Raw genomic sequence first — 115,343 nt, forward strand, 5'->3', positions numbered from 1 at the left:
CTCGGCGAGGACGCCGAACTGGTCCTGGACTCCCTCGGGTTGGTGTGGCTGCTGCACGTGGTGGAGGAGCGGTACGGCCTGGTCGTGGAGCCCACCGACGAGGACATCGCCGGGCTGACCTCGCTCCGGCGGCTCACTGGGTTTCTGCGCGCCGCCCAGACGGACCGGGCGGAGGGGGGCGGCCGCGATGAGCGGTGAGGTGACGGTGACCGGATTCGGCGTACGTACCGCGTTCGGTACGGGCACCGAGGCCCTCCGTCGCGGGGTCTTCGCGGGAGTCCCCTCGTTCAGGCCCACCACGAGGTTCGACACCGGCCCGTACCGTACGCCGATGGCGGCCGCAGCCCCGGACGGACCCGACGCGGTCGAGGACTGGGCGCTGCGGCACGCGCTCGCCCAGTGCGGCGCGGAAGCCCTCGACATGGCCGGCCTGCGCCCGGGCACGGAGGCGGCGGTCCTGCTCGGCGTCGCAGGGGACCACACCAGCATCACCCGCTACTGGCGAACCGCCGCCGACTCCCCATCCCCAAAGCCCGTCCCGGACGGCCCAGGCGGCCCAGGCGGCCCGGACGGCCCGGACGGCACAACGGGCCGGAACGCCGACGCCGTGCCCGCCCACCTCGCCGAGTTGCTGGCCGGCGGCCTCGGGCTCACCGGGCCGCGGCTCACCTTCACCAATGCCTGTGTCGCCTCCGCCGCCGCGATCATCCACGCGTGCCGGCTGATCTCCTCCGGCCGGATCGATACGGCGGTCTGCGCGGGCGGATACCTGGTGGAGGAGGAGACCTTCGGCAAGTTCGACTCCGGCCGGGCACTGTCCCGCGACGGCATGGTGCGCCCGTTCAGTGCCGACCGCAGCGGGCTGCTGCTGGGCGACGGGGTGGCGGCCGTCGTGCTGGAGTCCGCCGAGCACGCCCGGCGCCGCGGCGCCCGGCCGCTGGCGGCCATCGCAGGCTGGGGCGCGGCCACGGACGCCCACCACATCGCCCAGCCGCACCCGGAGGGAGTCGGCCTGGCCCGCGCGGCACGCCAGGCGCTGCGGCTCGCCGGGGACCCGGACGGGGCGGCCCTCGGCTATGTCAACGCCCACGGCACCGGCACCAAGTACAACGACGGGGCCGAGACCCGTGGACTGCGGGCCGCCTTCCCGGAGCGGGCCGAGTCGATACCGGTCAGCTCCACCAAGAGCACCACCGGCCACCTCCTGGAGGCGGCGGGCGTCGTGGAGTTCGTGATCACGATGCTGGCCCTGATGGACGGCGTACTGCCGCCGACCGCCGGATACGGCCGGCCGGACCCGGAGTGCGACCTGGACTACGTACCGAACCAGCCGCGCCAGGCCGACCCGCGCCGGGCCCTCACCGTCAACGCCGCCTTCGGTGGCGCCAACACCGCACTCGTGCTGGAGCGGCCATGACGACCGAGAAGACGGTACTCCGCTCGCCCCTCGGCATCCTCGCGACCGCCACCGCGACCCACGGCACCGGGCGGTCCGATGACCACGCGGACCACGCCGACACCACAGACATCCCGCTGCCGAGGCTGCCCGGCTTCGTGGAGTCGGCCTTCAGCCCGCTGGCGTACGAGGTCAGCAGGCAGTGCCTCACCGAACGGCCCGGCGACGGCGCACGTACCGCCGTGGCGCTGGCCACTCTGATGGGGGACACCACCACGGCGGACCTGGCCAGCCGGCGCATGGTCTCCGGGCGGGTCCACAACCCGCTGCTGTTCATGCAGGCCACCGCCAATGCCGTACTGGGCTGTACGAGCCAGGAGTTCGGGATCACCGGGCAGATGTTCAGCCTCTCCACCCTCGACGACCCGGTGGCCGAACTGCTGGCCATGGCCGATCTGCTGCTGGAGGACCCGGAGCTGGACCGGGTCCTGGTGCTGGGCGCGGAGCTGGGCGGCGGCGAGCGTCTGGCCGCCGCATACCGGGAACTGGCCGCCGACAGCGGCCGCCCGGTCCCGGACCTGCCCGCGACCGCCGGCCTGGCGGCGGCGGTGCTGCTGGGCCGTCCCGGAGGCGAGGCACCGGTGTCGGTCCGGTCGGCCGAGGCGTACGACGCCGACGACACAGGGGCGGCCGGGCATCCCGGAAGCATCCAGGGCCTGTTCGACCTGGCCGCCGCCCACCGGCGACTGCTGCGGGACGGCGGCAGCCACCTCCTGGTGACCGAGCCCCAGTCGCCCGCATTCATGCTCACCGCCGGCACCGAGGCAGGGAACGAGACGGAGAACCATGCTCATCAGTAGGCAGGAGCGGGCACGGATCTGCTCCGACACCGAACTCGGCGCCGGCAACGTCCTGGAGCGCCTGAGGGCGTACGGCCGCCCGCTCGACGAGCCCGTGCTGCGGACGGACGGCAGCTGGCAGGCGCCGGACGGCGGCCGTCCCGAGGTGCTGACGCTCGGGCAGCTGCACGAGGTGGTCGAGACATACGCGGGCTGGTACGCCGGCCAGGGTGTGAGGCCCCGCGACCCGGTCGCCGTGCACAGCCACTCCAGTGCCGAGTTCGCGGTGAACTTCCTGGCGCTGACGGCCCTCGGCGCCATCCCGTCGTTCGTGAACGGCAACCTGGCCCCGGAGATCGCCCGGGAGTACGTACGCAGACAGGGCGCAGTGGGCGCGTTCACGGACCGGGAGCACCACGAAGTGCTGTCCGGGCCGGGGCTCGGCTTCTGCGTCACAGCTGGCGAAATCCGGCCGGAGCACCGTGAGTTGCTGCCGACGTCCTCCCCGTACCGGCACGACCCGACCGATCCCGTGCTCATCTCGCACTCCTCCGGCACCACCGGTATGCCCAAGGGCGTGCCGCACACTCACCGGACACTGATGTACGCCCAGGTGCACCGGCTCCGCTACTCCACCGGGACCGACATGGAGCGCACCCTGGTGGGGCTGCCGGGCGCGCACAACGCCATGGTGGCGACGCTGCTGTACTGCCTGCTGCTGCGCACGGACATCAAGCTGCTCTCCAGCCAGCGCGGCACCGATGTGCTGGACGCCATCGAGGAGTTCCGCCCGACGACGGTGCTGGCCTTCGCCGGAACCTTCGGTGAGATGGCCGCGGAGGACCTGGCGGACCGTGACCTGTCCAGCGTGCAGGTGTGGTTCAACACCGGGGACGCGGCGCACGAGGCACACATCCGGGCCCTGGTGCCGTACGGCAGCCACGTGAAGATCGGCAAGGACCTGCGCCGCACGCGGGTCGAGGGCTCGGTCTTCGTGGACGGGCTCGGCTCGTCGGAAGCCGGCTACTCGGTCTTCCACAACCGGCACACCAAGGACACGTCGGCCTACTCGCGCTGTGTCGGCAGGCCGATCAGCTTCGCCGAGGCCGCCGTGCTCGCCGAGGACGGTACCCCGCTGCCGCCCGGGGAGATCGGCCGCCTAGGGCTGAAGTCGCCGACGCTCACACCCGGTTACTGGAACGACTCGCTGACCTGGAACCGGATGCGGCTGGGCGGCTACTGGCTCACCGGGGACCTCGCCCACCAGGACGAGCAGGGCAACTTCTACCACCTCGACCGGGCGCCGGACGCCATCCGGACCCGGAAGGGGATCCTGTTCAGCACCCGTACCGAGGAACTGCTGCTACGGGAGCTGCCCGAACTGGCCGACTGCACCGTCGTCGGGGTCGCCCCCGAAGACGTACGGGCCGACTGGGACGGCGACGGAGAAGCCGAGGCGCACGCACTGCTCCAGCTCTCGGAGGAGCACAGCGGTGACGACGGTGGTGATGACGGCGATGACGGCGACGAGGCGTGGACCGGGCGGGTCAACGCCGCCTTGGCGGGAGCCGGATTCCCCCCGGTGACCCGGGCTCTGCGGATGAAGCCCGACGACGTGGCCAAGGGCGCCACCGGCAAGGTTCTCAAACGAGTGATGCGCGACCGGTTCGCCGCCCAACAACTTACGGAGCAGGCATGAGTGCGGAAACGGGTGCCGGCGAAGTCAACCACCGCGCCCGGGCGTCGGAGGCGTACCGGCTGTGGTGGCAGCACGACGCCAACTGGTACCAGGGGGTGGCCGCGCGGTTCGGGCAGCAGGCTGCGAACGAGATCAACGCCGAGGCGATGCGCAAGGTCGCCCTCAAGGTCGCGCAGCAGGTCGCACGCCGGAGCGGCCCGCTGGCCGGCACCGGTGACAGCGGCAAGGACCTGGAGGAGCTGCGCCGCCGCTACGACGACTGCGGGGACCGCATGTTTCCGCCGGAACTGCGCAACGCCTCCACCGAGGTGGAGGGTGACGACCTGATCGTGCTCACCTTGCGGCGGAACTTCGCCATCACCATGGTGCGGATGTCCGGTTCGCTGGAGGGCTACCGGTGCCCGTGCACCGACATCCACGCGGGCTGGTCCGAGGGACTCGGCGTGACCCTGACGGAGAACCGGGCCGAAAGCTGTCTGCGGGACGGGGACAAGGCGTGCCGCCTGCTGATGCGGGTCGCCACTCCTGTCGCTTCTGGTGGGGAGGGCTGAGCCGAGCGGGTGCTGGTCGCCGGGGCCACCGGATTGGTCGGACATCCGCTGGTGGGCGCGCTGCGGGCGCGAGGACACCAGGTGAGCGCGCTGGTACGTCAGGAGTCCCGGGCCGGGGCCCCGGAGGCGGACGCGGTCGTGGTCGCCGATGCCCTCGACCGTCAGGCCCTGCTGGCGGCGGTGTCGTCCGCCCGGCCCGAGGTGGTCGTCCACCAGATGTCGGCGCTGCGGCTGCTGCGCGACGACCCCGCGAGGGCCTTCGCGCAGACCGCGCGGCTGCGTACCGAGGGCACCGCCAACCTGGTCGCGGTGGCCCGGGCGGCCGGTGCGCGGCGGCTGGTCGCGCAGTCCATCGCCTTCGCCGCCGCCCCGGCCGGGGATCCGGTCTTCGACGAGGACGCGCCGCTGTACGTGGACGCCCCCGACCCGGGCTGGGCCGCCACCGTACGGGCCGTCGCCGAGCTGGAGCGGCTGGTCCTGGGCGGCGGCCCGGACCTCGCGGGCGCGGTGTTGCGGTACGGCACGCTGTACGGCGCCGGAACCGCGTACGCCCGTGACGGCGGGACCCGGCAGCGGGTGCTGGCCGGGAAGCCTCCGCTGCCCGAGGGCGGCTCCGGGATCATGTCGTTCCTGCATGCGGAGGACGCCGTGGGGGCCGCGGTGGCGGCCGTGGAGTCGGATGCCACCGGGGTCTTCCACCTGACGGACGACGACCCGGCCCCTGCTGCGCAGTGGCTGCCGCTCTACGCCCGCGCGCTGGGCGGCCCGCCCCCGCGCACGGTTCCGGCGGCGATGGCGCCCCGGCTGCTCGGCTGGTTCATGGCCCACCAGCTCACCGCGGCGCGTGGGGCGGCGAACGACCGGGCCCGTGCGGCGCTGGGGTGGAAGCCGCTGCGGCCGAGCTGGCGCGACGGGCTGGGCGGGGAATGACCGAGCCGGCACAGAGCGGGCCCAAGGCCGCGCCGTCCCGGTCGTGGCCCGTCCTGGTGGTCGTGGTCTGCGCCCAGATGCGGATCTGGCTGGACACCTCGGTCCTCAACGTCGCCGTCACCACCCTCGCCGACCCGGACGAGGGCCTGGGCGCGACCCCCGCCGAACCGGAGTGAGTGGCGAGCGCCTGCACCCTGTCCTGGAGGAGTGCGTTTCTGCCTTCGCGGCGACCCTCCTGCCCGCGGCGGACGATGGCCGCTCACCCCGCGAGCGGATCCTGCACGAAAGCCAGGCGGGTGTCTTCCGTGCTCCGCATCAGGGAGGCGACGAAGATCGCTTTCTTGCCCGCTGACCCTGCCCGTGGCGCCATCCTCCCTGCTTGAGCTTGCGCGCCGAAACCGATCGGTTTACGGTGAGGGGAAACCGATCAGTTTCTCAATGAGTGCGGGAGTCCATGATGACGACAGATCGGCCGGTGGCACTCGTGACGGGTGCGTCATCCGGCATCGGGAAGGAAACCGCGCTCGCGCTGGTCGCAGCGGGTTTCGACGTGGTCGGCACAGGCCGCGACACCTCACGGGTCACCCCGCTCGGCGGTGTGACGTTCCTCGACCTCGACGTGGCCAGTGACGCCTCGGTCACCACCGCGGTCCAGCAGGTGATCAAGCAGTTCGGACGGATTGACGTCCTGGTCAACAACGCCGGTGTCGGCTCGATGGGAGCAGCCGAGGAAACCTCCGTCGAGCAGGCCCAGGGCGTCTTCGACACCAACGTCTTCGGGGTCATGCGCATGGTGAACGAGGTTCTGCCGCACATGCGCGCTCAGCGACGTGGGCGCATCATCAACATCTCGTCCGTACTCGGCTTCCTGCCCCAGCCGTACATGGCCGTCTACGCCGCCTCCAAGCACGCGATCGAGGGCTACTCCGAGTCCCTGGACCACGAGGTCCGTGACCACGGAGTACGGGCGCTCATCGTCGAACCCGCCTACACCAGGACCGGATTCGAGGCCAACAGCGCGAAGCCCGACACGCCCCTCCACGTCTATGCGAAGCAGCGGCTCACCGTCGATCGCGTGATGGCCGACGCAACCAGGGACGGCGATGACCCCGCCATCGTCGCCAAGGCGATCGTCGCGGCAGCGACCGACGCCAAACCGAAGCTGCGCTACACCGCCGGCCCCCTGGCCGGACGCGCGCGCATACTGCGCCGCGTCGCTCCCGCCCGGGTCTTCGACAAGCAGATCCGCAAGATGAACCGGCTGGCCGGCTGACGCTCAGGCTCACGCGGAGACGGCCACCCAACCAGACAGAGGACACCTTGATGCCAGAGCGCAACCCCATCCTGATCACCGGTGCCGCCGGCGAGATCGGTGGTGTGAGCCGAACGATGGTCGACATGCTGCTTGAACAAGGGCACCCGGTGCGCGCGTTCGTGCGCCAGGACGACGAACGCGCCCACTCGCTCCGCCAGGCCGGGGCCGAGGTCTTCGTCGGTGACCTGCTCAACATCGCCGACGTGACCGCCGCGCTGAAGGGCGTCCGGCGCATCTACTTCAGCATGAGTCTGTCGCCGTACTACACCGACGCCGTCAGCCTGATGGCCGCGGCGGCGCGGGCCCAGGGTGACATCGAGGTGTTCGTCAACATCTCCGAGTACGAGCAGTCGTTCATGACGTTCGAGAAGATGACCGCGCCGGAAGAAGAACGGCGCGCGTGGCTCGGCGGACTCGTCACCCAGTGGTCGCCGCAGCAACGGGCCCACTGGGTCGCCGAGCAGGTGCTGGACTGGTCCGGCCTCCCGACCGTCAACGTGCGGGCAGCCATGTTCGTCGAGAACCCTCTGATGACCTGGCTGGCGCTGGAGCCGCTGGGCAACGGTGAACTGCGCCTGCCCTTCGGCCACCACCAGCTCGCGCCCATCGCGGGTTACGACGTGGCGGAGCTGTGCGTGAAGATCCTGGCCGACCCGGCGCCGCACCTTTCGAAGTCCTACGACCTCACCGGTCCGGAACTGAAGGACATGCACGGGTTCGCGGAGGACTACGCGGCCGTGCTGGGACGCCAGGTCACCTACGTTCCCGAAGACGTCGAAACCTGGAACGAGACCTACGTGGACACCGCACTGGCGGCTTTCCCGCACATTGCGGAGCACCTGAAGACCCTGACCCCGGCTGATGGGCGGCGGCGGATACCGCGGCGTCACCGACCAGCTGGAAACCCTGCTCGGGCGCCCGCCGAAGACCGTGCGGTGGGCGCTGGAGAACCATCCGCGCATCCGGAAGCCGGCGGCTGCCTGAGCCGCTGAGCGGTCGTTCCCACCCCGGGCGAGGCCGATCCGATCGCCAAGCACATGGCACGGCAGCATTGGCCAACCGTCTTACCTGCGGTCTTCGCCCCGCGCCGGCGCGCCAAGGGCACCATGCGCGGGTTCAGCCCGGCGTCGACGGGACTCAGCCGATCGCAAGGTCGGGGCGGACGAGCGTTCCCGATCTGCCGTGGACGATCTCGTACGCCGCGTCGAGGGCACCGATCGCGGCCAGGCCGCCGGTGCGTTCGACGAACCGGGCGGCGGCCTCCGTCTTGGGTCCCATCGAGCAGTCGGGGAAGCCGGCGCGGCGCAGGTCGTCCGGGGTGGCGTCCAGGACGGGGTGCTGGTCGGAGGTGCCATAGCCGGTGTAGACGTTCGGCACGTCGGTGAGGATGAGCAGGAAGTCGGCCTTGAGCTCCTCGGCGAGCAGCGCCGCGGTGAGGTCCTTGTCGATGACCGCGTCCACTCCCAGCAGGGCGCCTGTGTCGCTGTCGGCGGTGACGGGAACGCCTCCGCCGCCGGCGCAGATGACCAGCGCGTGGCAGGTGAGCAGGTCGTGGATGATCTCGGTCTCGACGATGCCCTCGGGCATGGGTGAGGCGACGACCTGGCGCCAGCCGCCGGCGTCCTTGGCGATGTGCCAGCCGCGCCTTCGTGCGAGGGAGCGGGCGACGTCCCGGGGGTACACGGGGCCGACGCGCTTCGTGGGCCGCGCGAAGGCCGGATCGTCGGCCCGTACCAGGGTGTGGGTGACGAGTGCGGCGATCTTGTGGCCGGGCAGCGCGTCGTGCAGGGCGCGGACCAGCAGTGAGCCGATCAGGCCTTCGGTCTGCGCGCCCAGGAGGTCCAGCGGATAGGGGGCGGTCAGGACCGGGTCGGCCGCGCTCTCCATGGCGAGGAGACCGATCTGCGGCTCGTTGCCATGGGTGATGACGACCTCGTGTTCGAGGGTGAGGCCGGCGACGGCGGTGGCCACCCGGTCGATGTTCGCCTGATGTACGGCCGCGTCGGGGCGATCCCCCCGGCGCAGCAGGGCGTTGCCGCCGAGAGCGATGACGATGCGCACGGTTCGGTCCTCCAGGGTGGCGAGAGCGTACGGCCCTGAACGGGAGCGTCCGGAGAGCCGGTTCAGGTGTGCGGTACGACGGCGACGGGGCAGCTGACGTGGTGCAGCGCCGCGTGCGTCACGGACCCGATGTGCGTGCCGAGGTGGCTGTCCCGTGTGCGGCGCCCCACCACGACGAGGGAGGCTCCGGACGACGCGCGCACCAGCGCTGTGGCCGCCCTGCCTTCGGAGACGGTTTCGGTCACGGAGACCCCGGGGAACTTCTCGCACCACGGTCGCAGCGTCGCGATGACGGCGCGTTCCTGTGCCGCGAGGAACTCCGGCCCGGACCCTGTGACCGCGTGCAGGTCGGCGCCGTCGGCCGACGGAACGCTGAAGGCGTGGATCACCTGCAGTGTGGTGTTGTAGCGGCGGGCGGCCTCGAAGGCGAACTCGATCAGCTCGTCGCAGGGGCGCCGGGTGTCCAGCCCCAGAACGACATCGCGGTACGGGATCTCGGGGATCTCCTCCGGCGAGACACCGTCAGGTGCCGGAAGGTGTTCGTCGGCGGAGGTCTCGCCCGCGCGGACGAGCACGACGGGGCGCGGCGACCTGGCGACGACCCGCTGGGACACCGAGCCGACCAGGAAACCCGCGACACCGCTGAGCCCGCGGGAGCCGAGCACCAGCAGCTCCGCCTCCTCGGCCGCCGCGAGCAGGGCGGCGACGGCGGAGTCGGCCACCGGCTGGCCGACGATCTGCAGCCCGGGGTGCGCGGCACGGACGCTGCCGACCGCCCGGTCCAGGGTCTCCTGGGCCCACTCGTGCTCGCTCGTGCCTGCCGGTACGGAGGCGGCCGGGCGGGGATGCCACGTCCACGCGTGCACCAGCCTCAACGAGGCTCCGCGACGCAGGGCTTCCCGGGCCGCCCAGTGCGCGGCCGCAAGACTCTCGGTGGAACCGTCAACTCCCGCGGTGACGTGCCGAAGCATGCTGTCTACCTCCTCCGTCCGAGCCTGTATTGCTCTTCTGGTACGAGCGTTGTGCAGGAACAGCCTTGTGCGCAGGGGCCGTACAGGCCCTTCCTCGACCCATTCGGCCCCAACACCAGCCCCACAACGCTCCGTACCTCCGTACCTCCGTACCTTCATGGCTCAGTGACGGACCAGATCCCGCTCCGGTCGACCCGGCCCCCCAGTCGTCCGTGTGGCCGTCGGACGGCGAACAGCCTCCAGAACTCCGGCGTCAGTGACGTACCCACGATGCACACCCCCTTCCAGCCGCTCCTCCTCGGGAGCGGTGAGATCAGTCGTGCGCGACGACGGCGACGGGGGCGGTGGCGTGGTGCAGCACGGCGTGCGTGACGGGGCCGATGTGCGCGCCGAGCGGGCCGCGGCGGATCCGGCGACCGACGACGACGAGGGAGGCCCTGCGGGAGGCGTCGACCAGCTGGGCGGCGGGACTGCCGGCGCGGGATTCCTCGACAATCTGCACGGCCGGGTACTTCTCCTTCCAGCGGTGCAGCACCTCGGCCAGCGTGGCAGCGTCCTGCTTGGCCAGCACGGCGTTGAGCTCGGGGTCGGCGGGCAGGCCGTAGGCGAAGTACGGCGGCAGGTTCCAGGCGTGGACGACCCGCAGGGGTGTGACACGGCGGGCAGCCGCCTCGAAGGCGAAGGCGAGGAGCGTGTCGTCGGGGTGGTCGGTGTCGAGCCCGAGGACGACGGGCCCGGACAGGTCCGCAGCGAGGGGCACCGCGGACGGATCCATCGCATGCCCGTCCGCGGCCTGTTCCCGGGCCCGTACGAGGACCACCGGCTGCTCGGCGTGCGCCACGACGGCCTGGCCGACGGAGCCGACGAGGAAGCCGCCGATGCCGCTCAGCCCCCGGGAGCCGAGGACCAGCAGCTCGGCGTCCTTCGCCGCCTGAGTCAGCACCTCGGCGGGCCGGCCGGGAACCTGGTCCACGGTCACGTCCAGCCCGGGGTGACGCAGACGGAGCTCTTCGGCCGCCTCGCGCGGGATCTTTCCCCAGCCTTCGGACTGCGTCTCGGCACCGAGGAGCGGCGCCAGGGCCATGGGCGCGGGGACCGCCTCCCAGACGTGGACCAGCTTGAGCGGAAGGAAGCGCCGCTTCGCCTCCCGGGCCGCCCACTCGGCGGCGGCACGGCTCTCGGCCGAGCCGTCGAGACCTACGACAACAGTGCGGACCATGGCTTCTGCCTCCTCAACGGGGATGTGATTCCAGCGTGGTGATGCGCGGGCCGGTGGTGCAGGGGCCGCAGGTCCCCGACCGGGGCCGGTGGGCCCTTGTTGGCCGGTCGGCACAGGCGGGGCAACGGCCCCCTTCCCAGGGCCCGTTCGACAGGCGGCAGCCACAGGACGTCCCGGACGGGGCGTCGCGCCGCGGGCTTCCCCGGTGGTGCCGTTCGGTCCCCGGCCTGGTCGCCGGGAGTCGGCCACGACCACCCGTGTGGCCGCCGCAGCGGCCGACATCGTCATCTGCATGGGCGTCGGAGCCGGGACGGACGGCGGCGTCAGCCGTCCGGTGCGGGAAGGTGTCCGGTCACCGCCCCGTGCCGGTCTCGCGCCGGGGGACGAGGGTGTTGTCACTGGTACGGCCGGCGAAGTGGTCTGCGACGTTGCCCACGGTGGTGGCGGCGATCTGGCCGACGGCGTCCCGGGTGAAGTACGCCTGGTGCGAGGTGACCAGGACGTTGTTGAAGGTCATCAGACGGGCGAGGCGTTCGTCGGTCATCACCTCAAGCGACTTGTCGAGGAAGAACACCCCGGCCTCCTCCTCGTACACGTCCAGACCGACACCGCTCAGCCGTCCCGCGCGCAGCGTCTCCAGCAGCGCGTCGGTGTCCAGCAGGCCGCCGCGGCTGGAGTTGACCAGGATCGCGTCGTCCTTCATCAGGGCCAGGGCTCGGGCGTCGACGAGGTGGTGGGTGTCCGGCAGCAGCGGCACGTGCAGGCTGACCAGGTCCGCCTCGGCGAACAGCCGCTCCCGCTCGACGTACTGCATGCCCAGAGCCAGGCAGTCGGGGTTCTCGGCGACGTCCCAGCCCAGCAGCCGCATCCCGAAGCCGTGCGCGATCCGCGCGAACGCGGTCCCGATCTTCCCGGTGCCCACCACCCCCGCGGTCCGCCCGTGCAGGTCACGGCCGATCAGCCCGTCGAGCCGGAAGTCGAACTCGCGGGTGCGGTGCGCGGCCCGCACGACCCGCCGGTCGACGGCGAGCGCCAGCGCCCAGGCGAACTCGGCCACCGAGTAGGGCGAGTAGAACGACACCCGCGCCACCGTCAGCCCCGACTCCTCGGCGGCCGCCAGGTCGATGTTGTTGTAGCCGGTGGCCCGCTGGGCGATCATCCTCGTGCCGCCCTTGGCCAGCGCGCGCAGTACGTCCGCGTCCAGGGTGTCGTTGACACTGCTGAGCACCACCTCGTGCCCCGCCGCGATGGGGGCGGTGTCCCGGTTCAAGAACAGCCCCAGACAGCGCAGTTCATGCCGGCCGCCGAACTCCCGGTCGAACGCATCCTGGAGCAGGGGCTGTTCGTCCGCGAGGACGCCGTACGCGACGATCTCCACGTGGTTCTCCTCCCACAGGGACGGCTGATCACCTCTCCACCGTAGGGCCGCGGCGATACGGCCAAAGGGCCCGACGGACCTCGAGGGCAAAGCCCGGGCGGGGCCGCAGTGGAAGCTGGTCGGGCCCCCGGTGCCGTCCCCGTCCGTCTGGGCGCCGCGGATCAGGTCCGGTCGGACCGTAAACGCGGTGACCATCGGCCCAGTGACGGCGGTCGTGGCGTCGGGAACCGTGGGTGCCGTGATTCCCGGTCGACGGGCGAGGATTGCTCCGACGCGGGCGAAGAGAGGCCGCGACCTCAGCGCGTCATCTTCCGGTCGAACCAGATCGTGGCGAACGTCGGCACCATCCCGGCCCAGAAGATCACCTGCGGTACGGAACGGTCCGTCCGCGGCCTTGACCAGCTTGCCCAAGTCGACGTTCTCGACGGGACGTTCACGCAGGTGACAGCGGAGGATCGCCTCGCGGGCGGGGGCGTCGGGCGGCAGCAGGAGCAGGGTGCGGTCCAGGCGGCCGGGGCGGCGCAGGGCGATGTCCACGTCCCAGGGCATGTTGGTGGCCGCCAGCACGAACACGCCGTCATTGGCGGCCGCGTCGATGCCGTCCAGCTCGGTGAGCAGCTGGTTGACGGTGTTGCGCATGCCGCTGCTCTGTGTGCGGCTGCGCTTGCCGCCCAGTGCGTCCAGCTCGTAGAGGAAGACCACGCAGGGGGCTTGGCGGCGGGCACTGGCGAAGATCTCGTGCATGTTGCGCTCGGAGTTGCCGGTCCACATGTCGAGCACGTCATTGACCGACACCGACCGGAAACTCGCCCCGAGTTCCCCGGCGATCGCCCGGGCGATGAAGGTCTTGCCGCAGCCGGGCGGGCCGTACAGCAGCAGTCCGCCGCGCAGGGACTTGCCGTACAGCTTGCGCAGTTCGGGGTTGCGCATCGGTGCGAGGAAGGCCTCGACGAAGCGGGGCGGGACGAGGTCGCCGACCTCTTCCTCGGCGGCCGGGACCGGCCCCGGCCGGTATTGGTGTACTGGCCGCGCCTCGACCGGGAGATGGCGGTCACGTGGCGCACGTACCGCCGCCCCCAAGACCAGCCGCCACTGTCAGACCCCCGTGGAAGGATGGCCCTCATCGCGTCAGACGGCGCGGCAACGGTCTGGGAACAGCGCGAGTACGGGGCAAAAAAGAGGGGCGGCATGGCACACGGCGAGGGGGCGAACGGCGGCCCCGTGTTCGCGCCCGTGGGGCGGAAGGCGCGCCACGTGCTGGCGCGAGGGGAGCGGCTGCATCAGGACGCCCGGGCCGTGCTCGACGACCACCGGCGGGCAGTCGACGAGATCCGTGCCGCGCTTGCGCCGATCCAAGCCGAGCTTGTCGTCGAGGAGTTGGCGGGCATTCCCGTTTCGCGGCTGAAGGACGCCACCGAGGGGCGGTTGCGGCTCGCTGCCCTGGAGGCGGCCGGGGTCGGGTCCGTGCGGGAGGTGTATGAGGCGAGCCGGTATGAGTTGCGGCAGATTCCGGGGGTCGGGGCGCAGACCGCCGATCAGGCGCTCGCCGCGGCTCGGCAGATCGCCCGGGCGGTCGAGGAGACCGTGTCCGTACGGATCGATGTCGATCATCCGGAGCCCCGGACCACCGCTCTCGTGATCGCGCTGCGGCGGCTCGTCGAGGCGGGGCCCGAGCTGCGCCGCGCCGTGGACGCCGCCGAGCGCCTTGACCGGCGGCTGAAGGTGCTGCTTCCGGCGGCCCGGCCCGCCGGTGGGCGGCTGCGGATGGCGCTGTCCACGAAGGCCCGGCGGGAGAGCGCACTGGTCGCGGTCGCGGAACTGCATGAGCTGACGGCCGATTCCGGGGACGTAAGACTGCTGCTGGCGCAGGCCTCCACCGATCTGCTGCGCGAGTCCGCCTCCGAGGCCGAGGCGTGGGTCGACTTCGAGCTGCGTTCCACGGAGTACTACAGCCAGCTCGCCGAAGTCGCCGGCAGCGCTCCCGACGTCGCGGCCGCCGAGGGCTTTCTGCCGGCGGAGGTCGCCGAGCGGGTGCATGCGCAGGGGCTCGACGACACCCATCGCCGGGTCTCGCTGCGCGGCTACCAGTCCTTCGGTGCGCGGTTCGCGCTCGCACAGCGGCGGGTGGTGCTCGGTGACGAGATGGGGCTCGGCAAGACGGTCCAGGCCATCGCCGTGCTCGCGCACCTGGCGGCGCAGGGACACAGTCACTTCCTGGTGATCTGCCCGGCGAGCGTACTGATCAACTGGACCCGCGAGATCCGCGCGCGCAGCACCCTGCGGGCGATGCCCGTGCACGGTCCCGAGCGGCAGCACGCGTACGGGGAGTGGCGTGAGCGCGGCGGAGTCGCCGTCACCACCTTCGACGTGCTGCACAGCCTGCCCGCGCCGGACAGAACGACCGCGCCCCCGGCCGCACTCGTCGTCGACGAGGCGCACTACGTGAAGAATCCCGACGCGCGCCGATCCCGCGCCGTCGCCACCTGGACCGACCGGTGCGAGCGGGTCCTGTTCCTGACGGGTACGCCGATGGAGAACCGCGTCCAGGAGTTCCGTACGCTCGTCCGCTACCTCCAGCCCCAGCTGGTGCCCCAGATCCAGGGAGGGGACGCGGTCGCCGGCCCGCACACCTTCCGCAAGTCCGTCGCCCCCGCCTATCTGCGCCGCAACCAGCAGGACGTACTCACCGAACTGCCCGCGCTGCTCCAGGTCGACGAGTGGGAGGAGTTCAGCGCCGCCGACCAGGAGGCGTACCGCGAGGCGGTCGCCGCCGGGAACTTCATGGCGATGCGCAGAGCCGCGTATGCGAACGCCGAGCAGTCGGCGAAGCTGCAACGCCTGCGCGAGCTGGTGTCCGAGGCGGCTGAGAACGGGCTCAAGGTGGTCGTCTTCTCGTACTTCCGGGACGTGCTCGGTGTGGTCCAGCAAGCCCTGGACGATGGCGCGTTGGGGCCCTTGGCCGGTGGTGTGCCGGCCGCTCGCCGGCAACAGCTGGTCGACGAGTTCACGGCGGCCGACGGCCACGCCGTACTGCTCTGCCAGATAGAGGCGGGCGGCGTCGGCCTCAACCTCCAGGCGGCGTCCGTCGTGATCCTCTGCGAGCCGCAGGTCAAACCCACCCTGGAGCACCAGGCCGTGGCCCGCGCCCATCGCATGGGCCAGGTCCGCCCGGTCCAGGTGCACCGTCTCCTCGCCACGGACAGCGTGGACGACCGCCTGCTGCGCATCCTGGAGAACAAGGCCCGCCTCTTCGACGCGTACGCCCGCCGCAGCGATGTCGCCGAGGCGACCCCGGACGCCGTCGACGTCTCGGACGGCACCCTGGCCCGCCGCATAGTCGAGGACGAGCAGCAGCGGCTGGCCGCCGTCACATGAGCCCCCACTGAGCCCCCGGCGCGTGGTTTATGACGTTGTGTCATGACTGGTATATGGCGCCTGTGTTACGTCCGTGCAGGGCTCTTGTGCAATTCCTGTGGAAGCCTCAATCTTTCGGCTGACGCACAGGGTTGTCACCGAACTTGGCATGACCCTGTCTTCTTTTGCGTGCCCGCACCAGCCCGCACCACCTGCGTGTGCTCCACCGGCACCACCCCCCACAAGCGCGCCACCGATTGAGGAGGATCCCTCAGATGGCAGTGATGCGTCATGCCCGCCGAAGACTTGCCGGAATCGGCACCGGAATCAGCGCGACGGCCCTTGTCGCCGGCCTTGTCACCGCTCTCCCCGCCCAGGCCGCCGCGGCCCCCGTGGGCCCCGTCCAGTACGCGGGCGCACCCGGGACGATCGCGAACAGCTACATCGTGACCCTCGACGCGGACGCCGCGAAGGCCGGCTCCGCGGAGGGCAGGGCACTCGCCAAGGAGTACGGCGCCACGATCGAGCGTACGTACAAGAAGGCGCTGAACGGCTACGCCGTCGAGGCCACCGAGGCCGAGGCGAAGAGGTTCGCCGCCGACCCGGCCGTCGCCTCCGTCGTCCAGAACCGCACCTTCACGATCACCGCGACCCAGCCCAGTCCGCCCTCCTGGGGCCTGGACCGCATCGACCAGGCGGCCCTCCCGCTCAACCAGAGCTACACCTACGACGACACCGCGGGTGAGGGCGTCACCGCGTACATCATCGACACCGGTGTCCGCATCACCCACACCGACTTCGGCGGCCGGGCGGCCTACGGCTACGACGCCGTCGACAACGACAACACAGCCCAGGACGGCCACGGCCACGGCACGCATGTCGCGGGCACGGTCGCGGGCACCGCGTACGGCGTGGCCAAGAAGGCGAAGATCGTCGGCGTGCGCGTGCTCAACAACTCGGGCCAGGGCACCACCGCGCAGGTCGTCGCGGGCATCGACTGGGTGACGAGCAACGCAGTCAAGCCGGCCGTCGCCAATATGAGCCTCGGCGGCGGCGCGGACACCGCGATCGACACCGCCGTACGCAACTCCATCGCCTCCGGCGTCACCTACGCCGTGGCGGCCGGCAACGAGTCGACGAACGCCTCGACCCGTTCGCCCGCCCGCGTCACCGAGGCGATCACCGTCGGCGCCACCACCAGCACCGACGCCAAGGCCAGTTACTCCAACTTCGGGACCGTCCTGGACGTCTTCGCCCCCGGCTCCTCCATCACCTCCACCTGGGCCACGAGCGACAGCGCCACCAACACCATCTCCGGTACGTCCATGGCGAGCCCGCACGTAGCCGGAGCCGTCGCCCTCTACCTGGCGGACAACCCCACCGCCACCCCGGCCGCCGTCCAGACCGCACTGGTCAACTCCGCCACCACCGGAGTCGTCACCAGCCCCGGCACCGGCTCGCCCAACCGCCTCCTGCGCGTAGGCAGCGGCGGCGGCACCACCCCGCCGCCCACCGGCTCGCGCTTCGAGAACAGCGGCGACTACACGATCAGCGACAACGCCACCGTCGAGTCACCGCTCACGGTCACCGGCGTCACGGGCAACGCGCCCTCGGCCCTGAGCGTCCCGGTCAGCATCATCCACACCTACATCGGCGACCTCCAGGTCCAGCTGATCGCCCCCGACGGCACCGCCTACACGCTGAAGGCGTACGGCACGGGCGGTTCCGCCGACAACATCGACACCACGTACACCGTGAACGCCTCGTCAGAGGTCGCGAACGGCACGTGGAAGCTCAGGGTCAGCGACAACGCGGCGCAGGACACGGGCCGGATCGACTCCTGGGCGCTCCAGTTCTGAGCCTCGTCAGGAGCCGATCCTCAGTAGCCCATCGTCAGTGACGCAACATCAGTAACCCTCGTCCTCGCGGTACGGCTTCGGGTCCGTGACCCAGCCGGCCGCGAGGACGAGGCGCGAGCGGCGGTGGACGGCGAGGAAGGCGAAGGGGCGGTCGAAGCGGGCGTCGATCGTGGTGGTCACGTAGCGGGGTTCGCGCGGTGCGCTGCCGGGGGCGGCCGCGATGGCCGTCACCGCCGCCGCACGGAAGCCCAGCGCGCCGAACCTCGCCATGGTGGACTGCCGGGCCGACCCGACGGCCAGCGGAAAGCCGCTGATTGAGGGAAAGTGTCCGCGCGAGGTGTCGCGCGCCGTCGTGAGGCCGAACATCCGGTGCAGCTCCAGCAGATCGTGGTGCGCCGTCATGTCGTACGCCACGGTCGTCACGTCCAGCGTCGGCGGCCGGGGCCGCATACGACGTACCTTCTCGACGCGCAGCCCGGGTCCCACGTCCCCGTACGGCAGTTGAGGACCGGAAACGACCGGACGCGTGCCCTCGAGGATGCCGATGCCGGACCCCACCACCTGACCCGGCGTCATCGCCTCTTCCCCGAGCAGCAGATGGACGTCGATGCCGGTGCTGCCCAGCACCTTCAGCTCGGTGACGCACCCCTCCGGAGTCTCGGCCACGCCGACGCGGTCCAACAGGACGCTGCTGCGGCGCAGCCCCAGGAGCGTATGCCCACGCCATGGTCCGTGAGCCGCCCGCACGGGCCGCTCCTTGAAGGGGCGCAGCCATTGCGTACGCATGGCCAGCGCACTCGCCAGGACCAGCTCGGTGTCCGGTGTCAGCACGGCCGGCATGCGCTCGACCAGCCCACCGGTGCGCTGCGCCGCCCATCCGTCCAATGCCGCGCGATCGGTGGCCTCGTCTCCCGTGAGCACTCCGTGCGTCTGAGCGGGCAGCCCTTTGGCCCACTCCTCCCGCAGCTCCAGCGTCCGCCTGGTCCACAGCCCGAGGGCCGAGTCCAGCCCTCGCATCCCGCCCAGGGCACCCATCAACTCCCGCCCCGCACAAGCCGCTTCCTCGGCCGGCAGCCCCACCGCCTCGGCCAGCTCCGCGCGCGCCGCGCCACCCGCGCCGTCCGCCAGAAAGGCGAGCAGCGGCCACACCCCGGCGGCAGAGAAGACCGTGCCGTCCGTCGCCGCCTCGGCCCACCGCGCCGTCAGCCCGTTGACCGCGCCGACCGTCGTCCCGGCCAGCGCAATTGACGCGTTCGTCATCCGCGTTCCGCCCCCATCCGCCCCACGCTTACCATGCGCCTGTCGTACGTCAGTTCTCGCAGCGCTCGGACGAGGAGCACGGTACTAGTGGACATACCTCCGCCCCCTGGGCCCCAGCAGCCCCCAGGCGGCCAGTACCCGCCTCCCGGCCCGTACGGCGCGCAACCCGGCTACGGCCAGGCACCGGGCCCGTACGGCTATCAGCCCTGGGGCCAAGGCCACCCCCCGTACACCCCTCCCCTTCCCCCTCCCGCTCCTCCAGTCAATGGATTCGCCATCGCCGCGCTGGTGCTCGGCATCCTCTGCTTCCTGCCACTGATCGGGCTGATCCTCGGCTTCATCGCGCTGGCGCAGATCAGGAAGAAGGGCGAGCGCGGCAAGGGCATGGCGATCGCGGGCGTGATCCTTTCGGGGCTCGGCACGGCCTTCCTCGTGTTCGCGTTCGCGAGCGGGGGAGCGGCCGAGTTCTGGGAGCGCTTCAAGGAGGGCGCACGGGAGGGCGCGACCTTCTCCGTCGACAAGGGCGAGTGCTTCGATACGCCGGAGGGCTCGCTGGAGGGCGTGGCGTACGACGTCGACAAGGTGCCGTGCGCGGACAAGCACGACGGCGAGGTCTTCGCGAACTTCCAGACGGACGGCGGCAGTTACCCGGGTGACGCGGCCATCACCGAGGCAGCTGACGAAAAGTGCTACACACTTCAGGCCGCGTACGCGATGGACTCCTGGGCCGTGCCCGACAACGTCGACATCTACTACTTCACCCCGACCAGCCAGAGCTGGGACCTGGGTGACCGCGAGATCAGCTGCTTCTTCGGCAACAAGGACCCGTCCGCCGGTCTGACCGGCTCACTGCGCAACGACGAGACCACACTCGACGCCGACCAGATCGCGTACCTGAAGGCGGATCAGATCCACAACGAGGCCATGGAGGCGGCACCCGCGGAGGAGTACGTCGAGGACGACCTGCCCGGTCACAAGCAGTGGGCGACACGAGTCTCCGGCGCTCTGACCGAGCAGATCGGCATGCTCCGCTCCCGCGACTGGGGCGCCGAAGCGCAAGGCCCGGTCACCGCGCTGGTCAAGGACCTCGACACGGCCCAGAAGGAGTGGCATCAGGCCGGCAAGGCCACCGACGCGGACGCCTTCTACGAGCACTACGAGAAGGGTGCGAACCTCACCGACCCCAAGCGGACGATCACCGCACGCAAGGCCTTGGGCCTGGCCACGAACCTGCCGACGTACTACGAGGACGAGAACGGCGAAGGCGGCAGAACCGGGGGTGGCGCCGGCGGCGGCGCCGAGGTGTGACCGTCGGCCAGGGCCGATCTCAGCGGCCATAGCCGAGAGAAAGCACCTGGTAAAGACCTGCCCCACCCCATGTCATCACATCGAGTGAATCTCTGGCCCTTACTTGCTCGGGACAACCCTGGGTTGCCACGCTGTTGCTGTCTGTGCAACTTGATGGGAGCGGCCAGTGGCATTCGGTGAGCAGCCGGCGTACCTCCGCGTCGCGGGTGATCTCCGCAAGAAGATCGTCGACGGTTCGCTGCCACCTCACACCCGGCTCCCGTCCCAGGCGAGAATCCGCCAGGAGTACGGGGTTTCGGACACGGTCGCCCTGGAGGCCCGCAAGGTACTGATGGCCGAGGGCCTGGTCGAGGGCCGCTCCGGATCCGGTACGTATGTGCGCGCGCGCCCCGTGCCACGCCGCATCGCCCGCTCCGGGTACCGGCCGGAGACCGGTGCCACCCCGTTCCGCCAGGAGCAGGCCGACGCCGAGGCGCGCGGCACGTGGGAGTCGCACAGCCGGCAGGCCGAAGCGAGCGCCTCGGTCGCCTCGCGGTTGGCCATCGAGCCTGGTGACCGCGTGATGTGCACGCAGTACGTCTACCGGGACGCGGGCGAGGCGATCATGCTCTCCACGTCCTGGGAACCGCTCGCCGTCACGGGCCGTACGCCCGTGATGCTCCCCGAGGAGGGCCCTCTCGGCGGCATGGGCGTGGCCGAACGCATGGCGGCGATCGACGTCGTCGTGGACAACGTCACGGAGGAAGTCGGTGCGCGGCCGGGGCTGGCCGAGGAGCTGGCCGCTCTGGGTGGGGTGCCTGGTCACGTGGTGCTGGTCATCCAGCGCACGTTCTTCGCGTCGGGCCGGCCGGTGGAGACGGCGGATGTGGTGGTGCCGGCCGATCGGTACCGGGTGTCGTACCACTTGCCGGTGAGGTAGCCTCCGGCGGCTGGGCGGGTGGGTTCGTTGCCGGCTGCAGGTCCGTTGTGGCCGGTCGCGCCCCGCGGCGGAGCCGCTGATGTCACAGCCCCGCGCGGGGCCGGTGCGTCAGCCCGTCGCAGGCCGGGCATACGGCCCGGTGTCGGTGCACCGTGCGGGTGACCTGAGACAGAACCTGAGCGACGGCTGTTGCGTTGGCGCCACCGCGTGGGCGCGAGCAACCCCAGCGAACCCTCGCCCGAACGCGAACCCGAACTGTAAAAACCCATGCGCGCTGCGTGAAGGTTAGGCGTAGGCTCGGGCATATGCGGATTGCGGTTGCGGTGTCTTTATGGAGCGGGTCGGAGCGCGGAGCGGAACGCAGAGGGGGAGTGCGATGAGCGACGGCACCATCACGCTGCCCTGGCTCGTCGTACGACGCGACGACAACGGCAACCGCTACACGGTCAGCAGGTGCGCGACCAGGATCGAAGCCGAGAAGATCGCGGACCGCCTCGAACGCCACGGCCCCAACCAGCTGTACTTGATCGAGCGCATCCAGCAGAACGGCCAGAACGGAAGCCCGTAGTCTCCACCGCATGACGGAACGGATCGTGGTGGTAGGAGCCGCCGTACTGAGCGAGGGCGAGCGCCGCCTGCTCGCCGCCCGCCGCAGCGCACCCCCGGACCTGGCCGGCCGCTGGGAACTCCCGGGCGGCAAGGTCGAACCCGGCGAGACCCCCGAGGGCGCCCTCGTGCGCGAGCTGCGCGAAGAACTCGGCGTCGAGGCGGAGCCACTCGCACGGATCCCGGGGGAGTGGTCCCTGAAGCCCCCGTACACCCTCCACGTCTGGACCGCCCGCCTGCTCCCCGACTCGGCCGACCCGAAACCCCTTGAGGATCACGACGAGTTGCGCTGGCTGACACCGGACGAGATCTGGGATGTCGACTGGCTGGATCAGGACGTACCGGCCGTCATGGAAGTGGCCCGCCACGCCTGGCAGAACCCCGCACCGGAGGCGTGACCCCCGCGGCAAGGGGTACGCGGATGCCGCCGGAGGCGAACAGCGGACGCCGCCAGTGCTGTGACATATGCAACGCTGCACGCCCATGTGCGCAAGCCCGGACGGCGTGGCATAAGGGCCTCACCCCGAACGCGCGGGGCTCCGTCCGGTACGCCGGAGGTGCCCGTACGCCGTTCGTGCCACAGTGAGCCCCGGCGCACGGTACTCCGCCCCGCATACCGGGTATGTCCCCATTAACCCCTCGAAACCGGACTACATCCGCTTCAGGCTCGGGAGTGATCCGCGTGATCCACACCGATGGAAAGGTCGCCGAGTGGACCTTCCCCGCGGATCCCGGTTCCGTACGAGCCGCGCGTACCTTCGTCCGGAGCCAGCTGCGCGCCTGGGGCCTCGAGTCCCTCGGTGACGTGACCGCGCTGCTGGTCAGCGAGCTGGTCACCAACTGCCTGCAGCACGCCATGGGACCCATCGACGTACGCCTCGTACGCCCCACGGAGCCTCTGGACGGTCTGCTCGTGGAAGTCTCCGACCCCCTGCCGGACCTGCCGCACGAGCGCGCCGCACGCCTCGAGGACGAGGGCGGTCGCGGGCTCCACCTCGTGGCATGCTCGGCGCGCCGCTGGGGCACCCGCCCCGGCGCGGCGGGCAAGACGGTGTGGTTCGAACTGGCCCCGCCGGACTGAGCGGTGGCGATTCGTGAGTCGTCCGGGGCTGTCCGGTCCTGAGGGCTTACAGGAGTCTGTGATTCGACGGGGTGCGCCCTGGTTAGAAGACTGGGAGTGTGTGTCGCGGCCGGTCCGAAATACATCGGGACCGTGCTGTGATCGTGAACACCGTGTTGTGCGGCGCCGTACTGCTGGATACTGCGGGCAGCCGCCCCCGGTGACCGATGCCGGACGCGGTGAGCTGGAGGGGACGGTTCGCGTGAGCGAGATACCAGCGAAGGCCACGGAGACTGCGGAGTCCATGGAGTCCGGGGACCCGGGGGGCGACGCGAGGGCCGGTGTGCCGGTCGGTGGCGTCGACGGCGAGGTCGACGGCGTGGTGTGGCAGAGCAGTCCACCCGGCTCAATCTACGACTACATCAAGGTCGCCTCGTTCTCGATCGGACCCGACGGCCTCGTCGACCAGTGGAGTCTGCGCGCGGAGAAGCTCTTCGGCATCAGGTCCGAGCGGGCCGTGGGCGTGGATCCCATCGAGGCATTCGTCGATCCCGATCTGCGTGAGCTCGGCCAGCGGAAGATGGCCGAGATTCTCGACGGCCGGGAGTGGACGGGCGTCGTCCCCTTCCGGGTGCCGGACGACGCGGAGTCCGGTGCGGGCAAGGAGGGACTCGCCGAGGTCTACGTCATGCCGACGCGCACGGAGGAGGGCGAGCGAGCCGCCCTGTGCATCGTCGTCGACGTCCGCACCCTGCGCGGAATCGAGACGGATCTGGCTGCCGCACAGGCGGTTTTCGGCCAATCTCCCTTCGGCTTCCTGCTGATCGACACGGAGTTGAAGATCCGCCGGGCCAACGAGCGGTTCGCCCTGGTCTTCGGCGGCACCGCCGACGACCACCGCGGACGCACCGTCAGGGACTATCTGGTGTCCCACGAGGCCGAGCGGGTCGCCGCGACGCTGCGCCGCGTCCTGGAGACCGGCGAATCCGTCACCGACATGCAGGTCACAGGCACCGTGCCGGGCTCCCCCGAGCGCCGGAACTGGTCCGTCAACCTCTATCGCGTGGAGAGCGGCGCGGGCCGGCCGATCGGTATCGCCTGGCTGGCCATCGACGTCACGGCGCGCCGCGCCGCCGCCCGCGAGGCTGCCGCAGCCCGGCGCAATCTCGCCCTGCTGAACGAGGCCGGGGCGCGCATCGGCAACTCCCTCGACCTGGAGACCACGGCCCGCGAACTCCTCGACGTGGCCGTCCCCGGCTTCTGCGACCTTGCCTCCGTCGACCTCTACCAGGGGCTGCTCGCCGGCGACGAGACCCCGCCCGGGCTCGCCGACGGCAGCGCGGAGCTGCGCCGGGTCGCTTTCGCCAGCGCCGTCTCCGACGCGCCCTTCATCGGCGGCCCCGAGCCGGTGAACGTCGGCGCCGTGCACCACTTCGCGTTCAACTCGGAGTGCGCGGACGCCCTGCGCACCGCCCGCCCGAAGACCGTCCCCGGCGAGGAGGGCGGCCTGATCCAGTCCACGCTGGCCGTGCCGATGGTCGCGCACGACACGGTCGTCGGCCTCGTGCAGTTCTCGCGTACGAAGGGCAGCGAGCCGTTCGGGGAGCGGGACCGCGGCCTCGCGGTCGAGCTGGCCGCACGCGCCGCCGTCTGCATCGACAACGCCCGCCTGTACCGCCGCGAGCACCAACGGGCGCTGATACTCCAGCGATCCCTTCTGCCCCCGGGCGACCCGGAGGCCTCCGGCCTGGACATCGCCTGCCGCTACCTTCCCGGGAACGCGGCGACCGAGGTGGGCGGCGACTGGTTCGACGTCATCGAACTCCCCGGCCACCGCACGGCGTTGGTCGTCGGCGATGTGATGGGCCGCGGTCTGCGCGCCGCCGTCGCCATGGGTGAACTCCGTACGGCCGTACGCACCTTGGCACTGCTCGACCTCGAACCGGCCGAGGTCCTCTCGGCGTTGGACGAGATCGCCCGCGGCCTCGGCACGCCCGGCGGCATCCAGCAGGCCACCCGCACCGCGGGCCGTCAGTCGCAGCGCGACGCCGACCTCTGCGAGGTGTATCTCGCCACCTGTGTGTACGCGGTCTACGACTCCGTCACGCGCCGCTGCACCTTCGCCAACGCGGGCCATCTGCCGCCCGTACTGGTGGAGCCCGGTGAGAACGCGCTGATGCTGGACGTGCCGCCGGGCATGCCGCTCGGTGTGGGCGGCGAGCCCTTCGAGGAGGTGGAGGTCGAACTTCCCGAAGGTTCGCTTTTGGCGCTCTACACGGATGGACTGGTCGAATCGCGCGACCATCCGCTGGACGAGGGCCTGCAGGCGTTCGTGGGCGCCCTGACGGACCCGTCCCAGTCGGCACCCGGCCACCACCCCGGGGCGACGGCGTGGCGCGCCGACACCTCCCGATCGCTGGAGGATGTCTGCGACCACGTCCTCAACACCCTCGACACCCATCACGGCGAGGACGACATCGCCCTTCTGATGGCCCGTGTCCAGGGGCTGCCCGCCGAATCCGTAGGCGACTGGACCCTGCCGCGCGAGCCGCGCAGCGTGGGCCGGGCTCGTGAGTTCGCCCGTGGCCAGCTCCTGAGCTGGGACCTCGAACCGCTCGTCGACACCGCGGAGTTGCTGGTCAGCGAGCTGGTGACCAATGCCCTGCGCTACGGCGAGGGCGACATCAGGCTCCGGCTGCTGCTCGACCGCACGTTGGTCTGCGAGGTCTGGGACGCCGGCCTGGTCCAGCCCCGTCGCCGCCGCGCCCGCGACACGGACGAGGGCGGCCGGGGCCTCCAGCTCGTCGGGCTGCTCAGCGCGGCGTGGGGCTCGCGCCGCACGCCGCGCGGCAAGACGGTCTGGTTCGAACTCCCCCTGCCGAACGGCGACACAGGCCTCACGGACCCGGCGGAAGCCTTGCTGAGCCTGTTCTAGGAGGAGCTAGAGGGCCCCAGGAGGCCAGAAGATCAGGAGATCAAGAGGACCTAGGAGGTACGCCTCCTGATCTTCGACCCCAGCCACACCAGCGGGTCGTACTTGCGGTCGACAGCCCGTTCCTTCAAGGGAATCAGGGCGTTGTCCGTGATCTTGATGCCCTCGGGGCAGACCTCGGTGCAGCACTTGGTGATGTTGCAGTAGCCGAGCCCGTGTTCGTCCTGGGCCGTGCTCTTGCGGTCCAGGCCGGTCTCGGACGCCGCGTCCAGCGGGTGCATGTCGAGCTCCGCCACCCGCATGAGGAACCGGGGCCCCGCGAACGCCTGCTTGTTCTCCTCGTGATCCCGGACCACATGGCAGGTGTCCTGGCACAGGAAGCACTCGATGCACTTGCGGAACTCCTGCGAGCGGTCCACGTCCTCCTGCATCATCCGGTACTCGCCGGGACCGACACCGGCGGGGGGCACGAAGGACGGCACCTCGCGCGCCTTCGTGTAGTTGAAGCCGACGTCGGTGACGAGATCACGTACAACGGGAAACGCCCGCAGGGGAGTCACCGTGATCGTCTCCTCGCGCGAGAACACCGACATACGCGTCATGCACATCAGCCGCGGCCGGCCGTTGATCTCCGCCGAACACGAACCGCACTTGCCCGCCTTGCAGTTCCAGCGCACGGCCAGATCCGGGGTCTGGGTCGCCTGGAGGCGGTGGATGATGTCCAGCACCACCTCGCCGTCGTTGACTTCGACCTTGAAGTCCTCCAGGCCACCGCCCTCGGCGTCCCCGCGCCACACCTTGAAGCGGGCCTCATAGCTGCTCACTCGTACAGCTCCTCTTCAGCGAGGTACTTGACCAGCTCTTCCTTGTCGAAGAGGGCGAGCAGGTCCTGCCGGATGGGCTCGGTGGTCTCCCGGACGAGCTTGATCTGGCCGCGTACCGGATCCGTGGCCGCCAAGCCCGCCGTGGGGTCGATCAGCCGGCAGAGCAGGTTGATCCGCCGCCACTCCCGCTCCATCGTCGGATGGTCTTCACGGGTGTGGCCGCCGCGCGACTCCGTACGCTCCAGGGCGGCGCGCGCCACGCACTCGCTGACCAGCAGCATGTTGCGCAGGTCGAGCGCGAGGTGCCAGCCGGGGTTGAACTGCCGGTGCCCCTCGACCCCGGCCCGCCGCGCCCGTACGCGCAGATCCGCCAGCTTCTTCAGCGCCGACTCCATCTCTGCCTCCCGGCGGATGATGCCGACGAGGTCGTTCATCGTCTGCTGGAGTTCCTGATGGAGGGTGTACGGGTTCTCCGGCGGCCGTCCCGCCTCCTCCGCACCCGCTTCGGGGCCCTCCGCGGAGAACGGCCGCAGCGCCTCCGCCGCCGCCGTGTCGATCTGGACGTCGTCCACAGCGGGCCGTTCGCCCGCATCGGTCGCGTACCGCGCCGCGTGCAGCCCGGCCCGGCGGCCGAAGACCAGCAGGTCGGAGAGCGAGTTGCCGCCGAGCCGGTTGGAGCCGTGCATACCGCCCGCGACCTCCCCGGCCGCGAACAGCCCCGGCACCCCGCGCGCCGCCGCCGTGTCCGACTCGACCGCGATCCCGCCCATCACGTAGTGGCAGGTCGGCCCGACCTCCATCGCCTCGGCGGTGATGTCGACGTCGGCGAGCTCCTTGAACTGGTGGTACATCGACGGCAGCCGCCGCTTGATCACCTCGGCGGGCATACGCGTCGACACGTCGAGGAAGACGCCGCCGTGCGGCGAACCACGGCCCGCCTTGACCTCCGCGTTGATGGCCCGCGCCACCTCGTCACGCGGCAGCAGCTCGGGCGGACGCCGGTTGTTGTCCGGGTCCTCGTACCAGCGGTCGCCCTCTTCCTCGGACTGCGCGTACTTCTCCTTGAAGACGTCCGGGATGTAGTCGAACATGAACCGCTTGCCCTCGGAGTTCCGCAGCACCCCGCCGTCCCCGCGCACCGACTCCGTGACGAGGATGCCCTTCACCGACGGCGGCCAGACCATGCCCGTCGGGTGGAACTGCACGAACTCCATGTTGAGGAGGGGTGCCCCGGCCAGCAGCGCCAGCGAGTGCCCGTCGCCGGTGTACTCCCAGGAGTTCGACGTGACCTTGAAGGACTTGCCGATGCCACCCGTGGCGATCACGACCGAAGGGGCTTCGAGGACGAAGAAACGGCCGGACTCGCGCTCGTAGCAGAAGGCACCGGAGACCCGCTCCCCATCCTTCAGGATCCGGGTGACCGTGCACTCCTGGTAGACCTTCAGCCGCGACTCGTAGTCGCCGGTCTCCTTGTGGTCCTCCTGCTGCAAGGACACGATCTTCTGCTGGAGCGTGCGGATCAGCTCCAGGCCCGTGCGGTCGCCGACGTGCGCGAGCCGCGGGTACTCGTGCCCGCCGAAGTTGCGCTGGGAGATCCGCCCGTCCTTCGTACGGTCGAAGAGGGCGCCCCAGGTCTCCAGCTCCCAGACGCGGTCCGGGGCCTCCTGCGCGTGCAGTTCGGCCATCCGCCACTGGTTGAGGAACTTGCCGCCGCGCATGGTGTCGCGGAAGTGGACCTGCCAGTTGTCCCCGGCGTTGACGTTGCCCATCGCCGCCGCGATGCCGCCCTCGGCCATCACCGTGTGCGCCTTGCCGAACAGCGACTTGCAGATCACGGCCGTACGCGCGCCCCGCTCACGCGCCTCGATCGCGGCCCGCAGCCCGGCGCCGCCCGCGCCGACCACGACGACGTCCCACTCCTGCCGGTCAACTACGGGCATCAGAACAACCTCGGATCGTCAAAGGCACCGGACGCGACCAGATACACGTAGAAGTCGGCGAGCGCCACGCTCACCAGCGAGGCCCACGCGAGCAGCATGTGCCGGGCGTTGAGCTTGCCGACCCACTGCCACATCCGGTAGCGCACGGGGTGCTTGGAGAAGTGCTTGAGCTGCCCGCCGACGATGTGCCGGCACGAGTGGCAGGAGAGGGTGTACGCCCAGATCAGCACGATGTTGACCAGGAAGACCAGGGTGCCGAGACCCATGTGGCCCCACTCGTAGTGCTCGTCGCGGAAGGCGAGCACGGTGTCGTACGTGAGGATGCCGGCGACCAGGATCGCGGCGTAGAAGAAGTAGCGGTGGATGTTCTGCAGGATCAGCGGGAAGCGGGTCTCGCCGGTGTACTTCTTGTGCGGCTCGGCGACCGCGCAGGCCGGGGGTGAGGCCCAGAAGCCCCGGTAGTAGGCCTTGCGGTAGTAGTAGCAGGTCAGCCGAAAGCCCAGCGGGAAGATCAGGATGAGCAGGGCGGGGGACAGGCCCCACCAGCCACCGAAGATCTCCCAGTTCGGGCCCGCCCGCATCGGCTCGCAGTTCTCCGCCAGGCAGGGCGAATAGAACGGCGAGACATACGGCGCCGCGTAGTAGTCGGTGTTCGCGAACGCCCGCCACGTCGAGTAGACGACGAAGGCCAGCAGACCGGCCGCGGTGGTGGCGGGCGCCAGCCACCAGCGGTCCGTCCGCAGATGCGGGGCGGCGATCGCGGCGCGCGTGGGGGTTCTTACGCCGCCGCTGTTCAGTTCGGGTTCCGTACCAGTGGCCAAGGGGGTGGACTCCAGTCGGATCAGGGTGCGTGCCGGTCGCGGGCGCCGAGACCCTCGTCGTCCGAGTCCGTCCACAGAGTGCTGTCGTACGGGGTGTCGGGGATGGACACGAGGTCGGGACGCCGCGGTGCCTTGAGGCCGGGGGCGGCCTCAAGCAGCAGCGCCACGCTCTCGCGCAGGTGGTCGGCGTCGGTGCGCACACGGCGCATCTCCAGACCGCCACCGATCTGCTGTTCCAGGCGCCCCACCGACCGGTACAGGTCGTCGAGAGCGCGCTGGACTGTTGTCAGGTCGTCTTGCACGGACATGACTTGCCCTCACTTCCGCGGACCCTGCGGCCCAAGGCGGCAACGTTCATGCGCCTGCGAGTGTCGCGCGTCACATCGGTCCCTGTGAAGGGATCTGCATGGATTTACCGATCGTGTCGCGCATTCACGCCACGCGCGCGCCCCCGCCATCGGCAGTGCGCCCTTTGCTAGGCCGCATGGGTGAGCTTTCGCTCACCCATCGCCGTGGCGCCGCTCCGACTCGGGGGCTTGCCCCTTCAGTGGGGCGATAGATCTGATCAACTCCATAATACGGCCAAACGTGATCTAACTCACCAAAACGCGACATTCTGCGTGCTCAGCCCAAGCGATCAGCCGAAGTGATCAGCCCGTGTGTTCAGCCCACGTGATCAGAACCGCCCCGGAGGTATCAGTCATGTCCCACCACGGCGTCGGACCGCGCGCAGCCACGCGCTCGGTCGCGTTCCTCACGGCGGGCGTGCTCGCGGTGACCTCCCTCGCCGCGTGCAGCGAGGAGGACCCGGCCGCCCGGCCCCTCGCCGGGCAGGACATCGCTCCCGCGGAGCGCGACCGGATCGCCGACGGCGGCACCGTGCGCTGGGCCGTGGACACCGTCCCGGCGACACTCAACACCTTCCAGGCCGACGCCGACGCGACCACTTCCCGGGTCGCCGGCGCTGTCCTGCCCTCGATGTACCGGCTCGACGAGAAGGGCAGGCCCGAGCGCAACCCCGACTACCTGGAGTCCGCGGAGATCGTCGAGCGCGAGCCCAAGCAGGTCGTGCTCTACAAGCTCAACCAGCAGGCCGTCTGGAGCGACGGCCGCGAGATCGGCGCCGCCGACTTCGCCGCCCAGTGGCGCGCCCTGTCCGGCAAGGACACCGCGTACTGGACGGCCCGCAACGCCGGCTACGAACGCATCGAGAAGATCGAGCGCGGCGACGACGACCTCGAGGTACGGGTCACCTTCAGCAAGCCGTACGCGGACTGGCGGTCGCTGTTCTCGCCGCTGTACCCGAAGGACGTGATGGGCACCCCGGACACCTTCAACGACGGCGCACGCCGCAAGCTGAAGGTCACCGCCGGCCCCTTCAAGATCGACAAGATCGACCGCAAGGCCGGCGACGTCAAGCTGAAGCGCAACCCGCGCTGGTGGGGCCACCAGCCCAAGCTCTCCGAGCTGGTCCTGCGTGCCGTACCACGCAACAAACGCGCCGCCGCACTCGCCGCCGGCCGGCTCGACCTCGCCGAGATCGACCCCTCCGCGGCGCGGCGCATCACAGCCGCCGCCGGCGCCAGGGGGTCCGCCGGGGCACCCTTCGCCCACGGCCCCGGCGCCGAACTCACGCCCGCCAAGGCACTGCGCTCCTGGGCGATCGCGAACGGCTCCGACGAGGAGGCGGCCGACGAGGAGACCACCGCCCGCGAGCAGCGGAAGAAGAAGTTCGCGAAGTACCGCGAGGAGCAGTCGGCCCTGCGCCGATTCGCCGTCCGCAAGTCCCTCGAACCCGTCTACACACAGCTCGCCCTCAACGGCGCCGAGGGCCCGCTCGCAGATGAGCGCGTCCGCCGCGCCGTGGCCCGCGCCCTCGACCGCGACGAACTCGCCAGGGTCGTACTCCAGCCACTCGGCCTGCCTGCCGAACCCGTAGGCAGCCATCTCGCCCTCGCCGGACAGGCCGCGTACGCCGACAGCAGCGGCGCCCTCGGCGAGCAGGACACCGAGGAGGCGCAGGCGCTGCTCGCGGACGCGGGCTGGGAACGGGGCGGGCCCATCAAGGAGAAGAAGGGCGAGAAGGAGAAGGCGGCGAAGGGGGCCGGCAGCGAGGCCTCCGAGGAGTCTGAGGGGTCCGGGAAGTCGGACGACGACACGTACATCGTGGGCGAGGACAACAAGCCCGGTGCGGCGTACGACCCGGCCTCCGGCGAGGCGTCGTACGGCGAAGGTTCCGGTGACGACAGCAAGCCCGCCGACCACGGCACCTCCGCCGTGCTCGCGCCCGCGCCCATCGCCCAGCTGCGCACGGCGCTCCTCGACCAGGCCGCCACGCAGGCCGAGCGCCGCGAGGCGGAGAAGTCCGACGAGGAGCAGGAGGAGAAGCAGGAGGAGAAGCGGGAGGAGAAGCGGGAGGAGAAGCGGGAGGAGAAGCGGGAGGAGAAGCGGGAGGAGAAGCGGGAGGAGAAGCGGGAGGAGAAGCAGGAGCTGGCGCAGGAAGGGCAGCTCAAGCACGGCGGGGCGCCAGGGGCGTACGCGCCGAAGGGCACCGCCGCCCCCGCGGGTGCCGCGGCCGGTCCGCTCGCCAAGGACGGCAAGGCCCTGTCGCTGCGCTTCGTGCTCCCGTCGGGGCCCGGCACGGAGTCGCTGCGGGCGGTCGGTGAGCGTATCGCGCGGATGCTGGACGACATCGGCATCCGTACGGAGATCTCCAAGGTCTCCGACGCGAGCTACTTCAAGGACCACATCGCCTCGGGCCAGTACGACTTGGCGCTCTACTCCTGGCCCGCCTCCGCCTTCCCCGCCACGGACGCCCGCCCCATCTACGCCAAGCCGGTGCCCGCCGCGGACGGCTCCCTCAACGTCGAGCAGAACTACACCCGCGTCGGCACCGACCAGGTCGACCACCTCTTCGACCAGGCAGTCGCAGAACTGGACGAGAAGGAGTCCCGCTCCCTGGTCCGCAAGGCGGATGCCCGCATCTGGGCCGCCGCCGGCTCGATCCCTCTCTACCAGCGCCCGCAGCTCGTCGCGGCCCGCCCCAACCTGGTCAACGCGGGCGCGTTCGGCTTCGAGACACCGGTGTACGAGGACATGGGCTACTTGAAGAAGGGCATGAAGCGAACGTCGTGACCTTGGCGCGCCCCTAAAGGAGGCCGCAGGCCTTCCTTTAGGGGCGCGGGGAACTGCGCGATCAGCCCCCGCGGACCGCGCTGTGCCCACCGGCAGAACCCGCCCAGCTCAGCGGCAGCGCGCCCGCACGTGAGAACGACCTCACCCAGCCCTGCGGAGCCCCAGCGGCCAGCGGCCCCGTACCATGGGGTAAGGCCGTGGCATGTTCCGCCCGGCAGGGCCCGCGTAACACAGATGTACGCGTCGGCCGTTCACTCACCCCGGGAGAAGCGCCTCACTATGGCCACGCGCCACGACATTCGTAACGTCGCCATCGTCGCCCACGTCGACCACGGCAAGACCACTCTGGTCGACGCCATGCTCAAGCAGGCCGGTTCATTCGCCGCGCATGCCGCCGAGTCGCTCGACGACCGCATGATGGACTCGAACGACCTGGAGCGTGAGAAGGGCATCACGATCCTCGCCAAGAACACGGCGGTGAAGTACCACCCGAAGGCCGGCGGCGACGTCATCACCATCAACATCATCGACACCCCCGGCCACGCCGACTTCGGCGGCGAGGTCGAGCGCGGTCTGTCGATGGTCGACGCGGTGGTCCTGCTCGTCGACGCCTCCGAGGGCCCGCTGCCGCAGACCCGCTTCGTGCTGCGCAAGGCCCTGCAGGCCCGGCTGCCCGTCATCCTGTGCATCAACAAGACGGACCGCCCGGACTCCCGTATCGACGAGGTGGTGAACGAGGCGTACGACCTCTTCCTGGACCTCGACGCCGACGAGGACCAGATCGAGTTCCCCATCGTCTACGCGTGTGCACGTGACGGCGTCGCCTCGCTGACCAAGCCGGAGGACGGCACCGTCCCGGCCGACAGCGACAGCCTGGAGCCGTTCTTCTCCACGATCCTGGAGCACGTCCCGGCCCCGACGTACGACGAGGAGGCCCCCCTCCAGGCGCACGTCACCAACCTGGACGCCGACAACTTCCTCGGCCGTATCGCGCTGCTCCGCGTCGAGCAGGGCGAGCTGCGCAAGGGCCAGACGGTCGCCTGGATCAAACGTGACGGCAGCGTCAGCAGCGTACGGATCAGCGAGCTGATGATGACCGAGGCGCTGACCCGCAAGCCCGCCGAGAAGGCCGGCCCCGGTGACATCTGCGCCGTCGCCGGTATCCCCGACATCATGATCGGCGAGACCCTCGCGGACCCCGAGAACCCCGTCGCGCTGCCGCTCATCACCGTCGACGAGCCGGCGATCTCGATGACGATCGGTACGAACACCTCGCCGCTGGTCGGCCGTGGCGGCACCGGCAAGGGCGCGGACGCCAAGGCGGCCGTCAAGGACCGCAAGGTCACGGCCCGTCAGGTGAAGGACCGTCTGGACCGAGAGCTGGTCGGCAACGTCTCCCTGCGGGTGCTGGACACCGAGCGCCCGGACGCCTGGGAGGTCCAGGGCCGCGGTGAGCTGGCGCTCGCGATCCTCGTCGAGACCATGCGCCGGGAGGGCTACGAGCTGACGGTCGGCAAGCCGCAGGTCGTCACCAAGGACATCGACGGCAAGCTGCACGAGCCGGTCGAGCGCATGACGATCGACGTGCCCGAGGAGCACATGGGCGCGGTCACTCAGCTCATGGGTGTCCGCAAGGGCCGGATGGACAACATGTCCAATCACGGCTCCGGTTGGGTCCGCATGGAGTTCGTGGTGCCGTCCCGCGGCCTCATCGGCTTCCGTACGGAGTTCCTGACGAGCACGCGCGGCACGGGCATCGCGCACTCCATCCACGAGGGCCACGAGCCGTGGTTCGGCGCCCTCCAGACCCGTAACAACGGCTCACTGGTCGCGGACCGCGCCGGCGCCGTCACCGCGTTCGCGATGACGAACCTTCAGGAGCGTGGTGTGCTCTTCGTGGAGCCGGGCACCGAGGTGTACGAGGGCATGATCGTCGGCGAGAACTCGCGCGCGGACGACATGGACGTGAACATCACCAAGGAGAAGAAGCTCACCAACATGCGGTCGGCCTCGGCCGATTCGTTCGAGGCGATCGTCCCGCCGCGCAAGCTCTCCCTGGAGCAGTCCCTGGAGTTCTGCCGCGACGACGAGTGCGTCGAGGTGACCCCGGAGGCCGCCCGCATCCGCAAGGTGAAGCTGGACGGCCGGGAGCGCGCGCGGGCTGCCAGCCGGGCGAAGCACGGCTGACGCCTCCTCAGCGAGGACCCGTGAAAGCCGGTTGACCCGGTTCTCCGCCGAGAGGAGAGCCGGGTTTTCGGTGTGCCTTCAGGCCCTGTGCGGGGGAACACCGGGGGGACGGGTTGGCGGGATCTCATGGATTCGCTGTCCGTGCGCTGTCAGCGACGTTCGTATACCGGAGAGGCAGCGATCGAGTTTCGGACATGTAAACAGAAAACGCTCCCTGTATGTCCGTTACGCGAAAGTTCCGTCTCACCTGTCAAGCGCGATCAGGTGTCAGTCTTTGCAATTTTTGCTCAAAATATGGACGGTAGGGAGATCCCTATGCCTTCCGCCCTTGACGCGCGTTGAGTCCCTTGGCGAAAGTTCCCCTCAAACCACGGAACGCGCCAATATCTGAGCTGTGCTCACATCTGAGTTCGGCTCAGCTCTCCATCCCCCGGGGGAAGAACACACATGACCAGTCCAACCAAGGCCGAGGGCTCCGGCCCGTCGGTCGCCTTGGACCCTGAGCTGGCGGCGACCACCGAGGTCGTCGTGCCCAAGAAGCTTGAGGGCCGTTCCCCCGGCCAGTTGATGTGGCAGCGATTCAAGCGTGACCGTACAGGCATGGTCACCGCCGGTGTAGTGATTTTCTACTTCGCCGTCTCCGCGCTGGCCCCGGTGATCTCCAAGCTGTACGGCAAGGACCCGTACACGCTCTACGCGCAGGAGCCGGAGTACCCAGGCCTGCTGAACGACTTCGCCATGCCGACGGGTGCGTTCGGCGGCGTCTCCGGCGACTTCTGGTTCGGGGTCGAGCCCAACGTGGGCCGCGATGTGTTCACCATGCTGATCTACGGGATGCGGACCTCGCTCTTCATGGCGCTCGCGGTCACCCTGACCACGGTCGTCACCGGCGTCATCATCGGCATGGTCGGTGGCTACTTCGGCGGCAGGGTCGACTACTGGCTGGGCCGGGTCACCGACTTCTTCCTCTCCTTCCCGAACCAGCTGTTCTTCATCGCCTTCATGCCGGTCGTGACCGCGCTCTTCGTGTCCCCGAAGGACGAGACGCCCGCCTACCTCCGGGCCGTGGTGATCATCCTGGTCCTGTGGTTCCTGGGCTGGATGGGCATGGCCCGACTGGTCCGCTCCTCCGTGCTGGGCCTGCGGGAGCGCGAGTTCGTCGAGGCGGCCAAGGTCTCGGGGGCCTCGCCCTGGCGGATCGTCCGCAAGGAGGTCCTGCCGAACATCGTCACCCCGATCCTGGTGCAGAGCACCTACATGCTCCCCAGCAACATCCTGACCATCGCGTTCCTCTCCTTCGTCGGCGTCGGTTTCGTGGAGCCGACCCCCGACTGGGGCCGGATGTTCGCCACCGCCACCGAGATCTACGACCAGGACCCGGCGTTCATGTTCTTCCCGGGTGTGGCCCTGTTCGTCTTCGTCCTCGCCTTCAACCTTCTCGGCGACTCGGTGCGGGACGCATTCGACCCCAAGACCGGACGGTGACCATCCATCGGTGGGGGATGGCTGCCGCCCCCGCGCCGGGCAACCGGATGCGTCAGGCAGCACATGTGGATAACAACTGACAGGTAGGTGCACACAGCATCATGAAGCCATTCCGATCACGATCCGCGCGCGTCATCGTTGCCGCGTCAGCGATCGGCGCCCTGGCGCTGACCGGTTGCTCCGGCAACAGCGACAACAAGTCCGAGGGCAAGACCGAGGAGCAGAAGGACGCGGCCAAGCAGCAGGAGCCTGTCAAGTACGCCGACGCCTCCGGCTCGACCGGACCGGCCAAGCCGGTGGCCGGCGCCAAGGAAGGCGGCACCATCACCGCCTACATGCAGTCGGACTTCACCCACTTGGACCCGGGCCAGATCTACGTCAGCGACGGGAAACAGCTCGGCTCGCTGATCTTCCGCGGCCTCACCGACTTCCGGCAGGACGCGGAAGGCAACCTGACCGTTGTTGGCGACATCGCCACCGACTCCGGCAAGTCCTCCGACAGCGGCAAGACCTGGACGTACACTCTCAAGGACGGCATCAAGGACGAGGACGGGAACGTCATCACGTCCAAGGACGTCCGCCACACTATCGAGCGGATGTACGCGAAGTTCATCTTCGACGGCCCGAACTACATCCAGACCTGGCTCTCCGGCAACGACTACCGCAAGGCGCTGCCGGACGGTCCGTTCAAGAACAAGCACCTGCCCGACTCGGTCCTGGAGACTCCGGACGACAAGACCGTCGTCTTCCACTTCAACCAGCCCCGGCCGGACCTCCCGCAGGCCCTGGCCATGCCCGGCTACTCGATCGTTCCGGAGAAGCAGGACACCAAGGAGAAGTACGACAAGGCGCCCGCGTCGCTCGGCCCCTACAAGATCTCCGAGTTCAAGGCCGGCAAGTCGATGAAGCTGGTCAAGAACACCGAGTGGGATCCGAAGACCGACTCGGTGCGCCACCAGCACGTCGACGGCTATGACATGCCGCTGACCATCAGCGTTGCGAGCCAGACCAAGCGGCTCATGGCCGACCAGGGCGAGGCCAAGAACGCCATCTCGTTCATCGACCCGGTGGACACCGCCCAGATGCAGGATGTGGTCAGCGACAAGACCACCTACAAGCGGACCGTCCAGGGCTACCAGCCCTACGTCTGGCAAATGTCCTTCAACCTTGACAGCGACAAGATGAAGGACAAGAAGGTCCGGGACGCGATCACCTACGCGATCCCCCCCGCTGCCATGGTGCAGGCGGACGGCGGCAAGTACGGCGGTGAGATCGCTGGCGGTCTGTTCGCCCCGACCCTGCCCGGCTTCGACCCGACGTACGACCCGTTCGGCAAGCTCAAGAAGCCCAACGGCGACCTGAACAAGGCCAAGGAGCTCCTCAAGGAGGCCGGGGTCAAGGAGGGCACCAAGCTCACCTACGCCTACTCCAACACCCCGCGCGGCCAGAAGCAGATGCTCACCATCCGCGACATGCTGAAGAAGCTGGGCTACGACGTCCAGACGAAGGAACTCGACCGCGCCACGTTCTACGAGCAGATCGGCAAGCTGGACAACCCGTACGACCTCTACATGACCGGCTGGGGTCAGGACTGGCCGTCCCCGTCCACCGTCATCACGCCGGTCTACGACGGTGGCCTGGTCGCCGACGGCAGCCCGAACTACTCGCACGTCGACGACAAGCAGATCAACGACCTGATCAAGCAGGCACTGAACGAGGAGCCCGAGGCGGCCGCGAAGACCTGGGAGAAGGCCCACCACCGTCTGGTGGAGGACATCAACCCCGGTGCCCCGGTCTACTACTCCAAGACGATCCAGATCTTCGGGTCGAACATCGGTGGCACCTCCTATGACACGGAGGGCAGCTACATCAACGTCAACGACCTCTACCTGAAGAAGCCGTAGCGGCCCAGTTCGGCCAGTCCGCGGGGGTGCGCGCCAGGCGGAGCGCACCCCCGCGGGTCACGCACCCCTCACGCCGTCCCCCCCGCCTTCTTGAGAGAGCAGCCGCCCGCCATGCTTCCCTTTCTGATCCGCAGGTTGACCGGCGCCGTCGTCATCATGTTCCTGATCGGCGCCTTTACGTTCTTCCTCTTCTATTCGATCCCGCAAGACTTCGCCCAGCTCGCCTGCGGAAAGAACTGCACCCCGCAGAACATTGAGGTGATCCGCGAGAATCTCGGTCTCGACAAGCCCATCACCGCCCAGTTCTGGGAGTTCATGTCGGGCATCGTGGCCGGACGCGACTTCCCGGCGGGCCACTGCCCGGCCCCGTGCCTGGGCCAGTCCTTCGCCAGTGGCGACTTCGTCTGGGACTCGATCATGGACCGCTTCCCGCTGACGCTGTCGCTGACGCTCGGCGGCTTGGTGGTCTTCCTGGTGGTCGGCCTCGGCACCGGCATGCTCGCCGCCTGGAAGCGGGGCACCTTCGTCGACAAGGTGCTCAGCGGCGCCTCGATCGTCCTCAGTTCGTTCCAGATCTACCTGCTCGGTCCGATCGTGCTCGGCATCCTGGTCTACAGCTCGGGCTGGATGGAGAACCCCAAGTACGTCTCGCCGTTCGACAGTCCGGGCGCCTGGTTCATCGGCCTGCTGATCCCCTGGGTGGTCATGGCGACAATCTTCACCGCCCAGTACACCCGTATGTCGCGCTCGACGATGATCGAACAGCTCCAGGAGGACCATGTCCGCACCGCGCGCGCCAAGGGCATGGCCCGGCGGTATGTGTTCTTCCGCTACGCCTGGCGTGGTTCGCTGATCCCCATCGTCACCATCGTCGGCATCGACCTCAGCGCCCTGCTCTCCGGCGCCGTGGTCACCGAGTTCACCTTCGATCTGGCCGGTCTCGGCCGTCTCGCGGTGGAGTCCTCGCTGAACAAGGACATCCCGCTGACGATGGGGGTGATGATGTTCGGGGCCTTCTTCATCCTGCTGCTGAACATCATCGTGGACCTCGCCTACGCCTACATCGACCCGCGCGTGCGCCTGTCCTAGGAGAACGACCGTGACCACACTCACCAAGACCGCGGGCACACCGCCCCAGACCGGGTCGAACCCCTTTCTCTCGGTGCGCGATCTGCACGTCCGGTTCTCCACCGAGGACGGCGTCGTCAAGGCGGTCGACGGCCTCTCGTTCGACGTCGAGCGCGGTAAGACGCTGGGCATCGTCGGCGAATCGGGCTCCGGCAAGTCCGTCACCAACCTGACGATCCTCGGGCTGCACAGCCCCAAGACCACCACCGTCGAGGGCGAGATCGTCCTGGACGGCAAGGAGCTGATCACCGCCTCCGAGAAGGAGATGGAGAAGCTCCGCGGCAACAAGGCCGCGATGATCTTCCAGGACCCGCTGACCGCGCTCTCGCCGTACTACACGGTGGGCCGCCAGCTGTCCGAGCCGTTCATGAAGCACACCGGAGCCTCCAAGAAGGAGGCGAAGGTCCGGGCGATCGAGATGCTCGACAAGGTCGGCATCCCGCAGCCCAAGACGCGCTTCGACGACTACCCGCACCAGTTCTCCGGCGGTATGCGCCAGCGCGCGATGATCGCCATGTCGCTGATGTGCGACCCCGACCTGCTGATCGCCGACGAGCCGACCACCGCGCTCGACGTGACCGTGCAGGCGCAGATCCTGGACCTGCTCAGGGATCTACAGCAGGAGTTCGGCTCCGCGATCATCTTCATCACCCATGACCTCGGCGTCATCTCGCACATGGCCGACGACCTGCTGGTGATGTACGCGGGCCGGGCCGTGGAGCGCGGCAGCACCCGCGAGGTGCTCCGGCAGCCCCAGCATCCGTACACCTGGGGCCTGTTGAGCTCGATGCCGAGGCTCGGCGGCGACCTCAACGAGGCGCTCAGCCCGATCCCCGGGTCGCCGCCCAGCCTCCTCAACCCGCCCTCGGGCTGCCCCTTCCACCCCCGCTGCGCCTTCACGGACAAGGTCGCGGGCAATCGCTGCACCGACGAGCGGCCCTCGCTGGCCGACGGCCGCGCCGCCGCCTGCCACCTCACGGCCGAGCAGAAGCAGACCATCTTCATCGACCAGATCCAGCCCCGGCTGCGCTAGGGAGAACCGAGACATGAGCGACAACCTCACCCTCCCCGCACCGAAGGACTCGACCGGTACCGCGGCCGAGACGCTCCTCAGCGTCGAGGGCCTGACCAAGCACTTCCCGATCTACGGCGGCTTCCCGATCAAACGAAAAGTCGGCGCCGTACAGGCCGTCGACGGAGTCGACCTGTCCGTCGGGGTCGGCGAGAGCGTCGGCCTGGTCGGCGAGTCGGGCTGTGGCAAGTCGACCACGGGCCGGCTCATCACCCGGCTCCTGGAGCCGACCGACGGCAAGATCACGTACGCGGACCAGGACATCACGCACGCCTCGCGCAAGCAGCTCGCCCCCGTACGCTCCGAGATCCAGATGATCTTCCAGGACCCGTACTCCTCGCTGAACCCGCGGCAAACCGTCGGCACCATCATCAGGTCGCCGATGGAGGTCAACGACATCAACCCGGAGGGCGGCCGCGAGAAGCGCGTACGCGAACTCCTGGAGCTCGTCGGACTCAACCCCGAGCACTACAACCGCTTCCCGCACGAGTTCTCCGGCGGTCAGCGCCAGCGCATCGGCGTGGCCCGGGCCCTGGCTCTCCAGCCGAAGCTGATCGTCGCGGACGAACCGGTGTCGGCCCTGGACGTGTCGATCCAGGCGCAGGTCGTCAACCTGCTGCAGAAGGTCCAGCAGGAGATGGGCATCGCCTTCCTCTTCATCGCCCACGACCTCGCCATCGTGCGCCACTTCTCGCAGCGCGTCGCGGTCATGTACCTCGGCAAGATCGTGGAGGTCGGCGACCGGGACTCGATCTACAACCGGCCCCGGCACCCCTACACCCACGCCCTGCTCTCGGCGGTCCCCGAGGTCGCCACCGAGGACTCCGAGGACCGCGAGCGCATCCGGCTCGCCGGTGACGTGCCCTCGCCGATCCACCCGCCGTCCGGCTGCCGTTTCCGTACACGCTGCTGGAAGGCGCAGGACAAGTGCGCCAGCGAGGAGCCCCCGCTGATCCAGCTCTCCGGCAACCGCGGCGGCCACCTGACGGCATGCCACTTCCCGGAGGAACCGACCACGGAGGCGCGGGACGAGGACGTGGTGATGGACCCGGCGCTGAAGGCGCTGGAGCAGGGCGCGACTGAGGTGGACGCGAAGGTCACGAAGGCCTGACCCAGGCATCCGCGAAGATGTGACAGTTCCGGGGAAACTGTCACATCTGCACGCCCTGCCGTCCGGTGTGCGAGCCGTTCGCACACCGCTCGACGGGCGAATCGTCAGTCAGGCCGGTTCTCCGTCTTGCCGTAGCGGCGAAAGGCGGCGGTCTCCACCGTCCAGGGGCCGAAGGGTACGGCGTCTCCGAAGATGTACGGGTCCTTGTCCTGGTAGCGGTTCTTGCAAGGGCCCGTGTGCACCTCGATGGTGCCGGTGCGAGGGTCGACGATCATGTAGTGGGCGATGCCCATGGCGGGGTATTCAGTGAGCTTCTCGCCGTAGTCGTTGTTCGGGTTGGACGGCGAGACGATCTCGACGACCGCCAGCACCTGCGTTGCGTCGACGGCCAGGCCCTCCTCGTCGAGTACGTCCTCGGGGATGACCACGGCGTCCGGGCACCGCATGCGGCCGATTGCCGGGTGCTCGATCTCGGGGCCGTTCTCGCAGACGTAGCCGGGGTGGGTGTCCGGGAGCTGATCGTTGAGCTGGTTGCGGATGCGGCGCACCGTGCCCTCATGGCGCTTCGAGGGGCTCATCATCGTGAGGAAGGGGCCAGAGGGGCCGATTTCCACGTTCCAGGATCCCTCAAGGTGCTCGGCGTACGCCGTGAGCTCCTCCGCGATAGCGCGCATCTTCGCGTAGTCCATGTCCTGAGAGTAGCGAGCAGGTGCTCGCGGCGTCTCATCGGCGGGTTCGAGGGCCGAGGGCTGGGCCGGGGCATCGTCGAGCTGGGCGGCAGGTCAGGCAAGGGATGGTGGACGGAGTACCGGGACCGCGTACGTCCCTCGCTGTTGGATCTGGCCGAACTGGAGGACGGCGCCGCGGACATCGTCTGCTACGAGCCGTTCTTCGTCCCGGGGTTGTTCCAGACTGAGACGTACGCGTCGGTGATTCATCGCCAGTGCTATGCGAGGGCGGAGGATGTCGAGCATGACAGGGCCGTCGAGTTCCGGGTTGCGCGGCAGCGGATCTTGCGAGGTGAGAACCCTCCCCGCGTTCGCGCCATCGTTCACGAGGCCGCGTTGCTCCCGTCGTACGGAGACCGGCATGTCATGCGTGACCAGTTGGTGCGCCTGATCGAACTCTCGCGCTTGCCTCACGTCACGATTCAGGTGCTGCCCTTCGACGGTCCCGTTCCCTTCGTCTCCACCAGGTCGCCGACGTCATCAAAACCTATGCCGGCAGCATCCGCGCCTTCACGGACCCCGAGTTCGACGAGGCGCTACAGGAGGGGCTCGACCTCATTGCCGAGATCAAGAAAGGCAATCAGGAATGAGCCGAGCCACCGCCGCTCCGTCCGCCCTCGCGGCGCTGCTTGTCGGGATCAAGCCTGGCGTGATTCCCCGGAGTTGATCCCTGCGACCAACCGCTCGAACTGTCGCCCACCAGTCCGCCGTAGCGTCAGAGCAGCGTGGGTTTGCCGTCCGGAGGTCCCGCAAGGAGTCGACCGGCGTAGCTGCCCCGGGTGCCGAAGCCGCCGTCGATGGCAGCCAGGTAGGCATCCATGGCGGCGTCGTCCTCGGGGGCTACGGCGGGCGAGACGTCGTCGGGCGTGCTCTCCTCGGCAGCGCGGCTGACCGCGTCCACCTCCGAGAACCGGTCCCGGACGCGCCAGTACCGCGTCACCTCGGCGAGTGGCGCGGTGCGCAGGAATGCGGAGAGATCCAGACCGTAGTCGGTCGCGGCTTTGCGGATCGCGGCGTCCTCGCCAGGATCGAGGGTGAGGGTGATGCGGTTCTTCGCCATGCTTCTCCGTAGGACGCTCCCGGTCACGTATGACGCCGTCGGGCAGGACCGTTCCGCGCAGGTGAAGGGGCACGGTCCATTTAATCGTTCGACACGGGAGCAGCGACCGGGGAATGTTCCCCGCGACCACAACCACCCCTGTGAAGGAGTAAGTTGAACATAGACAAGATCACCTTCGACTGCACCGGAGACCCCTACGACCTGGGCCTCTTCTGGAGCCGCCTCCTGGAACGTCCTCTGGCCGATGACGACAAGCCCGGCGACCCGGAGGCCCTCATCGCGGACCCCGCCGGCGGTCCCGCGCTGCTCTTCGTGCGGGTCGAGGAGGGCAAGACGGCCAAGAACCGGCTTCACCTGGATATGAAGCCGAAGGAGCGTACCCGTGCCCAGGAAGTCGAGCGGGCGCTCGCGCTCGGAGCGCGGCTGCTCAACGACCACACCCGGCCCGACGGCGGGGGGTGGGTCACTCTGGCCGATCCAGAGGGCAACGAATTCTGTGTGGAGCGCGGAGTGTCCACGGCGGAGTCGGCATAGTGGCACAAATGCACATCAACTGCGTTAACACGTAGGCAACTTCGCCGACCCGATACCGATATACGGACGCGTCAAGCTCGACAGCGTACGGCCGTGCGGGTGCCGTAGACCGGCCGGGGCGCGCCATGTCTCCCCGGCCGGTCGCCGTTTTTTGCGCCTAAACCGGCGCCGCTCTCGCGGACCTGGCTGGTGCTTCGTCGTGGTTTCTCAATTGATGGTTGCGGTGCTCTGCGGATTTCTTGCAGCTCAGCCCAGATTCAGAGCGCGTCGTAGGAAGTCCACCTGGAGCAGCAGCAAGTTCTCGGCCACCTGTTCCTGCGGAGTCATGTGCGTGACTCCGGAGAGGGGCAGGACCTCGTGGGGGCGGCCTGCGGCCAGTAGGGCTGACGACAGGCGCAGGCTGTGGGCGACCACTACGTTGTCGTCGGCCAGGCCGTGGATGATCATCATCGGGCGGGCCGGCTCGGCGGCGCCGACAAGGCCGTTGTCGTCGATCAGGGAGTTCGCGGCGTAGACCTCGGGCTGCCGGTTCGGGTCGCCCAGGTAGCGCTCCGTGTAGTGGGTGTCGTACAGGCGCTGGTCGGTGACCGGGGCGCCCACGACGGCCGTGTGGAAGACGTCGGGGCGGCGCAGCACCGCCAGGCCCGCCAGATAGCCGCCGAACGACCAGCCGCGGATGGCGACACGGTTCAGGTCCAGTGGGAAGCGCTCGGCGAGCGCCTGGAGCGCGTGGATCTGGTCGTCCACGACGATCGCGGCCATGTCGTCCTTGATCGCCTTCTCCCAAGCGGGCGAGCGGCCCGGCATGCCGCGCCCGTCCGCGACGATCACCGCGAAGCCCTGGTCGGCGAACCACTGTGAGGTGAGGTACGGGTTGTGCGCGGCCAGCACCCGCTGTCCGTGCGGGCCGCCGTACGGGTCCATCAGGACCGGCAGCGGACCGTCGCCGTCGGTGTGGCCCGTGGGGAGCACGACGGCGCACGGCACGCGGCGCTCGCCCGCCTCCGTGAGTCTCACGCGCGGGCTCAGTCCGGGGTCTTCGGCGTACGAGGCCACAGTCGCCGTCGCCTTGCCCTCGCGCAGCACCCGCACCTGGGCGCCCGGCCGGTCGGGGACGGCCGAGACGAGCACCGTCACGGGGCCGGAGCGCACCGCAGAGTGCACCCCGGGCTCCTGCGAAAGCCGTTCCACGCCAAGGTCGTTGACTCGGTAGACGTGGACCTCACCGGTCTCGGGAGTGGCCGCCGCCTCGCCCGCCGACGCGGCCACCAGCACGTCGTCGTCCGAGACGTCGAGCATCGCGCGTACGTGCAACTGCGGTCCCGTCAGCGGGCGTTCCCCGACCGCGAGCACCCGCGCCCCGCCCTCGTCGGCAATTCGCACGAGCTGTCCGCCGGGGCTCCAGCACGGCACGCCGGGGAACAGATCCAGCCATTGTGGATCTTCGTCCGCGTGCACCATCCGGGTCGCCCCGGTGTCGGGATCCACGGCCAGATAGAGCTGGCTCCTCTGGTCCCGCGCCTGTACGAGCAGGAGCGGTGCCCCGGCCGCCGACCAGTGCACGCGTGCCAGATAGGGGTAGCGCGCCCGGTCCCACACGACCTCCGTACGCGCCCCGTCGAGCCCGAACACGAAGAGGCGTACGTCCGCGTTGTCGGTTCCGGCCGCCGGATACGCGACCTGCTGCGGAGCCCGATCGGGCCGCGCGGGGTCGGCGATCCACCAGCGGCGTACGGGCGCGTCGTCGGCCCGCGCGACCAGCAGCCGGTCGGAGTTGGGCGACCACCAGAAGCCGCGCGAACGGCCCATCTCTTCCGCCGCGATGAACTCGGCCAGGCCGTACGTCACCGTCTCCGATTCGGGTTCCGCGAGCGCCCGGTCACCTTCGCCCTCTGCGCCGGTCACCCGCAGGGCGCCCCCGGTGACGTACGCCACAAGCCGTCCGTCGGGGGATGGACGCGGGTCCAGCACGGGGCCTGGAACGGGCAGTTCACGTGCCGTACCGGCCCGCAGCTCGGCTGTGAAAAGCCGCCCGGACAGCGCGAAGGTCGCCAGCTCCACCGCCCTGTCGGTGGCATAGCCGACGATGCCCGCGCCGCCCTCCCGGCTGCGCTCCCGGCGCGCTCTCTCCTCGGCCGACAGCCGCTCGACGGCGCCGCCGAGCAGCGCCTGCGGGTCGGCGGCCACCCTCTCCCGGCCTCCGGACTCACCGCCCTCCGTGCCGTCCGGGACATCGAGGACCCACAGCAGATTCGCCCGGTCCGTGCCCGAGCGGGACCGCAGGAACACGACCCGGGAACCGTCGGGCGCCACGGTGAAGGCGCGGGGCGCGCCGAGCGTGAAGCGCAGGGTGCGTGCCTGCCGGCGCGGAAAGGAGAGAGGCTCGGTGGTCATGCCCCCGACCATATTGGCCATGCGCCCCCTTGTGCGGCTGTGCGCCGATCGATGCGCACGGATGGATAGTTATGATCAATGGCGCTGCCTGGGTATGAACCTGCTGGCTGCCGTACTGACCAAACGCGTCCCCGGGAATCTTGGAGGTGAACCGCCGTGGCACTCTCGATTTCGGCGGTGGTGCTGCTGGCGATCATCGTCTTCCTGCTGGTCAAGAAATCAGGGCTGAAGGCCGGGCACGCGGTCGTCTGCGTCCTGTTCGGCTTCTATCTGGCCAGTTCGACGATCGCGCCCACGATCAGCGAGGTGACGTCGAACATCGCGGGCATGATCGGGGACATCAAGTTCTGAGGCGTGCCTCATGAGCCGCGCTTCATAGGCATGCGCCGCGGTCCGGGGGGGCAGGGCCGGGGGAGGCCCGTACGGACTGACGCCCGGGGAGCCTCGTACGGACGGGGCTCAGGGAGCCGCGTACCGCCGGGGCTCATAGGGTGGGCCCATGACGGAACTGCCCGGCCGCCGACTACTCCTGGTGCACGCGCACCCGGACGACGAGTCGATCAACAACGGCGCGACCATGGCCCGGTACGCGGCCGAGGGTGCCCACGTCACCCTGGTGACCTGCACGCTGGGCGAGCGGGGCGAGGTCATCCCGCCCGAGCTCGCCCATCTGACGGGCGAGGCCCTCGGCAGCCACCGCCGCACGGAACTCGCGGCGGCGATGGCCGTACTCGGCGTGCACGACTTCCGCTCCCTCGGCGGCCCCGGCCGCCACCAGGACTCCGGGATGATGGGCCTGGCCGACAACGACGACCCGCGCTGCTTCTGGCAGGCGGACCTCGACGAGGCCGCCGCGGAACTCGTCGGCGTGATCCGCGAGGTACGCCCCCAGGTGCTGGTCACCTACGACCCTGACGGCGGTTACGGCCACCCCGACCACATCCAGGCCCACCGGGTCGCGATGCGCGCCGCGGACCTGGCCGCCGAGCGGGACTTCCGCCCGGACCTCGGCACACCGTGGACGATCACGAAGATCTACTGGAACCGCGTACCGCGCTCCGTGGCCGAAGAGGCCTTCGCGCGCCTGAAGGACGTACTGGACGAACTGCCCTTCCCGGCCTCCGCCGCCGTCGACGACGTGCCGGGCGTGGTGGACGACAACCTGATCACGACGGAGATCGACGGCACGGCACACGCCGCCGCCAAGGCCGCGGCGATGCGGGCGCACGCCACGCAGATCGAGGTCGTCGAGCCGTGGTTCGCGCTGTCGAACCAGCTCGCGCAGCCGATTTTCCTCGTGGAGTACTACGAGTTGGTGCGAGGTGAACGGGGTGGGGCGCGTACCGGGGAGCCGGAGACGGACCTGTTTGCGGGAATTCCGGGAATTCCGGGGACTTCGGGTATTTCAGGGACTTCTGAGGTGAATGCGTGATGAGTACGGCGAACAGATCAAGTGCGCGCAGCGCCGGTACGGGGAGCATGCTCGCCCAGCCGTTGGCGCCGCCCTCGGGTGCACGGATCGCCGCGTATCTGGGGCTGTTTGTGCTGGGTGCCGTGGTCGGGGCGGCCGGGGGACTGGTTCAATCCGGCTGGTTCCCGGGCGGGTTGCTGCTCGCGCTCGCCGGTGCGGCCGGGCTCTTCCTGGGCGGGGCGCGGGCGCTCGGCAGCCGGGCTGGGGCGGTGGCGCCCGCGGCCGGGTGGATGGTCGCCGTCGTCCTGCTCACCGCCAGCCGTCCGGAAGGCGACTTCCTCTTCGCCGCGGGAGCCGGGTCCTACCTCTTCCTGCTCGGTGGGATGGCTGTGGCTGTGATGTGCGCCACCCTTGGTGCGGGGCGGCAACCACCTGGCTCCGCCGCCCGACTTGGCAAGTGACGTACTACTTCGCCGCAGAACGCGCGTGGGGGTCCGGTGTGGGTTTCCTCAGCGGTCGCCGGATAAGCACCAGAGGCGGCCAGTATGGTGGTGCGCGCCGCCGAGCCGCCCGAAACGAGGTTGAGGTCGAGTACACGGGCGGCGGAGCCAACCGGGAGAACCTGCCTTGAGTCGTGAAACTGACAGTTCGTCCTCCGGGCCCAACGGGCGCGGCGGAACCGCCTACCCGTCGGGTACGCCGCCGTACGGGACCCCCATGGGTTCCGAAGACGGTGCTGACGCGGGGCGTTCCGCTGGTGAACGGCCGGAGGAAATCAAGACCGAGACCACGCTGACGACGCGGATCCGGATCAACATCCCTGGATCGAGGCCCATTCCGCCGGTCGTCGTGCGGACGCCCGTCGGGGACTCGGAGAGTTCCGGCAGCGGTTCGAAGAGTGCGACGGGTGCCAACGGGTCGGCCGGCTCGCCCAGATCGGCGTCTGCCGCGGCCGAGCCGGGGCCGAGCGCTTCCGCGGGTGCGCCCAAGCCCCCGGATCCCGCGCCCTCTCCAGGCTCCGGCGCCGCCGCCGAGGAGAAGACGAGCGACTGGTTCGCTCCTCGTAAGTCCGGTGCGCCCAAGGGCGGTCAGGGCGGTGGCTCGACCAACGGGGCCGGTGCCTCCGGCGGTTCGGCTGGTACGGGCTCGGGTGTCTCCGGTGGGTCGGGCGCTGCCGGCGCTCGTCCCGGGAGTACGGGTGTGCGTCCTGGTGGAGCGCCTCGGCCCGGTTCCGGTGGTGCGAGCTCGAACGGTACGAACGGTGCGGGGCTGCCCGGTGCGGGCGGCACCAGTGCTGTGGCGCCCGGGCATGGCGGCGGTACCGGGTCCTTCGACGTTTCCGGTGTGCTGGCGGCGGGGCCGCTGGGGGCCGGTAGCGGGGGTGGTCCCGGGAACGCGAACGGAGCCAACGGCGGCGGTGCCGGTGACGATGCGTCGCGGCGCGATGATCTGCCGTTCTTCTCCGAAGGGGGCCGGGGTGCCCACGGCGGTCCTGGTGGTCCGGGCGGCCCCTCGAGGCCGACCGGTGGACCGGTCACGGGCGACGGGCCGATGGCGGCGCCTGGCGGCGCCGGGCGGCCGGGAGGCCAGGGCGGCCCCGACAGTTTCGGGGGCCCTGGTGGGGTCGGTGGGCCGGGAGGTCTGGGCGTCCATGGTGCTTCCGGCGGACCGGGTGCTCCTGGCGGGCCTGGCGGATCCGGCGCTCCGGTCGGTGGCCCCGGAGGCCCGGGTGGCCCCGGTTCCCTGAGTGGTCCGAACGGTGCGGGTGGCCCGAATGCTCCGGGCCGTCCCGGCGGATCCGGCGCCCCGGCAGCTGATCCCGGTCGTCCCGGGGGTCCGAATGGTCCTGGAGGCGCCGGTGGGTCCGGCGCCCCGGCCGGTGGCCCTGGTCGTCCCGGAGGCCCGGGTGGCCCGGGTTCCCTGAGTGGTCCGAACGGGCCCGGCGGATCCGGCGCTCCGGCCGGTGGCCCCGGCGGCCCAGGTCGTCCCGGCGGTGGGATGAGTGACGACACCGCGATCCTCACCCCGCAGAAGCCGGCGCCCGAACCGCCCGGTTACGGCGGCGGGCCCGGGGAGAACGTCTCCGGGCACACCCTGACCAGCGGCATTCCCGTCGTACCGTCGCACCAGAACCCGTTCGGGCCCGGTGCGCGCTCCGACGGCCCGATGCCGCACCAGCCCCCGAAGCTGCCCGAGCCGGTCTCGCCGACCGTGCCCGCGGCCTCGAAGCCGAAGAAGAAGGGGCGCAACAAGCTGGTGCTCCTTGGGGCCGGCGTGGTGGGCGTTGCCGGTATCGCGTACGGCGCCGGGCTGCTCATGAACCACTCCGACGTGCCCAAGAACACCACCGTGTTCGGCGTCGACATCGGCGGCGGCACCCGCGACGAGGCCGTCAACAAGCTCGACGACGCCTTCGGGAAACGTATGGACGCACCGTTGAAGCTGTCCGTCGACGGCGAGACGGTGTCGCTCCAGCCGGGCCAGGCGGGCCTTCAGTTCGACACCCAGTCCACGGTGCGTGCCGCTGCGGGCAGCGACTACAACCCCGTGTCGGTGATCGGCTCGCTGTTCGGCGGCGAGCGCGTCGTCGAACCGGAGATGCCCGTCGACGAGGAGAAGCTGCGGGCCGCCCTGGAGCGCGCCGCGGGCGGCGCCGGAACGGCGACCGAGGGCACGATCAAGTTCGAGTCGGGCAAGGCCGTCCCCGTGTACGGCAAGCCGGGCAAGTCCATCGCCATCGGCCAGTCGACGAAGGCCGTCGAGGAGGCGTACCGCAGGCAGGTGGCGACCGGCGATCCGGGCGCCGTTCAGGTTCCGACCACGACGAAGGAGCCGACGGTCACGAAGGCCGAAGTCGACCGGAAGATGAAGGAGTTCGCGGAGCCGGCGATGTCCGAGCTCGCCACCGTTCAGACCGACGCGGCACACAGCATCCAGTTCGGACCCGTTTCACTGCCGAAGATCCTCGGGTTCAAGGCCGTCAAGGGCAAGCTCGTGGAGACGTACGACCTCGAGGCGCTCAAGGAGGCGTACGGCACCACCTTCGACGACGTGCAGATCGAGGGCGCGAGTGGGAAGCGTGACGTCCTGCCGCAGGACGTCGTCTCCGCACTGGGCAAGGCTCTGCGCGGCAAGACGCCCGAGGAGCGCATCGGGGTCATCGAGACCAACCCGAGCTGACCGCTTCAGTTGAGCATCGCGCGGGCCGCGCGCGCCTGTTGGCGTACGCGGTCCGCTGCGGGTTCGTCGACAGGGGCCACGATGTCGGCGTACGCGTCGAGTTCTGTGGCGCCTGCCAGGAAGTCGCCGTGCTGGACGAGGAGTTGGGCGCGGTCGTAGCGGAGGCGGGCGGGGTGGGACGGGAGCAGTAGGGAGAGGTCCACGGCCCACAGGGCGACGTCGCCGCGTTCGGGGCGGGCGGCGGCCCAGGCGCGGATGTTGTTGAGGATGCGCAGGACGACGTCGAGCGGGTCGGCGGGCGTGAGCATCGACGGGTCGAGGGGCGCACCGGTGGCGCCCGCCACGAGCAGCTCCGCGTCGGGGCCGGTCATTACGCGGCCGCCATCGAAGGGGTCGGCCAGGATCTGCTCCTCGAATTCAGCACTGAGCGAAGCTCCTTGAGGGGCAGTGGGCGGGCCGAAGCCCACCACGAAGTGGCCTGGGAGGGCGACCCCGTACACGTGCGCCCCCGCCCTGCGCGCGACCTCCATCCACACGACCGAGAGCAGGATCGGCAGCCCGCGTCGCCGCCGCAGCACCTCGTGCAGGAGCGAGGACTCCAGCCGCTGGTAGTCACCTGCGCTGCCGCGGAACCCGCAGCGCCCGCCGAGATGTTCGGCCAGCGCCGTGGCCCAGGCCTGGGGCCCGCCCGGCCGGAACGGCACCTCCCCGGCCAGCCGGTCCAGTTCGATCTGCGCGGCGTCCATCCCCGCCTCGTCGAGCGCTCCGTCCGCCTCGGCCCCGATGAGCAGGCACAGCGTCGCAAGATCGGGTCGCTCGGCCCGCGCCTCATCAGCGAACCACCGCCGCCATGCGGCGCTCCGCTCCGGCCCGGGAGGATGAGGTGGACCCATAACTGCCTCGTGCCCTTTCACACCGATTGCTACCGCCGCGCGGCTCCAACCACCAGTCTCACCGCACCACCGACCTCCGTCGCGCTACGGCTCCCGGTAGTGGTGGTACACGTGGTGCGCCGCGAACCCCATCCCCCCGTACAGCGCCCGCGCCCCTTCGTTGTCGGTCTCCACCTGCAACCAAGCTGCCGAGGCGCCCTCCGACAGGGCCTGGCGGGCCAGTGCGCCCATCACCATCGTGGCCAGACCCTGACGGCGAAGGGACGGATCCACCTCGAGTGCGGCGAAACCGGCCCAGCGGCCGTCCACCACACAGCGGCCGATCGCCGCCGGGGAACCCGGATCGGCGCCGGGCACTGTCGCGAACCACACCGAAGGCCCGCGGTCCAGTACCTTGAGCGCCACCTCGCTCAAGCCCTTGCGCTGGTAGCGGCCGAGCCACGCCTCGTCCGCCGTACGGGAGAGGAGCACCGGACGCGCGGGCTCCGGAAGATCGCCGAGCGGCGCGAGCGCGCCCGTCCACAGCTCGGCGCTCACCTCACGCGTCCACTCCCGCCCCTCCAGCTCCGCACACAGCAACTCCTGCGTGCCCTCGGCGCCGGTCGCGGTCTGGACGTACGCGGGCAGACCACGGGCCGCGTACCAGTCCCGTACGAACGCCAGCGCCTCGTCGAGCGGCAGTCCGGGATCGCCCAGCGGCAGCACCGAGTTCGCCCGCCGGGTAAAGCCCGCCCGTCGCCCGACCACCGCCCCCCATCGACGCGCTTCGCGCGGCACCTTCTGGACTGCGGCCCGCAGCTCCCAGCCGCCGAGAAGCTCCCGCTCCACCGGCTGCCAGCCCCGCGCGGCGACCCGCGCCAGCTCCTCGTACGACGCCGAAGGGCCCCGGCGGCGGGCCGGCGCCGACGGTACGACCTTCCCCGCGACAAGCGACGCTTCCGGGATGCGGACACGCTCCCCGGACCGTCGTGTGATCAGCAGCACACCGTCGTCCCATGATGTGAGAACACCAACCGTGTCGGTGAACCTCTCACCCTTCGGAGCGTCTTCGTCCAGCTGCCGTACCGAGACACGTTTGCCCACGTCAGCAGGGGTGACACGGACTTCGAGCCGTATATGCGAGGAGAAATCCACAGCTCAGTACAACCCTCCTGTTCGGATCACGCCCGGGAACGGAGATACTAGGTGCGGGCATCGACGACGCCGCGCTCCCGCGCGCCAGGCGGCGGAGCCTGAGGAGGCCCGCCAGCGCCCTACCGAGGAGGAACGACAGCGTGACTTACGTCATCGCGCAGCCTTGTGTCGACGTCAAGGACAAGGCGTGCATCGAGGAGTGCCCGGTCGACTGCATCTACGAGGGCTCAAGGTCCTTGTACATCCACCCGGACGAATGCGTCGACTGCGGAGCCTGTGAGCCGGTATGTCCGGTCGAGGCGATCTTCTATGAGGACGACACTCCGGAAGAGTGGAAGGACTACTACAAGGCGAACGTCGAGTTCTTCGACGAGCTCGGGTCGCCCGGCGGCGCCAGCAAGCTCGGCCTGATCGAGCGCGATCACCCCTTCATCGCAGCGCTGCCGCCGCAGAACCAGTAAGCGGCGCCCGCTTCCGCGTCGCCTCGGTCCCGTACGCCCTGATCGCCTTGATCGCCGTACGGGACCGAGGCGTTTGCCCGAGCGGCCCGGCGCCCCGCCGCCCAAGCAGAAAGTGAACCCCGTGTCCGCAGTCTCCGACCGGCTTCCCGCCTTTCCCTGGGACAAGCTGGAGCCATTCAAGGCGACGGCCCGCGCTCATCCGGAGGGCATCGTCGACCTGTCCGTCGGTACCCCGGTCGACCCGGTTCCCGAGCTGATCCAGAAAGCTCTGGTGGCCGCGGCCGACTCGCCCGGCTATCCCACGGTGTGGGGTACGCCGGAACTGCGGGACGCGCTCACGGGCTGGTGCGAGCGGAGACTGGGCGCGCGCGGCCTCACCCACCGCAATGTCCTGCCGGTCGTCGGCTCGAAGGAGCTGGTGGCCTGGCTGCCGACCCAGCTGGGCCTCGGCCCCGGCACTGCGACATCGAAAGACGTGGTCGCCTACCCGCGCCTCGCCTACCCGACGTACGAGGTCGGGGCCAGGCTGGCTCGCGCTGACCACGTCTCGTACGAGGACCCGACAGAGCTGGACCCGACCGATCTGAAGCTCCTGTGGCTCAACTCCCCGTCGAACCCCACCGGCCGCGTCCTGTCCAAGGACGAGCTGACCCGGATCGTCGTCTGGGCGCGCGAGCACGGCATCCTCGTCTTCTCCGACGAGTGCTACATCGAGCTCGGCTGGGAGGCCGACCCGGTCTCGGTGCTGCACCCGGACGTGTGCGGCGGCTCGTACGAGGGCCTCGTGTCGGTCCACTCGCTCTCGAAGCGGTCGAACCTCGCGGGCTACCGCGCCGCGTTCCTGGTGGGCGACGAGGCCGTCCTCGGTGACCTCCTCCAGATCCGCAAGCACGGCGGCATGATGACGCCCGCGCCGACCCAGGCCGCGATGATCGCCGCCCTCGGAGACGACACCCACGTACGCGAACAGCGCGAGCGTTACGCGGCCCGCCGTACGGCCCTGCGCGAGGCTCTGCTGCGGCACGGTTTCCGCATCGAGCACAGCGAGGCGAGCCTGTACCTCTGGGCGACCCGGGACGAGTCCTGCTGGGACACGGTGGCCCATCTGGCGGAGCTGGGTGTCCTGGCCGCACCGGGCGACTTCTACGGGCCGGCGGGCGAACGGTTCGTCCGCGTGGCACTGACGGCGACGGATGAGCGGGTACAGGCAGCCGTGGGGCGCCTGTAGGTCTCATACGTACGGCGAAGGGGTCCGGGTGGTGTGCACCTGGACCCCTTCGCCGTATGAGCGTGGTGTCAGCCGAGCGGCAGGGTCTTCGCCGGCAGCGTGTCCGTGCCGGGGAGGCCCCCCTTGGTGAGGCCGTCCGTCGACAGGGGCGCCTCGCCCGACTTGGCGGCGTCACCGGCCACGTCACTCGCGGAACCGGCGACATCCCCGGCGGAGCGCTGCGCGGCGGGCGCCGTCTGCTTGACGGCCTTGCCTGTGGTCTTGACGGTCTTGCCGCCCGTCTTGCCCGCGGCCGGTGCGGCCTGCTTGACGGCCTTGTTGCCGGCGTCGCTCGCGAGGTCGGTGGTGGTCTGCGTGGCACCGTCGACGCTGGTGCCCGCGTTGTCCAGCGCGGACATCCCGCCGAGGTCGGGTGTAGCGGGCAGCTGGGGCGCCGCGCTGGCGGAGCCGGCCGCACCGACCCCGGCAGCCGCTCCCGCTGCGACGAGCAGCGCGGTACGGGCGATCCGGCGGGTCAGGGGGAGGGACATGATGCTCCTTAGACGGGGAGAAAACGGTGAAGTGTGCGACCGGGACCGGGACCGGGAGTTGGCGGTGGCCGACTGGATGCCGGCCAACTGACTGCAGCTGATCGTTCCGGGCTCGGACGCAGTGACTACCGCTCGAAGTCCGCGAAGGTTGCGGTGGCCCGACGTAAAGAGTTGGCAATGCGTCGCATTATCTGCTGCGGAGGAAACCGGGCAAAGAACGCCCGGTGCGAAAGTCTGCTGAATCCTTACGGCCCTTGATTCCCAAGGGATTCAGTCGATTCGCGAGTGGCCGGACGAAATCCTGTGCGCGCCGTGGACATGGCGCGCACAGGGTCCCTCCAACGGGTGGGGAGCCGTACTACCGCCCCGTGACGATTCGGACTTCGCCTGTGGAGTTCCGGGACCCCGAGGCTTCCGCGCGCCACTCGCTGCGGGTGTTCCCGGCCGTCCAGGCCCAACCCGCGTACGAGACCCGCTTGATGCGCAGCGCGGAGGCGTTGGCCACCGCCCAGTGCGCAAGCCCCCAGCCCCGCTGCCGCTCGCCGCTCCTGGCGGCCGGGCCGTCGGGGACGGGGATGACCACGGTGCGGGGGCTTGCGGGACCACCCGCACCGGTGGACGCGTCCGACGGCGTGGCGCCCGCGCCCGGCTTCAACTTCCGCTCCGCACCCGCCCCTTGGAACATGTCCTGCCCGAAGTCCCGTACCAGCGCGGCGCGCACCGCGTCCGGTCCGCCGGGCCGCATGTCACCGGTCCGCATCTCCGGACGCCCCTCACAGGTGAGCGTGCCCGCCGCGCGCCCCGTCAGTGCCGCGGCCAGCAGGGTGGCGTCCGTTTCATGCTTCGCGTACGCGTCCGGGAAGCCGCTGCGCTGCACGCGCTGGGCGGCGACGGTGAGCGGCAGCTCCGAGTAGTCCGGCACCTTGGCGAGGTGCTTGTAGAACTCGCCCGCCGCGTATGCCGGGTCCATGACCTGCGTCTGTGTGCCCCACCCCTGCGAGGGCCGCTGCTGGAAGAGGCCCAGCGAGTCGCGGTCGCCATGGTCGATGTTGCGCAGACCGGACTCCTGGAGCGCCGTCGCGAGGGCGATCGTGACGGCCCGCTCGGGCATGCCGCGGTTGGTGCCGACCACCGAGATCGTCGCCGCGTTCACCGCCTGTTCCGCCGTGAACTCGTACTCGTGTGGCGCGCTGTCGCCCCTGTCCGAGACGACCGTGCACCGCGGAGCACCCGTGCCCCCGGAGACGTACTGGAAGGTGAGATACGCCGCGAGGGCGAGCAGCATCGCGAGGGCCGTTCCGAAACGGGGGAGGCGGCGGCGACGGCGGTTACTGATGGGTTCACGCACGCCCATCAAGGTAGCGAAGGGCAAGGGGTCGGATGACGGGACTATGGACATTTGGTCAACAAGCCGTGGGGGATGTCTCAAAGCAGTCGCGTGAGGGTGGTGCGTGCCGTCGCGCTAGGGTCGACCGTATGGCTGACACCCCGCTTGACCTCACCGTTGACGCCGCCCGGCTCACCGCGGAGCTCGTCGACTTTCCCTCGGAGAGCGGCAGCGAGAAGCCTCTCGCGGACGCCATCGAGACCGCGTTGCGTGCCCTGCCGCATCTGAGGGTCGACCGGTACGGCAACAACGTCGTCGCCCGTACGCAGCTGGGGCGGGCGGAGCGCGTGATCCTCGCCGGGCACATCGACACGGTGCCGATCGCCGGCAACGTGCCCTCGCGCCTGGACGAGGACGGCGTGCTGTGGGGCTGCGGTACCTGCGACATGAAGGCGGGTGTCGCCGTGCAGTTGCGCATCGCGGCCACCGTGCCCGAGCCCAATCGAGACCTCACATTCGTCTTCTACGACAACGAAGAGGTGGCCGCTCACCTCAACGGTCTGAAGCATGTGGCCGAGGCCCGTCCCGACTGGCTGGAGGGCGACTTCGCGGTTCTGCTGGAACCCTCGGACGGGCAGGTGGAGGGCGGCTGCCAGGGGACGCTCCGGGTGCTGCTGAAGACGCGCGGTGAGCGCGCCCACTCGGCGCGGAGCTGGATGGGCTCGAACGCGATCCATGCCGCTGCCCCGATCCTCGCCCGCCTGGCCTCGTACGAGCCGCGCTATCCGGTCATCGACGGGCTGGAGTACCGCGAGGGCCTCAATGCCGTCCGGATCGAGGGCGGAGTGGCGGGCAACGTCATCCCCGACGAGTGCGTGGTGGCCGTCAACTTCCGTTATGCGCCCGACCGTAGCGAGGCGGAGGCGCTGGCCCATGTGCACGAGGTGTTCGCGGACTGCGGGGTCGAGGAGTTCGTGGTCGACGACCACAGCGGGGCCGCGCTGCCCGGTCTGTCCCACCCGGCGGCCGTCGCGTTCATCGAGGCCGTCGGTGGCACTCCGCAGCCCAAGTACGGCTGGACGGACGTCTCCCGCTTCAGTGCGCTAGGCATCCCCGCCGTCAACTACGGACCCGGGAACCCCCACTTGGCGCACAAGCGGGATGAACGGGTCGAAACGGGGAAGATCCTGGCGGGGGAGGAACGCCTGCGGGCCTGGCTGACGTCCTGACCCGTACGTGAGGTCCTGCCCCGTACCTGAGGGCGGTTCATGGCGGACATGCCGGCGTCCTCCCTCCGTAACCCGCGTAGACCTACGCTGGGGTGGAACGACCTGCAAGCGGAGGGAGCAGACATGGCTACTGGCGACCCGGAGGGCAAGAAGCGGCCACCGGACGAGCAGCAGCTCGGCCCCGTGCTGCGCAGGCGCGGCCAGGTGCAGGCGAGCACGACGGACCAGCGGCTGCTGGACGCGGGAGGGCCCTCGGACTGGGTGCACACCGACCCCTGGCGGGTGCTGCGCATCCAGTCGGAGTTCATCGAGGGCTTCGGCACGCTGGCCGAACTCCCGCCCGCGATCAGCGTGTTCGGCTCGGCCCGTACGCCGGCCGGGTCGCTGGAGTACGAGGCCGGGGTCGCGCTCGGCCGGGGGCTTGTGGAGGCCGGGTTCGCGGTCATCACGGGTGGTGGGCCGGGTGCCATGGAGGCTGCCAACAAGGGCGCGTGCGAGGCGAAGGGCATCTCGGTCGGACTCGGCATCGAGCTGCCCTTCGAGCAGGGGCTGAACCCCTACGTCGACATCGGGCTGAACTTCCGCTACTTCTTCGTGCGCAAGATGATGTTCGTCAAGTACGCGCAGGGGTTCGTGGTCCTGCCCGGTGGCCTCGGCACGCTGGACGAGCTGTTCGAGGCGCTGACTCTGGTTCAGACCCAGAAGGTCACGCGCTTCCCCATCGTTCTCTTCGGTACGGAGTACTGGGGCGGCCTGGTCGACTGGCTCAAGAACACCCTCATCGCCCAGGGCAAGGCGTCGGAACAGGACCTGCTGTTGTTCCACCTGACGGATGACGTGGATGAGGCGGTGGCGTTGGTGTCCAAGGAGGCGGGGAGGTAGGGCGAGGGTTGTTTCGCCCCCTCCGCCCCTACCCGTCCCATCCCGGGGCCCCCGCCAGGGGCTCCGCCCCTGGACCTGCTGGGCTGCGCCCCAGACCCCCGTTCGGGGCTCCGCCCCAGACCCCGATCGGCCTGCGGCCTTGTCCTCAATCGCCGGACGGGCTGGTTGGTGCGGACCTGCGCTGACAAAGTTCGGAGGCAAAAAATCAGCCCCTGGGGGGTCCCCAGCGGTAGCTGGGGGAGTTTGAGGAGCGGGGGGCCGGGGGCTTGGCCCCCGAAACGGGGTCCGAGCGGGCGCCAGGGGTCCCGAAACGGGGTCTGGGGCGGAGCCCCGAGCGGGGGTCGGGGGCGCAGCCCCCAGCGGGTTCCGGGGCCGGCCCCGGGATGGGACGGGTAAGGGCGGGGGGGGCGAAGAGCCCTCCCGGCGGCACCCCGGCAGGACTACGCCAGCCCTCGACGGGCAACCGCCGGCGGCCTATGGCCGGCGATCGACGCCACCATGTCCAGGATCTGGCGGGTCTCCGCGACTTCGTGGACGCGGTACACCCGCGCCCCCAGCCACGCCGAGACGGCCGTCGTGGCAAGGGTCCCGAGGACCCGTTCCTTGACCGGCTTGTCCAAGGTCTCGCCGACGAAGTCCTTGTTGGAGAGGGAGACCAGCACGGGCCACCCCGTCGAAACCATCTCGCCCAGCCGACGCGTGGCCTCCAGACTGTGCCGCGTGTTCTTGCCGAAGTCGTGCCCGGGATCGATGAGCACGGACTCCCGCGGCACCCCGAGAGAGACCGCGCGCTCGGCCAGCCCGAGGGTGACCCGCAAGATGTCGGCCATGACATCGTCGTAGGCGACCCGATGCGGCCGCGTACGAGGCCGCGCACCGCCCGCGTGCGTACACACCAGCCCCACCCCGAACCGCCCGGCGACCTCCGCGAGCCGCGGATCGACGCCGCCCCACGCGTCGTTGAGCAGATCCGCGCCCGCCTCGCAGACCGCCTCACCGACCTCGTGCCGCCAGGTGTCGACGCTGATGATCACGTCGGGGAACCGACGCCGCACCTCGGCGACGAAATCCACCGTGCGTCGCGCCTCCTCCTCGGCCGTCACCTCCTCGCCGGGACCGGCCTTGACCCCACCGATGTCGATGATGGCAGCACCCTCTGACACCGCCTCCGCCACGCGTGCGAGCGCCGGCTCGTCGCGGAAGGTGGCCCCCTGGTCGTAGAAGGAGTCGGGGGTCCGGTTCACGATCGCCATGATCACCGGCTCATGCGCGTCGAACTCGCGCCTGCCCAGCCTGAGCATCCCCTGTGACCTCTCCCAGTTGTTCGCAGTGGTCGCCGTTCCGCCGCCTGGACCGGCCGCCTGCGACCCTAACTGTCAGCGTCGCATGGCACGATCGGAGCCTGACACTTTCCGCGTCGGCGCGTACCGCGTCGGCAACAGCCGGCGGCAGCCGGCGGCAGAGCGTGGGGGACCGCAGCGATGTTCATGTTCTTGTTCCTGGTCGTCGCCCTCGTCGTGGTCGTCGGCGCGGTGACCCTCTCCGTGCTGGGCGGCGGCGACAGCACCGCCCTCCCCGAGGCCCCGCCCGAGCGCTTCGTGGACCCCCTGCCACTGGACCGCCCGGTGCACCGCGGCGACCTGGAGCTGCTGCGCTTCCCGGTGACCGTCCGCGGCTACCGCATGGCTGACGTCGACGATGCCCTGGGCCGCCTCGCCGCCGAACTGGCCGAGCGCGACGCACGGATCGCCGACCTGGAGGTCGCGCTGGCCGGAGCGAGGGCGGACCGGGACGTCTCCCTGGACGAGCACACGGAGGACGACCACCAGTGAGCGAGGCACTGAAGGGACCCGACGGAGCGCTGCGCTGCCCCTGGGCCCTGTCGACCGAGGACTACGTGACGTACCACGACCAGGAGTGGGGCCGCCCGGTCCACGGCGACGACGCGCTGTACGAGCGGTTGTGCCTGGAGGCCTTCCAGTCGGGCCTGTCCTGGATCACGATCCTGCGCCGCCGCGAGGGCTTCCGCGCGGCCTTCGCCGACTTCAAGATCGCCGAGGTCGCCACCTTCACGGACGCCGACAAGCAGCGGCTCCTCGGCGACCCCGGGATCATCCGCAACAGGGCCAAGATCGAGGCGACGGTAGCCAATGCGCGTGCGCTGGCGAACTGGGCACCGGGCGAGCTGGACGAGCTGATCTGGTCGTACGCGCCGGACCCGACAACCCGCCCCGCCCCGAAGACCCTCGCCGACGTCCTGGCGGTGACCGACGAGTCCACGGCCCTCTCCAAGGCTCTGAAGAAGCGCGGCATCCGCTTCGTGGGCCCGACGACGGCGTACGCGCTGATGCAGGCGTGCGGCCTGGTGGACGACCACTTGGTGGATTGCGTGGCCAGAAGCGCCCCATAGGGGCCCGGTGCTGTTTCGATATGCGGCTTGGGAGAGTGATCAGCGACAGCCGGTCCGCGGTCTCCATCAGAGCCTCATCGACCCAGATACTTCGGCTTCTCCTTGTTGATGAACGCCTGCACCGCGATCACGTGATCCTCCGACGCCCCCGCCCGCGTCTGCAGCTCGTCCTCCTTCTCCAGGGCCTCGTCCAGGGAGTGGGACAGGGCGTAGGAGAGGGACTCCTTGAGCGCGGCGTACGCGAGCGTCGGCCCCTCGGCCAGAGTGCGGGCCACCTTCACGGCCTCGGCGGCCAGCTCGGCTGAGGGGACGAGGCGGTTGGCGATGCCGAGTTCGTACGCCTCCTGGGCCGTGATGCTGCGCGGGAAGAGCAGCAGATCCGCGGCCCGGCCTGGGCCGACGATGCGTGGCAGCGTCCAGGAGAGGCCAGAGTCGGCAGTCAGTGCGACCCCGGCGAACGAGGTGTTGAAGGAGGCCGTGTCGGCGACGATGCGATAGTCCGCGGCGAGCGCGAAGCCGAAACCCGCCCCGGCAGCGACACCGTTGACGGCTGCCACCACGGGCTTCGCCGCCCCCGTCAGGGCCCGCAGGGTCGGGTTGTAGTGCTCCCGCACCGTGCTCATGACGCTCCCGCCGTCCTGCTGGGCGCCCGACTCGCGCAGCGCGAGCAGCCCGCCGACGTGCTCTTTCAGGTCCTGGCCCACGCAGAAGGCCCGGTCACCGGCGGCGGTGAGCAGCACGGCCCGTACGGAGTCGTCCGCCGCTGCCGCCTGCGCCGCGTCCCGGAAGGCGACCTTGGTCTCGGTGTTCATCGCGTTCATCGCCTCGGGGCGGTTCAGCGTGATCGTCGCGAGTCCGTCGCTCACCTCGTAGAGCACGGTGTCGGCCATGGTGGGTCCCCTCCGGTGTCACGGCTTCGTCGTCGTCTTCGTCGTCGTTTTCGTGGTCGTTTTCGTGGTCGTCCGAGGACAGCATGGCGTAGATCACGAGGAGTGGCTGTGTTCAGACATGTGACCTGCGTCAAAGAATTCCGGCCCCCGAAAGTCGATGCGGCGGCGCAGTATCGCAGTCACATCGCCGAATTGAGTGGTTTTGCTCAAGCGCGTTGCGCAAGCGATGCCGACTGATGTTGGTCATCGGGTCCTGAGATGCGGGATAATGGCTTGGAAGCAATGTGTTCGATGCCGGTGACGCGTGTCCTCCAAGAGGACGTGTGCCCTCGAAGGGGCCGTCGGCGACGATGAGCTGGTTTCAGGAAGGGGAACGAGCATGGCGGCCATGAAGCCGCGGACGGGTGATGGCCCGCTCGAGGTGACCAAGGAGGGGCGGGGCATCGTCATGCGCGTTCCGCTCGAAGGCGGCGGTCGACTCGTCGTCGAGCTGACCCCTGACGAGGCCGACGCGCTCGGCGACGCCCTCAAGAAGGTCGTCGGCTGACGCGGGAGCGACGAAAAGGTTTTTGAGTCGCCCCGGCACCGCGGTTGGTGCCGGGGCGCTGTCGTTCCAGGGTTACGTGACTGACGTACGCCTGGGGTGTTCGTGCCGGTCAGCTTGGTGAAGGCGGGAAAGCGGCGCGACGGCTCAGCGTTTGACCGCACACAGCAGGCCGTCGCCGACGGGCAGCAGCGAAGGCACCAGGTCCTGGTTCTCGCGGACCGTGCGGAGCAGCTCGCGCTGGCGCAGTACCTCAGTCGGCTGCGGGCCCGAGTCCACTGTCCGGCCGTTGGAGAAGACGCCTTCGAAACAGACAAGGCCGCCGGGGCGGAGCAGGCGCAACGATTCAGCGAGATAGTCCAGATATTCCAGGCGGTCGCCGTCGCAGAAGACGAGGTCGTATCCGGAGTCTGCCAGCCGTGGCAGAACATCCAGGGCGCGGCCCGGAATGATGCGCGCGCGATTACTGGCGAAGCCGGCGGCTCGGAAGGCCTGCCGGGCGAACTGCTGGCGCTCCGGCTCCGTGTCTACGGTGGTCAGTACACCGTCCGGCCGCATGCCGTGCAGCAAGTGAATTCCGGAGACTCCGGTTCCGGTTCCGATCTCCGCCACCGCCTTCGCACCCACGGTGGCGGCGAGCAACCGCAGCGCGGCGCCGGTGCCGGGGGACACCGAGCGCAGCCCTGCCTCCCGGGCCCGGTCCCGGGCCCAGCGCAGCGCGTCCTCCTCGGCGACAAAGGCGTCGGCGAACGCCCAGCTCGTCTGCCGGTTGCCGCTAATGGCCCTCTCCCGTCCCCGTGGTTGCCTGGGCGTGACTGTATCCGTTGCCGTCGGGAACCCGCAGATGGGACCGGGCGTTTAGAGGGGTGTGGAACGACGCGGGGGGTAGCTGGTGGACAAGGACACCGAGCAAGTGCTGACGCAATCGCGGAAGCGCGTGTCAATTTCTCGTAAAACCGCTTATCCGGAGCTAACGGGCGAGGTGGCTATGGTAGGGGCTCCACTGGACACCACCAGAGCCGACAGGGGAGGTGCGGCTGCGCCTGGGGATCGAGGAGGGGTGCTGAAGCGCCTGCTCAGATCGGCGGGTGAGCCGAAATCCGTGACCGACACCGCTGACAAGTACCGCGCAGCCGATTCCGCTCAGACCGCGACCTTCACGTCCGACGCGGACTCGCAGGCGTGGACTCCGCCCACCTGGGAGGAGATCGTCAGCATGCACAGTGGCCGGGTCTACCGGCTCGCATACCGCCTGACGGGCAACCAGCACGATGCCGAGGACCTGACGCAGGAAGTCTTCGTCCGGGTGTTCCGCTCCCTGTCGACCTACACGCCCGGCACCTTCGAGGGCTGGCTGCACCGCATCACCACCAACCTCTTCCTGGACATGGTGCGCCGCAAGCAGCGCATCCGGTTCGACGCGCTCGGCGACGACGCGGCCGAGCGGCTGCCCAGCCGTGAGCCATCACCACAGCAGGTCTTCAACGACACGCATTTCGACGCGGACGTCCAGCAGGCGCTCGACACCCTCGCGCCCGAATTCCGTGCCGCGGTCGTCCTGTGTGACATCGAGGGGCTTTCGTACGAGGAGATCGCCGCGACCCTGGGCGTCAAGCTCGGCACGGTCCGCAGCCGGATCCACCGCGGCCGCTCGCAGCTGCGCAAGGCCCTTGCCCACCGGTCGCCCGAGGCCCGCGCCGAGCGCCGTGGCCTGGTCGTCACCGGGGTGCCCGCTCTGGGAGGAGGGGGCGCGACCGCGTGAGTGGATCACGTCCTACGCCGGCAGAGCAGCACCTGGGAGACCGACTCTCCGCCCTGGTGGACGGAGAGCTCGGTCATGAGGCGCGTGAGCGCGTCCTGGCCCACCTCGCGACCTGTGCGAAGTGCAAGGCCGAAGCCGATGAGCAACGACGACTGAAGAACGTGTTCGCGGAAGCGGCTCCACCCCCGCCCTCCGAGAGCTTCCTGGCCCGCCTCCAGGGGCTGCCCGGGGGAAGTGACGGGGACGGGGGCGGCTCCCGGCTGAGCGGAGGAGGCTTCGGCTCGTCCGGTGCCTTCGGCGTGAAGCAGGACCCGGGCTTCGGTGTGCCGCACGATCCGTTCGAGTATGTGCCGAGCGGCCCGCATGCCGCCGTGCTGCCCTCGGAACAGCGTGGGTTCCGTATCCATGACATCAGCAGACGTGAAGCCGAACGCTCGGCCTCACGCGGGCTGCGCTTCGCGTTCGTGGCGGCCGGGGCCGTATCGCTGGCCGCGGTCGCGCTCGGCGGGGTGTCGACCGGTGTGCCCGACAGCGTGGACGCACGGGGCGGGTCCGGCTCGGGCAGCAATGTGACCCCGGCGCGTACGCAGGGCACGGGAGCGTCGACGACGCCTGAGCAGCGCCGCCGTGGCTTTGCGCCGCTGCTCGCACAAGGACAGCGTTCCTTCACCGCGGAGCAGGTCGCGCCGACCGAGGTGTCCGCGCCGCTGCTGCCCGGAATGGCCGCGCCGGCTGGGCAGCACGACTCGCGTCCGCCTCATGCGCTGACCGCGCCTGTGATGGCCGGCGCCGCCGCGATGTCCCCGCTCATACGTCCCCTCGACACGCCCCCGCCTGTCACGCTGACCTCATGGTCGACGGCGTCTCAGTTCGCGACGCCCGGCCTGTCGGCCGTCGTGCCGCTGCCCGAGTCGTCCGCCTCGCCCTCGCCTCCCTCCGCCCGCTGAACCCGCCCTCTGCGCGGCGGCTGGTGAACCTGGTTGAATCCAGGGATGGGCCGCGCCCGCCGGAGGGACTCGGGGCGCGGAGTCGACAATCTGCGGCGCCCGCCGACGTGCCGGGCCGCGGACCAGGTGTGGGGAGAGCATGGACGAGGGGAAGCACTCCGCTTCCGCGGGAGACGGGACGAATCCATCCACGCCTGATGGCGCCCCGACCCCGATCGGGCACACGGAGAACGCCGCGAGCGGGCTCCGCCGTGAGAACAACGAGGGCGACTTCGAACTGGAGCGGCCTGCGAGCGCCGCGCCGGTCCCGTCGTCGGACGAGTTCCGCGGCGGCGTAAGCACGCCTGCCGGCCGTGTGCCCGTTGAGCGCACGCCTGCTGACCATGTGCCCGCGAACCGTGCGCCCGGTGAGCGGGCCAAGCCTCTGCACGATCCGGATCCGTACAGCACGCCTCCTTACGGAGGGCCCGGGCCCTACGCGCCCGCACCGCCGGTGCAGCATCCGGGGACGACTCCCGCGCAGGGTACGGCCGTTCCGGCGGCGACACCGGGGCACGGTAGCGACACGCACCGGGCGACCGCCGGCCATGGTGTGCCCGGACAGGCGGCGACTCCGCCGCCTCCGAACGGTTCCGCCGGAGCCGCGGTTCCGACGCACGACGCTGCCGCAGCCGGAGCGGGCTCGACTGCCCACGGCACCGGCTTGCCTGCAGCGGACCCTGCCCACGGCAGCGGCTTGCCTGCAGCGGACCCTGCCCACGGCAGCGGCTTGCCTGGAGCCGACCCTGCCCACGGCACCGCCGCGCCCGGAGTCGGCCTCGCCCACGGCACCCACATACCCGCCCCCGCAGCGCCCGTCCTGCCCGGCCCTCACTCGGGCCAGGTCCACGGTCACCACCCGAGCCCGGCCCCGGATCCCCAAGCCCAAGTCCAGCACCCTCAAGCCCAGGCCCAAGTCCCGCAGTTCCCTCAAGACTCCCAAGCCCCTCAAGCCCTGCAACCTCCCGTTCCCTGGCAGCACTACGACCCCTGGGCCGCCGCCCCCCTCCAGCAGAACGGGGCCGTCGTCGACAGCAAGAGCAGCCGGCGTAAACGGCTCAGGCGTTCGCTGGTTCTCGGAGCCGTGCTCATCGCTCTGGTGTCCGGAGGCCTCGGCGGCGCCGTGGGGGCGTATCTCGAGCGGAACGGCGGGATCGAGGACATAGAGCTGCCGCAGGCCGGGACGGAGGCCAAGGGGCGGGCGCCGGACAGCGTGGCGGGGATCGCGGCCAGTGCGCTGCCCAGCGTGGTGACCCTGCATGTGAGCGGGTCCGAGGCGCAGGGCACGGGCACCGGCTTCGTGCTCGACGAGCGCGGACACATCCTCACCAACCACCACGTCGTGGAGCCCGCCGGAGCGGGCGGCGACATCTCCGTGACCTTCAGCGGAGGCGAGAGCGCCAAGGCCAAGCTGGTCGGGGGCGACACCGGTTACGACCTCGCCGTGGTGAAGGTCAGCGGGGTCAGCGGCCTCAAGCCCCTGCCGCTCGGCAACTCCGACAACGTCCAGGTCGGCGACCCGGTGGTGGCCATAGGCGCACCGTTCGACCTCGAGAACACCGTGACCTCCGGGATCATCAGCGCCAAGGAGCGGCCGATCACCGCGGGCGGCGAGGCGGGCGACGGCAGCGACGTCTCGTATGTCGACGCCCTGCAGACCGACGCCCCGATCAACCCCGGCAACTCGGGCGGTCCCCTCGTGGATTCCAAGGCCCGCGTCATCGGCATCAACAGCGCCATCCGCTCCGCCGAAAGCGGCTCAGACCTGGAGGGTGGCCAGGCCGGGTCGATCGGACTTGGGTTCGCCATCCCCATCAATCAGGGCAAGCGCGTGGCCGAGGAGCTGATCAACACCGGCAAGGCCACGCACCCGGTGATCGGTGTCAGGCTCGACATGGAGTACACGGGCGACGGCGCCCGCGTCGGCACCAAGGGCGGCGACGCCCCCGTCACCAAGGGCGGCCCCGGCGACCGGGCCGGCATCAAGGCGGGCGACGTCATCACCGAGGTCGACGGCCGGCCCGTCCGCTCCGGTGAGGAGCTCATCGTCAAGACCCGCGCCCACCGCCCCGGCGACCGTCTGGAGCTGACCGTGGAGCGCGACGGCGAGGAGCGGAAGGTCACCCTCGTCCTCGGCTCCGCCGACGGCGACTGACAGGCACCGAGGGGACAACAAGCGACGGGAACAACAGGAACCCATCACGAACTGACAGGAATGGCACGAGTAAGACGCCGGGACAGTACCGGACAGACAGGAACGCCGGGTACCGTGGATCCGGCCCGGACCACGGAAGAATCCCGCCGAGGCCGAGGACATCCCGAGGAGCTGCAAGGTGTTCAATGACATAGGACCGCTCGAGCTGGTGGCGCTCGTTGTCCTTGCCGTGCTCGTCTTCGGCCCGGAGAAGCTCCCGAAGATGATCCAGGACGTCACGCGCACCATTCGCAAGATCCGCGAGTTCTCGGAGAGCGCCAAGGCGGACATCCGTGACGAACTGGGCCCCGAGTTCAAGGACTTCGAGTTCGAGGACCTCAACCCCAAGACGTTCATCCGCAAGCAGCTGGACAACGACGATCTGGGGCTCAAGGAGATCCGTAGCGGCTTCGACCTGAAGAAGGAGATGGCCGAGGTCACGGACGCGGTGCACGGCCGTGAGGCGGAGTCCGCCTCCTCCTCCACGACCTCCTCGGCCTCCGGCGGCACCGTCGACATGACGAAGAAGCGCGAGCAGCTCGAGCCGGCCGAGCGCCCCCCGTTCGACGCGGACGCGACCTGAGGCATACGTCGACCTGAGGCATACGCCGACCGGAAGCGTACGCCCCCCGAGCCGTTTGCCTCCGAGCTGCAAGGGCCCCGCGCCACCGAGTTCTGCCTGCTCACAGCGGTGCAAGCTGACGCGTACCCGACCCACCCGCCGACCGGTTTCACAGCTGGCTCTCGACGTGTGGCTATCCTGCCTAGTTGTTGTGCGGACCGGAGGGACGCCCGATGGGGGGCGGGCCGTTTCGGTCCGACGAGAGCGAGGAGGCGTCCGGGCAATGGAGACGACACGTCGGGTAGGCGCGCAGGCGCCGGACGCGGAGGGCGGACAACCTGTCCCCTCCGCCCGGGGCACGGTCGACGGCTACCTGCTGGCGCCCTTCCCGTGGTACGGCCTCGACGAGGCCTTCACGGGACCGCGCTGGCTGATGCAGGTCGGCACCGCGGCCGATGGTGCCGTCGAGCACGGCTCGATCGGGCACGGCGACGAGCCGTCCGTACGCAGTGAGTCGACGACGGACGACAAGGAGCGCTTCGCGGTCGTGGTGACCGTCGCGGCCAACCCCGTGCGGCGCAGCGCCGACGGCACCGGGCTCCTGGAGGCCACCTCGGTGTCCTCCGCGGCCTGGCTCGCGGGGGTGGGACTGCTGAACTGCACCTGGCCCGGCCAGATGGACCACACCCTGCGCGACGACTGGCTGGACCAGCAGACCGAGACGGCGTGGGTACTCGCAGATGACCTGACGGGTCCGGACTGGTCCCGGCTCTCGCTCCCCGTGGACGGGACTCCGGCGTCCTTCCACTACCGCGAGTCCGAGTTCGGCTGGGTCCTCGCGGGCTCCACGCAGCAGGGCGTGCACCTGGGCGCGTACGGGCGGGGGATGAGCGCGTACGGCTTGGGTTTCTCAGTGGTCAAGGACATCACCGCGTACGTCTAGCGGATACGCGGTTCGATCAGCCGGTACGAGGGTGGGGGCGCCGTTTCGCGAAACGGCGCCCCCACCCTCGTACCGGCCTCAGAACTTGTTCCTCGGTGTGATCCCCAGCGACATGCCCGACAGTCCCCGCTGTCGGCCGCCCAGCTTGCCCGCGATCGAGCGCAGGGCCGAGCCCGCAGGGGAGTCGGGATCGGTCAGGACGACGGGCTTGCCCTCGTCGCCGCCCTCGCGGAGGCGGACGTCGATCGGGATGCTCCCCAGGACCGGGACCGTCGCGCCGGTCGTCCGCGTCAGGCCGTCGGCGACCGTCTGGCCGCCGCCCGTGCCGAAGACGTCGACCATCTCGCCGCAGTGCGGGCAGGGCAGACCGGACATGTTCTCCACCACGCCCACGATCTTCTGATGGGTCTGGACGGCGATGGAACCGGCCCGCTCGGCGACCTCCGCGGCGGCCTGCTGTGGCGTCGTCACAATCAGGATCTCGGCGTTCGGCACCAGCTGCGCGACCGAGATCGCGATGTCGCCCGTGCCCGGAGGGAGGTCCATCAGGAGGATGTCCAGGTCACCCCAGTACACGTCTGCCAGGAACTGCTGAAGCGCGCGGTGGAGCATCGGGCCGCGCCAGACGACCGGTGCGTTGCCCGGGGTGAACATGCCGATCGAGATGACCTTCACGCCGTTCGCGGAGGGCGGCATGATCATGTTCTCGACCTGGGTCGGATGGCCGTCGGCGCCCAGCATGCGGGGCACGGAGTGGCCGTAGATGTCGGCGTCCACGACACCGACCTTCAGTCCGTCCGCCGCCATCGCCGCCGCCAGGTTCACGGTGACGGACGACTTGCCGACGCCGCCCTTGCCGGAGGCGACCGCGTACACGCGCGTGAGCGAGCCGGGCTTGGCGAAGGGGACCTCGCGTTCGGCCTGCCCGCCGCGCAGCGCGGACGCCAGCTCGCGGCGCTGCTCGTCGCTCATCACGTCCAGCGTGACGTCGACGCGCGTGACACCGTCGACCGCCTCGACCGCCTCCGTCACGTTCTCTGTGATCGTCTGGCGCATGGGGCAGCCGGAAACCGTCAGGTACACGGTGACCGCGACCGCGCCATCCGCCCCGATCTCCACCGATTTCACCATGCCCAGCTCGGTGATGGGTCGCTGGATCTCGGGGTCGTTCACCGTCGCCAGTGCTTCGCGCACCGCGTCTTCCGTAGCCATAAGGACGATGGTACGGCGCTTCCACCCACCCTCGGTAAGCCCGTCAGCGGTCGCCTACGTCACGTCCGCGCGGGTGTTCCGCCGGGAATACGACACGTCCGTCCGGTGGCCGCCCATCCAGTTCCCTGACCAGGCCCTCGAGCTCGGAGCGGATCCAGTCGCGGGTGGCCACTTCGCCGAGGCCGGTTCGGAGGGCGGCGATCTCGCGGGTCAGGTACTCGGTGTCCGCGATCGACCGTTCGTTCTGCTTGCGGTCCTGTTCGAGGTTGACCCGGTCGCGGTCGGCCTGACGGTTCTGTGCGAGCAGGATCAGGGGAGCGGCGTACGAGGCCTGGAGCGAGAGCATCAGGGTCAGGAAGATGAACGGGAACTCGTCGAAGCGCAGGCCGCTTGGCGCGGCGACGTTCCACAGCACCCACAGGATGATGACGGCCGTCATCCAGACGATGAACCGCCCGGTTCCCAGGAGCCGCGCGATCCGCTCCGACAGCCGTCCGAAGGCCTCCGGGTCCCACTCGGGCACCAGCCTGCGGCGCGGCGGCAGCGGCTGGTCGAGCCGGATGCGCGGGCGCCCGGTGACGCCCACGGGGACCCGCTCGCGGGTGTCGCGCTCAGGAACCATGAGCGGTCCCCTCGGTCTCCGCGTCCAGATGGAACTCCGTCTCGCGCCAGTCCTCGGGCAGCATGTGGTCGAGTACGTCGTCCACGGTCACCGCGCCGAGCAGCGACCCGCTCTCGTCGACCACGGGCGCCGCGACCATGTCGTACGCGGCGAAGAAGCCGGCCACCACCGGCAGCGGGGCCCCCGGTTCGAGCGGCTGGAGAACGTCGTCGAGGAGCGCGCTGACCAGCGTGTACGGGGGGTCGCGCAGAAGCCGCTGGAAGTGCACAGTGCCGAGGTACTTGCCGGTCGGCGTCTCGTCGGGCGGACGGCACACGTACACCTGGGCGGCCAGCGCGGGGGAGAGGTCGGGGTTGCGGACCCGGGCCAGCGCGTCGGCGACCGTCGCGTCCGGCTGCAGCACGATCGGTTCGGTGGTCATCAGTCCACCGGCGGTCCGCTCCTCGTACGCCATCAGCCGTCGTACGTCCGCCGCGTCGTCCGGGCGCATCAGCGTGAGCAGACGCTCCTTGTCCTCCTCCGGCAGCTCGGCCAGCAGGTCGGCCGCGTCGTCGGGGTCCATCGCCTCCAGGACGTCGGCGGCGCGCTCCTCCTTGAGCTTGCCGAGGATCTCGATCTGGTCGTCCTCGGGCAGCTCTTCGAGGACGTCGGCGAGCCGGTCGTCGTCCAGGGCCGCGGCCACCTCCGCGCGCCGCTTGGGCGAGAGGTGATGCAGTACGTTCGCGAGGTCGGCCGGGCGCAACTGCTCGAAGGTCGCGAGAAGACTCTCGGCGCCCTGCCCCTGCTCCTCGAGCGAGAACCCGGTGACGGCGGACCACTCGACGGTCAGCGTCTCCCCCTTGGACCGCCGGAAGGTGCCGCCCTTCCTCTTGCGTACGAAGACCCGGTCGATCTCCCAGTCGCGGCGGGCGGGCAACTGCTGGACCGACACATCCAGTACCGTCACCTCCTCGCCGGTCTCGACGAGTTGTACGCGCCGGTCGAGCAGTTCGCCGATGACGAGCCGTTCGGTGGGCCGCTGCTCGAAGCGCCGTACGTTCAGGACGCCGGTGGTGATGACCTGGCCCGACTCGATGCCGGTCACCCGCGTCATGGGCAGGAAGATGCGGCGGCGCGTGGACAGCTCGACGACGAGGCCGAGCAGCCGGGGCGGGCGCCTTCCCACCCGCAGCATGGCGACGAGATCGCGCACCCGGCCCACCTGGTCGCCGTTCGGGTCGAAGACGGCGACGCCGGTCAGGTGCGAGACGAAGATCCGGGGAGCGCCTGCGGCCATGCCGCACACCTCCTCCCTCCTTACGGATCTCTTGGCGATATATCCGCTTTTGCGGGCTTCAGGCTAGCCCGTCCCGACAGGACACGCCCCGGCGGTGAGTCCGGACGGACTGCCTCCGGAGTGCGGAGACGGCACAGGTACGCTGCCGTACGCCGTTGAGGACTCCCGAACGAGAGGCACCCACACCCGTGACCGCAATTCCCCAGGGCCGTACCCACCGGGCCGCACTCATCAGCGCGATGTGCGCACTGGTCGTGACGGGGACAGGACTGACGGGGTGCGGCGGCGAGGACCCGAACGCGGGCACCAACGGAGTCGGCAAACTCTCCGCCGAAGAGATCCAGGCCAGGACGAACCGTGCGGCCCAGGGTGCGGACGCGGTCCGTCTCTCCGGCTCGGTCGTCAGCAACGGGCGTACGTACAAGCTCGACATGCGCCTCAAGGCCGACGGCGGTACCGGTTCCGTCACCACACAGGACACGACCTTCCGGCTGCTGCGAGTCGGCGAGCACCTGTTCCTGAAGGCCGACACGGACTTCTGGGCCGACGACAAGGACGGCAAGGGCGACGCGGACATCCAGGCCGCCGAAAAGCTCGACGGCCTGTACGTGAAGGTCCCGCAGGGCGATCCCGCCTACCAGCGCTTCAGCGGCTTCACCGACAAGGACGTACTCCTGGACGGCCTCCTCACCCTCCACGGCACCCTGGCCAGGGACGGCCACCACGAACGCTCCGGCATCCGCACGATCCGCATCACCGGAGACAAGGGCTCCGGCGGCACCCTGGACGTCTCTCTGGAGGGCAAGCCCTACCCCCTGCTCCTGGCCCGAGCAGGCGGCGCGGGAACGATCCGCTTCACCGACTGGGGCGAGGACTTCCCCCTGGAAGAACCGGCAAAGAACGAGATGGTGGACTACGGGCAGCAGCTGCCGGAGTCGTAAGGGCTGAGCGGGGACTCGGGGCACCTCTTGAAGTCCGCTGCGGGATCTCGCCCTTCAGGGGGCGCGGGGCTGCGTCAATTTGCGGCTCCGCCGCGCGGGCGCGACCAGCGCCCCTGTAGGAGCGCGGGGAACTGCGTGACCAGCCACGACGAACCCGCAGCTTAGAACCGCCCTGCCAGCGCAGCTACCGCCGCTTCCGGCCACGGAACAGCAGCCGATGCACCCCCGCCGGGACCGGCTGACGCGTAGTCGCGGGAGTCGCCCGCGGCACAGCCGCAAGCGACCCGTCCGGCAGCGGCGCCGTACCCCCCGTCGGCTCCAGCCGAAGCACTCGACACTCCCGAGCCCACCGCTCCGGCATGGCCTCGCCATCCGGAGCGTTCAACCGCTTGCCCTTCAGCTCGGCGACCGCGGCGTCCCACTCGGGGGACCGGGGAGCCAGCTCCACGACCTTCGCCGCCCAGGACACGAGCCGCCCGCCCTTGTCCTTGCTGCGTACGGTGACCACCGCCTCGCCCCCGTCCACCAGCCCCGGCAACGGCTGCTCACCGGGCCCGTCGCCGACCAGGCACACGGCACCCTCGAACCACACATGCCACATCGCGCGGTCCGGCACCGGTGCGCCACCACCCCGTACCCACACGAGCGCGGACTTCTTGGTGGCCTCCTCGACGAGGGCCTGGTCGAGCAGCTCATCCGTCATGGCAGCAAGGGTATCCAGCCCACTCACAGCGACCCGTGCCCGCTCACCGTAGTCCGGGCCGGCTCACAGCCACCCGTTGCGCTTCAGCGTGCGGTGGATCGCGAAGCAGATCCCCACCGTGACGCTCAGCACCAGCGGGTACCCGAACTTCCAGCCCAGCTCCGGCATGTAGTCGAAATTCATGCCGTAGACGCCACACACCATCGTCGGCACGGCGATGATCGCTGCCCAGGACGTGATCTTGCGCATGTCCTCGTTCTGTGCGACGGAGGCCTGCGCGAGGTTGGCCTGGAGGATCGAGTTGAGCAGCTCGTCGAACCCGAGGACCTGCTCCTGGACCCGGGCAAGGTGGTCGGCGACATCGCGGAAGTACTTCTGGATGTCGGGGTCCACGAGCCGCATCGGCCGCTCGCTCAGCAGCTGCATGGGTCGCATCAGCGGGGACACCGCCCGCTTGAACTCCAGGACCTCACGCTTGAGCTGGTAGATCCGCGCCGAGTCGACACCGCGCGAGGTACCTCCCTTGCGCCCCGGCGAGAACACCGCCGTCTCGACCTCGTCGATGTCGTCCTGCACGGCGTCCGCGACCGCGATGTACCCGTCGACGACATGGTCGGCGATCGCGTGCAGCACGGCCGACGGCCCCTTGGCAAGCAACTCGGGGTCGTCCTGCAGCCGGTGCCGCAGCGCCCGCAGCGAGCCCTGCCCGCCGTGCCGAACGGTGATGAAGAAGTCCCGTCCGGTGAAGCACATCACCTCGCCGGTCTCCACGATCTCGCTGGTGGCGGTGAGTTCGTCGTGCTCGACGTAGTGGATGGTCTTGAAGACGGTGAACAGCGTCTCGTCGTAGCGCTCCAGCTTGGGCCGCTGGTGGGCGTGCACCGCGTCCTCGACGGCGAGCGGGTGCAGCCCGAACTCGCTGGCGATGACGGCGAATTCGTCCTCCGTCGGCTCATGCAGCCCGATCCAGGCGAAGCCGCCGTCACGGCGCACCTGGAGCATCGCCTCATGGGGCGTGAGGGTGGCGGGGAAGGCGACGCGGGCGCCGTCGCGGTAGATGGCGCAGTCCACGACAGCCGAGTTCGTTCCGGCCTCGCGGGTGCTGTCGTACGGGCCGCCGTCCTTGCGCAGCGAGGGGCGGACCGCTGCGCGCAGGTCTCGGATCATCGACATGGCAGGCTCCTTCGCGTACGAGCCGCCCGGCAACGGTTGGAACTGCCCGGAATGGGGACGTCCTGACTGAGGATGTTTGGCACGTCCGCAAAGCGGGGAGCACCGCACCGTCGCGGTGGCAGCTTCGCTACTGATACAGATCAGACAGATCAGGCAAAAACGAAGTGCTCTTCCGTCGTGCACCGACACGCATGACGCGAGTACGGGAGGCGGCAGCCAGTAGAGCTCGGATTGTGAGGAACTCAGCAGCCGGAAGAGCGGGTAGTACTACACGGTCGACTTCGATCCATGGAGCCCCACCTCCTCCGGCCGGTCCCCCGTAGGGGAGGTCCATCCCCCGTAGGGGAGTGTCGCGCGTCGGGACTCGAGAGCGACGCTTCTGCGTGCTGCCCCGACCAGCGGCCAAGACTATCAGCCGACTGGCCTGTCAAGCCGCCGCTTTGGCCTTGCCGCTCCCGGGAACCGGGCAGAACCCCCCGAAAAGACGCAGCATATGCTCGCCGTATGGCTGATGTTCTTCCTTTGGTGGAGGCCCGGTTGCGTAGCGCGCTGGGCGAACCGGACGCGCGCGCCGCGGTCACCTTCCTCGGCACGGACCGCATCGAGGTGCTCCGCTTCAGCGGCGGAGCCGCCGGGGAAGAGATCGTCCGCTACGCCACGCTCGGCATGTCCGCGCAGCCGATGGCCGACCCCACGGCGGCCCTCGCCGACCCGGTCAAGGGCCCGCGCGCCGAACTGGTCCTCTCCGTACGGGCGGGCGTCGCCGACACCGACAAGGTGCTTCGCCCGCTCGCCGTACTGGCCGCGTCTCCGCAGGTCGAGGGCCTGGTCGTGGCCCCCGGAGCATCGCTCGACGTCGGCGAACCCCTGTGGCCGGGCGCCCCGTTCACCTCCGTACTGGTCGCCGAGCCGGGCGGTCTCGTCGAGGACCTGGACCTGGACGAGCCCCTCGATCCCGTACGTTTCCTGCCGCTGCTCCCGATGACGCCGAACGAGGCGGCGTGGAAGCGGGTGCACGGCGCGCAGGCTCTCCAGGAACGCTGGCTCACCGGCGGAACGGACCTGCGCGATCCTGCGCGCAAGTCCGTATCTCTCGACTGAACCCAACCGTTCGCTGGATTCGGCCAGTTGGGAATGTCACACTCGTGTCGTCGGCGGCGACGTGGCTCGCCGGACGGGTGATCGTCCTTGACGCGGCGACAGCCGGGGAGGACCGTTGGGGCCTATGAGGGGCGAACCCAGTTGCCCGAAGTGTGGTGGCCGGGTCAGGGCTCCCGGACTCTTTGCCGACTCCTGGCAGTGTGATGTGCACGGCCCTGTGCATCCGCTGCAGCCCGTGATCCCGCCCAGCGTCGAGGCCCTCAGCGTCGTGGTGCACCGTGCGCGCGTGCCGGTGTGGATGCCCTGGCCGCTGCCCGTCGGCTGGCTCTTCACGGGTGCGGCCTTCGCGGGCGACGACCGCAGCGGCGGCCGTGCCACCGTCGTGGCCTGCTCGGGCCCGGGCCCGCTCGGCGGTGTAGGAGAGCTGGTGCTCGTTGCCGAGGAGCTCGGCGTGGGCCTCGGTGCGCGGTACGCGGGAATCGACGGCCCGGACCCGGGCCCGTACATGAACGTCGAGAAGCCGGCCCAGGCGAAGGTCCTCGCGGCGGGCCGCCCGACTCCCCTCTGGCTGGTCTCCGGCACCCCCGACGACCGTGCCGTCTTCGCCGGAGAGGCGCGCGGCCTGTGGCTGTGGGCGGTCGTCTGGCCCGAGCAGTCGGGCCTGCTGATGTACGACGAGCTGGTACTGACCGACCTGCGGGACGCGGGCGCGGAGGTGGACCTGCTGCCGTGCGGGGCGCTGTCACCGCGGATCCTGGAGCCCTAGGGGGCTCAGGGGCGGGGCCGTGTGCGGCTCCCGTTACCCTGGAGTGTCCCCTTCCGCCCGGTCAGAGCCTGGAGTCCTCGTACGTGCGCATCGATCTGCACACCCACTCCACCGCTTCCGACGGTACGGACACACCCGCCGAGCTGGTGCGCAACGCTGTCGCGGCCGGTCTGGACGTCGTCGCGCTGACCGACCACGACACCACCCGGGGATACGCCGAGGCCATCGCCGCGGTTCCGGAAGGCCTCACTCTCGTCACCGGAGCCGAGCTCTCCTGCCGTCTCGACGGCGTGGGCCTGCACATGCTGGCGTACCTCTTCGATCCCGAGGAGCCCGACCTGCTGCGCGAGCGCGAGCTCGTACGCGACGACCGGGTGCCGCGGGCCCACGGCATGATCCGTAAGCTCCAGGAGCTGGGCGTGCCGGTGACCTGGGAACAGGTGGCGCGGATCGCGGGAGACGGGTCCGTGGGGCGGCCGCACATCGCGACCGCGCTGGTCGAGCTGGGCGTCGTGCCCAGCGTCTCCGACGCCTTCACGCCCGACTGGCTCGCCGACGGCGGACGGGCCTATGTCGAGAAGCACGAGTCGGACCCCTTCGAGGCGATCCGGCTGGTCAAGGCCGCGGGCGGCGTGACCGTCTTCGCGCATCCCGCCGCGGCCAAGCGGGGCCAGGTCGTGCCGGAGTCCGCGATCGCCGAGCTCGCGGCGGCCGGACTCGACGGGATCGAGGTCGACCACATGGACCACGACCCGGCGACCCAGGCCCGACTCCGCGGCCTGGCAGCCGAGTTGGGGCTGCTGGCGACCGGGTCCAGCGACTATCACGGCAGCCGCAAGACGTGCGTGCTCGGGGAGTTCACCACGGACCCCGAGATCTACGGGGAGATCACGCGGCGGGCCGCGGGGGCGTTCCCGGTGCCGGGTGCGGGCGGGGCCGCAGGAGTCTGACCCTCTCCTGTCCCGGGGGCTCTGCCCCTCCCTGTCGCACCCCGTCCCACACCAAGGCTCACCGTGTTCGACCTCGCCGTCTTCGGCTCACTCTTCCTCACCCTCTTCGTCATCATGGATCCCCCGGGGATCACCCCGATCTTTCTCGCTCTGACGTCCGGACGGCCGGCGCGGGTGCAGAAGCGGATGGCGTTCCAGGCCGTCTGCGTGGCCGGCGCTGTGATCACCGTGTTCGGGCTGCTCGGGCACCAGATCCTGAACTACCTGCATGTGTCCGTGCCCGCGCTGATGATCGCCGGCGGCCTGCTGCTCCTGCTGATCGCCCTCGATCTGCTCACCGGGAAGACAGATGAGCCCAAGCAGACCAAGGACGTCAACGTCGCCCTCGTACCCCTGGGCATGCCGCTGCTCGCGGGACCGGGCGCCATCGTGTCCGTCATCCTCGCGGTGCAGAAGGCCGACGGCGTCGCGCCACAGGTGGCGGTGTGGACCGCGATCCTCGCCATCCACGTCGTGCTGTGGCTGGTGATGCGGTACTCGCTGCTGATCATCCGTGTCATCAAGGACGGCGGGGTCGTCCTGGTGACCCGGCTCGCCGGCATGATGCTCTCCGCGATCGCCGTGCAGCAGATCATCAACGGGGTCACGCAGGTGATCCAGTCGAGCTGAACAGCTGAACAGCTGAACAGAGCTGAACAGATTCTGAGCAGAGCCGAACACGCAGAACCCCGTACGGCATCGATGCCGTACGGGGTTCTGAAGTGTGCTGTCGGGCGTCCGCGCGTTATGAGGCCGGGGATTCGGCCGGGCGGATCAGGATGCGCTGGCCGATGGCGGCGGCCTGCTGCACGATCCGGTTGACGGAGGCGGCGTCCACGACGGTCGTGTCCACGGCGGTGCCGTCGACGTCGTCGAGGCGCATGATTTCGAAGCGCATATGGCTTCTCCCTTCGTCTGGTCATCCTCCTGAAGGAGAACTACTGGTACGTGGAACATGGGGCGTCTGTGCCCTGGGTTCCCCAACGAGTCAACGGGATGCCGGTTACAAACATTCCCTACGCTAAATAAATTTTTCGAACACCTAACTACCTGCTGGTAATGGACCGCTTGTGTTCACACAGTGACGTCCTGCGACAATGAGGCGCATATGAATGACGACTTCGCGGGAAGCGACGCACTGGCCGCCCTCGGTGCGCGTATGGACCGCACGAACGAGCTGCTCCAGCGCATGCTCGCCGAGGTGGCGAAGACGCCGTCGACCCATGCGATCTTCGTCGACGCAGGCTACCTGTACGCGGCCGCGGGGCGGCTCGTCGCCGGTACGGAGGACCGCCGGGCCTTCGATCTGGATGCCGAGGGCCTCATCGAGGCGCTCATCGACAGGGCGCGCACGATCTTCGCGGACAGCAGGCTGCTGCGCGTCTACTGGTACGACGGGGCGCGCCGCCGCATCCACACGGCGGAGCAGCAGTCCATCGCCGAGCTGCCCGACGTCAAGGTCCGGCTGGGCAACCTCAACGCCAACAACCAGCAGAAGGGCGTCGACTCCCTGATCCGAAGCGACCTGGAGTCACTCGCCAGGCACCGCGCCATCAGCGACGCCGCACTCATCGGCGGCGACGAGGACCTGGTCTCCGCGGTCGAGGCGGCGCAAGGGTACGGGGCCCGGGTCCACCTCTGGGGCATCGAGGCGCCGGAGGGGCGCAACCAGGCGGAGCCGCTGCTCTGGGAGGTCGACAGTCAGCGGACCTTCGACCTGGAGTTCTTCAAGCCGTACGTCTCCCGTCGGACCGCCGCCTCGTACGAAGCCGCTGCGGGGGCGCGGCCCACGCGGGAGGACGTGCGGTTCGTGGGAGCGCAGATCGCCGCACAGTGGCTGGGGGCGCGAGGGCGGGAGGCGCTGGCGGAGCTGCTGCCCGGGCATCCGTATCTGCCCGGGCCTGTCGACCAGGATCTGCTGGTGGAGGCGGAGGGCTTGCTGCAGTACTCGCTACGGGGACAGGCGGATCTGCGGCGGGCGTTGCGGGACGGGTTCTGGGGGCACTTGCAGGCTCAGTACTGAGCCCTACTCGGTCTGGGCCCTCATCGGTCTGGGCCTTTACTCGCTCTGGTCGGTCTGGTTCCAGAAGGCGGCCAGGGCTTCGGCCGTTTCCAGGGGGCGGTCCGTGTTGGGGGAGTGCTCGGCTCCGCGTACGACCGTGCGGTGGGCCTTGAGGCGTACGGCCATGTCGTCGAGGAGCGGTACCGGCCAGGTGCCGTCCTCTTCGCCTGACAGGACGTGCAAGGGGATCCGTACGGCGGCCAGTTCGGCGACTCGGTCGGGTTCCGTACACAACTGGCGGCCCGCGGCGATGAGTTGAGCGGGGCTGTTGCCGAGCCAGCGTTGCCTGAGCACTTCGAGGTCGTCGAGTCCGGCGTCCAGGTCCTGCTGGTCGGCCGCGTCCTCGGGAGGCTCCAGTGCCTGGATCGCGTCCCACACCTGCGCCATGTTCATCACGGCCAGCGCGTCCCGCAGAAGCTTGACGCGCAACTGTTGTGAGGCGGAGATCTCGGCCGGCCCTGAGGCGATGAGGCTGAGCGAACGGAAGCGGGAGGAGTCCAGCAGCACGGCGGCCCGGGCGACCTGTCCGCCGAACGAGTGGCCGACGAGGTGGACCCGTTCCTGCTGTGTGCCGGTGAGCGTGTCGACCTGGGCAAGTACGTCCCGCGCCAACTCGCCCTGCGCATACGGGGCTTCGTCGTCTCTCGGGCCAGGAGTCTCGTACTGGCCCCGTCCGTCCACGGCGACGGTCCGGTATCCGGCCGCGGCCAGGGGTTCGTGCAGGGAGATGAAGTCCTCCTTGCTGCCGGTGAACCCTGGCAGCAGGAGCGCGGTTCCCTTCGCTTCGACGCCGGTTGCCACGGGGGCGTCGATCACGGCGAACTCACCGCGCGCGGTGCCGAGCCGGTACGCACGGGCGCCGGGCGGCGGGACAAAGGTGGCGGGCCTGCTCATGAGGAGGAGGCTATCTGGGGAACCTGTCGGGTGGGTTGCGGGGCGGGTGGCCTTTCCGCGCTGCGGCAACGGCCCGGCCCCAAGTGTTGGGGCCGGGCCGTCGGAGAGAGGCTCAGCTCTCGGTTGCCTCGGTGGCTGCCGCCTTCTTGCGCGTGCGACGGCGGGGTGTCGCCTCCGGCGCTTCCGTGTCGGCGGGCGTGGCCGCCGCCTTGCGGGTACGCCGGGGCTTGGCCGGGGCCTCGTCCGTGACAGGCTCCGCCGCCTGAGCCGGGATGGTGGCTTCCGCCGCCTTACGGGTGCGGCGGCGCGGCTTGGCCTCGGTGGCCTCGGCGGTGTCCACGGCGACCTCAGCAGCGGCCGCAGTCTTGCGGGTCCGGCGCGGCTTGGTCTCCGCCACCTCGACCGCCGTGCCTTCGGCCGTGTCGAGCGCGGCCTGTGCTGCCTTACGCGTACGGCGGCGCGGCGTGGTCGCGGGCTCCTCCGTCGCGGTCGCCTGGGCCGGGATGTCGGCCCCGGCGGCTTCGGCAACCTTGCGCGTACGGCGACGGGGCTTGGCCTCGGTCGCCTCGGCTGTGTCCACCACTGCCTCGGCCGTTGCCTTGCGGGTCCGGCGCGGCTTGGTCTCCACCACCTCGGCCACGGTGCCGTCCGTCGTCTCCGCAGCCGTTTCGGCGGCCTTGCGAGTACGACGGCGGGGCTTGGTCGCGGTCGGCTCGGCCACCTCGGTCGCCGCCTTCGTGCCGTCCGCCGTGTCCACGGCCGTTTCGGCAGCCTTGCGAGTACGGCGGCGCGGCCTCGGCTCGGCGGGGGCAGCCACCTCGGCCATCTCCGTCGCTTCCTCGACGACGGTGGCCGCCGACTCGGCGACCTCCGCGGTCTTGCGCGTACGACGCCGGCGTGGCGTCGGCTCGGCCGACTCCACAAGCTCAGCCGACTCCACAAGCTCAGCCGTCGGCCCGGTGGTCTCCGGCGTGGTGCCCTCGGCCGTGGCGACGGCCGTCTCGGCCGACTCCCCGGCACGCGTCCGGCGACGGCGACGTGGGGTGCGCGACTCGGCTGCCGGGGTCTCAGCGGTGGCCGCCGGGTCCGTGGCATCGAGCGGCGCACCGTTGCGCATACGGCGGCGTCGACGCGGCGTACGCGCCGGGCGCTCGGGCTCGCGGTCACGCTCCGGGGCCGAGGAACGGCCACCGCGACCGCGCACACCACGCCCGCCGGTCTCACCGAGGTCCTCGACCTCCTCGGCCGCGAGCCCGGCGCGGGTGCGCTCGGCGCGCGGCAGGACGCCCTTCGTGCCCGCCGGAATGCCCAGCTCCTCGAAGAGATGCGGGGACGTGGAGTACGTCTCCGGCGGATCGTTGAAGCCAAGCGCCAGCGCCTTGTTGATGAGCTGCCAGCGCGGGATGTCGTCCCAGTCGACGAGCGTGATCGCGATGCCCTTGGCGCCCGCGCGGCCCGTACGGCCGATGCGGTGCAGGTACGTTTTCTCGTCCTCGGGGGACTGGTAGTTGATGACGTGCGTCACGCCTTCGACGTCGATGCCGCGCGCGGCCACGTCGGTGCAGACAAGCACGTCCACCTTGCCGTTGCGGAACGCCCGCAGCGCCTGCTCACGCGCGCCCTGGCCGAGGTCGCCGTGGACCGCGCCGGAGGCGAAGCCGCGCTGCTGCAGCTGGTCGGCGAGGTCCGCAGCCGTCCGCTTCGTACGGCAGAAGACCATCGCGAGCCCGCGGCCGTCGGCCTGGAGTATGCGCGAGACCATCTCGGGCTTGTCCATGTTGTGCGCGCGGTAGACGAACTGCGCGGTGTTCCTGACCGTCTGGCCCTCGTCGTCCGGCGCCGTGGCGCGGATGTGCGTGGGCTGCGACATGTAGCGGCGCGCGAGACCGATGACGGCGCCCGGCATGGTCGCCGAGAACAGCATCGTCTGGCGGCGGGCCGGCAGCATGTTGATGATCTTCTCGACATCGGGCAGGAAGCCCAGGTCGAGCATCTCGTCGGCCTCGTCGAGGACGAGCGCGCGCACATGCTTGAGGTTGAGCTTCTTCTGGCCCGCGAGGTCAAGGAGACGGCCCGGGGTGCCGACGACCACGTCGACGCCCTTCTTGAGGGCCTCGACCTGCGGCTCGTACGCCCGGCCGCCGTAGATGGCGAGAACGCGTACGTTACGGACCTTGCCCGCGGTGAGCAGGTCATTCGTCACCTGCGTGCACAGTTCGCGCGTGGGGACCACGACGAGTGCCTGCGGGGCGTCGGTGAGCTGCTCGGGCTGGGCGCGGCCCGCCTCGACGTCCGCGGGGACGGTGACGCGCTCGAGGAGCGGGAGGCCGAAGCCCAGCGTCTTGCCGGTGCCGGTCTTGGCCTGGCCGATGACGTCGCTGCCCGAAAGGGCGACGGGGAGCGTCATCTCCTGGATGGGAAAGGGATTGATGATGCCGACGGCTTCGAGGGCCTCGGCTGTCTCGGTAAGAATCCCGAGATCTCGGAAGGTTGTAGTCAGGGTGCTGCCTCTTCTGTGTATGCGACACGAGGCGAGCGCGGGGGTCGTTGAACCGTGCCGGGGACGTCGGCCGCCGAGAAGGCGGGCCTTAGTGGCACGGGACCACTGCCGACGCTCGAGCGCTCTTGCCGCTGAGGGTCTCTCCGGACTCCGTACGCACTGTGCCTTACGGACGAGGAGAGCTGTCGGGTCGGAGCCGATCGGGCCACCGACCGGGCATCCTCATTCATATGGCCCGTTGAGATACGTAGATCAGCTCAGCGGGCTCATTACCACCATACCCCGGAATCGCGCATATGCGATGGTCGATTTGGTCACGTAGTGGTCGTCACACTGGCTGACCAGGGGCTTACGCCTTGCTGTGAGCGGGCTATTGTGCGCTTCATGACGACGCCCGACAACAACGCCGACACTGCCGCCGACACCTCAGCCGAAGACACCGGAGTCGCCGCCCAGGACTGGACGAAGGCCTCCGTCGATCCCCACTACCGCGCCGCGGTCGTCGACCTGCTCGGAGCGCTCGCGTACGGGGAGTTGGCGGCGTTCGAGCGGCTCGCGGAGGACGCCAAGCTGGCGCCGACTCTCGCCGACAAGGCGGAGCTCGCGAAGATGGCCTCGGCGGAGTTCCACCACTTCGAGCAGTTGCGGGACCGGCTCGCGGCGATCGGGGCGGAGCCGACGGAGGCGATGGAGCCGTTCGTCGCGGCGCTCGACGGCTTCCACCGGCAGACGGCGCCGTCGGACTGGCTGGAGGGCCTCGTCAAGGCGTACGTCGGCGACTCGATCGCCAGCGACTTCTACCGCGAGGTCGCGGCGCGGCTCGACTCCGATACGCGGGCTCTGGTGCTCTCCGTACTCGACGACACGGGGCACGCGAGCTTCGCCGTCGAGAAGGTGCGCGCCGCGATCGACGCGGACCCGCGCGTGGGCGGACGGCTCGCGCTGTGGGCGCGACGGCTGATGGGCGAGGCGCTTTCCCAGTCCCAGCGCGTGGTCGCCGACCGGGACGCGCTGTCGACGATGCTCGTCGGCGGGGTCGCGGACGGATTCGACCTCGCGGAGGTCGGCCGGATGTTCTCCCGCATCACGGAGGCGCACACGAAGCGGATGGCTGCGCTTGGCCTCGCGGCCTGAGCCAATGTGACCGACGGTGGGTTCGCTGTCTGTGGGTCCGTTATGGCTGGTCGCGCAGTTCCTCGCGCCTCTTACAGGGCGCCCCGGTGCGGGGCGCTCTTCCCGGTGCGGGGCGCTTCAGGGCTCCTCGTCGGGATCCTTGCTCACACCGTCGCCGAGTGGCGGCGGAGTCTTCCCGCCGGGCGGAGGAGCAAGGACACGGACGCCGTGGCGACGGCCACCGCGCCGATGAGGATCAGCAGCAGGTTTCCGCCCAGTGCGCTGTGCGTGAGGAACGCGCCGAACAGGCCTCCGGCTGCGCCCGTCGACAGGACCAGGCGGTGGGCGGGGAGACGGTGCGACAGGCGGTGCGTCGCCAGCCAGGCCACTGCCAGACCGAGGATCGCGGAGCCGAGCGCTTCCAAGAACATGGGTGGGGTCCCTCCCGCACGGCCGTGTGCATTTCGGTCGTAGCCCGTCTTACCCGTGGCCTGCGGAACGCAATCATCCCCTGTGGGCGGTCTGTGCTCCGTCTGTGGGGATCGCGCGGGCAAGAAAGCGAGGGGATCCGCAGTGGTCGGCATGACAGAACGACATGACGAGGGCCCGTGGCTACAAGCCACGGGCCCTCGTCGCGACGTAACTACAGCGCGCCGAAGCCCACCTTGCGCGGGGCCGGCTCGCCGATCTCCACGTACGCCAGACGGTCGGCCGGGACCAGGACCTTGCGGCCGTGGTCGTCCACGAGGCTCAGCAGCTGCGACTTGCCGGCCAGCGCTTCGGACACCGCCCGCTCGACCTCCTCGGCGGTCTGACCGCTCTCCAGAACGATCTCGCGAGGCGCGTGCTGCACGCCGATCTTGACCTCCACGGCTATGTCCCTCCGACGGTCACTGATGTGCGCGTTCGTCCGCGCCGTACGCAGCACACATTAGCCCGGTGAGGGGACGTACACGGTGCGTCCAAGAACGCCAGGAGCGAACAGTGGACGGGAACAAGGACACGGTCAGTGGTGCTCGCTGCCGTGCAGCGGGAAGCCGGCGATACCGCGCCAGGCCAGTGAGGCCAGCAACTGCACCGCCTGGTCGCGCGGCACGCTGCGGTCGCTGTGCAGCCAGGAACGCGCCACCACTTGCGCGAGCCCGCCCAGACCCGAGGCGAGCAGCATCGACTCGGCCTTGGACAGGCCGGTGTCCTCCGCGATGACCTCGGAGATCGCCTCCGCGCACTCGAATGTGACCTTGTCCACGCGCTCACGCACCGCGGGCTCGTTCGTCAGATCCGACTCGAAGACGAGCCGGAATGCGCCGCCGTCGTCCTCGACGTAGACGAAGTACGCGTCCATCGTGGCCCGTACGCGCTGCTTGTTGTCGGTCGTCGAGGCCAGCGCGCCCCGGACTGCCTGGAGCAGGGACTCGCAGTGCTGGTCCAGCAGGGCCAGGTAGAGATCGAGCTTGCCCGGAAAGTGCTGGTAGAGCACCGGCTTGCTGACTCCCGCGCGCTCGGCGATGTCGTCCATCGCGGCCGCGTGATATCCCTGCGCGACGAACACTTCCTGGGCTGCGCCGAGGAGCTGGTTGCGTCGGGCACGGCGCGGCAGGCGTGTGCCCCGCGGGCGTGCCGCCTCTGTCTGCTCGATGGCTGTCACGCCGCCTCCCAAAATCGTCCACGTGCGGTGTGCGCCGCGCCGCCATCGTACTTTTCGGTAACCGTGCTGTGCGCGGTGCGAGCGCAGAATTTCACGGACCGGACGCCGGTGAAAACCGCACAGAACGAATCAAACAGGAGCATGCCGGGCAGGCCGTCCCTCGGATGCGCGGCTCGAAGCGATCACCGGTAGTCGTCCTCGTCGAGCTCGACGATCCTTGCCTGCTCCGCGCGGTCCGCCTCGTTCGCGTTGTCCAGATTGGCCCGCTCGGAGCCGCTCACAGGCTCGTCCTGGTGGGGTGCGAGCTCCGCGTGCTGCTCGGCGGCGTCGGCCTCGGGGGCCTCCACGTCGAATTCGGTGGAGGTTGAATCAGCTTCGACGAGAGTCTCGGGGTCGGTGGGGTCGACGGTCATGGAGTCCTCTTCCCGAGTAGTGCGAGTGCCTGCTTGCACAAGTACGAGTGCCCTCGTTCACGAAGCGTATGAGAGTGCGGACCGAGTCGCTATGCGATCCCGTGGCGATCCGACGCCGATTTCGGCGGGGCTGCGGCGGAGGCCTGTGACGGTGGTCCGGACGGGCTCGTCGCCGTCCCTTGTCACGGAATTCGATGGGGACTTGTGATGGCGAACACACGATCCACCACGTGATCGTCTCGTAACATTGCTGCATGTCTTCGACCGATCTGCCGTCTGTCCTGGCCACCTCTGTCGCGCCGAAAGTCGGTGCCGTCAGGGTGGCGGCGGGGGAGCGGCTGCGCACGGTCGGGCTGCCCGGGATCACGCTGACGATCCGGTCGAGACCGCCGGCCCGCGAGGGGCTGCCGCCCGCGTTGTATGTGCATGGGCTGGGCGGTTCCTCGCAGAACTGGTCGGCGCTCATGCCCCTGCTGGACGGCCTCGTGGATAGCGAGGCCGTTGATCTGCCGGGCTTCGGCGACTCACCGCCGCCGGACGACGGCGACTATTCGGTGACCGGGCACGCGCGCGCGGTCATCCGCTATCTCGACTCGGCCGACCGCGGTCCGGTGCACCTCATCGGGAACTCGATGGGCGGCGCGGTCACGACGCGCGTCGCGGCCGTACGTCCCGATCTCGTGCGGACGCTCACGCTGGTGTCGCCCGCGCTGCCGGAGGTCCTGGTACAGCGCTCGGCGGTGCCGACGGCGCTGCTGGCGCTGCCCGGGGTCGCGAGCGCCTTCACCCGCTTCACCAAAGACTGGTCCGCCGAGCAGCGCGTACGAGGCGTCATGGCGCTCTGCTACGGGGATCCGACCATCGTCACCCCCGAAGCGTTCCGCAACGCGGTCGAGGAGATGGAGCGGCGGCTCGCCCTCCCGTACTTCTGGGACGCCATGGCGCGCTCGGCCCGCGGCATCGTGAACGCGTACACGCTCGGCGGCCAGCACCGGCTGTGGCGTCAGGCCGAGCGGGTGCTCGCCCCGACGTTGCTCATCTACGGTGGCCGTGACCAGCTCGTCTCGTACCGCATGGCCCAGCGAGCGGCCCGGGCCTTCCGTGATTCCCGGCTGCTCACGCTTCCGGACGCGGGGCATGTGGCGATGATGGAGTACCCCGAGACGGTGGCCACCTCTGTCCGTGAACTTCTCGCGGACGCGGGCGAGTTGGCCGACGCCGGCACAACGAACAGGGCGGGGAGCTGAGGCGGCGCGTGGGACGTCACAGCCGACGTGGGCCGGCCCGTAAGGGCGACACCGCCGACAACCCCGTGGTTCCCGGAGGCCGTCCGGAGCCGAGCACCGGACGACGCCGGGTTCCCTCCGGACCGCAACCCCAGCCGCAGCCGCCACCGATGGGCGGTGGCCCCGGCACACCGGCGGGTGGGGTACCGCGGCTGCCCGAGGGGTGGGTACCGCGTCCGGATGCGCAGGGGGTTCCGAGGTTCCCCGACGGGACGCCCGCGGGCGGGGTTCCGCGGTACGCCGACGGCACTCCGGCTCATGGGGTTCCGCGACTGCCGGACGGCACGCCCGCGCATGGGGTCCCGCGGGTTTCTGACGGTACGCCTGCACACGGCGTCCCGCGGCTCCCTGACGGCACGCCCGCTCATGGCGTCCCGCGTTTCCCCGACGGCACGCCTGCACACGGCGTCCCCCAGGCCCGTGGTGCGCATCCCGAGCAGCGGGAGCCCGGCGGTGGCTGGGGGGTGTTCAGCGGGGCGCCCGGACATGGCGCGCCTCAGGGGCCGTACGCGGGGAGTCCCGGTGTATCGCAGGCTGCCGGGCCTGGGTCCGCCATACCGCAGCAGCGGCAATCTCCACCGCGTCCGAGGGGTCCCCGTCAGGCCTATGTCGACGCCTTCGACGAGGGCGACGACGTCTTCGCGCGGCGCTCCGCCGACCAGGCACTTCACTCGGGCCCGTACGACTCCGCCACCGAAGCCACCGACCGGTACCTCGACCCCGCGGAAACCGAGCACAAAGCGCCCCCGGGGCACGACCAGCTGGAGAAGGGCAAGGGCGGCAAGAGCTGGACCTTCACCGGGATCGCGGCCGCCGCCGTCACCACCGTGCTCGCCGTCGTCGTGGCCGGGCAGGTCATCGACGGGCGCGAGGACACCTCCGCGCGCCCGCCGGCCTCGGGCGGCGCGGACCGGGAAGCCAAGGACTCCGCGGCGCGCGGCAACACCAGGCCGACGCCTCCGTCCGAAGTCGAGGGCGCGACTGCGCCGACGTACGGGCAGTTGATGGCGAAGAAGTACCCGCTGGACGCGAAGCTCAAGGGCGGCGGGGAATTCGAGGCGGTCCGCGGATTCGACCAGGCACCCGGCACGGGACAGAAGTTCACCTATCGCGTCGACGTCGAGAAGGGGCTCGGGCTCGACGGCGGACTCTTCGCGCAGGCCGTGCAGAAGACCCTGAACGACGAACGGAGTTGGGCCCACGACGGTGCCCGTACCTTCGAGCGGGTCTCCACCGGGCAGCCCGACTTCGTCATCACGCTGGCCAGCCCCGGCACGACCGCGTTCTGGTGCGCCAAGTCGGGCCTGGACACCACCGTGGACAACGTCTCCTGTGACTCCGCGGCCACCGACCGCGTGATGATCAACGCGTATCGCTGGTCACAGGGCGCCCAGACGTACGGCGACAAGATGTACGCGTACCGGCAGATGCTGATCAACCACGAGATCGGCCACCGGCTCGGCTACGGCCATGTGACCTGCGACAAGGACGGCGAACTCGCGCCCGTCATGCAACAGCAGAGCAAGTTCCTCGAACACGACGGAATCCGGTGCCGGGCCAACCCCTGGCCGTTTCCCGCCGCTTGAGAAGCTTGCGATATGTAGTCGATTGATCTCTTAGCGCGACGAAACGCGGTCCGCACGGGAAAGTTACGACCGTTCACCCCTTTTGGTGGCGCGATGGACAACCGTCCATCGCGCCACCGTCATGTCCGCGTACGTTCGTTCCGCTGTGAGTCGCCGGGAACGGCGGCTCCCCATACGGAAGATCAGGGGTGCACTCGTGCGCATCGGACTGCTTACGGAGGGTGGCTATCCATATGTGAGCGGTGACGCCAGGCTCTGGTGCGACCGGCTCGTACGCGGGCTCGGGCAGCACGACTTCGACGTCTACGCGCTCAGTAGGAGCGAACGACAGCAGGGCGAGGGCTTCATCGAGCTCCCGCCCCAGGTCGGCCGCGTACGCACGGCGCCGTTATGGGCCGCGGGCGAGGACGGCGTCGCGTTCGGGCGCCGGGCGCGGCGGCGGTTCGCGGAGTGCTACGGGGAGTTGGCGGCGGCTGTTTGTGCGGGGGATGCCGTTGCGGGGGACGCCGCCGGGGCGGTCTCCGGGGATGGCGAATCGGGTGTGGCGGACCGTTTTGGCGGCGCGTTGTACGGGCTTGCTGAACTCGTCCGGGAGGAGGGCAGCGGCCTGGCCGGAGCCCTGCGTTCCGAAAGCGCCGTGCGCGCCCTGGAGAGCGCCTGCCGCGCGCCCGGCGCACTGCCCGCTGCGCGCGGGGCGCGTGTCCCGGATCTGCTCACCGTCGCCGACCGGATCGAGCGCACCCTGCGGCCGCTGTCGCTCGACTGGTACGACGAGGAGGACGGACTCGGCTCCGTCGACCTGTGCCACGCCACCTCTGGGGGCGCCGCGGCCCTGCCCGGGCTGCTCGCACGGCACTTCTGGGGCGTGCCGCTGCTGGTCACGGAGTACGGCGTGCGGTTGCGGGCGCACTACTTGGGCTCGCACGAGGAGTCCGGCCCGGCGCGGGCGCTGCTCGCGGCGTTCCAGGGCCGGCTCGCGGCCGAGATGTACGGGCAGGCCGCGCTCATCACGCCCGGCAACACGCACGCCCGCCGCTGGCAGGAGCGCTGCGGCGCCGACCGCGCCAAGCTCCGTACGGTCTATCCGGGCATGGAGGCGTCGCGCTTCTGGGAGGTGGGCGAGCGAGCGGAGTGCGCCGATCCGGACACGCTGGTCTGGGTCGGGCGGATCGAGCCGGGCAAGGACCTCGTCTCGCTGCTGCACGCCTTCGCCCAGGTCCGCAAGGCGCGGCCGAAGACCCGGTTGCGGATCGTGGGCACGCCTGCCGAGGGGCCGGTTGGGGCCGCGTATCTGTCCGACTGCAAGGCGCTGGCCGCGCGGCTCTTCCCCGATGGGGCGGAAGGCGTACGTAGGATCGGTGGCCGCCCGGTGTCGTTCGAGAAGATCGGCGCGCCGGACCTGTCGAGCCTCGCGGAGGCGTACGCGGCCGGGGCTGTGGTCGTTCTGTCCAGCGTCGTCGAGGGCTTCCCGATCAACCTCGTCGAGGCGATGTTCTGCGGGCGCGCCACGGTGTCCACGGACGTCGGCGCGGTGGTGGAGGTCATCGGCGGTACGGGTCTGGTGGTGCCGCCGCACAATCCGCGGGCGCTCGCCGAGGCGTGCGTCGCTCTGCTGCGCGACCCCGAGCGCCGTGCACTCCTCGGTGCGGCGGCACGCGCGCGTGCCCTCGAACTGTTCACCGTCGAGCAGAACATCGCGGCATTTCACGGCATTTACCTGGAGATCGTCTCGCACTGCCCGGTCCGCCGAGCCGACGCCACCGGCGAACCGCTGCCCTTCGCCGTACCGGCCGAGGCCCATGTGCGGGGTACCTGGGCCGAGTCCGCAACCCGGTCCGCGTCGGCGAGCGGCCCGCGGTGGGCTGCGGGGGCTCCGGCGGGGTCCGGGGCGGCAGGTGCCGGGGCGGCGGGCGCCCTTTCCGACTCGGCTCAGGAGCGGGTGCCGGCCGGGGAGGGGGCGCGATGAGCGGGTGGCAGCGCGACGTGGACCTGCCGAAGGCGCCGGGCGGTGTCGCGGCGTGGGATGCGGCCGCCTCCGACGAGGAGTGGCTGGTGACTGCTGGAGCGCCGGGTGCCATGGACGCTCCAGGGGTGCCCGGTTCGTCGGACGAGTCCAGCAGCCGGGGCGCCGTGGACCCCGTAAAAGCCCTGATGCACCGTCACCGTGAGCTGTGCGAGCGGGCCGTGGATCCGTTGGAGATCGCGGCGGGGCTGGAGGCGCACGGGGTGACCGACCGGACCGTGGCCCGCTTCCGGCACCGTGACGTGTTCTCGCTGGCCGAGGAGATCTACGCGCGCGTGCCCCGCGACGACGAGACGGGCCCAGGGGCGGCTGCGGTCAGTCTTCCAAAGGTGCGCGCCGATTGGGCCCTGCTCGCCCTGCTGCCGGGCGCCGTGTGTGCGGCGACGGTGACCGGGCTGCGCCTCACCGAGACCCGGCCGCGCCTCGCTGTCACGGTCGCCGTCCTGGGCGTACTCGCCATCGCCCTGTGCCTGCGCCTGGCTCTTGGCCGCGGTCCCCTGCACACCCCGCGCGCGTGGCGCACGACAAAGGGCACGCGCGCGTGGACCTGCTGGCTCCTCGCATACGCCCTCCTCGGCAACGGCCTGCTCGGCGCCGCCCTCGCGGGTGGCCCGGACAGCTGGCCGAACGGAGACCTCCACAGTCCTTGGCCAGTGCCTCTCGCGTCGGTGACGGCCCTGGTCATGGCCCTTGTCCCGGCGGCCGGGTGCGCCCACCTCTTCGCGGCACGTGCTCGGCGCAGGCTGGCCGCCAGCCGAGCTCTGGAGGAATTCGCCACCTCCGTACGGCCGCTGCTCCTGGGCGCGTTCGGGCTGTTCCTCTGCGTCCAGGGCGGACTGTTCGCGCTGTGCGGGACGCTGCTGGACGAGCCCGCCGGCCCCGCCGCGTACGCCGGGACCGGCGCCCTCGGCGCACTCCTCCTGCTCGCCCGGCTGCTCACCGTGCACGGCTTCACGCACGCCCCGGCCGTCGTACTGGCAGCCGCGGGCGCGACCGAGGCGACGGCTGTGGCGAGCGTCTTCGCGGGCCGCCTGCCCGCCTGCTCCTTCCTCGCCGTTCCCGTCGAAACCGTGGTCGACGCATGGGGCCCCGGTGCCGTGCCGGCCCTCGTGTGCGGGGCCGCGGCGCTCGTACTCCTGGTCCACGCGACCAGGACCCTCACCCGGGCCTCGGCCCACGCGGACCACGCTGACCACGGCGGGACGCCGTGAACCGCATCCCGAGCCCGGCACCCGGCCCCCGGCCCCCGTGCCGAGCGCAACCCTCCCGCGGGGCCGACACCGCGGGCCTCCCCGACCAACCATGGCAACACCCTCTAAGGAGACAAGAAATGATCACCCTCCGTATCGGAGAATCCACCCCGGGAGCCGCCCGATGAGGGTGCTGCTGATCGGAGCCAACGGATTTCTGGGCCGGTACGTCGCCGACCGACTCCTCGCCGACCCGGCCGTGCAGCTCACCGCGCTCGGCCGGGGCGACGACGCGGATGTACGGTTCGACCTCTCCAGCGGCAGCCCGGGCGCACTGACCCGCTTCCTGGACGCGGTGCACCCCGGCGTCGTCATCAACTGCGCGGGCGCCACCCGCGGCGGCGCCCGCGAACTGACCCGGCACAACACCGTCGCCGTCGCCACCGTCTGCGAGGCCCTGCGCCGCAGCGGCTGCGGGGCACGCCTCGTGCAGATCGGCTGCGGCGCGGAGTACGGCCCCAGCCAGCCCGGTTCCTGCACGGCCGAGGACGCCACGCCGCGCCCCGGCGGCCCGTACGGCGTCAGCAAGCTTGCCGGCACAGAACTCGTCCTGGGCTCCGGCCTGGACGCCGTCGTCCTGCGGGTCTTCTCGCCCGCCGGACCCGGCACCCCCGCCGGCTCGCCCCTCGGCCGCCTCGCCGAGGCCATGCGCCGGGCCATGCAGTCCGGCGACGGCGAACTGAAGGTGGGCGGACTCGGCATCCAGCGCGACTTCATCGACGTACGCGATGTCGCGCGCGCCGTCCATGCCGCCTCCCTCTCCGCCGCACAGGGCGTCATCAACATCGGCTCCGGACGTGCCGTACGCCTCCGGGACGCCGCCGCCGTCCTCGCGCGCGTGGCCGGCTACGGCGGCGCACTGCACGAACTCGACGCCCCGCCCGGAATCGTGAGGCCATCCATCGGTCACCCCCGCTCCGAAGCCGAGCACACGGCTCCGGCCGCGCACCCCTATCCCGACGGCTGCGGCAGCTGGCAGCAGGCCGATGTGCGCACCGCACGCGACCGGCTCGGCTGGCGGCCCCGCATCCACCTCGAAGAGTCCCTCGCCGATATCTGGATGGAGGCGGCATGCCGCATCTGACCAGCACCGCGGTGGGCACCGCGAGCACCGACATACGCTTCGGCTTCGGCGTCCCCGGCTATGCACACCCCCTCGTCGCGCCTCTCGAATGGGGCGAACTCACCCGCCCCGGCACCCCCTTGCACTGGGTCGTCCTCAACGTCGCCGACGGTCCCGGCATCCGGCCCGACCCGCACTGCCTCGCCGCGGCGGGGCGGCTGCGCAACGCGGGCGTCTGGGTCCTGGGGCACCTGGATGTGAGATACGGCGCACGCACTTTCGGTGAGCTGACCTCGGATGCGCACCGGTATCTCGACTGGTACCGGGTCGACGGCTTCTATCTGGACCGCTGTCCCACGGATCGGACAGGGCTCCCCGAGGTGAGCCGTACGGCCACGACCCTGCGCGCGTTCCTCGGCGAGGGCCATATCGTCCTCGGACACGGCTCCCACCCGCACCCCGGATATGCCGCAACCGCCGACCAGTTGGTGACTTTCTGTGGCCCCTGGAGTGAATACCGCTGGTCGCAGGTGGCGGAGTGGACCGCCGACCACCCGCCCGAACGCTTCTGCCACTTCGTGCACAGCGTGCCCCGCGGTCATCTCGAGGAGGCGCTTCGCATAGCCCGCTGGCAGGGCGCCTCGACGATCTACTTCACCGACCGCACGGACCGAGGCGGTCGCGTCGTCCCCTGGGAGACCATGCCCGGCTACTGGGACGAAATCGTCTCGCGGGTCGGAACGGGTGTCTCGGAATGAAGATGGGCGTGGCAGTGTTACGGCAAGAACAACTGTAGTGATTGACCGACCAACGGAGTCCCCGTGTCGCTGCCACCCCTGGTCGAGCCGGCTTCCGAGCTCACCGTAGACGAGGTCCGCAGGTACTCCCGCCACCTGATCATCCCCGACGTGGGGATGGACGGGCAGAAGCGGCTGAAGAACGCCAAGGTGCTCTGTGTGGGCGCCGGCGGCCTGGGCTCGCCGGCCCTCATGTACCTGGCCGCGGCGGGCGTCGGCACGCTCGGCATCGTGGAGTTCGACGAGGTCGACGAGTCGAACCTGCAGCGCCAGATCATCCACAGCCAGGCGGACATCGGCCGCTCCAAGGCCGAGTCGGCCCGCGACAGCGTGCTCGGCATCAACCCGTACGTGAACGTGATCCTTCACGAAGAGCGGCTCGAGGCCGAGAACGTGATGGACATCTTCAGCCAGTACGACCTGATCGTCGACGGCACCGACAACTTCGCGACCCGCTACCTGGTCAACGACGCGGCCGTGCTCCTCAACAAGCCGTACGTCTGGGGCTCGATCTACCGCTTCGACGGACAGGCCTCCGTCTTCTGGTCCGAGCACGGCCCCTGCTACCGCTGCCTCTACCCGGAGCCCCCGCCGCCGGGCATGGTCCCCTCCTGCGCCGAGGGTGGCGTCCTCGGCGTGCTGTGCGCGTCCATCGGCTCCATTCAGGTCACTGAGGCGATCAAGGTCCTCACGGGCACCGGCGAACCGCTGGTCGGCCGCCTGATGATCTACGACGCTCTGGAGATGCAGTATCGCCAGGTCAAGGTCCGCAAGGACCCGAACTGCGCGGTCTGCGGCGAGAACCCCACCGTCACCGAGCTCATCGACTACGAGGCCTTCTGCGGCGTCGTCTCCGAGGAGGCCCAGGAAGCGGCCGCCGGCTCGACGATCACTCCCAAGCAGCTCAAGGAGTGGATCGACAATGACGAGAAGATCGAGATCATCGACGTACGCGAGATCAACGAGTACGAGATCGTCTCGATCCCCGGCGCCAAGCTGATCCCCAAGAACGAGTTCCTCATGGGCACCGCCCTGGAGACCCTCCCGCAGGACAAGAAGATCGTCCTGCACTGCAAGACGGGTGTCCGCAGTGCGGAAGTCCTCGCCGTGCTCAAGTCCGCTGGTTTCGCGGACGCGGTGCACGTCGGTGGCGGCGTGATCGGCTGGGTCAACCAGATCGAGCCCGAGAAGCCGGTGTACTAGACGCAGGCTCAGGCTTTGCGGAGTGGGGTCCGGCACCGGGTGTGCCGGGCCCCTTCCTGTTGTGCGAGCTCCTGTTGCCCAGCGGGCTACGACTCGCAGACCTTCCCGTCCTCCGGCACCTTCCCGTCCAGCAGATACGCGTTCACCGTGTCGTCCACGCAGGAACTGCTCCCGTAAGCCCCATGTCCCTCGCCCTTCCAGGTGAGCTCGACACCGACGTCCTTGCCCAGCTCGTCCGCCATCTTGCGAGCACCCTCGTACGGTGTCGCCGGATCGCCGGTGTTGCCCACGACCAGGACGGGATCCGCTCCGGGCGCGCTGACCTCCGGGGTCTCGTGCTGACCGGCCACCGGCCAGTTGTGGCACCAGCCGGCCGTGTCCCAGCCCATGAACTCGCCGAAGACGGGCGAGATCTTCCGGAACTGAGGGAGCAGCTTCTTCGTCTCCTCGATCGTCGGCCGCTCCTTGTCGTCCAAGCACGATATGACCCGTTGTGAATGCGTCGTCGTGCCGTAACGACCCGTTGCGTCACGCTCGTTGTAATTGTCGGCGAGGGCCAGCAGCTCCGAACCGTCGCCCTGCTCCGCCGCATCCAGCGCGCTGGTCAGGCCGGCCCAGGTCTGCTCGCTGTAGAGCGGCAGGACGATGCCGGTGAGCGCCAGCGTCTGTGTGAGCTTGCGGCCGCTCGATGTCGGCAGCGGCTCGGCGTCGATCTTCTTCAGCAGGTCCGCGATCTTCTGAGAGCCCTCTTTCGGGTTCTCCCCGGTGGACTTGAGGTAGTTGTCCAGGGCGCGCTGGAAGCCGCGCGTCTGGTTCTTGGCATGGCCGACGGTGCCGGCGCTCGGGTCGACGACCGCGTCCAGCACCAGCCGGCCCACGTTCTGGGGGAACAAGTGGGCGTAGACGCCGCCCAGTTCGGTGCCGTACGAGATACCGAAGTAGTGCAGCTTCTGGTCGCCGAGCACATGGCGCATCAGGTCCATGTCGCGGGCTGTGTCGGTCGTCGAGACGTGTGCCATGAGCGAGCCCGCTGACTCCTGGCAGCCCTTGCCGAAGTCGGCGGAGTCCTTGAGGTAGGAGGTCTCCTCGGCCGCTGTGTCCGGCGTGGAGTCGACCGACTCGGCGGCCTGGATATCCTTGTCGCTGCGACAGCGCACGCCCTCGCTGGCCGCGACTCCGCGCGGGTCGAAGCTCACCAGGTCATACCGCTCCTGCAGTTGGGACGTCAGCGCTGCGTACGACGGCATCATCGAGATGCCCGAGCCGCCCGGGCCGCCGAAGTTGAACAGCAGCGAGCCGATGCGTGAGTCCTCGTCGGTGGCCTTGCCTCGGATCAGGGCTATGCCGATCGTCTTGCCTGTCGGCTTCTCCCAGTCCAGCGGGACTTTGAGCGTCGCGCACTGCCAGTCGTCGCCCGGCGCGGGTCCGTCCGAGGTGGCCCCGCAGCGGCCCCAGTCGAGCTTCTGTGAGGTGAGCGAGGCCGGAAGCTTCGCCGTCGGACCGGAGGGCGCCGCGGTCGGCTGGGCGCTGGCCTTTCCGTCGTCGTTGCCCTCGTCGGACGAGCCGCCACCGCAACCCGCCGCAAGCCCGGTGACCAGCACCGCGGCCGCGGCCAGCGCCGTGGATCGTACGAAACGCACCATGTGCCCCTTACCCCCTCGCAAGTCATCCGCACGAGCCGCGAATGACGGTCAGGCCATGGTAAGCAGAGCGCGAGTGAAGCCGTGCCAGCCTGTGGATAACCCTGTGACCTGCGCTTTTATGAGCAAACTTGGCCCGTCGACGGCACCCTGCCGTCCAGCAGATAGCCGTCCACCGCGTCACGCACGCACTTGTTTCCGCTGTCGTACGCGCCATGTCCCTCGCCCTTCCAGGTGAGCTCGACACCGACGTCCTTGCCCAGCTCGTCCGCCATCTTGCGGGCGCCCTCGTACGGCGTGGCCGGGTCACCGGTGTTGCCGATCACCAGGATCGGTGCCGCCCCGGGGGCGCTCACGTCTGGGTCGTCGGCGGCTCCCGGCACGGGCCAGTCCGTGCAGCCGAGCAGACCCCACGCCACATAGTCGCCGAACAGGGGAGAGGCCGTGCGGAATTTCGGAAGCTTTGCCTCCACATCGGCGGTGGTGTAACGCGCCTTGTTGTCCGCGCAGTTGATTGAGACGTTGGCGGCGACGCTGTTGCTGTATTCGCCGTTCTCGCTCCGTCCGTTCATCGCGTCGGACAGCAGCATCAGAACCGTGCCGTCGCCGGCGTACGCCTGCTGGAGTCCCGCGGTGAGGTACTCCCAGTAATCCTGGGAGTAGAGCGCCTGCAGGATGCCGCCGGCGGCGATGCTCTGGGTCAGCTCGCGCGGGAAGACGCCCGGGACCGGCCGACTGTCGAGGTCCTTGAGCAGTCGGGCGATCCGGTCCTTGATGTTCTGCGCGGTGTCGCCGAGCGGGCATGCGTCCTGCTTCGAGGCGCAGTCCTCGGCGAAGTTGTCGAGCGCGAGCTGGAAGCCCTTGGCCTGCCCGAGCGAACCCTGCTCCGGATTCCGCGTCGGGTCCACAACGGCGTCGAAGACGGCCCGCCCCACCTTCTTGGGGAACAAATGGGTGTACACACCGCCTAGTTCGGTGCCGTACGAGATGCCGAAGTAATGCAGCCTGTCGTCGTCGAGGACCTGCCGCATCAGGTCCAGGTCGCGGGCCGCGTCGGTGGTGCGCACGTGCGGGAGGAACTTCCCGGAGTTCTTCTCGCAGGCCGAGTTGAACGCTTTCGTGTCCTCCAGGAGCGTTCTCCGCTCTGCGGCGTTGTCGGGGGTGGCGTCCTGCTGGAAGTACTCGTCGAGCTGTTCATCACTCTGGCACTCCACGCCCGCGCTGCGGCCGACCCCGCGCGGGTCGAAGCTGACCAGGTCGTAGCGGGTGCGCAGGTGCGCGAACTCCTCGGCGAACGCGGGCAGTGTGGCCACTCCCGAGGACCCCGGGCCGCCGAAGTTGAAGATCAGTGAGCCGATCCGCCTCTCCTCGGCGCCGCTCGCTTCCGCCCGGATCACCGCGAGCCCGATCATGTCTCCCTTGGGTTCGTCCCAGTCGAGGGGCACCCTCAGTGTCGCGCACTGCCACTTGTCGCCATTCGGCAGAGCCGACGGGGCCTCTCCGCCTCCCTGGGCCTCGGACGGTGGCGGGCAGTCCTCCCAGCTCAGCTCTTGCGCCGCCAGGTCCTCGTCCTTGACGCCGGCGTCACTGTCGCACCCGGCGACGGTCACGGACAGCACGAGGGCGGCGGCCAGGGCAGCGGCGCGCAGCCGGGAAGGATTCGGCATGGTCCCATCCTGAGGTCGCGGGGGACGGGACGCTCGGGGCGCGGGCTGTGCGGGTGAGGGACAGATGTGTTGCCGGGGACGTCGGTGACCGGCGTACGCCTAGAGCGCTCCCTTACGTGTCAGATGGTTGAAGAACAGCCAGCCGGGCAGCACCGGCAGCCACAGCGTGAGCAGCCGGTAGAGCAGCACCGCGGGCGCCGCCACCTCCTTGGGCAGACCCACGGCGATCAGACCGACCGTGAGGGTCGCCTCGACCGCGCCCACGCCACCGGGGGTAGGCGCGGCCGAGCCCAGCGCGTTGCCGGCGAGGAAGACGACGGCGACGCTGGCGAGGCTGAGTGTGGGCATGTCGTCGCCGCCGAACGCCCTGATCGACGCGTCCAGGCACATCACGAAGCAGGCCGTCAGCAACACCATGCCGCCGATACCGGTGATGAGCTTCTGCGGTCGCTGGAGCACGTCGAGCATGCGGGGCACGACGCCCGCGAAAAGTGACCGCACGCGCGTGACGACGAATTTCCGCAGGAACGGAATCGAGGTCATCACCAGCACCAGCACCGCGACCGTCAGCAGACCCGCGATCACCGTGCGGGACGGCGACAGCGACGGCGTCTTCTCCGTTCCGGTCAGGTAACCGAAGGCGAGCAGCAGCAGGATGTGGCTGCCCAGACCGAACAGCTGCGAGGCACCGACGCTCGCGACCGCCAGTCCCGGCCGCACTCCAGCGCGCTGGAGGAAGCGCGTGTTGAGGGCGACACCGCCCACCGCCGCGGGGGCCACGATCTTCACGAAGGACCCGGCGACCTGAGCCGCCACGGCCCGCAGGAACGGCACTCGCTCGGGCACGAAGCCCAGCAGGCTCATGGCTGCCGCGAAGTAGCTGAGCGCCGAGAAGAGTACGGCCGCGGCGACCCAGCCCCACTCGGCGTTGTCGAAGAGCGTGCCGAACTCGATGTGCGTGAGCTGCGACAGCAGGAAGTACGCGCCGATGGCACCGGCGATGAAGCTGATCAGCGTGCGCGGCCGGATGCGCTCGAGTCGGGCCGGCTCGACCGGCGCCTGCGGCCTGATGAGCAGCACCTGGTGGCGGATCTGGGTGAGCAGATCCTCCTCGCGTGCCTCCTCCAGGGCCTCGTCGATCGCCCGCTTCTCAGAGCGCTTCTCGGCCCGTACGGCCTTCTTGTCGGGCTTTTGGAGTACGACGCGCCCGGTGGCAGCCACGGCCTCCTCGTCGGCGCGCGCCGGCCTGGCATGCCGAGAGGCCTCCAGCACGGCCTCACGCTCCCGCTGCGCACGCTCCCGGGCCAGTTTTCGCAGCGTCGCGCGCGTGGCGCGCGTCAGCGCGATGGGCTGCAGCATCGGCAGGCAGTCGGCGACCGTGTCGGGGCCGAGCACCTCGACCGCCGAGGCCACCGCACGCTCCGCGCCGACCCGCAGGGCCAGCGTGGTCACCAACTGGGCGATGTCCATACGCAGCAGCAGCTCACCGGCCGCGATCTCACCGCCGCGCAGATCGGTGAGGATCACCGTGCCGGAACGATCCACCAGAATCGCGTCGCCGGCCAGCCTGCGGTGCGCGATGCGCCGCGACTGCAACGCCTGCACCTGATGCCAGGTGTCGCGCAGCAGTTCGTCGGTGATCTCCTCGTCCGGCAGGGAGTCCAGGGTGTGCCCGCCGGTGTGCTCGTAGACGAGCATCACTGCGTCCGGGCCCAGTTCGGAGGTGGCGATCAGCTTGGGCGCGTTGGCTCCGGCCGCGATGGCCGCGTACGCGAGAAGCGCCTCCTGCTCCAGCGCCTGGCGCAGCGACTGGAGGCTGCGGCGCGTGGTGATGCCCCGCAGCGTCAGGCGCCGCCACACGCGGTAGAAGAAGCCCTGTGCCTGCTGCTCACGGTCGACCACCGTGACGTCCAGCGGCCGGCCGTCCTCCAGCGTCACGAAATACCGGCGCCCGCGGTCGCCGCCCTCAGTGGATTCCGGTGTCTCCTCACGGGAGGCGCTCACCGGATGGAAACCGACATGCCGCAGGCCCGCCATCAGCGTCCGCCCCGTGGGCCGCACGTTCGGTGAGCCGACCGCGTACAGCGTCCCGTACGCCACGCTCCAGCCGATCAGCACCGTCAGGATGATCGAGAAGGGTGTCGTGTAGCCGGTGACCAGCATGGAGAAGGCGTCGAGCAGCAGCACCACCCACAGCACAGCACGCCATCGTGGCCGACGTGCCATGCCGACGGCCGTCATGTACGCGATGACCGGCGCGAGATAGCCGTGCACTGGGTCGGTGAGGGCGTGGATGTCTTGCGGCAAGGGCTGCGTGAGCGCCTTCTGGATCGAGTCCGGGGCGGCCTTGGCGACCCACAGATCGGTGGCGAGCGTCACTCCGTGCGCGAGGACGGCGGCCAGGACGCCGTCGGCGATACGCAGTCCGTCCCGCTTGATCAGCCGCTCGATGGCGAAGGCGACCGGCACCAGCAGGATCGCGATGCTCGACGCGAGCCCCGCGATCTCGCTCAGCAGGTCGGGCGCCTCGTCAGTGCCCTTGTTGATGTCCTGTGCTAGTCCCGACGTCGTGCCGTGCGCGAACGCGGCGATCCCCAGCAGCACCGCGACCGCGAGGATGCCCACCAGGAGGCGCATCAGATCGGAGGGACGGTGCACGCGCGCGGGGAGCAGCGGTTCGTCGCCCTCGACCGCTTCGGAGTGGACGTCGTCGGTTTCGGAGTCCTGGGCGTCGGCGGCCGGGACGCCCTTCTTCTTGTTCGCGTTGTTCGCGTCCGAGGTGGGTTCGCCCTTCTTGTGCGCGTCCGTGGTGCGCTCGTCCAAGTCGTCGCCGGTGTCCGGGCGCGACGAAACCTCAGAGGTGCCCTCCGCCTCTTCGGGGTGCACACCCTGCTGTTTCATCGTCTCTTCTTGATCTCGTATCACCAGTCACCGCCCGCATGATGGTGGCATGCCCCGCCGACACACAGAGGCATCAGGGGGCAATGCGGGAGCGCACAGTCTGCCCGAAGTGCCGCTCCCGGGAGAGGTATACGCCTGGTCACCGCCCCGTCACGTTGTCGGTGGGGTGGGGCAGGATGGGGCGGATGAGCGAGGAGAGCCTTCCGGCGGACGCCCTGCCGGAGTATGCGGAGCGAGTCCTTGAGGTCGCCGAGCTGATCCCGCCCGGCCGCGTCATGACGTACGGGGACGTCGCCGAGTGGCTTGGGGAAGGAGGGCCGCGTCAGGTCGGCCGTGTGATGGCTCTTTACGGCGGAGCCGTTCCGTGGTGGCGCGTCATACGCGCGGACGGCGTACTGCTCCCGGGCCAGGAACTGGAAGCCCTCGGCCACTACCAGGCGGAGGGCACGCCCCTGAAGGAGGCGAGCAGGGCCTCCGAGGGCCACCTGCCGCGCGTCGACATGAAGCGAGCGCGGTGGGACGGCGAGCAGCGCGCGGAACGTCACACTTGACAGCTTCCGCCATCGGAGGCCCGAAAGGGGGATCAAGGGCCCGTACGGGGGAATGTGGGCACGTCCGTGGTATGGCGTACGTTCGTGATGCGGGGGACACAAGCGTCCTGAGGGATGGGAGGGAAGAAGCGGAAGGCTCCCTTCCGTTGTCCTCGCGGGCGTAGCGTCAACGGCGCGCGTCCCCCTCACCCCGCGACCACCGCCGCCCACGCGCGGCAGTAAGCCAACCAGCACACCCACCAGGACCGGCGAACCACGTGAGCTCCTCTTCCTCCACCAGGCGCCTGTCGCACCACCAGGGGCGGCAGGGGAACCGTGGCGCTTACCGACTGGTGCGTACCCCACCGGTCCGGGTGGATCCCCCTTTCCTGGACGCAGCGCAGCGGGCGGTGGTTGACCACACGGAGGGCCCGCTGCTCGTTCTCGCAGGTCCGGGCACCGGCAAGACGACGACACTCGTGGAGTCGGTGGCGGCCCGGATCGGGCGCGGCACGGACCCCGAGCGGGTCCTGGTGCTGACGTTCAGCCGCAAGGCCGCCGTGGAGCTGCGCGACCGCATGGCGCTGCGCATAGGGGCGGCCCGCGCGCCCCAGGCGACCACGTTCCACTCCTTCTGCTACGCCCTGGTCCGCGCCCACCAGGACAGCAACCTGTTCGTGGAGCCGCTGCGGCTGCTCTCCGGCCCCGAACAGGACGTAGCCGTGCGTGAACTCCTCGCGGGCCAGCCCGACCTGGAGCGGCTCGGCCTCGCCCATGTGCGCTGGCCGGATGAGCTGCGCGCCTGCCTGACGACGCGCGGCTTCGCCGACGAGGTCCGCGCGGTGCTCGCCCGCAGCCGCGAACTGGGGCTCGGCCCAGACGCGTTGGACTCGTTCGCCTCCCGCATCGGCCGCCCCGACTGGCGCGCCGCGGCCACCTTCCTCGCCGAGTATCTCGACGTTCTCGATATGCAAGGAGTGCTCGATTACGCGGAACTGGTGCACCGCGCGGTGCTGCTCACCCACCGTCCCGAAGTCGCCGCACGGCTCGCCGCGCAGTACGACGCGGTCTTCGTCGACGAGTACCAGGACACCGATCCGGCGCAGGTACGGCTCCTGCACGGGATCGCGGGCGGCGGAAACAACCTTGTAGCCTTCGGCGACCCCGACCAGTCGATCTACGCGTTCCGGGGCGCCGACGTGAACGGAATCCTGGAGTTCCCTGAAGCCTTCCCGCGCCCGGACGGCACTCCGGCGCCGGCCGAGGTCCTGAGGACATCACGCCGTTCGGGCGCCGGGCTGCTGGCCGCAACCCGCCTCCTGACCCGGCGCATGCCGCTGACCCGTCTCCCGTCGGAGAAGGTCCGCGCCCACAGGGAGCTGACTCCTGTACGGGACGGTGGCCGCGTCGAGGTCTACACGTACCCGACCCCCGGCACGGAGCTGGACAACATCGCGGACATCCTTCGCCGCGCCCACCTGGAGGACGGCGTGCCCTGGGGCGAGATGGCCGTCCTGGTACGCGCCGGGCACCGCACCGTCCCGACCGTCCGCCGTACCCTCACCGCAGCAGGCGTCCCCCTCGACATAGACGGTGACGACCTTCCCCTGCGCCATGAACCAGCGGTGGCGCCCCTGTTGACGGCTCTCAACGCGGTCGCCGGGGCGGCACTCCGGGACGGAGCAGTGGCAGTCCGGCGGGCCGGAGCCACAGCCGAGGCGAGTGCCGACGGAGAGGGGGCGGCTGAGGGAAATGACACCCCCACGCGCGCGGACACCGTCACTGCCGCTCCCACCGACGATGCTTTCGAGCCCGAGCCCGAGCCCGACCCCCAGTCCCAGTCCCAGCCCCAGCTTGAGTCCGAGGCAGCCGTCGCTTCGGAAGCGCCCTGGCTCGACACCGAGACCGCGCTCGCCCTCCTCGCCTCCCCGCTGGCCGGCATGGACGCCGCCGATCTGCGCCGCCTGGGCCGTGCTCTGCGCGAGGAGGAGCGCGCCGGGGGCAATCTCGTCCCGCCGCCCTCGGACGAGTTGCTGGCACGGGCGCTGGCCGAGCCGGAGCGGCTGGTCGCACACGACCCCTCGTACGCGCGCGGAGCCCAGCGTCTGGGCGCGCTGCTGCGCAAGGCCCGTGAACGCCTCGCCGGGGGCGGCACGGCCGAGGACGCCCTCTGGGAGCTGTGGGACGGCACACCGTGGCCCCAGCGCCTGGAGCGGGCCGCCCGGCGTGGCGGCGCGGCCGGGCGCAACGCGGACCGCGACCTCGACGCGGTGTGCGCGCTGTTCGCGACGGCGGCCCGCGCCGAGGAACGCACAGGTGGCCGCGGCGCCCTCAACTTCCTGGAGGAGATCGAGGCCGAGGACATCGCCGCCGACACGCTCACTCGCAGGGCCGTACGCCCCGAGGCCGTACGCCTGATGACGGCACACCGCTCCAAGGGCCTCGAGTGGCGCCTGGTCGTCGTCGCGGGCGTGCAGGAGGGACTGTGGCCGGACCTGCGTCGCAGAGGCTCCCTCCTGGAGGCCGACCGCATCGGACGCGACGGCCTCGCCGAACCGCTCACCCCCGGTGCGCTGCTCTCCGAAGAACGCCGTCTGTTCTACGTGGCCGCCACGCGCGCGCGTGAACGTCTCGTCGTCACCGCCGTGAAGGCCCCCGCCGACGACGGAGACCAGCCGTCCCGCTTCCTCACCGAACTCGGCGTCGAACCCAAGGACGTCACCGGCCGCCCCCGCCGCCCCCTGTCCGTCGCCGCCCTCGTCGCCGAACTGCGCGCCACGATCGTCGACCCCCGTGTCTCGGACACCCTCAGGGAGGCTGCCGCCCGCCGCCTGGCCCGGCTCGCCGCGCTCGGCGACGAGGACGGCCGCCCTCTCGTGCCGTCCGCGCACCCCTACCGCTGGTGGGGCATGTACGAACCGACCGAGAGCAAGGTCCCGCTGCGCGACCGTGACCAGCCCGTCGTGCTCTCCGGGAGCGCCCTCGACCAACTCGCCAACACCTGTGCCCTCCAGTGGTTCCTCGGCCGCGAAGTGAAGGCCGACGCCCCCGCGACCGCCGCCCAGGGGTTCGGCAATGTGGTGCACGTCCTGGCCGACGAGGTTGCCTCCGGACGCAGCCCCGCCGACCTCGCCGTCCTCATGGAGCGCCTCGACTCCGTGTGGAACGCGCTCGCCTTCGACGCGCCCTGGAAGTCGGCGCAGGAGAAGGAGCACGCGCGCGTGGCGCTCGAACGCTTCCTGAAGTGGCATGTGCTGGACCGAGCGGGCCGTACGCCGGTGGCCAGCGAACACGACTTCGACGTCACCCTCGAAGCGGGCTCCTACGAAGTCCGCATCCGCGGCTCCATGGACCGCGTCGAGCGGGACACCGAAGGCCGCGCCTACGTAGTCGACTTCAAGACAGGCAAACAGGCACCGACCGCCGCCGACGTGGCCCACCACCCCCAACTCGCCGTCTACCAGCTCGCCGTACGCGAGGGAGCCGTCGACGAGGCCTTCGAAGGTGAGCGCCCCGAGCCTGGTGGCGCCGAACTCGTCCAGCTCCGACAGGGCGCCCCCAGGAGGGACGGCGGCGAGACCCTGCCGAAGGTGCAGGCCCAAGAGCCCCTCACCGGGGAGTGGATCGGCGACCTCCTCGCCACTGCCGCGGGCAAGGTCCTCGACGAGCGGTTCACACCGACCACAGGACAGCACTGCACACACTGCGCGTTCCGGGCGTCTTGCAGCGCACGCCCCGAGGGACGCCACGTGGTCGAGTAAGCCCGCCTCCGTGGGCGCCGCGGCGTCAAGCGATACCCGAAGTGACAAAGCGCACCACGCGTGCTGACCAGCGCATCCTCCGGCCCGACGGCCGATGCGCCCCCCGCTGTCAGTGACCGCGGCTAGCCTCTCTGAGATGCCCGCCCGTATCACCGATCCCGAACAGCTCAAGGAGCTCCTCGGCATCCCGTTCACCCCGGAGCAGACGGTCTGCATCACCGCACCGCCCGCCCCGCAGGTGATCGTGGCCGGAGCCGGCTCCGGCAAGACCACGGTGATGGCCGCGCGCGTGGTGTGGCTGGTCGGCACCGGGCAGGTAGCCCCTGAACAGGTCCTCGGTCTGACGTTCACCAACAAGGCGGCCGGCGAGCTCGCGGAGCGCGTACGGAAGGCCCTGATCAAGGCCGGCGTCACCGACCCCGATGTGATCGACCCGGACAACCCCCCCGGCGAGCCCGTCATCTCCACGTACCACGCCTTCGCGGGCCGCCTCTTGACCGATCACGGCCTGCGCATCGGGCTCGAACCCACCGCCCGCCTCCTGGCCGACGCCACCCGCTACCAGCTCGCCGCCCGCGTCCTGCGCGAGGCCCCAGGGCCCTATCCGGCGCTCACCCGCTCCTTCCCCGACCTGGTCAGCGACCTCCTCACGCTCGACTCCGAACTCTCCGAACACCTCGTACGGCCAGAGCAACTGCGCGCATACGACACCGCGTTGCTGCGCGACCTGGAGAACGCCAAACTCACCAACGCCGACCTGCGCAAGGTCCCGGAGACGGCCGCCGCGCGCCGTGAACTGGCCGAACTGGTGGGCCACTACAGGAGGGCCAAGCGTGAGCGCGACCTCCTCGACTTCGGAGACCAGATCGCCCTCTCCGCGACGCTCGCCCGCACCCGGCCCGAGGTCGGCGACATCCTGCGCCACGAGTTCCGGGTGGTCCTGCTCGACGAGTACCAGGACACGTCGGTCGCCCAACGCATCCTCCTGGCGGGCCTGTTCGGCGGCGGTACCGGCCACCCCGTGACCGCCGTCGGCGACCCCTGCCAGGCGATCTACGGCTGGCGCGGCGCCTCCGTCGCCAACCTCGACGACTTTCCCGAGCACTTCGCGCACACAGACGGCCGCCCAGCGACCCGCCAGGCGCTCAGCGAGAACCGCCGCAGCGGCGGCCGGCTCCTCGACCTCGCCAACGGCCTTGCGGAGCCTCTCCGCGCCCGGCACGCGGGCGCGGAGGCCCTGCGTCCCGCCCTCGGTGCCGAACGCGACGGCATGGTGCGCTGCGCGCTGCTGCGCACCCACGCCGAGGAGCTGGACTGGATCGCCGACTCCATCGCCCACCTCGTACGCACCGGAAAGGCGCCCGGCGAGATCGCCGTCCTGTGCCGTACCGCGACCGACTTCGCCGAAATCCAGGGCGCGCTCGTCGCCCGCGACATCCCCGTCGAAGTCGTCGGCCTCTCCGGGCTGCTGCACCTCCCCGAAGTCGCCGACCTCGTCGCCGTCTGCGAGGTCCTCCAGGACCCGGGCGCCAACGCCTCCCTGGTCCGCCTGCTCACCGGCCCGCGCTGGCGCATCGGCGCCCGCGACCTCGCCCTCCTGGGACGCCGCGCACGGCTCCTCGTGTCCCACGCGCGCGTGGGCGCCGACGACGACCCGGACCGCCGGCTCGCCGCGGCCGTCGAGGGGGTCGACCCGGCGGAGGTGATCTCGCTCGCGGACGCCCTCGACACCTTCCTGGAGACGCCGTTGGGAGGCGACGGGGACGACGACGGGCTGCCCTTCTCGCCGGACGCGCGCGTACGGTTCGCACGGCTCGCCACCGAACTGCGCGACCTTCGCCGTTCCCTCTCCGACCCACTGATGGACGTCTTGCACCGAGTCCTCGCCACGACCGGCCTGGAGGTGGAGCTCTCCGCGTCCCCGCACGCCCTGGCCGCCCGCCGCCGCGAGACCCTGTCCAACTTCCTCGACATCGCCGCGTCCTTCGCCGCCAACGACGGCGAGGCCACCCTCCTCGCCTTCCTGGGCTTCCTGCGCACGGCCGCCCAGTACGAGAAGGGACTCGACAACGCCTTGCCGGGCGGCGAGAACACCGTCAAGGTGCTCACCGCCCACAAGTCCAAGGGCCTGGAGTGGGACGTCGTCGCGGTCCCCGGACTGGTCACCGGCACGTTCCCCAGCACCCAGGGCCGCGAGAAGTGGACCGCCCAGGGCAAGGTCCTGCCCCACGAACTGCGCGGCGACGCCGACACACTGCCCGACATCGACGCCTGGGACTCCAGGAACATGAAGGCCTTCCACGAGGCCATGAAGGACCACCAGCACACCGAGGAACTTCGCCTCGGCTACGTCACGTTCACCCGCCCCCGTTCCCTCCTCCTCGGCTCCGGCCACTGGTGGGGCCCCTCCCAGAAGAAGCCACGCGGACCGTCCGACTTCTTGCAGGCCCTGTACGAGCACTGCGCGGCCGGACACGGCGAGATCGAAGCCTGGGCGGACAAACCCGAAGAGGGCGAGGAGAACCCGGCACTTCACGAGACCACCGGCGACCACGCGTGGCCCCTCCCGCTGGATGACGCGGCGCTGGCCCGTCGACGAGCAGCCGCGGCAACGGTGCTGGCCCACCTGGAGTCCGAGCACTCCCACGAGGCGGCCCACCCGTCGGCTCACGACGCCCAAGCCCCGTACGACGATCCGGACTGGCCCTCTCCGCCCGAGGAGGACGAACCCCCTTACGGAGACGGTGACTTCGCCGACGAAGCCCCGTATGCCGACGAAGCCCCGTATGCCGATGAAGCCGTGTACGCGGACGAGGCTCCATACGACAACGAAGCTCTCCATGAAGAGACCGAATTCGCGGACGGGCCCTACGGAGAAGCCGATTTCGCCGACGAGCACCCGCGCACCCCGAAGTCATGGCCCCCGAACCGGCCGAGGATCCCGCACCCCACTCCCGCCCCGGACGCCCGCCCGCATCCACCTGAGACCGCGCCCCTCACCCCCGAAGAAGCCCGAACCATCGCCTCCTGGGACCGCGACCTGGACGCCCTCACCGGAGAGCTCCTGCGCGCCCGCGAGAGCGTCACGGACGTGCCCCTGCCGATCTCCCTGACCGCATCCCAGATGCTGCGCCTGGCCGCCGCCCCGGACGCCTTCGCGCAAGAGCTCGCGCGCCCCATGCCACGCGCCCCGCAGCGCGCCGCACGCCGCGGCACCCGCTTCCACGCCTGGGTGGAATCCCGCTTCGAAGAGCTGCGGCTGCCCATGCTGGAGCCGGAGGAACTGCCCGGAAACGAAGCCGAGATCGCCGACGAACGCGACCTGGAGGCACTCAAGGACGCCTTCGAACGCACTCTGTACGCCCACCGCACGCCCTACCGCGTAGAAGCCCCCTTCCAACTCGAAATCGCCGGACGAGTCGTACGAGGCCGCATCGACGCCGTCTACAAGGAAGGCGACGGCGAAGAGACGACATACGAGATCATCGACTGGAAGACCAACCGCAGCCGCACCGCCGACCCCCTCCAGCTCGCCCTGTACCGGCTCGCCTGGGCCGAGCAGCACGGCGTGCCCCTGGAGTCCGTCAAGGCCGCCTTCCTCTACGTGCGCGGCGGCGAGATCGTACGGCCCGAGAATCTGCCGGACCGGGCAGCACTGGAGCGGCTGCTCCTGGAAGAGCCCTCCTCGGATGAACCGCCGGACCAGCATGTCAGTGCGGGCGGATAGGCTCGTGAACATGAGCAAGACTTCGGACAGCGCCGTCCGCCCGTACATCGAGAACCACCGCGCCGCCTTCCTCGACGCCCCCACCGAGTGGCCGCGCATCCCGTCCGTGCCGGCCCGGCCCGAGCGCACGACGGACATACGGCGCAGCGCCGACCAGCTTGCCGCGAAACCCCGGGAGACCGGCTTCCCGACCACCGAGGGCGGTGCGGGCCCCGCCGCGGACAGGGCGACCTAGCGGACAACGCGCGCGATGCACACTGAAAGAGCCCGCCGAACGCCGCCGAGTCCCGCCGCACGTCCCGCTGAAATACCCGTTCCACCGGGGGAGTTGGAAGCACCCGTGACCACCTGGACCGATCACACCGCCGACCGTCCCATCTCGCTCACCGCCCCGAGCGGCATCGACCGGGCCGCCCACCACCGGCTCGACGAGGCCTGGCTCGCCGCGGCGTGGAGCCACCCCACAACCCGCGTGTTCGTGGTCTCCGGCGGCCAGGTCCTCATCGACGAGACGGCGGACGGCACCACCGAACTCGTCATGACCCCCTCCTTCGAGGCCCCCCTCACCGAGGCACACCGCTACTTCCTGGGCACCGACGACGACGGCGTCAGCTACTTCGCACTCCAAAGGGACGCGCTCCCCGGCCGCATGGACCAGTCCGCACGCGCCGCGGGACTGCGCGAGGCAGGCCTGCTCCTGTCACCCCGCGACACGGGACTCATGGTGCACGCCGTCGCCCTGGAGAACTGGCAGCGCCTGCACCGCTTCTGCTCCCGCTGCGGGGAGCGCACCATGATCGCCGCGGCCGGCCACATCCGCCGCTGCCCCGCCTGCGGCGCCGAGCACTACCCGCGCACCGACCCGGCCGTGATCATGGCCGTCACGGACGACGACGACCGCATCCTGCTCGGCCGTCAAGTGCACTGGCCCGAGGGACGGTTCTCCACCCTCGCCGGCTTCGTCGAGCCCGGCGAGTCCATCGAGCAGTCGGTACGCCGCGAGGTCCTGGAGGAGGCCGGCGTCACCGTCGGCGAGGTCGAGTACATCGCCAGCCAGCCCTGGCCCTTCCCCTCCAGCCTCATGCTTGGCTTCATGGCCCGCGCCACCTCCTCGGACATCGACGTCGACGGCGACGAGATCCACGAAGCCCGCTGGTTCTCCCGTGAAGAACTACGGGCCGCCTTCGAGTCCGGGGAGGTGCTGCCTCCTTACGGCATCTCGATTGCGGCCCGCCTGATCGAGCTCTGGTACGGCAAGCCCCTGCCGAAGCCGGGCACGACCCTCTAGCGGGGGCTCAGCCCCCGATCTTCTGCTTGACCTGCGCCAGAGAAGGGTTCGTGAGGGTCGAACCGTCCGGGAAGAGGACGGTAGGCACCGTCTGATTACCGCCGTTCGCCTTCTCCACGAACGCCGCGGACGCCGGGTCCTGCTCGATGTTGATCTCCTCGTACGTGATGCCCTCGCGGTCCATCTGGCTCTTCAGCCGACGGCAGTAGCCGCACCACGTGGTGCTGTACATCGTCACAGTGCCCGGCATGTGTCTCGCGCTCCTTTGCTGCTGGGGGTGCGTGTTCGCAGTGAGTGGAACGTACGTGACGGGTCCACCATTCCCGTACGCCGGCGGTGTGGGGCCCGGAGACCGGGGCCGCGCCTGCCGCATTAGTACGACTGCGAGCGTCTGCCTGTGGACAACCGGCGCACCCGTCACCGCCGAACTGGCAGCATGGCGGGGTGACAGCAGCAACGCACTCCACCCTCTTCCCGCAGGGCTCCGGCAGCTCACAGTACGCGGCTCCGCCGGACGGGGCCGACGCGGTGCTCGAAGGCCTCGACCCCGAGCAGCGCGAGGTCGCCACTGCCCTGCACGGTCCCGTGTGCGTACTGGCAGGAGCCGGCACGGGCAAAACCCGGGCGATCACCCACCGCATCGCGTACGGAGTGCGCGCCGGGATTCTCCAGCCCGCCAGCGTGCTGGCCGTCACCTTCACCAACCGTGCCGCCGGTGAGATGCGCGGCCGGCTCCGCCAGCTCGGCGCCTCCGGAGTCCAGGCACGCACGTTCCACTCCGCCGCCCTGCGCCAGCTCCAGTACTTCTGGCCCAAGGCCGTCGGCGGGAGCCTGCCGCGGCTCGCCGACCGGAAGATCCAGCTCGTCGCCGACGCCGCGGCTGCCTGCGGCGTCCGCCTCGACCGGGGCGAACTGCGCGATGTCACAGCCGAGATCGAATGGTGCAAGGTCACCCGGACCGTCCCCGCCGACTATGCGGCGAAGGCCGCCAACACCGGCCGGGAAACCCCCCGCCACCCGGGCGAGATCGCCCAGCTCTACGCCGCATACGAGGACGTCAAACGCGACCGCGGTGTCATCGACTTCGAAGACGTCCTGCTACTGACCGTCGGCATCCTCCAGGACCGGCACGACATCGCCGACGAGGTCCGTGCCCAGTACCAGCACTTCGTGGTCGACGAGTACCAGGATGTCAGCCCCCTCCAGCAGCGCCTCCTGGAACTGTGGCTCGGAGAGCGCGACAGCCTCTGCGTCGTCGGTGACGCCAGCCAGACGATCTACTCGTTCACCGGTGCAACCCCAGACCACCTCCTCGACTTCCGCACCCGCCACCCCGGTGCCACGGTCGTCAAGCTGGTCCGCGACTACCGCTCCTCACCCCAGGTGGTCCACCTCGCCAACGGCCTGCTCGCCCAGGCCCGCGGCCGCGCCGCCGACCACCGACTGGAGCTGATCTCCCAGCGCGACCCGGGCCCCGAGCCGGTCTACACCGAGTACACCGACGAGCCCGCCGAGGCCGAGGGTGCCGCCCGCCGCATCCGCGACCACATCGCCTCAGGCGTCCCCGCGAGCGAGATCGCCATCCTCTTCCGTACGAACGCCCAGTCCGAGATCTATGAACAGGCCCTCGCCGACGCCGGGGTGCCCTACCAACTGCGCGGCGCCGAGCGGTTCTTCGACCGGCCGGAGGTGAAGAGGGCCATCCACGGCTTGCGTGCGGCAGGCCGCTTCGGGGGCAACGACGCCCTCCTGGACGACGCCGGGGACCTGCCAGGGCAGGTGCGAGCTGTGCTGTCGAGCGAGGGCTGGACCAGCGAGCCGCCCGCCGGATCTGGCGCTGTCCGCGAGCGCTGGGAGTCACTGGCCGCCCTGGTACACCTCGCCCAGGCCTTCGCTGCCGCCAAGCCCGCCGCCACGCTCGGCGACCTCGTAACGGAACTCGACGAGCGTGCCGCCGCCCAGCACGCTCCGACCGTCCAGGGCGTGACTCTTGCCTCCCTCCACTCCGCCAAGGGCCTGGAGTGGGACGTCGTCCTTCTCGTCGGTGTCGCCGAAGGCATGATGCCGATCTCCTACGCAAAGACCGAGGAACAGATCGAGGAGGAGCGCCGCCTTCTCTACGTCGGCGTCACCCGCGCCAGACAACACCTCTCCGTCTCCTGGGCACTGTCCCGTTCGCCCGGAAGCCGTCCCAACCGCCGCCCCAGCCACTTCCTCGACGGACTGCGCCCCGGCTCCTCCGCAGCCCTGACCCGAGGTGGCGCGGGCGGCTCCGGCGGCATCGAGCGCGGGGTCACGGGTGGCGTCGAGGGCGTAGTGCGGAGGGTGACTCGTCAGCCCGCCCGCTGCCGGGTCTGCGGTCGCACCCTCACCGACGCCGGTGAGATGAAACTGATGCGCTGCGACGACTGCCCCTCTGACATGGACGAGGGGCTGTACGAGCGGCTGCGCGACTGGCGAGCGGCCCAGGCGCAGCGCAGCGGACAACCGGACTTCTGCGTCTTCACGGACAAGACACTTATGGCCATCGCCGAAGCGGTACCGGCCACTCCGGCCGAACTGGCTCGCATCCCAGGGGTCCGCGCCCGCAAGCTCAACCGCTACGGAGCCGAGGTTCTTGCCATCTGCGCAGGTCAAGAGCTTGAGGAGGGCGACGATGGCGACTGACGCAAACTCGTCGAGAAAATAGTTTGCGCATGCCCCAGGAATCCCCATAGGTTCTTAAGCACGGAAGCGGCGGCCTTCTCCAAGGCCCTGGTTCCGTGCTGTACTTAACAACCGTTGGACCGGCTCACGCCGATCCCCTAAGACGCCGAGAGGAGGCGATTCCAGTGATCAGCATCAACACCAGCTCCATCAGCACCGTCAAAATGACCGATCGCTCGGTCGTCTCCACGTGCCTGCTCGGCGTCTCGAACCTGGGCACCGGTCTGTCCGGCATTCCTGCTGTCCGGCCGGCGTCCGCCGTGTCTCTCGCGGTCCTTCCCGTCCGTGAGCGCAATGAGCGACCGATGAAGGCACTGGAAGCAGTAGAGGCGCAGGCGCAGGCCTATGCCTTTGCGGCCGCCGGTGCCGGAGCTACCAAGCAGACGCACCACACGATGTGGGCCTTCCGTGGGCCTGAACCCTGGAGTGATCCAGCCTGATCGGCGATCAGGCCGGCGCCTTCAGGGCCGCGGAACCCCACCCGGGATCCGCGGCCCTTCTGTTTGTCCCCGACCAGGGACGACAGAGCGAAGGGGCCTCGGGACAAGAAAAAGAACCCGGTACCAGCCGCCAACCGGCCAACCCGGCCGGCACGACCAGACGAGGAAGACGAACCGTGCAACTCGAAGCGCACGCCCCGTCCGTACCGCCTTCCGAAACGATCCCCCCGCCCGGCCTCACGGAGGACTCCACCTTGACCCCGCTCACTGCGCTCACCGCGCTCGACGACGCCATCGAGAACCTCGGCGTGCCCGTCCCCTGCCGCTCCAACGACCCGGAGGTCTTCTTCGCTGAGTCGCCGGCAGATGTCGAGTACGCCAAGTCCCTCTGCCGCACCTGCCCGCTGATCGAGGCCTGCCTCGCCGGCGCCAAGGAGCGGCGTGAGCCCTGGGGCGTCTGGGGCGGCGAGCTCTTCGTCCAGGGTGTCGTTGTCGCCCGGAAGCGGCCGCGTGGCCGCCCGCGCAAGAACCCGGTCGCGGCATGACCATCACAGGAACGATCGATCGCCCCCTGACGCACGACCCCAAGGATCAGGCCCCGATGAAGCCGTCCAACAGCGAGCCCGCCGGCTCTGCGACTCCAGAGTTCACCACCACCGGCGCGAACGACTCGCGTCAGAACAGGACCCGTGAGATGCAACTCATCCAAGAAGCCCTGGCTCGTGCGCATATGCACGAGCGGCAGCGCGCCGCCGAGGCCGAGCGCCGGGCGATCCGCCTGGCGACGGCCCGCCGGATGCAGCGCCGCGCCGAGCGCGCGTCGCTGCGCGCTCGCCGCGCCCTGGCCATGGCGGTCATGCAGTAAGGCCGCGTTGACGCAACGGCCGCAAGTCGCAGCAGCCGCAATGGCTCTGGCGTCGGCAGCGGTAACGGCAGTGGAGCAAACCGCTGATCGCGGGGGCTGGTCCGAATGGGCCGGCCCCCGCTATGCGTTGTGCCCCCGGGGGCCCCGCCCGCCCCCCCGGCCATCCGTCGGACCCCGGCTCATACGCACGCACGCAAGCCCCCGCCCGACCCTCACGCCTCGGCCGCCGACTCCCCCTCCTCCAGGGCTGCTTCGTCCTCGGGCGCGAAGCCCGGCAGCCACTCCTCGAGTTCCTCTCGGAGCCGTACCGTGGCGCCCAGTTGGCACAGGACGCCGATGGTGCTCAAGGTCACACGGTGTATCAGCAGATACGCCGGCGGGAGGTTGAGCTGCTTGCCGAGTTGGTATGCGGGGGAGCGGGGGTCGCCGATTCGCGCCGCCTGGCTTCGCATCCAGCCTCGGGTGAAGGTGAACTCGTCGACCTTGGCCGGCTCGATGATGGGGAGCAGGTAGTCCAGGACGGCGTCCGGGTCGAGCTCTATCGACTCCTTGACGAAGCCCTCCTCGCAGAGCAGTTCGTAGACCGCTTCGGCCTCGCCGTCGAGGGTCATCCGCAGCGAGTCGCCGATGGTCGGCGGCAGGCCGCCGGGG

The 115,343-nt window shown here is 70.1% G+C and carries 100 protein-coding genes and 3 pseudogenes (2 of these 103 cut by a window edge); 66 read left to right on the forward strand and 37 right to left on the reverse strand.

Features of this window, described 5'->3' with window-relative positions; translation table 11 throughout:
• From ABD357_RS29290 to ABD357_RS29335, 10 genes and pseudogenes are all read left to right on the forward strand, one after another.
• Positions 1-198 carry the 3' portion of a hypothetical protein gene (locus ABD357_RS29290; RefSeq protein WP_033328120.1) on the forward strand. 114 nt of this gene lie to the left of the window's left edge, so only the last 198 of its 312 coding nucleotides appear in the window; its start codon lies beyond the left edge, outside the window; its stop codon occupies positions 196-198.
• A complete protein-coding gene (locus tag ABD357_RS29295) occupies positions 188-1,417 on the forward strand; it encodes a beta-ketoacyl-[acyl-carrier-protein] synthase family protein (protein WP_344394027.1) in 1,230 nt (409 codons plus the stop codon). The genes ABD357_RS29290 and ABD357_RS29295 overlap by 11 nt, the downstream gene beginning before the upstream one ends.
• On the forward strand, positions 1,414-2,256 hold the full coding sequence (locus ABD357_RS29300; protein ID WP_344394028.1) for a hypothetical protein: 843 nt from the start codon (positions 1,414-1,416) through the stop codon (positions 2,254-2,256). The genes ABD357_RS29295 and ABD357_RS29300 overlap by 4 nt, the downstream gene beginning before the upstream one ends.
• Positions 2,243-3,934, forward strand: a complete 1,692-nt coding sequence (locus tag ABD357_RS29305; RefSeq protein WP_344394029.1) for a class I adenylate-forming enzyme family protein — start codon at positions 2,243-2,245, stop codon at positions 3,932-3,934. Before ABD357_RS29300 ends, ABD357_RS29305 begins: the two co-directional genes overlap by 14 nt.
• Positions 3,931-4,485, forward strand: coding sequence for a hypothetical protein (locus ABD357_RS29310; RefSeq protein ID WP_344394030.1), 555 nt, complete (start codon positions 3,931-3,933; stop codon positions 4,483-4,485). Before ABD357_RS29305 ends, ABD357_RS29310 begins: the two co-directional genes overlap by 4 nt.
• Before the next feature lie 9 nt (positions 4,486-4,494).
• Positions 4,495-5,415, forward strand: coding sequence for an NAD-dependent epimerase/dehydratase family protein (locus ABD357_RS29315; protein WP_344394031.1), 921 nt, complete (start codon positions 4,495-4,497; stop codon positions 5,413-5,415).
• A complete protein-coding gene (locus ABD357_RS29320) occupies positions 5,412-5,591 on the forward strand; it encodes a hypothetical protein (RefSeq protein WP_344394032.1) in 180 nt (59 codons plus the stop codon). Before ABD357_RS29315 ends, ABD357_RS29320 begins: the two co-directional genes overlap by 4 nt.
• A gap of 5 nt (positions 5,592-5,596) precedes the next feature.
• Positions 5,597-5,713, forward strand: a pseudogene (locus ABD357_RS29325) (TetR/AcrR family transcriptional regulator); the annotation flags it as partial.
• A 159-nt stretch (positions 5,714-5,872) separates the two neighbouring features.
• A complete protein-coding gene (locus ABD357_RS29330) occupies positions 5,873-6,688 on the forward strand; it encodes an oxidoreductase (RefSeq protein ID WP_344394130.1) in 816 nt (271 codons plus the stop codon).
• Positions 6,689-6,738: 50 nt separating this feature from the next.
• Positions 6,739-7,722: an NAD(P)H-binding protein gene (locus ABD357_RS29335; protein ID WP_344394033.1), complete on the forward strand. Its 984-nt coding sequence runs from the start codon at positions 6,739-6,741 to the stop codon at positions 7,720-7,722.
• A gap of 145 nt (positions 7,723-7,867) precedes the next feature.
• Here ABD357_RS29335 and ABD357_RS29340 read toward each other — a convergent pair whose 3' ends face one another.
• From ABD357_RS29340 to ABD357_RS44870, 5 genes and pseudogenes are all read right to left on the reverse strand, one after another.
• Positions 7,868-8,791 (reverse strand): carbamate kinase, encoded by a 924-nt coding sequence (locus ABD357_RS29340; protein WP_344394034.1) that lies wholly within the window; start codon positions 8,789-8,791, stop codon positions 7,868-7,870.
• Positions 8,792-8,853: 62 nt separating this feature from the next.
• Positions 8,854-9,762 carry a universal stress protein gene (locus ABD357_RS29345; protein ID WP_344394035.1) on the reverse strand — a complete coding sequence of 303 codons (909 nt, stop codon included), beginning with the start codon at positions 9,760-9,762 and terminating at the stop codon, positions 8,854-8,856.
• Positions 9,763-10,075: 313 nt separating this feature from the next.
• Positions 10,076-10,981 carry a universal stress protein gene (locus tag ABD357_RS29350; protein WP_344394036.1) on the reverse strand — a complete coding sequence of 302 codons (906 nt, stop codon included), beginning with the start codon at positions 10,979-10,981 and terminating at the stop codon, positions 10,076-10,078.
• 352 nt (positions 10,982-11,333) lie between these two features.
• Entirely contained in the window at positions 11,334-12,359 is a 1,026-nt protein-coding gene (locus tag ABD357_RS29355; protein WP_344394131.1) for a 2-hydroxyacid dehydrogenase, read from the reverse strand.
• 552 nt (positions 12,360-12,911) lie between these two features.
• A pseudogene (locus tag ABD357_RS44870) lies at positions 12,912-13,289 on the reverse strand (AAA family ATPase); the annotation flags it as partial.
• 258 nt (positions 13,290-13,547) lie between these two features.
• Here ABD357_RS44870 and ABD357_RS29365 point away from each other — a divergent pair.
• A complete protein-coding gene (locus ABD357_RS29365; protein WP_344394037.1) occupies positions 13,548-15,734 on the forward strand; it encodes a DEAD/DEAH box helicase in 2,187 nt (728 codons plus the stop codon).
• A gap of 254 nt (positions 15,735-15,988) precedes the next feature.
• On the forward strand, positions 15,989-17,572 hold the full coding sequence (locus ABD357_RS29370) for a S8 family peptidase (RefSeq protein ID WP_344394038.1): 1,584 nt from the start codon (positions 15,989-15,991) through the stop codon (positions 17,570-17,572).
• A gap of 48 nt (positions 17,573-17,620) precedes the next feature.
• Here the strand turns inward: ABD357_RS29370 and ABD357_RS29375 are convergent, their stop codons facing one another.
• Complete coding sequence (locus tag ABD357_RS29375; protein WP_344394039.1) at positions 17,621-18,832, reverse strand: serpin family protein; 1,212 nt, start codon at positions 18,830-18,832, stop codon at positions 17,621-17,623.
• A 33-nt stretch (positions 18,833-18,865) separates the two neighbouring features.
• Between ABD357_RS29375 and ABD357_RS29380 the strand changes: the two genes are divergently transcribed.
• The 6 genes from ABD357_RS29380 to ABD357_RS29405 all read left to right on the forward strand — a co-directional run bounded on the left by ABD357_RS29380 (position 18,866) and on the right by ABD357_RS29405 (position 25,660).
• Positions 18,866-20,140, forward strand: a complete 1,275-nt coding sequence (locus tag ABD357_RS29380; RefSeq protein WP_344394040.1) for a DUF4190 domain-containing protein — start codon at positions 18,866-18,868, stop codon at positions 20,138-20,140.
• Between the two features lie 166 nt (positions 20,141-20,306).
• Positions 20,307-21,059: a GntR family transcriptional regulator gene (locus tag ABD357_RS29385; RefSeq protein WP_344394041.1), complete on the forward strand. Its 753-nt coding sequence runs from the start codon at positions 20,307-20,309 to the stop codon at positions 21,057-21,059.
• A gap of 376 nt (positions 21,060-21,435) precedes the next feature.
• Positions 21,436-21,627, forward strand: coding sequence for an SPOR domain-containing protein (locus ABD357_RS29390; protein ID WP_344394042.1), 192 nt, complete (start codon positions 21,436-21,438; stop codon positions 21,625-21,627).
• Between the two features lie 10 nt (positions 21,628-21,637).
• Positions 21,638-22,063 (forward strand): (deoxy)nucleoside triphosphate pyrophosphohydrolase, encoded by a 426-nt coding sequence (locus tag ABD357_RS29395; protein WP_344394043.1) that lies wholly within the window; start codon positions 21,638-21,640, stop codon positions 22,061-22,063.
• Positions 22,064-22,287: 224 nt separating this feature from the next.
• Positions 22,288-22,746, forward strand: a complete 459-nt coding sequence (locus tag ABD357_RS29400) for an ATP-binding protein (RefSeq protein ID WP_344394044.1) — start codon at positions 22,288-22,290, stop codon at positions 22,744-22,746.
• 241 nt (positions 22,747-22,987) lie between these two features.
• Positions 22,988-25,660, forward strand: coding sequence for a SpoIIE family protein phosphatase (locus tag ABD357_RS29405; RefSeq protein WP_425585052.1), 2,673 nt, complete (start codon positions 22,988-22,990; stop codon positions 25,658-25,660).
• A gap of 50 nt (positions 25,661-25,710) precedes the next feature.
• On the opposite strand, the gene ABD357_RS29410 is transcribed toward ABD357_RS29405, so the two are convergent.
• From ABD357_RS29410 to ABD357_RS29425, 4 genes are read right to left on the reverse strand one after another with little or no spacing between them, the layout of a single operon-like run.
• Entirely contained in the window at positions 25,711-26,481 is a 771-nt protein-coding gene (locus ABD357_RS29410; RefSeq protein ID WP_344394046.1) for a succinate dehydrogenase/fumarate reductase iron-sulfur subunit, read from the reverse strand.
• On the reverse strand, positions 26,478-28,421 hold the full coding sequence (locus ABD357_RS29415) for a fumarate reductase/succinate dehydrogenase flavoprotein subunit (RefSeq protein WP_344394047.1): 1,944 nt from the start codon (positions 28,419-28,421) through the stop codon (positions 26,478-26,480). The genes ABD357_RS29410 and ABD357_RS29415 overlap by 4 nt, the downstream gene beginning before the upstream one ends.
• The gene (locus ABD357_RS29420) at positions 28,421-29,242 is read right to left on the reverse strand and encodes a hypothetical protein (RefSeq protein ID WP_344394048.1); all 822 of its coding nucleotides are present in this window, start codon (positions 29,240-29,242) and stop codon (positions 28,421-28,423) included. Before ABD357_RS29420 ends, ABD357_RS29415 begins: the two co-directional genes overlap by 1 nt.
• A gap of 20 nt (positions 29,243-29,262) precedes the next feature.
• The gene (locus ABD357_RS29425; protein WP_344394049.1) at positions 29,263-29,550 is read right to left on the reverse strand and encodes a hypothetical protein; all 288 of its coding nucleotides are present in this window, start codon (positions 29,548-29,550) and stop codon (positions 29,263-29,265) included.
• A 394-nt stretch (positions 29,551-29,944) separates the two neighbouring features.
• Here ABD357_RS29425 and ABD357_RS29430 point away from each other — a divergent pair, with 394 nt between their 5' ends.
• The 7 genes from ABD357_RS29430 (at position 29,945) to ABD357_RS29460 (ending at position 41,264) form a co-directional block, all read left to right on the forward strand.
• The gene (locus ABD357_RS29430) at positions 29,945-32,377 is read left to right on the forward strand and encodes an ABC transporter family substrate-binding protein (protein ID WP_344394050.1); all 2,433 of its coding nucleotides are present in this window, start codon (positions 29,945-29,947) and stop codon (positions 32,375-32,377) included.
• Positions 32,378-32,656: 279 nt separating this feature from the next.
• Positions 32,657-34,564, forward strand: coding sequence for a translational GTPase TypA (typA, locus tag ABD357_RS29435; protein WP_344394051.1), 1,908 nt, complete (start codon positions 32,657-32,659; stop codon positions 34,562-34,564).
• 447 nt (positions 34,565-35,011) lie between these two features.
• Positions 35,012-36,049, forward strand: a complete 1,038-nt coding sequence (locus ABD357_RS29440; RefSeq protein WP_344394052.1) for an ABC transporter permease — start codon at positions 35,012-35,014, stop codon at positions 36,047-36,049.
• A 101-nt stretch (positions 36,050-36,150) separates the two neighbouring features.
• Positions 36,151-37,953 carry an ABC transporter substrate-binding protein gene (locus tag ABD357_RS29445; RefSeq protein ID WP_344394053.1) on the forward strand — a complete coding sequence of 601 codons (1,803 nt, stop codon included), beginning with the start codon at positions 36,151-36,153 and terminating at the stop codon, positions 37,951-37,953.
• A 111-nt stretch (positions 37,954-38,064) separates the two neighbouring features.
• The gene (locus ABD357_RS29450; protein WP_344394054.1) at positions 38,065-39,042 is read left to right on the forward strand and encodes an ABC transporter permease; all 978 of its coding nucleotides are present in this window, start codon (positions 38,065-38,067) and stop codon (positions 39,040-39,042) included.
• A 10-nt stretch (positions 39,043-39,052) separates the two neighbouring features.
• On the forward strand, positions 39,053-40,114 hold the full coding sequence (locus ABD357_RS29455) for an ABC transporter ATP-binding protein (RefSeq protein ID WP_344394055.1): 1,062 nt from the start codon (positions 39,053-39,055) through the stop codon (positions 40,112-40,114).
• A gap of 13 nt (positions 40,115-40,127) precedes the next feature.
• Complete coding sequence (locus ABD357_RS29460) at positions 40,128-41,264, forward strand: ABC transporter ATP-binding protein (RefSeq protein ID WP_344394056.1); 1,137 nt, start codon at positions 40,128-40,130, stop codon at positions 41,262-41,264.
• A gap of 104 nt (positions 41,265-41,368) precedes the next feature.
• Here ABD357_RS29460 and ABD357_RS29465 read toward each other — a convergent pair whose 3' ends face one another.
• Positions 41,369-41,953, reverse strand: coding sequence for a Uma2 family endonuclease (locus ABD357_RS29465; protein WP_344394057.1), 585 nt, complete (start codon positions 41,951-41,953; stop codon positions 41,369-41,371).
• Here ABD357_RS29465 and ABD357_RS44875 point away from each other — a divergent pair.
• Positions 41,897-42,433: pseudogene (locus tag ABD357_RS44875) on the forward strand (DUF5753 domain-containing protein); the annotation flags it as partial. The gene ABD357_RS29465 and the pseudogene ABD357_RS44875 overlap by 57 nt on opposite strands.
• A gap of 274 nt (positions 42,434-42,707) precedes the next feature.
• Here the strand turns inward: ABD357_RS44875 and ABD357_RS29470 are convergent.
• Positions 42,708-43,052 carry a hypothetical protein gene (locus tag ABD357_RS29470; RefSeq protein ID WP_344394058.1) on the reverse strand — a complete coding sequence of 115 codons (345 nt, stop codon included), beginning with the start codon at positions 43,050-43,052 and terminating at the stop codon, positions 42,708-42,710.
• A gap of 153 nt (positions 43,053-43,205) precedes the next feature.
• Here ABD357_RS29470 and ABD357_RS29475 point away from each other — a divergent pair, with 153 nt between their 5' ends.
• Positions 43,206-43,586, forward strand: coding sequence for a VOC family protein (locus ABD357_RS29475; RefSeq protein ID WP_344394059.1), 381 nt, complete (start codon positions 43,206-43,208; stop codon positions 43,584-43,586).
• A gap of 246 nt (positions 43,587-43,832) precedes the next feature.
• Here the strand turns inward: ABD357_RS29475 and ABD357_RS29480 are convergent, their stop codons facing one another.
• Positions 43,833-45,980 carry a S9 family peptidase gene (locus ABD357_RS29480; RefSeq protein ID WP_344394060.1) on the reverse strand — a complete coding sequence of 716 codons (2,148 nt, stop codon included), beginning with the start codon at positions 45,978-45,980 and terminating at the stop codon, positions 43,833-43,835.
• A gap of 156 nt (positions 45,981-46,136) precedes the next feature.
• Between ABD357_RS29480 and ABD357_RS29485 the strand changes: the two genes are divergently transcribed.
• From ABD357_RS29485 to ABD357_RS29505, 4 genes are all read left to right on the forward strand, one after another.
• Positions 46,137-46,331: a DUF2304 family protein gene (locus tag ABD357_RS29485; protein ID WP_033319939.1), complete on the forward strand. Its 195-nt coding sequence runs from the start codon at positions 46,137-46,139 to the stop codon at positions 46,329-46,331.
• A gap of 148 nt (positions 46,332-46,479) precedes the next feature.
• The gene (gene mshB / locus ABD357_RS29490) at positions 46,480-47,412 is read left to right on the forward strand and encodes an N-acetyl-1-D-myo-inositol-2-amino-2-deoxy-alpha-D-glucopyranoside deacetylase (RefSeq protein WP_344394061.1); all 933 of its coding nucleotides are present in this window, start codon (positions 46,480-46,482) and stop codon (positions 47,410-47,412) included.
• Entirely contained in the window at positions 47,412-47,852 is a 441-nt protein-coding gene (locus tag ABD357_RS29495) for a DUF6113 family protein (RefSeq protein WP_344394062.1), read from the forward strand. The genes mshB and ABD357_RS29495 overlap by 1 nt, the downstream gene beginning before the upstream one ends.
• Before the next feature lie 166 nt (positions 47,853-48,018).
• A complete protein-coding gene (locus ABD357_RS29505; RefSeq protein ID WP_425585054.1) occupies positions 48,019-50,571 on the forward strand; it encodes a hypothetical protein in 2,553 nt (850 codons plus the stop codon).
• A 5-nt stretch (positions 50,572-50,576) separates the two neighbouring features.
• Here ABD357_RS29505 and ABD357_RS29510 read toward each other — a convergent pair whose 3' ends face one another.
• Together ABD357_RS29510 and ABD357_RS29515 are read right to left on the reverse strand one after the other, a co-directional pair.
• Positions 50,577-51,464: a transglutaminase family protein gene (locus tag ABD357_RS29510; RefSeq protein ID WP_344394064.1), complete on the reverse strand. Its 888-nt coding sequence runs from the start codon at positions 51,462-51,464 to the stop codon at positions 50,577-50,579.
• Positions 51,465-51,548: 84 nt separating this feature from the next.
• Complete coding sequence (locus ABD357_RS29515; protein ID WP_344394065.1) at positions 51,549-52,598, reverse strand: GNAT family N-acetyltransferase; 1,050 nt, start codon at positions 52,596-52,598, stop codon at positions 51,549-51,551.
• Between the two features lie 140 nt (positions 52,599-52,738).
• Between ABD357_RS29515 and fdxA the strand changes: the two genes are divergently transcribed.
• Together fdxA and ABD357_RS29525 are read left to right on the forward strand one after the other, a co-directional pair.
• Positions 52,739-53,059 (forward strand): ferredoxin, encoded by a 321-nt coding sequence (gene fdxA / locus ABD357_RS29520; protein WP_018089397.1) that lies wholly within the window; start codon positions 52,739-52,741, stop codon positions 53,057-53,059.
• A gap of 121 nt (positions 53,060-53,180) precedes the next feature.
• Positions 53,181-54,287 (forward strand): bifunctional succinyldiaminopimelate transaminase/glutamate-prephenate aminotransferase, encoded by a 1,107-nt coding sequence (locus tag ABD357_RS29525; RefSeq protein ID WP_344394066.1) that lies wholly within the window; start codon positions 53,181-53,183, stop codon positions 54,285-54,287.
• Between the two features lie 68 nt (positions 54,288-54,355).
• On the opposite strand, the gene ABD357_RS29530 is transcribed toward ABD357_RS29525, so the two are convergent.
• The gene (locus tag ABD357_RS29530) at positions 54,356-54,817 is read right to left on the reverse strand and encodes an ATP-binding protein (protein WP_344394067.1); all 462 of its coding nucleotides are present in this window, start codon (positions 54,815-54,817) and stop codon (positions 54,356-54,358) included.
• A gap of 358 nt (positions 54,818-55,175) precedes the next feature.
• The gene (locus ABD357_RS29535; protein WP_425585055.1) at positions 55,176-56,165 is read right to left on the reverse strand and encodes a heavy metal transporter; all 990 of its coding nucleotides are present in this window, start codon (positions 56,163-56,165) and stop codon (positions 55,176-55,178) included.
• Positions 56,166-56,293: 128 nt separating this feature from the next.
• Here ABD357_RS29535 and dapE point away from each other — a divergent pair, with 128 nt between their 5' ends.
• Positions 56,294-57,373 carry a succinyl-diaminopimelate desuccinylase gene (gene dapE, locus ABD357_RS29540; protein ID WP_344394069.1) on the forward strand — a complete coding sequence of 360 codons (1,080 nt, stop codon included), beginning with the start codon at positions 56,294-56,296 and terminating at the stop codon, positions 57,371-57,373.
• A 123-nt stretch (positions 57,374-57,496) separates the two neighbouring features.
• Complete coding sequence (locus ABD357_RS29545; RefSeq protein WP_344394070.1) at positions 57,497-58,255, forward strand: LOG family protein; 759 nt, start codon at positions 57,497-57,499, stop codon at positions 58,253-58,255.
• A gap of 440 nt (positions 58,256-58,695) precedes the next feature.
• Here ABD357_RS29545 and folP read toward each other — a convergent pair whose 3' ends face one another.
• Positions 58,696-59,556 (reverse strand): dihydropteroate synthase, encoded by an 861-nt coding sequence (folP, locus tag ABD357_RS29550; RefSeq protein WP_344394071.1) that lies wholly within the window; start codon positions 59,554-59,556, stop codon positions 58,696-58,698.
• 180 nt (positions 59,557-59,736) lie between these two features.
• On the opposite strand from folP, the gene ABD357_RS29555 reads away from it, so the two are divergent.
• The gene (locus tag ABD357_RS29555; protein WP_344394072.1) at positions 59,737-60,087 is read left to right on the forward strand and encodes a DivIVA domain-containing protein; all 351 of its coding nucleotides are present in this window, start codon (positions 59,737-59,739) and stop codon (positions 60,085-60,087) included.
• On the forward strand, positions 60,084-60,665 hold the full coding sequence (locus tag ABD357_RS29560; protein WP_344394073.1) for a DNA-3-methyladenine glycosylase I: 582 nt from the start codon (positions 60,084-60,086) through the stop codon (positions 60,663-60,665). Before ABD357_RS29555 ends, ABD357_RS29560 begins: the two co-directional genes overlap by 4 nt.
• A gap of 74 nt (positions 60,666-60,739) precedes the next feature.
• Here ABD357_RS29560 and chcB read toward each other — a convergent pair whose 3' ends face one another.
• A complete protein-coding gene (gene chcB / locus ABD357_RS29565; RefSeq protein ID WP_344394074.1) occupies positions 60,740-61,555 on the reverse strand; it encodes a 2-cyclohexenylcarbonyl CoA isomerase in 816 nt (271 codons plus the stop codon).
• A 379-nt stretch (positions 61,556-61,934) separates the two neighbouring features.
• Between chcB and ABD357_RS29570 the strand changes: the two genes are divergently transcribed.
• Positions 61,935-62,102 (forward strand): DUF3117 domain-containing protein, encoded by a 168-nt coding sequence (locus ABD357_RS29570; RefSeq protein WP_003966491.1) that lies wholly within the window; start codon positions 61,935-61,937, stop codon positions 62,100-62,102.
• 144 nt (positions 62,103-62,246) lie between these two features.
• On the opposite strand, the gene ABD357_RS29575 is transcribed toward ABD357_RS29570, so the two are convergent.
• The gene (locus ABD357_RS29575) at positions 62,247-62,945 is read right to left on the reverse strand and encodes an O-methyltransferase (protein ID WP_344394133.1); all 699 of its coding nucleotides are present in this window, start codon (positions 62,943-62,945) and stop codon (positions 62,247-62,249) included.
• A gap of 142 nt (positions 62,946-63,087) precedes the next feature.
• On the opposite strand from ABD357_RS29575, the gene sigE reads away from it, so the two are divergent.
• The 5 genes from sigE to ABD357_RS29600 all read left to right on the forward strand — a co-directional run bounded on the left by sigE (position 63,088) and on the right by ABD357_RS29600 (position 68,546).
• Entirely contained in the window at positions 63,088-63,861 is a 774-nt protein-coding gene (gene sigE, locus ABD357_RS29580) for an RNA polymerase sigma factor SigE (RefSeq protein ID WP_344394075.1), read from the forward strand.
• Positions 63,858-64,808 carry an anti-sigma factor family protein gene (locus tag ABD357_RS29585; RefSeq protein WP_344394076.1) on the forward strand — a complete coding sequence of 317 codons (951 nt, stop codon included), beginning with the start codon at positions 63,858-63,860 and terminating at the stop codon, positions 64,806-64,808. Before sigE ends, ABD357_RS29585 begins: the two co-directional genes overlap by 4 nt.
• 139 nt (positions 64,809-64,947) lie before the next feature.
• Positions 64,948-67,002, forward strand: a complete 2,055-nt coding sequence (locus ABD357_RS29590) for a S1C family serine protease (RefSeq protein ID WP_344394077.1) — start codon at positions 64,948-64,950, stop codon at positions 67,000-67,002.
• 178 nt (positions 67,003-67,180) lie between these two features.
• Entirely contained in the window at positions 67,181-67,624 is a 444-nt protein-coding gene (locus ABD357_RS29595) for a sec-independent translocase (protein ID WP_344394078.1), read from the forward strand.
• A 262-nt stretch (positions 67,625-67,886) separates the two neighbouring features.
• Entirely contained in the window at positions 67,887-68,546 is a 660-nt protein-coding gene (locus ABD357_RS29600; RefSeq protein WP_344394079.1) for a hypothetical protein, read from the forward strand.
• Between the two features lie 78 nt (positions 68,547-68,624).
• On the opposite strand, the gene ABD357_RS29605 is transcribed toward ABD357_RS29600, so the two are convergent.
• The 3 genes from ABD357_RS29605 to ABD357_RS29615 are packed head-to-tail and all read right to left on the reverse strand — an operon-like array spanning position 68,625 to position 71,656.
• Positions 68,625-69,758, reverse strand: coding sequence for an Mrp/NBP35 family ATP-binding protein (locus ABD357_RS29605; RefSeq protein WP_344394080.1), 1,134 nt, complete (start codon positions 69,756-69,758; stop codon positions 68,625-68,627).
• A gap of 43 nt (positions 69,759-69,801) precedes the next feature.
• Positions 69,802-70,380: a DUF1003 domain-containing protein gene (locus tag ABD357_RS29610; RefSeq protein ID WP_344394081.1), complete on the reverse strand. Its 579-nt coding sequence runs from the start codon at positions 70,378-70,380 to the stop codon at positions 69,802-69,804.
• On the reverse strand, positions 70,370-71,656 hold the full coding sequence (locus tag ABD357_RS29615; RefSeq protein ID WP_344394082.1) for a magnesium transporter MgtE N-terminal domain-containing protein: 1,287 nt from the start codon (positions 71,654-71,656) through the stop codon (positions 70,370-70,372). The genes ABD357_RS29610 and ABD357_RS29615 overlap by 11 nt, the downstream gene beginning before the upstream one ends.
• Before the next feature lie 188 nt (positions 71,657-71,844).
• Between ABD357_RS29615 and ABD357_RS29620 the strand changes: the two genes are divergently transcribed.
• On the forward strand, positions 71,845-72,597 hold the full coding sequence (locus tag ABD357_RS29620; protein WP_344394083.1) for a hypothetical protein: 753 nt from the start codon (positions 71,845-71,847) through the stop codon (positions 72,595-72,597).
• Positions 72,598-72,781: 184 nt separating this feature from the next.
• On the opposite strand, the gene ABD357_RS29625 is transcribed toward ABD357_RS29620, so the two are convergent.
• Together ABD357_RS29625 and ABD357_RS29630 are read right to left on the reverse strand one after the other, a co-directional pair.
• Positions 72,782-73,300, reverse strand: coding sequence for a hypothetical protein (locus tag ABD357_RS29625; RefSeq protein ID WP_344394084.1), 519 nt, complete (start codon positions 73,298-73,300; stop codon positions 72,782-72,784).
• 63 nt (positions 73,301-73,363) lie between these two features.
• Positions 73,364-74,473, reverse strand: coding sequence for a magnesium and cobalt transport protein CorA (locus tag ABD357_RS29630; protein ID WP_344394085.1), 1,110 nt, complete (start codon positions 74,471-74,473; stop codon positions 73,364-73,366).
• Positions 74,474-74,977: 504 nt separating this feature from the next.
• Here ABD357_RS29630 and ABD357_RS29635 point away from each other — a divergent pair.
• From ABD357_RS29635 to ABD357_RS29650, 4 genes are all read left to right on the forward strand, one after another.
• Positions 74,978-75,574, forward strand: a complete 597-nt coding sequence (locus tag ABD357_RS29635) for a suppressor of fused domain protein (RefSeq protein WP_344394086.1) — start codon at positions 74,978-74,980, stop codon at positions 75,572-75,574.
• 124 nt (positions 75,575-75,698) lie between these two features.
• Positions 75,699-76,340 (forward strand): DUF6758 family protein, encoded by a 642-nt coding sequence (locus ABD357_RS29640; RefSeq protein ID WP_344394087.1) that lies wholly within the window; start codon positions 75,699-75,701, stop codon positions 76,338-76,340.
• A gap of 83 nt (positions 76,341-76,423) precedes the next feature.
• Positions 76,424-77,290 carry a PHP domain-containing protein gene (locus ABD357_RS29645; protein WP_344394088.1) on the forward strand — a complete coding sequence of 289 codons (867 nt, stop codon included), beginning with the start codon at positions 76,424-76,426 and terminating at the stop codon, positions 77,288-77,290.
• Positions 77,291-77,353: 63 nt separating this feature from the next.
• Positions 77,354-77,959 carry a MarC family protein gene (locus tag ABD357_RS29650; RefSeq protein WP_344394089.1) on the forward strand — a complete coding sequence of 202 codons (606 nt, stop codon included), beginning with the start codon at positions 77,354-77,356 and terminating at the stop codon, positions 77,957-77,959.
• 115 nt (positions 77,960-78,074) lie between these two features.
• On the opposite strand, the gene ABD357_RS29655 is transcribed toward ABD357_RS29650, so the two are convergent.
• Positions 78,075-78,227, reverse strand: coding sequence for a hypothetical protein (locus tag ABD357_RS29655; protein WP_344394090.1), 153 nt, complete (start codon positions 78,225-78,227; stop codon positions 78,075-78,077).
• Between the two features lie 210 nt (positions 78,228-78,437).
• On the opposite strand from ABD357_RS29655, the gene ABD357_RS29660 reads away from it, so the two are divergent.
• Positions 78,438-79,352 carry an NYN domain-containing protein gene (locus tag ABD357_RS29660; RefSeq protein WP_344394091.1) on the forward strand — a complete coding sequence of 305 codons (915 nt, stop codon included), beginning with the start codon at positions 78,438-78,440 and terminating at the stop codon, positions 79,350-79,352.
• 36 nt (positions 79,353-79,388) lie between these two features.
• Here ABD357_RS29660 and ABD357_RS29665 read toward each other — a convergent pair whose 3' ends face one another.
• Both ABD357_RS29665 and ABD357_RS29670 read right to left on the reverse strand, forming a co-directional pair.
• Complete coding sequence (locus ABD357_RS29665; RefSeq protein WP_344394092.1) at positions 79,389-80,285, reverse strand: alpha/beta fold hydrolase; 897 nt, start codon at positions 80,283-80,285, stop codon at positions 79,389-79,391.
• A 112-nt stretch (positions 80,286-80,397) separates the two neighbouring features.
• A complete protein-coding gene (locus tag ABD357_RS29670; RefSeq protein WP_344394093.1) occupies positions 80,398-82,692 on the reverse strand; it encodes a DEAD/DEAH box helicase in 2,295 nt (764 codons plus the stop codon).
• Between the two features lie 468 nt (positions 82,693-83,160).
• On the opposite strand from ABD357_RS29670, the gene ABD357_RS29675 reads away from it, so the two are divergent.
• Positions 83,161-83,919, forward strand: coding sequence for a ferritin-like fold-containing protein (locus ABD357_RS29675; RefSeq protein WP_425585057.1), 759 nt, complete (start codon positions 83,161-83,163; stop codon positions 83,917-83,919).
• A 143-nt stretch (positions 83,920-84,062) separates the two neighbouring features.
• Here the strand turns inward: ABD357_RS29675 and ABD357_RS29680 are convergent, their stop codons facing one another.
• From ABD357_RS29680 to ABD357_RS29695, 4 genes are all read right to left on the reverse strand, one after another.
• The gene (locus ABD357_RS29680) at positions 84,063-84,329 is read right to left on the reverse strand and encodes a hypothetical protein (protein WP_344394095.1); all 267 of its coding nucleotides are present in this window, start codon (positions 84,327-84,329) and stop codon (positions 84,063-84,065) included.
• A gap of 212 nt (positions 84,330-84,541) precedes the next feature.
• On the reverse strand, positions 84,542-84,769 hold the full coding sequence (locus ABD357_RS29685; RefSeq protein ID WP_033319983.1) for a DUF3107 domain-containing protein: 228 nt from the start codon (positions 84,767-84,769) through the stop codon (positions 84,542-84,544).
• Between the two features lie 135 nt (positions 84,770-84,904).
• Positions 84,905-85,546, reverse strand: coding sequence for a TetR/AcrR family transcriptional regulator (locus ABD357_RS29690; protein WP_344394096.1), 642 nt, complete (start codon positions 85,544-85,546; stop codon positions 84,905-84,907).
• Between the two features lie 182 nt (positions 85,547-85,728).
• On the reverse strand, positions 85,729-85,959 hold the full coding sequence (locus ABD357_RS29695; protein WP_344394097.1) for a hypothetical protein: 231 nt from the start codon (positions 85,957-85,959) through the stop codon (positions 85,729-85,731).
• Positions 85,960-86,213: 254 nt separating this feature from the next.
• Here ABD357_RS29695 and ABD357_RS29700 point away from each other — a divergent pair, with 254 nt between their 5' ends.
• The 7 genes from ABD357_RS29700 (at position 86,214) to moeZ (ending at position 95,167) form a co-directional block, all read left to right on the forward strand.
• Entirely contained in the window at positions 86,214-87,206 is a 993-nt protein-coding gene (locus ABD357_RS29700) for an alpha/beta hydrolase (RefSeq protein ID WP_344394098.1), read from the forward strand.
• A gap of 8 nt (positions 87,207-87,214) precedes the next feature.
• Positions 87,215-88,831 carry a DUF3152 domain-containing protein gene (locus ABD357_RS29705; RefSeq protein ID WP_344394099.1) on the forward strand — a complete coding sequence of 539 codons (1,617 nt, stop codon included), beginning with the start codon at positions 87,215-87,217 and terminating at the stop codon, positions 88,829-88,831.
• A 196-nt stretch (positions 88,832-89,027) separates the two neighbouring features.
• Complete coding sequence (locus tag ABD357_RS29710) at positions 89,028-90,797, forward strand: DUF3492 domain-containing protein (protein WP_344394100.1); 1,770 nt, start codon at positions 89,028-89,030, stop codon at positions 90,795-90,797.
• Positions 90,794-92,065: a hypothetical protein gene (locus tag ABD357_RS29715; protein ID WP_344394101.1), complete on the forward strand. Its 1,272-nt coding sequence runs from the start codon at positions 90,794-90,796 to the stop codon at positions 92,063-92,065. Before ABD357_RS29710 ends, ABD357_RS29715 begins: the two co-directional genes overlap by 4 nt.
• Before the next feature lie 163 nt (positions 92,066-92,228).
• Positions 92,229-93,188: an NAD-dependent epimerase/dehydratase family protein gene (locus ABD357_RS29720; RefSeq protein WP_344394102.1), complete on the forward strand. Its 960-nt coding sequence runs from the start codon at positions 92,229-92,231 to the stop codon at positions 93,186-93,188.
• Positions 93,176-93,925 (forward strand): spherulation-specific family 4 protein, encoded by a 750-nt coding sequence (locus tag ABD357_RS29725; protein WP_344394103.1) that lies wholly within the window; start codon positions 93,176-93,178, stop codon positions 93,923-93,925. The genes ABD357_RS29720 and ABD357_RS29725 overlap by 13 nt, the downstream gene beginning before the upstream one ends.
• Before the next feature lie 63 nt (positions 93,926-93,988).
• Complete coding sequence (moeZ, locus tag ABD357_RS29730; protein ID WP_344394104.1) at positions 93,989-95,167, forward strand: adenylyltransferase/sulfurtransferase MoeZ; 1,179 nt, start codon at positions 93,989-93,991, stop codon at positions 95,165-95,167.
• 86 nt (positions 95,168-95,253) lie between these two features.
• Here moeZ and ABD357_RS29735 read toward each other — a convergent pair whose 3' ends face one another.
• From ABD357_RS29735 to ABD357_RS29745, 3 genes are all read right to left on the reverse strand, one after another.
• Positions 95,254-96,810, reverse strand: coding sequence for an alpha/beta fold hydrolase (locus tag ABD357_RS29735; RefSeq protein ID WP_344394105.1), 1,557 nt, complete (start codon positions 96,808-96,810; stop codon positions 95,254-95,256).
• A gap of 116 nt (positions 96,811-96,926) precedes the next feature.
• Positions 96,927-98,474, reverse strand: coding sequence for an alpha/beta hydrolase (locus ABD357_RS29740; RefSeq protein ID WP_344394106.1), 1,548 nt, complete (start codon positions 98,472-98,474; stop codon positions 96,927-96,929).
• Between the two features lie 99 nt (positions 98,475-98,573).
• A complete protein-coding gene (locus ABD357_RS29745; protein WP_344394107.1) occupies positions 98,574-101,375 on the reverse strand; it encodes a lysylphosphatidylglycerol synthase domain-containing protein in 2,802 nt (933 codons plus the stop codon).
• Positions 101,376-101,560: 185 nt separating this feature from the next.
• On the opposite strand from ABD357_RS29745, the gene ABD357_RS29750 reads away from it, so the two are divergent.
• From ABD357_RS29750 to nudC, 5 genes are all read left to right on the forward strand, one after another.
• The gene (locus ABD357_RS29750; RefSeq protein ID WP_344394108.1) at positions 101,561-101,926 is read left to right on the forward strand and encodes an MGMT family protein; all 366 of its coding nucleotides are present in this window, start codon (positions 101,561-101,563) and stop codon (positions 101,924-101,926) included.
• Positions 101,927-102,183: 257 nt separating this feature from the next.
• Entirely contained in the window at positions 102,184-105,666 is a 3,483-nt protein-coding gene (locus ABD357_RS29755) for an ATP-dependent helicase (RefSeq protein WP_344394109.1), read from the forward strand.
• Positions 105,667-105,802: 136 nt separating this feature from the next.
• Positions 105,803-109,393, forward strand: coding sequence for an ATP-dependent DNA helicase (locus tag ABD357_RS29760; RefSeq protein WP_344394110.1), 3,591 nt, complete (start codon positions 105,803-105,805; stop codon positions 109,391-109,393).
• A gap of 10 nt (positions 109,394-109,403) precedes the next feature.
• Complete coding sequence (locus ABD357_RS29765; RefSeq protein WP_344394111.1) at positions 109,404-109,628, forward strand: hypothetical protein; 225 nt, start codon at positions 109,404-109,406, stop codon at positions 109,626-109,628.
• Positions 109,629-109,733: 105 nt separating this feature from the next.
• Positions 109,734-110,681, forward strand: coding sequence for an NAD(+) diphosphatase (gene nudC, locus ABD357_RS29770; RefSeq protein WP_344394112.1), 948 nt, complete (start codon positions 109,734-109,736; stop codon positions 110,679-110,681).
• 7 nt (positions 110,682-110,688) lie between these two features.
• On the opposite strand, the gene ABD357_RS29775 is transcribed toward nudC, so the two are convergent.
• Positions 110,689-110,931 carry a mycoredoxin gene (locus tag ABD357_RS29775; RefSeq protein WP_344394113.1) on the reverse strand — a complete coding sequence of 81 codons (243 nt, stop codon included), beginning with the start codon at positions 110,929-110,931 and terminating at the stop codon, positions 110,689-110,691.
• A gap of 194 nt (positions 110,932-111,125) precedes the next feature.
• Between ABD357_RS29775 and ABD357_RS29780 the strand changes: the two genes are divergently transcribed.
• From ABD357_RS29780 to ABD357_RS29795, 4 genes are all read left to right on the forward strand, one after another.
• On the forward strand, positions 111,126-113,348 hold the full coding sequence (locus tag ABD357_RS29780) for an ATP-dependent DNA helicase UvrD2 (RefSeq protein WP_344394114.1): 2,223 nt from the start codon (positions 111,126-111,128) through the stop codon (positions 113,346-113,348).
• Positions 113,349-113,512: 164 nt separating this feature from the next.
• Positions 113,513-113,827 carry a hypothetical protein gene (locus ABD357_RS29785; protein WP_344394115.1) on the forward strand — a complete coding sequence of 105 codons (315 nt, stop codon included), beginning with the start codon at positions 113,513-113,515 and terminating at the stop codon, positions 113,825-113,827.
• A gap of 176 nt (positions 113,828-114,003) precedes the next feature.
• Positions 114,004-114,372 carry a WhiB family transcriptional regulator gene (locus ABD357_RS29790; protein WP_262007304.1) on the forward strand — a complete coding sequence of 123 codons (369 nt, stop codon included), beginning with the start codon at positions 114,004-114,006 and terminating at the stop codon, positions 114,370-114,372.
• Positions 114,369-114,692 (forward strand): hypothetical protein, encoded by a 324-nt coding sequence (locus ABD357_RS29795; protein WP_344394116.1) that lies wholly within the window; start codon positions 114,369-114,371, stop codon positions 114,690-114,692. Before ABD357_RS29790 ends, ABD357_RS29795 begins: the two co-directional genes overlap by 4 nt.
• Positions 114,693-114,904: 212 nt before the next feature.
• Here the strand turns inward: ABD357_RS29795 and ABD357_RS29800 are convergent, their stop codons facing one another.
• A protein-coding gene (locus tag ABD357_RS29800) for an ABC1 kinase family protein (RefSeq protein ID WP_344394117.1) crosses the window boundary here: on the reverse strand, positions 114,905-115,343 show its 3' end. It continues 956 nt past the right edge of the window; 439 of the gene's 1,395 nt are visible here — the last part of the coding sequence; its start codon lies off the right edge, out of view; its stop codon occupies positions 114,905-114,907.

The organism is Streptomyces vastus (genome assembly GCF_039532825.1).
In the GTDB taxonomy this organism is placed as follows: Bacteria; Actinomycetota; Actinomycetes; order Streptomycetales; family Streptomycetaceae; genus Streptomyces; species Streptomyces vastus.

Bases quoted from the DNA above. Each gene is read 5' to 3' on its own strand.
- ABD357_RS29320 (WP_344394032.1), top strand. From the start codon at position 5,412: ATGACCGAGCCGGCACAGAGCGGGCCCAAGGCCGCGCCGTCCCGGTCG.
- ABD357_RS29430 (WP_344394050.1), top strand. From the start codon at position 29,945: ATGTCCCACCACGGCGTCGGACCGCGCGCAGCCACGCGCTCGGTCGCG.
- ABD357_RS29600 (WP_344394079.1), top strand. From the start codon at position 67,887: ATGGAGACGACACGTCGGGTAGGCGCGCAGGCGCCGGACGCGGAGGGC.
- ABD357_RS29760 (WP_344394110.1), top strand. From the start codon at position 105,803: ATGCCCGCCCGTATCACCGATCCCGAACAGCTCAAGGAGCTCCTCGGC.
- dapE (WP_344394069.1), top strand. From the start codon at position 56,294: ATGGCTGACACCCCGCTTGACCTCACCGTTGACGCCGCCCGGCTCACC.
- ABD357_RS29470 (WP_344394058.1), bottom strand. From the start codon at position 43,052: ATGGCGAAGAACCGCATCACCCTCACCCTCGATCCTGGCGAGGACGCC.
- ABD357_RS29345 (WP_344394035.1), bottom strand. From the start codon at position 9,762: ATGCTTCGGCACGTCACCGCGGGAGTTGACGGTTCCACCGAGAGTCTT.
- ABD357_RS29795 (WP_344394116.1), top strand. From the start codon at position 114,369: ATGACCATCACAGGAACGATCGATCGCCCCCTGACGCACGACCCCAAG.
- ABD357_RS29610 (WP_344394081.1), bottom strand. From the start codon at position 70,380: ATGGTTCCTGAGCGCGACACCCGCGAGCGGGTCCCCGTGGGCGTCACC.
- ABD357_RS29460 (WP_344394056.1), top strand. From the start codon at position 40,128: ATGAGCGACAACCTCACCCTCCCCGCACCGAAGGACTCGACCGGTACC.
- ABD357_RS29545 (WP_344394070.1), top strand. From the start codon at position 57,497: ATGGCTACTGGCGACCCGGAGGGCAAGAAGCGGCCACCGGACGAGCAG.
- ABD357_RS29680 (WP_344394095.1), bottom strand. From the start codon at position 84,329: ATGTTCTTGGAAGCGCTCGGCTCCGCGATCCTCGGTCTGGCAGTGGCC.
- ABD357_RS29510 (WP_344394064.1), bottom strand. From the start codon at position 51,464: ATGGGTCCACCTCATCCTCCCGGGCCGGAGCGGAGCGCCGCATGGCGG.
- chcB (WP_344394074.1), bottom strand. From the start codon at position 61,555: ATGGCCGACACCGTGCTCTACGAGGTGAGCGACGGACTCGCGACGATC.
- ABD357_RS29350 (WP_344394036.1), bottom strand. From the start codon at position 10,981: ATGGTCCGCACTGTTGTCGTAGGTCTCGACGGCTCGGCCGAGAGCCGT.
- ABD357_RS29695 (WP_344394097.1), bottom strand. From the start codon at position 85,959: ATGACCGTCGACCCCACCGACCCCGAGACTCTCGTCGAAGCTGATTCA.
- ABD357_RS29570 (WP_003966491.1), top strand. From the start codon at position 61,935: ATGGCGGCCATGAAGCCGCGGACGGGTGATGGCCCGCTCGAGGTGACC.
- ABD357_RS29740 (WP_344394106.1), bottom strand. From the start codon at position 98,474: ATGCCGAATCCTTCCCGGCTGCGCGCCGCTGCCCTGGCCGCCGCCCTC.
- ABD357_RS29380 (WP_344394040.1), top strand. From the start codon at position 18,866: ATGCGCCTGTCGTACGTCAGTTCTCGCAGCGCTCGGACGAGGAGCACG.
- ABD357_RS29445 (WP_344394053.1), top strand. From the start codon at position 36,151: ATGAAGCCATTCCGATCACGATCCGCGCGCGTCATCGTTGCCGCGTCA.
- ABD357_RS29530 (WP_344394067.1), bottom strand. From the start codon at position 54,817: ATGTCCCTCCCCCTGACCCGCCGGATCGCCCGTACCGCGCTGCTCGTC.
- ABD357_RS29630 (WP_344394085.1), bottom strand. From the start codon at position 74,473: ATGTCGATGATCCGAGACCTGCGCGCAGCGGTCCGCCCCTCGCTGCGC.
- ABD357_RS29415 (WP_344394047.1), bottom strand. From the start codon at position 28,421: ATGCCCGTAGTTGACCGGCAGGAGTGGGACGTCGTCGTGGTCGGCGCG.
- ABD357_RS29665 (WP_344394092.1), bottom strand. From the start codon at position 80,285: ATGAGCAGGCCCGCCACCTTTGTCCCGCCGCCCGGCGCCCGTGCGTAC.
- ABD357_RS29295 (WP_344394027.1), top strand. From the start codon at position 188: ATGAGCGGTGAGGTGACGGTGACCGGATTCGGCGTACGTACCGCGTTC.
- ABD357_RS29310 (WP_344394030.1), top strand. From the start codon at position 3,931: ATGAGTGCGGAAACGGGTGCCGGCGAAGTCAACCACCGCGCCCGGGCG.
- ABD357_RS29765 (WP_344394111.1), top strand. From the start codon at position 109,404: ATGAGCAAGACTTCGGACAGCGCCGTCCGCCCGTACATCGAGAACCAC.
- ABD357_RS29400 (WP_344394044.1), top strand. From the start codon at position 22,288: ATGTCCCCATTAACCCCTCGAAACCGGACTACATCCGCTTCAGGCTCG.
- ABD357_RS29440 (WP_344394052.1), top strand. From the start codon at position 35,012: ATGACCAGTCCAACCAAGGCCGAGGGCTCCGGCCCGTCGGTCGCCTTG.
- sigE (WP_344394075.1), top strand. From the start codon at position 63,088: ATGGTAGGGGCTCCACTGGACACCACCAGAGCCGACAGGGGAGGTGCG.
- ABD357_RS29750 (WP_344394108.1), top strand. From the start codon at position 101,561: ATGAGCGAGGAGAGCCTTCCGGCGGACGCCCTGCCGGAGTATGCGGAG.
- ABD357_RS29590 (WP_344394077.1), top strand. From the start codon at position 64,948: ATGGACGAGGGGAAGCACTCCGCTTCCGCGGGAGACGGGACGAATCCA.
- ABD357_RS29495 (WP_344394062.1), top strand. From the start codon at position 47,412: ATGAGTACGGCGAACAGATCAAGTGCGCGCAGCGCCGGTACGGGGAGC.
- ABD357_RS29365 (WP_344394037.1), top strand. From the start codon at position 13,548: ATGGCACACGGCGAGGGGGCGAACGGCGGCCCCGTGTTCGCGCCCGTG.
- ABD357_RS29300 (WP_344394028.1), top strand. From the start codon at position 1,414: ATGACGACCGAGAAGACGGTACTCCGCTCGCCCCTCGGCATCCTCGCG.
- ABD357_RS29375 (WP_344394039.1), bottom strand. From the start codon at position 18,832: ATGACGAACGCGTCAATTGCGCTGGCCGGGACGACGGTCGGCGCGGTC.
- ABD357_RS29335 (WP_344394033.1), top strand. From the start codon at position 6,739: ATGCCAGAGCGCAACCCCATCCTGATCACCGGTGCCGCCGGCGAGATC.
- typA (WP_344394051.1), top strand. From the start codon at position 32,657: ATGGCCACGCGCCACGACATTCGTAACGTCGCCATCGTCGCCCACGTC.
- ABD357_RS29450 (WP_344394054.1), top strand. From the start codon at position 38,065: ATGCTTCCCTTTCTGATCCGCAGGTTGACCGGCGCCGTCGTCATCATG.
- ABD357_RS29635 (WP_344394086.1), top strand. From the start codon at position 74,978: ATGGCTGATGTTCTTCCTTTGGTGGAGGCCCGGTTGCGTAGCGCGCTG.
- ABD357_RS29745 (WP_344394107.1), bottom strand. From the start codon at position 101,375: ATGAAACAGCAGGGTGTGCACCCCGAAGAGGCGGAGGGCACCTCTGAG.
- ABD357_RS29395 (WP_344394043.1), top strand. From the start codon at position 21,638: ATGACGGAACGGATCGTGGTGGTAGGAGCCGCCGTACTGAGCGAGGGC.
- ABD357_RS29660 (WP_344394091.1), top strand. From the start codon at position 78,438: ATGAATGACGACTTCGCGGGAAGCGACGCACTGGCCGCCCTCGGTGCG.
- ABD357_RS29390 (WP_344394042.1), top strand. From the start codon at position 21,436: ATGAGCGACGGCACCATCACGCTGCCCTGGCTCGTCGTACGACGCGAC.
- ABD357_RS29465 (WP_344394057.1), bottom strand. From the start codon at position 41,953: ATGGACTACGCGAAGATGCGCGCTATCGCGGAGGAGCTCACGGCGTAC.
- ABD357_RS29735 (WP_344394105.1), bottom strand. From the start codon at position 96,810: ATGGTGCGTTTCGTACGATCCACGGCGCTGGCCGCGGCCGCGGTGCTG.
- ABD357_RS29555 (WP_344394072.1), top strand. From the start codon at position 59,737: ATGTTCATGTTCTTGTTCCTGGTCGTCGCCCTCGTCGTGGTCGTCGGC.
- ABD357_RS29700 (WP_344394098.1), top strand. From the start codon at position 86,214: ATGTCTTCGACCGATCTGCCGTCTGTCCTGGCCACCTCTGTCGCGCCG.
- ABD357_RS29480 (WP_344394060.1), bottom strand. From the start codon at position 45,980: ATGACCACCGAGCCTCTCTCCTTTCCGCGCCGGCAGGCACGCACCCTG.
- mshB (WP_344394061.1), top strand. From the start codon at position 46,480: ATGACGGAACTGCCCGGCCGCCGACTACTCCTGGTGCACGCGCACCCG.
- ABD357_RS29615 (WP_344394082.1), bottom strand. From the start codon at position 71,656: ATGGCCGCAGGCGCTCCCCGGATCTTCGTCTCGCACCTGACCGGCGTC.
- ABD357_RS29640 (WP_344394087.1), top strand. From the start codon at position 75,699: ATGAGGGGCGAACCCAGTTGCCCGAAGTGTGGTGGCCGGGTCAGGGCT.
- ABD357_RS29720 (WP_344394102.1), top strand. From the start codon at position 92,229: ATGAGGGTGCTGCTGATCGGAGCCAACGGATTTCTGGGCCGGTACGTC.
- folP (WP_344394071.1), bottom strand. From the start codon at position 59,556: ATGCTCAGGCTGGGCAGGCGCGAGTTCGACGCGCATGAGCCGGTGATC.
- ABD357_RS29425 (WP_344394049.1), bottom strand. From the start codon at position 29,550: ATGTCCGTGCAAGACGACCTGACAACAGTCCAGCGCGCTCTCGACGAC.
- ABD357_RS29625 (WP_344394084.1), bottom strand. From the start codon at position 73,300: ATGACGGATGAGCTGCTCGACCAGGCCCTCGTCGAGGAGGCCACCAAG.
- ABD357_RS29775 (WP_344394113.1), bottom strand. From the start codon at position 110,931: ATGCCGGGCACTGTGACGATGTACAGCACCACGTGGTGCGGCTACTGC.
- ABD357_RS29715 (WP_344394101.1), top strand. From the start codon at position 90,794: ATGAGCGGGTGGCAGCGCGACGTGGACCTGCCGAAGGCGCCGGGCGGT.
- ABD357_RS29725 (WP_344394103.1), top strand. From the start codon at position 93,176: ATGCCGCATCTGACCAGCACCGCGGTGGGCACCGCGAGCACCGACATA.
- ABD357_RS29605 (WP_344394080.1), bottom strand. From the start codon at position 69,758: ATGGCTACGGAAGACGCGGTGCGCGAAGCACTGGCGACGGTGAACGAC.
- ABD357_RS29655 (WP_344394090.1), bottom strand. From the start codon at position 78,227: ATGCGCTTCGAAATCATGCGCCTCGACGACGTCGACGGCACCGCCGTG.
- ABD357_RS29670 (WP_344394093.1), bottom strand. From the start codon at position 82,692: ATGACGCTCCCCGTCGCCCTTTCGGGCAGCGACGTCATCGGCCAGGCC.
- ABD357_RS29305 (WP_344394029.1), top strand. From the start codon at position 2,243: ATGCTCATCAGTAGGCAGGAGCGGGCACGGATCTGCTCCGACACCGAA.
- ABD357_RS29370 (WP_344394038.1), top strand. From the start codon at position 15,989: ATGGCAGTGATGCGTCATGCCCGCCGAAGACTTGCCGGAATCGGCACC.
- ABD357_RS29330 (WP_344394130.1), top strand. From the start codon at position 5,873: ATGACGACAGATCGGCCGGTGGCACTCGTGACGGGTGCGTCATCCGGC.